118 protein-coding genes, 4 tRNA genes and 1 riboswitch (2 of these 123 only partly in view) are annotated in these 113048 nt (G+C 50.3%); of the genes, 89 read left to right on the forward strand and 33 right to left on the reverse strand.

Annotation, left to right across the window (positions count from 1 at the left end):
• The 6 genes from TH63_RS00880 to TH63_RS00905 form a co-directional block, all read right to left on the reverse strand.
• Positions 1–276, reverse strand: partial view of a cation diffusion facilitator family transporter gene (locus TH63_RS00880; RefSeq protein ID WP_048922500.1) — the beginning only. The gene continues 663 nt to the left of window position 1, outside the view; the window shows 276 of its 939 coding nt (coding positions 1–276); it begins with the start codon at positions 274–276; the stop codon falls past the left edge of the window.
• A 207-nt stretch (positions 277–483) separates the two neighbouring features.
• The gene (locus TH63_RS00885; protein ID WP_048919261.1) at positions 484–813 is read right to left on the reverse strand and encodes a four-helix bundle copper-binding protein; all 330 of its coding nucleotides are present in this window, start codon (positions 811–813) and stop codon (positions 484–486) included.
• 161 nt (positions 814–974) lie between these two features.
• Complete coding sequence (locus TH63_RS00890; protein ID WP_048919262.1) at positions 975–1544, reverse strand: AraC family transcriptional regulator; 570 nt, start codon at positions 1542–1544, stop codon at positions 975–977.
• An 82-nt stretch (positions 1545–1626) separates the two neighbouring features.
• A complete protein-coding gene (locus TH63_RS00895) occupies positions 1627–1929 on the reverse strand; it encodes a hypothetical protein (RefSeq protein WP_048919263.1) in 303 nt (100 codons plus the stop codon).
• Between the two features lie 2 nt (positions 1930–1931).
• Positions 1932–2558, reverse strand: coding sequence for a thioredoxin family protein (locus tag TH63_RS00900; RefSeq protein ID WP_048919264.1), 627 nt, complete (start codon positions 2556–2558; stop codon positions 1932–1934).
• 178 nt (positions 2559–2736) lie between these two features.
• Positions 2737–3300 carry a hypothetical protein gene (locus TH63_RS00905; protein ID WP_156180279.1) on the reverse strand — a complete coding sequence of 188 codons (564 nt, stop codon included), beginning with the start codon at positions 3298–3300 and terminating at the stop codon, positions 2737–2739.
• A 254-nt stretch (positions 3301–3554) separates the two neighbouring features.
• On the opposite strand from TH63_RS00905, the gene TH63_RS00910 reads away from it, so the two are divergent.
• Positions 3555–3878 carry a hypothetical protein gene (locus TH63_RS00910; RefSeq protein WP_048919265.1) on the forward strand — a complete coding sequence of 108 codons (324 nt, stop codon included), beginning with the start codon at positions 3555–3557 and terminating at the stop codon, positions 3876–3878.
• A 92-nt stretch (positions 3879–3970) separates the two neighbouring features.
• Here TH63_RS00910 and TH63_RS00915 read toward each other — a convergent pair whose 3' ends face one another.
• The 3 genes from TH63_RS00915 to TH63_RS00925 form a co-directional block, all read right to left on the reverse strand.
• Positions 3971–5014, reverse strand: coding sequence for a YncE family protein (locus tag TH63_RS00915; protein WP_197088613.1), 1044 nt, complete (start codon positions 5012–5014; stop codon positions 3971–3973).
• 47 nt (positions 5015–5061) lie between these two features.
• Positions 5062–6957, reverse strand: coding sequence for a TonB-dependent receptor (locus TH63_RS00920; protein WP_048919267.1), 1896 nt, complete (start codon positions 6955–6957; stop codon positions 5062–5064).
• Between the two features lie 144 nt (positions 6958–7101).
• A riboswitch (cobalamin riboswitch) is annotated at positions 7102–7302 on the reverse strand.
• A 419-nt stretch (positions 7303–7721) separates the two neighbouring features.
• Positions 7722–8192 carry a hypothetical protein gene (locus TH63_RS00925; protein WP_048919268.1) on the reverse strand — a complete coding sequence of 157 codons (471 nt, stop codon included), beginning with the start codon at positions 8190–8192 and terminating at the stop codon, positions 7722–7724.
• A 230-nt stretch (positions 8193–8422) separates the two neighbouring features.
• Here TH63_RS00925 and TH63_RS00930 point away from each other — a divergent pair, with 230 nt between their 5' ends.
• The 3 genes from TH63_RS00930 (at position 8423) to TH63_RS00940 (ending at position 10272) form a co-directional block, all read left to right on the forward strand.
• Positions 8423–9082 (forward strand): DUF4919 domain-containing protein, encoded by a 660-nt coding sequence (locus TH63_RS00930; RefSeq protein ID WP_048919269.1) that lies wholly within the window; start codon positions 8423–8425, stop codon positions 9080–9082.
• Between the two features lie 107 nt (positions 9083–9189).
• Entirely contained in the window at positions 9190–9639 is a 450-nt protein-coding gene (locus TH63_RS00935) for a hypothetical protein (protein WP_048919270.1), read from the forward strand.
• A gap of 12 nt (positions 9640–9651) precedes the next feature.
• Entirely contained in the window at positions 9652–10272 is a 621-nt protein-coding gene (locus tag TH63_RS00940) for a DNA-3-methyladenine glycosylase (RefSeq protein ID WP_048919271.1), read from the forward strand.
• 301 nt (positions 10273–10573) lie between these two features.
• Here TH63_RS00940 and TH63_RS00945 read toward each other — a convergent pair whose 3' ends face one another.
• A complete protein-coding gene (locus TH63_RS00945) occupies positions 10574–11761 on the reverse strand; it encodes a THUMP-like domain-containing protein (RefSeq protein WP_048919272.1) in 1188 nt (395 codons plus the stop codon).
• A gap of 160 nt (positions 11762–11921) precedes the next feature.
• Between TH63_RS00945 and TH63_RS00950 the strand changes: the two genes are divergently transcribed.
• Together TH63_RS00950 and ahcY are read left to right on the forward strand one after the other, a co-directional pair.
• Positions 11922–12623 carry a DUF4397 domain-containing protein gene (locus tag TH63_RS00950; protein WP_048919273.1) on the forward strand — a complete coding sequence of 234 codons (702 nt, stop codon included), beginning with the start codon at positions 11922–11924 and terminating at the stop codon, positions 12621–12623.
• Between the two features lie 187 nt (positions 12624–12810).
• Positions 12811–14118, forward strand: a complete 1308-nt coding sequence (gene ahcY, locus TH63_RS00955; protein ID WP_048919274.1) for an adenosylhomocysteinase — start codon at positions 12811–12813, stop codon at positions 14116–14118.
• A 515-nt stretch (positions 14119–14633) separates the two neighbouring features.
• On the opposite strand, the gene TH63_RS00960 is transcribed toward ahcY, so the two are convergent.
• On the reverse strand, positions 14634–16166 hold the full coding sequence (locus tag TH63_RS00960; RefSeq protein WP_048919275.1) for a glycosyltransferase family 2 protein: 1533 nt from the start codon (positions 16164–16166) through the stop codon (positions 14634–14636).
• Between the two features lie 165 nt (positions 16167–16331).
• Between TH63_RS00960 and TH63_RS00965 the strand changes: the two genes are divergently transcribed.
• From TH63_RS00965 to TH63_RS00985, 5 genes are all read left to right on the forward strand, one after another.
• Positions 16332–16928 (forward strand): sigma-70 family RNA polymerase sigma factor, encoded by a 597-nt coding sequence (locus tag TH63_RS00965; RefSeq protein WP_048919276.1) that lies wholly within the window; start codon positions 16332–16334, stop codon positions 16926–16928.
• A gap of 30 nt (positions 16929–16958) precedes the next feature.
• Positions 16959–17234 (forward strand): hypothetical protein, encoded by a 276-nt coding sequence (locus TH63_RS00970; protein ID WP_048919277.1) that lies wholly within the window; start codon positions 16959–16961, stop codon positions 17232–17234.
• 21 nt (positions 17235–17255) lie between these two features.
• Positions 17256–17840: a guanylate kinase gene (gene gmk, locus TH63_RS00975; RefSeq protein WP_048919278.1), complete on the forward strand. Its 585-nt coding sequence runs from the start codon at positions 17256–17258 to the stop codon at positions 17838–17840.
• A 2-nt stretch (positions 17841–17842) separates the two neighbouring features.
• Positions 17843–18421, forward strand: coding sequence for a nicotinate (nicotinamide) nucleotide adenylyltransferase (gene nadD / locus TH63_RS00980; protein WP_048919279.1), 579 nt, complete (start codon positions 17843–17845; stop codon positions 18419–18421).
• 635 nt (positions 18422–19056) lie between these two features.
• Complete coding sequence (locus TH63_RS00985) at positions 19057–19464, forward strand: STAS/SEC14 domain-containing protein (RefSeq protein WP_048919280.1); 408 nt, start codon at positions 19057–19059, stop codon at positions 19462–19464.
• A 104-nt stretch (positions 19465–19568) separates the two neighbouring features.
• On the opposite strand, the gene frr is transcribed toward TH63_RS00985, so the two are convergent.
• The 3 genes from frr to TH63_RS01000 all read right to left on the reverse strand — a co-directional run bounded on the left by frr (position 19569) and on the right by TH63_RS01000 (position 21536).
• Positions 19569–20132: a ribosome recycling factor gene (frr, locus tag TH63_RS00990; protein ID WP_048919281.1), complete on the reverse strand. Its 564-nt coding sequence runs from the start codon at positions 20130–20132 to the stop codon at positions 19569–19571.
• 114 nt (positions 20133–20246) lie between these two features.
• Positions 20247–20954: a UMP kinase gene (pyrH, locus tag TH63_RS00995; protein WP_048919282.1), complete on the reverse strand. Its 708-nt coding sequence runs from the start codon at positions 20952–20954 to the stop codon at positions 20247–20249.
• An 87-nt stretch (positions 20955–21041) separates the two neighbouring features.
• Positions 21042–21536 (reverse strand): biotin/lipoyl-containing protein, encoded by a 495-nt coding sequence (locus tag TH63_RS01000; protein WP_048919283.1) that lies wholly within the window; start codon positions 21534–21536, stop codon positions 21042–21044.
• An 80-nt stretch (positions 21537–21616) separates the two neighbouring features.
• On the opposite strand from TH63_RS01000, the gene TH63_RS01005 reads away from it, so the two are divergent.
• The 51 genes from TH63_RS01005 to TH63_RS01250 all read left to right on the forward strand — a co-directional run bounded on the left by TH63_RS01005 (position 21617) and on the right by TH63_RS01250 (position 58890).
• A complete protein-coding gene (locus TH63_RS01005) occupies positions 21617–24148 on the forward strand; it encodes a M1 family metallopeptidase (RefSeq protein ID WP_048919284.1) in 2532 nt (843 codons plus the stop codon).
• A gap of 114 nt (positions 24149–24262) precedes the next feature.
• Positions 24263–24345, forward strand: a tRNA-Tyr gene (locus TH63_RS01010).
• Positions 24346–24419: 74 nt separating this feature from the next.
• Positions 24420–24492 (forward strand) — tRNA-Gly (locus TH63_RS01015).
• Between the two features lie 45 nt (positions 24493–24537).
• Positions 24538–24609, forward strand: a tRNA-Thr gene (locus TH63_RS01020).
• 64 nt (positions 24610–24673) lie between these two features.
• Positions 24674–25861 (forward strand): elongation factor Tu, encoded by a 1188-nt coding sequence (gene tuf / locus TH63_RS01025; protein ID WP_048919285.1) that lies wholly within the window; start codon positions 24674–24676, stop codon positions 25859–25861.
• A 109-nt stretch (positions 25862–25970) separates the two neighbouring features.
• Positions 25971–26043: transfer RNA gene (locus TH63_RS01030), tRNA-Trp, on the forward strand.
• 23 nt (positions 26044–26066) lie between these two features.
• Positions 26067–26258: a preprotein translocase subunit SecE gene (gene secE, locus TH63_RS01035; protein ID WP_048919286.1), complete on the forward strand. Its 192-nt coding sequence runs from the start codon at positions 26067–26069 to the stop codon at positions 26256–26258.
• Positions 26259–26273: 15 nt separating this feature from the next.
• A complete protein-coding gene (gene nusG, locus TH63_RS01040) occupies positions 26274–26831 on the forward strand; it encodes a transcription termination/antitermination protein NusG (RefSeq protein ID WP_048919287.1) in 558 nt (185 codons plus the stop codon).
• Positions 26832–26843: 12 nt separating this feature from the next.
• A complete protein-coding gene (gene rplK / locus TH63_RS01045; protein WP_048919288.1) occupies positions 26844–27287 on the forward strand; it encodes a 50S ribosomal protein L11 in 444 nt (147 codons plus the stop codon).
• An 11-nt stretch (positions 27288–27298) separates the two neighbouring features.
• On the forward strand, positions 27299–27988 hold the full coding sequence (rplA, locus tag TH63_RS01050; RefSeq protein ID WP_048919289.1) for a 50S ribosomal protein L1: 690 nt from the start codon (positions 27299–27301) through the stop codon (positions 27986–27988).
• A gap of 9 nt (positions 27989–27997) precedes the next feature.
• Positions 27998–28525 (forward strand): 50S ribosomal protein L10, encoded by a 528-nt coding sequence (gene rplJ / locus TH63_RS01055; protein WP_048919290.1) that lies wholly within the window; start codon positions 27998–28000, stop codon positions 28523–28525.
• Positions 28526–28563: 38 nt separating this feature from the next.
• Entirely contained in the window at positions 28564–28944 is a 381-nt protein-coding gene (gene rplL, locus TH63_RS01060; protein ID WP_048919291.1) for a 50S ribosomal protein L7/L12, read from the forward strand.
• 155 nt (positions 28945–29099) lie between these two features.
• On the forward strand, positions 29100–32972 hold the full coding sequence (rpoB, locus tag TH63_RS01065) for a DNA-directed RNA polymerase subunit beta (protein ID WP_048919292.1): 3873 nt from the start codon (positions 29100–29102) through the stop codon (positions 32970–32972).
• 123 nt (positions 32973–33095) lie between these two features.
• Entirely contained in the window at positions 33096–37412 is a 4317-nt protein-coding gene (rpoC, locus tag TH63_RS01070) for a DNA-directed RNA polymerase subunit beta' (protein ID WP_048919293.1), read from the forward strand.
• A gap of 4 nt (positions 37413–37416) precedes the next feature.
• Positions 37417–37731: a DUF3467 domain-containing protein gene (locus TH63_RS01075; protein WP_048919294.1), complete on the forward strand. Its 315-nt coding sequence runs from the start codon at positions 37417–37419 to the stop codon at positions 37729–37731.
• A gap of 102 nt (positions 37732–37833) precedes the next feature.
• A complete protein-coding gene (rpsL, locus tag TH63_RS01080; RefSeq protein ID WP_048919295.1) occupies positions 37834–38250 on the forward strand; it encodes a 30S ribosomal protein S12 in 417 nt (138 codons plus the stop codon).
• 13 nt (positions 38251–38263) lie between these two features.
• Positions 38264–38731, forward strand: a complete 468-nt coding sequence (rpsG, locus tag TH63_RS01085) for a 30S ribosomal protein S7 (protein ID WP_048919296.1) — start codon at positions 38264–38266, stop codon at positions 38729–38731.
• Between the two features lie 2 nt (positions 38732–38733).
• Positions 38734–40833 (forward strand): elongation factor G, encoded by a 2100-nt coding sequence (gene fusA / locus TH63_RS01090; protein ID WP_048919297.1) that lies wholly within the window; start codon positions 38734–38736, stop codon positions 40831–40833.
• A gap of 10 nt (positions 40834–40843) precedes the next feature.
• The gene (gene rpsJ, locus TH63_RS01095; RefSeq protein WP_048919298.1) at positions 40844–41149 is read left to right on the forward strand and encodes a 30S ribosomal protein S10; all 306 of its coding nucleotides are present in this window, start codon (positions 40844–40846) and stop codon (positions 41147–41149) included.
• A gap of 416 nt (positions 41150–41565) precedes the next feature.
• Positions 41566–42186, forward strand: a complete 621-nt coding sequence (gene rplC, locus TH63_RS01100; RefSeq protein ID WP_048919299.1) for a 50S ribosomal protein L3 — start codon at positions 41566–41568, stop codon at positions 42184–42186.
• 1 nt (position 42187) lies between these two features.
• Complete coding sequence (gene rplD / locus TH63_RS01105) at positions 42188–42820, forward strand: 50S ribosomal protein L4 (protein WP_048919300.1); 633 nt, start codon at positions 42188–42190, stop codon at positions 42818–42820.
• A complete protein-coding gene (gene rplW / locus TH63_RS01110; RefSeq protein ID WP_048919301.1) occupies positions 42820–43107 on the forward strand; it encodes a 50S ribosomal protein L23 in 288 nt (95 codons plus the stop codon). The genes rplD and rplW overlap by 1 nt, the downstream gene beginning before the upstream one ends.
• 12 nt (positions 43108–43119) lie before the next feature.
• A complete protein-coding gene (gene rplB, locus TH63_RS01115; RefSeq protein WP_048919302.1) occupies positions 43120–43944 on the forward strand; it encodes a 50S ribosomal protein L2 in 825 nt (274 codons plus the stop codon).
• Between the two features lie 3 nt (positions 43945–43947).
• Positions 43948–44226, forward strand: coding sequence for a 30S ribosomal protein S19 (gene rpsS / locus TH63_RS01120; RefSeq protein WP_048919303.1), 279 nt, complete (start codon positions 43948–43950; stop codon positions 44224–44226).
• Positions 44226–44612 (forward strand): 50S ribosomal protein L22, encoded by a 387-nt coding sequence (gene rplV / locus TH63_RS01125; RefSeq protein ID WP_048919304.1) that lies wholly within the window; start codon positions 44226–44228, stop codon positions 44610–44612. The genes rpsS and rplV overlap by 1 nt, the downstream gene beginning before the upstream one ends.
• Before the next feature lie 5 nt (positions 44613–44617).
• Positions 44618–45421, forward strand: a complete 804-nt coding sequence (gene rpsC / locus TH63_RS01130; RefSeq protein ID WP_048919305.1) for a 30S ribosomal protein S3 — start codon at positions 44618–44620, stop codon at positions 45419–45421.
• 27 nt (positions 45422–45448) lie between these two features.
• Complete coding sequence (gene rplP, locus TH63_RS01135) at positions 45449–45871, forward strand: 50S ribosomal protein L16 (RefSeq protein ID WP_048919306.1); 423 nt, start codon at positions 45449–45451, stop codon at positions 45869–45871.
• Between the two features lie 2 nt (positions 45872–45873).
• Positions 45874–46068: a 50S ribosomal protein L29 gene (gene rpmC, locus TH63_RS01140; RefSeq protein ID WP_048919307.1), complete on the forward strand. Its 195-nt coding sequence runs from the start codon at positions 45874–45876 to the stop codon at positions 46066–46068.
• Positions 46069–46079: 11 nt separating this feature from the next.
• Positions 46080–46337: a 30S ribosomal protein S17 gene (gene rpsQ / locus TH63_RS01145; protein WP_048919308.1), complete on the forward strand. Its 258-nt coding sequence runs from the start codon at positions 46080–46082 to the stop codon at positions 46335–46337.
• 1 nt (position 46338) lies between these two features.
• Entirely contained in the window at positions 46339–46707 is a 369-nt protein-coding gene (gene rplN, locus TH63_RS01150; protein ID WP_048919309.1) for a 50S ribosomal protein L14, read from the forward strand.
• 20 nt (positions 46708–46727) lie between these two features.
• Positions 46728–47051 (forward strand): 50S ribosomal protein L24, encoded by a 324-nt coding sequence (gene rplX, locus TH63_RS01155; RefSeq protein WP_048919310.1) that lies wholly within the window; start codon positions 46728–46730, stop codon positions 47049–47051.
• 1 nt (position 47052) lies between these two features.
• A complete protein-coding gene (gene rplE / locus TH63_RS01160; RefSeq protein ID WP_048919311.1) occupies positions 47053–47604 on the forward strand; it encodes a 50S ribosomal protein L5 in 552 nt (183 codons plus the stop codon).
• Positions 47605–47608: 4 nt separating this feature from the next.
• Positions 47609–47878, forward strand: a complete 270-nt coding sequence (gene rpsN / locus TH63_RS01165) for a 30S ribosomal protein S14 (RefSeq protein ID WP_048919312.1) — start codon at positions 47609–47611, stop codon at positions 47876–47878.
• Between the two features lie 86 nt (positions 47879–47964).
• Positions 47965–48363, forward strand: a complete 399-nt coding sequence (rpsH, locus tag TH63_RS01170; RefSeq protein ID WP_048919313.1) for a 30S ribosomal protein S8 — start codon at positions 47965–47967, stop codon at positions 48361–48363.
• Positions 48364–48373: 10 nt separating this feature from the next.
• A complete protein-coding gene (gene rplF / locus TH63_RS01175; protein ID WP_048919314.1) occupies positions 48374–48928 on the forward strand; it encodes a 50S ribosomal protein L6 in 555 nt (184 codons plus the stop codon).
• 8 nt (positions 48929–48936) lie between these two features.
• On the forward strand, positions 48937–49290 hold the full coding sequence (gene rplR, locus TH63_RS01180) for a 50S ribosomal protein L18 (RefSeq protein ID WP_048919315.1): 354 nt from the start codon (positions 48937–48939) through the stop codon (positions 49288–49290).
• A 4-nt stretch (positions 49291–49294) separates the two neighbouring features.
• On the forward strand, positions 49295–49813 hold the full coding sequence (gene rpsE / locus TH63_RS01185; RefSeq protein WP_048919316.1) for a 30S ribosomal protein S5: 519 nt from the start codon (positions 49295–49297) through the stop codon (positions 49811–49813).
• 2 nt (positions 49814–49815) lie between these two features.
• On the forward strand, positions 49816–49995 hold the full coding sequence (gene rpmD, locus TH63_RS01190) for a 50S ribosomal protein L30 (protein WP_048919317.1): 180 nt from the start codon (positions 49816–49818) through the stop codon (positions 49993–49995).
• Position 49996: 1 nt separating this feature from the next.
• On the forward strand, positions 49997–50443 hold the full coding sequence (gene rplO / locus TH63_RS01195) for a 50S ribosomal protein L15 (RefSeq protein WP_048919318.1): 447 nt from the start codon (positions 49997–49999) through the stop codon (positions 50441–50443).
• 3 nt (positions 50444–50446) lie between these two features.
• Complete coding sequence (gene secY / locus TH63_RS01200) at positions 50447–51772, forward strand: preprotein translocase subunit SecY (RefSeq protein ID WP_048919319.1); 1326 nt, start codon at positions 50447–50449, stop codon at positions 51770–51772.
• 3 nt (positions 51773–51775) lie between these two features.
• Positions 51776–52546 (forward strand): type I methionyl aminopeptidase, encoded by a 771-nt coding sequence (map, locus tag TH63_RS01205; RefSeq protein WP_048919320.1) that lies wholly within the window; start codon positions 51776–51778, stop codon positions 52544–52546.
• Between the two features lie 3 nt (positions 52547–52549).
• Positions 52550–52768 carry a translation initiation factor IF-1 gene (gene infA / locus TH63_RS01210; RefSeq protein ID WP_048919321.1) on the forward strand — a complete coding sequence of 73 codons (219 nt, stop codon included), beginning with the start codon at positions 52550–52552 and terminating at the stop codon, positions 52766–52768.
• Between the two features lie 4 nt (positions 52769–52772).
• Positions 52773–52889 carry a type B 50S ribosomal protein L36 gene (gene ykgO / locus TH63_RS19890; protein ID WP_071885446.1) on the forward strand — a complete coding sequence of 39 codons (117 nt, stop codon included), beginning with the start codon at positions 52773–52775 and terminating at the stop codon, positions 52887–52889.
• A gap of 9 nt (positions 52890–52898) precedes the next feature.
• Positions 52899–53276 carry a 30S ribosomal protein S13 gene (rpsM, locus tag TH63_RS01215; protein WP_048919322.1) on the forward strand — a complete coding sequence of 126 codons (378 nt, stop codon included), beginning with the start codon at positions 52899–52901 and terminating at the stop codon, positions 53274–53276.
• A gap of 10 nt (positions 53277–53286) precedes the next feature.
• Positions 53287–53679: a 30S ribosomal protein S11 gene (gene rpsK / locus TH63_RS01220; RefSeq protein WP_048919323.1), complete on the forward strand. Its 393-nt coding sequence runs from the start codon at positions 53287–53289 to the stop codon at positions 53677–53679.
• A 22-nt stretch (positions 53680–53701) separates the two neighbouring features.
• The gene (gene rpsD, locus TH63_RS01225; RefSeq protein WP_048919324.1) at positions 53702–54307 is read left to right on the forward strand and encodes a 30S ribosomal protein S4; all 606 of its coding nucleotides are present in this window, start codon (positions 53702–53704) and stop codon (positions 54305–54307) included.
• Positions 54308–54346: 39 nt separating this feature from the next.
• On the forward strand, positions 54347–55336 hold the full coding sequence (locus TH63_RS01230) for a DNA-directed RNA polymerase subunit alpha (protein ID WP_048919325.1): 990 nt from the start codon (positions 54347–54349) through the stop codon (positions 55334–55336).
• 68 nt (positions 55337–55404) lie between these two features.
• Positions 55405–55926, forward strand: a complete 522-nt coding sequence (gene rplQ / locus TH63_RS01235) for a 50S ribosomal protein L17 (RefSeq protein WP_048919326.1) — start codon at positions 55405–55407, stop codon at positions 55924–55926.
• A gap of 78 nt (positions 55927–56004) precedes the next feature.
• Positions 56005–57120 (forward strand): glutamine-hydrolyzing carbamoyl-phosphate synthase small subunit, encoded by a 1116-nt coding sequence (carA, locus tag TH63_RS01240; RefSeq protein WP_048919327.1) that lies wholly within the window; start codon positions 56005–56007, stop codon positions 57118–57120.
• A 15-nt stretch (positions 57121–57135) separates the two neighbouring features.
• Positions 57136–58413 carry a phosphopyruvate hydratase gene (gene eno, locus TH63_RS01245; RefSeq protein ID WP_048919328.1) on the forward strand — a complete coding sequence of 426 codons (1278 nt, stop codon included), beginning with the start codon at positions 57136–57138 and terminating at the stop codon, positions 58411–58413.
• Positions 58414–58584: 171 nt separating this feature from the next.
• The gene (locus TH63_RS01250; RefSeq protein ID WP_048919329.1) at positions 58585–58890 is read left to right on the forward strand and encodes an FtsB family cell division protein; all 306 of its coding nucleotides are present in this window, start codon (positions 58585–58587) and stop codon (positions 58888–58890) included.
• A gap of 112 nt (positions 58891–59002) precedes the next feature.
• Here the strand turns inward: TH63_RS01250 and dnaK are convergent, their stop codons facing one another.
• The 4 genes from dnaK to TH63_RS01270 form a co-directional block, all read right to left on the reverse strand.
• A complete protein-coding gene (gene dnaK / locus TH63_RS01255) occupies positions 59003–60862 on the reverse strand; it encodes a molecular chaperone DnaK (RefSeq protein WP_048919330.1) in 1860 nt (619 codons plus the stop codon).
• Positions 60863–61057: 195 nt separating this feature from the next.
• The gene (locus tag TH63_RS01260) at positions 61058–63490 is read right to left on the reverse strand and encodes a zinc-dependent metalloprotease (RefSeq protein ID WP_048919331.1); all 2433 of its coding nucleotides are present in this window, start codon (positions 63488–63490) and stop codon (positions 61058–61060) included.
• A 207-nt stretch (positions 63491–63697) separates the two neighbouring features.
• Positions 63698–64312, reverse strand: coding sequence for a hypothetical protein (locus TH63_RS01265; protein ID WP_048919332.1), 615 nt, complete (start codon positions 64310–64312; stop codon positions 63698–63700).
• 132 nt (positions 64313–64444) lie between these two features.
• The gene (locus tag TH63_RS01270) at positions 64445–65503 is read right to left on the reverse strand and encodes an Ldh family oxidoreductase (RefSeq protein WP_048919333.1); all 1059 of its coding nucleotides are present in this window, start codon (positions 65501–65503) and stop codon (positions 64445–64447) included.
• Positions 65504–65613: 110 nt separating this feature from the next.
• On the opposite strand from TH63_RS01270, the gene TH63_RS01275 reads away from it, so the two are divergent.
• Together TH63_RS01275 and TH63_RS01280 are read left to right on the forward strand one after the other, a co-directional pair.
• On the forward strand, positions 65614–67257 hold the full coding sequence (locus TH63_RS01275) for a DUF4139 domain-containing protein (protein ID WP_082161516.1): 1644 nt from the start codon (positions 65614–65616) through the stop codon (positions 67255–67257).
• A gap of 641 nt (positions 67258–67898) precedes the next feature.
• A complete protein-coding gene (locus TH63_RS01280) occupies positions 67899–70256 on the forward strand; it encodes a tetratricopeptide repeat protein (RefSeq protein ID WP_048919335.1) in 2358 nt (785 codons plus the stop codon).
• A gap of 106 nt (positions 70257–70362) precedes the next feature.
• Here TH63_RS01280 and TH63_RS01285 read toward each other — a convergent pair whose 3' ends face one another.
• From TH63_RS01285 to TH63_RS01295, 3 genes are read right to left on the reverse strand one after another with little or no spacing between them, the layout of a single operon-like run.
• The gene (locus TH63_RS01285) at positions 70363–71301 is read right to left on the reverse strand and encodes a Ppx/GppA phosphatase family protein (protein WP_048919336.1); all 939 of its coding nucleotides are present in this window, start codon (positions 71299–71301) and stop codon (positions 70363–70365) included.
• Between the two features lie 52 nt (positions 71302–71353).
• Positions 71354–71680, reverse strand: coding sequence for a hypothetical protein (locus tag TH63_RS01290; protein WP_156180281.1), 327 nt, complete (start codon positions 71678–71680; stop codon positions 71354–71356).
• Between the two features lie 22 nt (positions 71681–71702).
• On the reverse strand, positions 71703–72590 hold the full coding sequence (locus TH63_RS01295) for a class I SAM-dependent methyltransferase (protein ID WP_048919338.1): 888 nt from the start codon (positions 72588–72590) through the stop codon (positions 71703–71705).
• A 216-nt stretch (positions 72591–72806) separates the two neighbouring features.
• Between TH63_RS01295 and dapF the strand changes: the two genes are divergently transcribed.
• From dapF to TH63_RS01345, 10 genes are all read left to right on the forward strand, one after another.
• On the forward strand, positions 72807–73577 hold the full coding sequence (gene dapF, locus TH63_RS01300; RefSeq protein WP_048919339.1) for a diaminopimelate epimerase: 771 nt from the start codon (positions 72807–72809) through the stop codon (positions 73575–73577).
• Between the two features lie 30 nt (positions 73578–73607).
• Positions 73608–74417, forward strand: a complete 810-nt coding sequence (locus TH63_RS01305) for a glycosyltransferase family 2 protein (RefSeq protein WP_048919340.1) — start codon at positions 73608–73610, stop codon at positions 74415–74417.
• Between the two features lie 188 nt (positions 74418–74605).
• Positions 74606–75133 (forward strand): GNAT family N-acetyltransferase, encoded by a 528-nt coding sequence (locus TH63_RS01310; protein WP_048919341.1) that lies wholly within the window; start codon positions 74606–74608, stop codon positions 75131–75133.
• Positions 75134–75361: 228 nt separating this feature from the next.
• Entirely contained in the window at positions 75362–76645 is a 1284-nt protein-coding gene (locus TH63_RS01315; protein ID WP_082161517.1) for a glycosyltransferase family 1 protein, read from the forward strand.
• A gap of 61 nt (positions 76646–76706) precedes the next feature.
• Positions 76707–77903, forward strand: a complete 1197-nt coding sequence (glf, locus tag TH63_RS01320; RefSeq protein WP_048919342.1) for a UDP-galactopyranose mutase — start codon at positions 76707–76709, stop codon at positions 77901–77903.
• Positions 77890–80139 (forward strand): family 1 glycosylhydrolase, encoded by a 2250-nt coding sequence (locus TH63_RS01325; RefSeq protein ID WP_076606377.1) that lies wholly within the window; start codon positions 77890–77892, stop codon positions 80137–80139. The genes glf and TH63_RS01325 overlap by 14 nt, the downstream gene beginning before the upstream one ends.
• Positions 80140–80501: 362 nt before the next feature.
• A complete protein-coding gene (gene secA / locus TH63_RS01330) occupies positions 80502–83873 on the forward strand; it encodes a preprotein translocase subunit SecA (protein ID WP_048919343.1) in 3372 nt (1123 codons plus the stop codon).
• Position 83874: 1 nt separating this feature from the next.
• Complete coding sequence (deoC, locus tag TH63_RS01335; protein WP_076606567.1) at positions 83875–84534, forward strand: deoxyribose-phosphate aldolase; 660 nt, start codon at positions 83875–83877, stop codon at positions 84532–84534.
• Positions 84531–85076 (forward strand): SPOR domain-containing protein, encoded by a 546-nt coding sequence (locus tag TH63_RS01340; RefSeq protein WP_156180283.1) that lies wholly within the window; start codon positions 84531–84533, stop codon positions 85074–85076. The genes deoC and TH63_RS01340 overlap by 4 nt, the downstream gene beginning before the upstream one ends.
• Before the next feature lie 139 nt (positions 85077–85215).
• Complete coding sequence (locus TH63_RS01345; protein WP_048919344.1) at positions 85216–86421, forward strand: M20 metallopeptidase family protein; 1206 nt, start codon at positions 85216–85218, stop codon at positions 86419–86421.
• Between the two features lie 150 nt (positions 86422–86571).
• Here the strand turns inward: TH63_RS01345 and TH63_RS01350 are convergent, their stop codons facing one another.
• A complete protein-coding gene (locus TH63_RS01350; RefSeq protein WP_048919345.1) occupies positions 86572–87789 on the reverse strand; it encodes a porin in 1218 nt (405 codons plus the stop codon).
• 328 nt (positions 87790–88117) lie between these two features.
• Between TH63_RS01350 and TH63_RS01355 the strand changes: the two genes are divergently transcribed.
• The 5 genes from TH63_RS01355 to TH63_RS01375 all read left to right on the forward strand — a co-directional run bounded on the left by TH63_RS01355 (position 88118) and on the right by TH63_RS01375 (position 93194).
• Entirely contained in the window at positions 88118–88546 is a 429-nt protein-coding gene (locus tag TH63_RS01355) for an Hsp20/alpha crystallin family protein (protein WP_053093716.1), read from the forward strand.
• Positions 88547–88716: 170 nt separating this feature from the next.
• Positions 88717–90210 carry a Do family serine endopeptidase gene (locus TH63_RS01360; RefSeq protein WP_048919346.1) on the forward strand — a complete coding sequence of 498 codons (1494 nt, stop codon included), beginning with the start codon at positions 88717–88719 and terminating at the stop codon, positions 90208–90210.
• 150 nt (positions 90211–90360) lie between these two features.
• A complete protein-coding gene (gene amaB, locus TH63_RS01365) occupies positions 90361–91905 on the forward strand; it encodes an L-piperidine-6-carboxylate dehydrogenase (protein WP_048919347.1) in 1545 nt (514 codons plus the stop codon).
• A 115-nt stretch (positions 91906–92020) separates the two neighbouring features.
• Entirely contained in the window at positions 92021–92506 is a 486-nt protein-coding gene (locus tag TH63_RS01370; RefSeq protein WP_048919348.1) for a hypothetical protein, read from the forward strand.
• Positions 92507–92693: 187 nt separating this feature from the next.
• Positions 92694–93194 (forward strand): DUF4442 domain-containing protein, encoded by a 501-nt coding sequence (locus TH63_RS01375; RefSeq protein WP_048919349.1) that lies wholly within the window; start codon positions 92694–92696, stop codon positions 93192–93194.
• Here TH63_RS01375 and TH63_RS01380 read toward each other — a convergent pair.
• Positions 93191–94135, reverse strand: coding sequence for an alpha/beta fold hydrolase (locus TH63_RS01380; protein ID WP_156180285.1), 945 nt, complete (start codon positions 94133–94135; stop codon positions 93191–93193). The two genes, TH63_RS01375 and TH63_RS01380, sit on opposite strands and share 4 nt — an antisense overlap.
• Positions 94136–94397: 262 nt before the next feature.
• On the opposite strand from TH63_RS01380, the gene TH63_RS01385 reads away from it, so the two are divergent.
• From TH63_RS01385 to TH63_RS01415, 7 genes are all read left to right on the forward strand, one after another.
• A complete protein-coding gene (locus tag TH63_RS01385) occupies positions 94398–94922 on the forward strand; it encodes an RNA polymerase sigma factor (RefSeq protein ID WP_231583523.1) in 525 nt (174 codons plus the stop codon).
• Positions 94923–94969: 47 nt separating this feature from the next.
• The gene (locus TH63_RS01390) at positions 94970–95539 is read left to right on the forward strand and encodes an anti-sigma factor (protein ID WP_048919352.1); all 570 of its coding nucleotides are present in this window, start codon (positions 94970–94972) and stop codon (positions 95537–95539) included.
• On the forward strand, positions 95536–96870 hold the full coding sequence (locus TH63_RS01395) for a hypothetical protein (RefSeq protein ID WP_156180287.1): 1335 nt from the start codon (positions 95536–95538) through the stop codon (positions 96868–96870). Before TH63_RS01390 ends, TH63_RS01395 begins: the two co-directional genes overlap by 4 nt.
• Positions 96871–96981: 111 nt before the next feature.
• Entirely contained in the window at positions 96982–97407 is a 426-nt protein-coding gene (locus tag TH63_RS01400; RefSeq protein ID WP_048922507.1) for a RidA family protein, read from the forward strand.
• Between the two features lie 173 nt (positions 97408–97580).
• Positions 97581–99380, forward strand: a complete 1800-nt coding sequence (locus tag TH63_RS01405) for a MutS-related protein (protein ID WP_048919354.1) — start codon at positions 97581–97583, stop codon at positions 99378–99380.
• Positions 99381–99493: 113 nt separating this feature from the next.
• On the forward strand, positions 99494–99742 hold the full coding sequence (locus tag TH63_RS01410; protein ID WP_048919355.1) for a hypothetical protein: 249 nt from the start codon (positions 99494–99496) through the stop codon (positions 99740–99742).
• A 174-nt stretch (positions 99743–99916) separates the two neighbouring features.
• Positions 99917–100357, forward strand: a complete 441-nt coding sequence (locus TH63_RS01415) for a hypothetical protein (RefSeq protein WP_156180289.1) — start codon at positions 99917–99919, stop codon at positions 100355–100357.
• A 212-nt stretch (positions 100358–100569) separates the two neighbouring features.
• On the opposite strand, the gene TH63_RS01420 is transcribed toward TH63_RS01415, so the two are convergent.
• Entirely contained in the window at positions 100570–101379 is an 810-nt protein-coding gene (locus tag TH63_RS01420; protein WP_048919357.1) for an SDR family oxidoreductase, read from the reverse strand.
• Between the two features lie 227 nt (positions 101380–101606).
• Between TH63_RS01420 and TH63_RS01425 the strand changes: the two genes are divergently transcribed.
• From TH63_RS01425 to TH63_RS20205, 3 genes are all read left to right on the forward strand, one after another.
• The gene (locus TH63_RS01425) at positions 101607–102479 is read left to right on the forward strand and encodes an alpha/beta hydrolase (protein ID WP_048922508.1); all 873 of its coding nucleotides are present in this window, start codon (positions 101607–101609) and stop codon (positions 102477–102479) included.
• Positions 102480–102709: 230 nt separating this feature from the next.
• A complete protein-coding gene (locus tag TH63_RS01430; RefSeq protein ID WP_048919358.1) occupies positions 102710–104053 on the forward strand; it encodes an NAD(P)/FAD-dependent oxidoreductase in 1344 nt (447 codons plus the stop codon).
• A 729-nt stretch (positions 104054–104782) separates the two neighbouring features.
• Positions 104783–104947 (forward strand): hypothetical protein, encoded by a 165-nt coding sequence (locus TH63_RS20205; protein WP_156180291.1) that lies wholly within the window; start codon positions 104783–104785, stop codon positions 104945–104947.
• A 249-nt stretch (positions 104948–105196) separates the two neighbouring features.
• Here the strand turns inward: TH63_RS20205 and tsf are convergent, their stop codons facing one another.
• From tsf to recA, 9 genes are all read right to left on the reverse strand, one after another.
• Entirely contained in the window at positions 105197–106030 is an 834-nt protein-coding gene (gene tsf, locus TH63_RS01435; RefSeq protein ID WP_048919359.1) for a translation elongation factor Ts, read from the reverse strand.
• 154 nt (positions 106031–106184) lie between these two features.
• Complete coding sequence (gene rpsB, locus TH63_RS01440; protein WP_048919360.1) at positions 106185–106946, reverse strand: 30S ribosomal protein S2; 762 nt, start codon at positions 106944–106946, stop codon at positions 106185–106187.
• A gap of 24 nt (positions 106947–106970) precedes the next feature.
• A complete protein-coding gene (rpsI, locus tag TH63_RS01445; RefSeq protein WP_048919361.1) occupies positions 106971–107357 on the reverse strand; it encodes a 30S ribosomal protein S9 in 387 nt (128 codons plus the stop codon).
• Positions 107358–107374: 17 nt separating this feature from the next.
• Positions 107375–107824, reverse strand: a complete 450-nt coding sequence (gene rplM, locus TH63_RS01450) for a 50S ribosomal protein L13 (RefSeq protein ID WP_048919362.1) — start codon at positions 107822–107824, stop codon at positions 107375–107377.
• Positions 107825–108740: 916 nt separating this feature from the next.
• Entirely contained in the window at positions 108741–109454 is a 714-nt protein-coding gene (locus tag TH63_RS01455) for an RluA family pseudouridine synthase (protein ID WP_048922509.1), read from the reverse strand.
• Between the two features lie 159 nt (positions 109455–109613).
• A complete protein-coding gene (locus TH63_RS01460) occupies positions 109614–110699 on the reverse strand; it encodes a sensor histidine kinase (protein WP_048919363.1) in 1086 nt (361 codons plus the stop codon).
• Positions 110674–111366 carry a response regulator transcription factor gene (locus TH63_RS01465; RefSeq protein WP_048922510.1) on the reverse strand — a complete coding sequence of 231 codons (693 nt, stop codon included), beginning with the start codon at positions 111364–111366 and terminating at the stop codon, positions 110674–110676. Before TH63_RS01465 ends, TH63_RS01460 begins: the two co-directional genes overlap by 26 nt.
• Before the next feature lie 312 nt (positions 111367–111678).
• Complete coding sequence (locus TH63_RS01470; RefSeq protein ID WP_231583524.1) at positions 111679–112443, reverse strand: DUF3108 domain-containing protein; 765 nt, start codon at positions 112441–112443, stop codon at positions 111679–111681.
• A 199-nt stretch (positions 112444–112642) separates the two neighbouring features.
• On the reverse strand, positions 112643–113048 hold the 3' portion of the coding sequence (recA, locus tag TH63_RS01475; protein WP_048919365.1) for a recombinase RecA. 632 nt of this gene lie beyond the right edge of the window; the window shows 406 of its 1038 coding nt (coding positions 633–1038); its start codon lies beyond the right edge, outside the window — the gene reads right to left on this strand; it ends in the stop codon at positions 112643–112645.

The raw sequence follows: 113048 nt of genomic DNA on the forward strand, positions 1-113048 counted from the left end.
GAAGCCGTAGGTAAAGCGGCCGGTGGGTTTGCGCTTAGAGATCTTGAGCGCGAAAAAAGCGAGCAACAGACTGATGACGTCTGTGAAATTATGCCCCGCGTCTGTGAGCAGCGCCAGCGAATTGTACCACCAACCGGCCCCGGCCTCTAGCACCACAAACAGCACGTTCAGCCCAATGCCCACCAAGAAGGCGGTGTTCAACCTACCCGAGGCGGGCAAGCCGTGGCTGTGCCCATGGGAACCGTGCGCGTGGGAATGTGAATGGGTTTCTGCCATGGCCAACTAAAAGAGATGTGGGTTGTACGCTAGAATTAGTTTCTGGGGCAAAGAAAACGGTCCCTGTCTGCAACGGCGTTATATGATTCTGTTGCCGGTTAACAAGATTAGATGCGCGGGAAAAAGACCATTTCTAAAAATCAGGACCGGCCCTAAAAAGAAACAGCCGGAATTTCCGGCTGTCCTGTTCTCTGTACGGGGGTACCCTTACGCAGCCAATGACCGGCAGGCCTCTGCGCATCTGCGGCAGGCTTCGGCGCAGCGTTGGCAGTGCTCATGGTGGTGCTTACCGCATTCAGCGGCGCAGGCCTCACAAACTTCCATACATTCACGTAATAGATGTTTGCCGTGCTCAGAACCGCGGGCCAGCAGCGTCATGGTCAGTTTGCAGATATCGGCGCAGTCACGGTCCAGCTGAATACAGCGGACCATCATCTTCACGTCTTCTTCCTGCAGACAGGCGGTGGCGCAGTGCTCACATTCTAAGATACACGCCATGAGCGCGTCAATGGCTGGTTGGTTTTGTGAATTGTGCATAGTTCAGAGTTTTATAGGTGAAACTTGATAAGCACACTCACGCTCTATTTAATACCTGTGGCCGCCTCAGAAAGAAACAAAGCCAAAAGGTAATAGGGGTTTACGCCCAAAAGCAGGCAGCCGTTTTATAAAATTAAAAGCAAGGTGTACAGAATTCCTTTCTAGGCCAGGCTGTCCAGGGGAAGGCGGTCTACCGAAGGGGCTTTCTTGTAGTCTGTCACCGAGACGCCGGTGACTTTCTTGAACTGGTTGGAAAGGTGTTGCACGCTGCTGTACTGCAGGCGGTGGGCAATCTCACTAAGGGTAAGCTGGCCGTAAGAAATGAGTTCTTTCACGCGCTCAATCTTTAACCGGATCAGGTATTTCTCCAGGGTAGTGCCGGTGTGCTGCGAGAACACCTTGCTCAGGTGCTGGTAAGACATGCCCAGTTTCTCAGACAGGTACACAGACGTGGTCATGGGCTGGTACTCCTCCTCCAGCTGGCGCTGGTACTCCAGCAAGGTGGTTTTGATAAGATCGGTGAGTTGTTCGTCTTTTTCCTGGAGCAGTTCAAAGCCGTGGGCCTGCAGCGCCTCAGAAAGCGCCGGTACATTCACTTTCTTCTCAGTGGTCACGGTGGCTTCGCCGAGTTTCACGTCCTGTACGGTAAGGCCCTGGCCCGTCAATACCTCGGTCACGGTAGCAATGCAGCGCGGGCAAACCATGTTTTTGATATGAAGGTGCTGTTCCATGGGGTTAACGTCAAAAGGTACTCAGGTGCTAAAATAACAAAGAAAACCCCAAAGAAGTGCACTCGCCTTTTTCCCGGGTCTGCTAAGACTCCCGGGTGCGTACCCGGGGAACGTTCCTTTTAGGGGCTGACGAGACCACTTTAGGCTTCTTGCCCGAAAACCGCATAAACGCCCAGTTCACCGTGGGCACAATCACAAACGCAGTACCGGCCATCAGGATGAAAATGCCCAGAAACGTGTTGAACAGCCTGAAAATGAAATCATCGGGGAACCCGAAGGTGTACAGGATCAAGGCCATGGACAGCAGCATACTGATGAGGGCGGCAATGAGCAGGTCCCGGCGCCAGTACCGCTGGAAGGGGTGTCTCTTAACAGTCTTCGCCATGCCTATGCCAGTGAGGTGCGTATCCAGTGGGGCAGTACGTGTAGCAACTCCGCCTGCAGGGCGAAGCCGTTGTCATCTTCAGAGCGTTGCAGGGCCTGCGTGATAAAGTCAGTGATGGGCAGATTCTGTTGTTTCAGTTCCAGCACGTAGTCCTGCAGTTCCTTTGGCCGCGGTCCCCAGCTTCCCAGAGGCTGCAGCGTATCGGCGTGCAGGGCAATGAGCTTGGGAATGCTTTTCCCGCCGTTGGTCAGGTAAGCGTCCATGACCTGGGGCTGCTCTGTGCGCAGAATGGTCCTGAGGGTAATGTGCGTTGATTGCTCCGCGATGGCGGCCAGCACCGGCACATGGATGGCGGCATCCCCGCACCAGGCCTCTGTGAGCACCAGCCACAGCTGCGGCTGCGGCAGGCTTTGCACCTGCTCTACCAGGTCCTGGTTCAGGGGCGACTGGTAGGTGCGCTCCATAATGGCCAGGTTGTCTTTGGTGAGTTGGGCCAGAAAGGCAGATTGCTCCAGCCCGGTGGTTTTCTCCTGGGCCACGGCCTCCTGTACCAGTTGCAAATATTCTGAGTAGGAGAGGCTCTGGGCCACTACCTCTGGGGTAATCACATTGAATTGCGCTTCCTGCATACGTCCTTGTCTTTCCGTCTGTAAAGCAGACCTGGCCGCGAAGATACGGCAAAGCCTGCTTCTTGCCTAAACCCATGGTCTGGCTATTGTACAAAAACAAAAGACCCGGGCGTTTCCCGGGTCTTTTGCTGAAAACAGGCCTAAAACGGCTGGTTTCCTTTTGTAAACGCAAAAAAAATTACTCGCCTTTCTTGGCGTCTTTCACGTCATCTGCCAGGCTGGCGTCTCCTCGGTAGCCTTCCAGCGTGCTGGCGTTGGGCTGGTTGTTCCTGAACTCCTTATCAGAGCTGTCGGCGCCGCGGGTGTCTGAGCTATTGGCGTTAGAGCCCTGCGGGCTATTGGCCTCTGGATGGAACTTGGCTTTTTTGGCGCCGCCGCCGTGGCCTTCACTTGACGGAACGTTCTCGCCGCGGGTGTTATCGGCGCCGCCCGGTACCGGACCATCCTGAAAATGTGGTTTGTTAGTGCTTTCCTCGGTGCCTTGGTTACGCATGCTGTTGGGCCGTCCGCTTACGCCCGGGCCTGTGCTGCTGTTGGGGTTTTGAGGATGCTGGTGGTCCATGTGCTCCTGATCCTTGCGGGCGTGGGGGTGCGACTGCGTTTCAGGGGAACCTTCAAACGGAGGGTTATTATTATGGCGGTTGCTGTTGTTGAGGTTGTCATCCTGGCTTTGGATGTCCTGCCAGCTATTGTCCTGGTTGGGTCTGTTTTGTTTCGGGCTGTTATCGCTTCCTTTGGTCATGGCTCTTTCTCCTTATGGTTAAATAGTTTGAGATATTGCTTCTGCTCTGGCTATAGGCGCAGAGTACACTCTTGTACGGTGGTGGTAAAACTTTGGGTTAGGAGGAGTCTCAATTCTGCACCCAGTGCAGCTGGTTTATTAGAATAGGAACAACAGCCAGGGGTGGTTAACTCAAAACCAGAGAAGCGCGTACTACCTGCTACAAGGCAACTACCGCATACTTGCCGCAGACTGTTTAAACAGAACTTACTACCATGAAAAAGCAAATAAAGACCTGTAAACGCCTTGCCTATACATTACTTGTAGGAGGCGCCCTGCTAACCGGTACCGCCGCCTGCAGCACCGGCACAGATAAAGGGGAAGTGAACGTAGAGGAAAGCGACTTTAAAGACAAAAGCCCCACTGAGCATAACGCTGAAGGCACCTCAGACAATACCGAGGACGTGAAAGACGAGCGCAACCCTGCCAACCAGAAGATCTATGATGAACAGCAGGAGAAAATGAGGAACCGCAATGACAGTACCCAGGAGCAAGGGTTTGGCGCTGCGGCTAAGACCCAGAATAAAAAAGACCAATAGTCTCTTGATTGCATTAAACAGAAAAGCCTGCCTCTTAAGGGGCAGGCTTTTCTGTTTTGGGGCTATTTTTCGAAAAACGGGCCTAAAACAGCTTATCTGAAATAAAAGCCGTTGGGCAAGATACGTACCTGGAACGAGTCAATAGCGGCTCCGCCGGTAGGCTGATAACGCACGGCCCAGCCATTGGAAGAATAACCGCCCACCCCTAGGTAGAGCGTTCCGGTTTCGGGGTCAATGCCCAGGCCGTAAGGGTCGCGGTGCAGAAGGGGGGTAGTGGAGGCCGCGGTGGCGCTGGTAGACATGGCATATAGCTTGCCGTTGTAAGAATAAAATAAAGTGTTTTTAGCGCCATTAATCACCAATTGCCCGGCGCTGCTGGTTCCTGCCGGGAAGTTGAAAGTGGTAAGGGCATTATTATTGGCTGGGTCGATTTTAACCAAAGCCCCGGGACCGGAATAACCGCCTCTTAAAACCCAGATTTTATTGTTGCCATCCAGCACCAGGTGTTTGGGGGCTTGTCCTACGGTAAGGGTGGTTTCCACTTCATCAGAGGTGGTATTGATGACCGAAACCGTGTTGCCATCACTGTTGGCCACGTATAGTTTTCCGTTGTAAAGCAACAGTCCTTCCGGCAACAGACCTACGTTAATGGTTTTGGTAACGGTGTTGGTAGCCAGGTTCAGGACAGATACCCGGCCCGTGCCGGTATATCCCTGAAAGCCATACCCCACATATTCGGTCACGTAGGCTTTGGTGGCATTAAGGGCCGCCATGTACCGGGGAATTTTCAAGCCATTGATTACGCCAACAGAGGCAAAGGTGTTGGCATTGACTACCTCAATTTTCTCACTGTTGTTCACCGCTATATAGGCCTTGTCTCCTACAAACATTATGGACTGGCCGGCATCGCCCAGAGGACGGCCGTTTACTTGTTTGAACACTTCTGGCGAAAAGGTCTTAGCATCGCGGGAGAGGTAGCTCACCTCAGAGGTAGGGGTGCCAAAGCCGCCTTCGTTCAGGATAAAGACCCCTTTTTCATAGGCGCCCTTTGGGGCTTCATTGGGCTCGTCCTCCTTGTCGCAAGAAGTCAGGAAAAGGCCTCCCAGCAAAAGGAAGGGAAGATACTTTTTAAGCATGGGTACTTTCATAGTTGATGGTGGATAGAAGAAGAAAACATATTGAATTAAGGGTGTGTGGCCCATTTAAGGGAGAGTGATAGCCTGAATGAACGGGACGGCATAGCCCGGAACGCCATGGTCTGGTAGGTGGTATTGGTAAGGTTCTGCACATGGGCCATGAGTTGCGCCTCCATAGTGCGCCAGGTAAAGGCCTTTCCCAGACTGGCATTGGCCAGGGCATAGGCAGCAAGCCAGTTGTTGTTGTCATTATCTGAGAAGCGCCTATCAGTAAAGGCGGCATCCATAGACAGCCACCACGTCTGGAACCGAGCTTCGGCCCAGCCGGCTACCTTGTGTTTGGGCACATAGAAAAGTTGGCGGTTGATGAAGTGCGCCCGCGCGTCTGGCAGTTTCTGCTGCGAGATGGTGTAGGCATAGGCGGCCCCGGCAGACAAGGCTGTTTTCTCTGATGCCTGGTAATGCCAGCGCGAATCCAGTTCGGCGCCATGCCCCAGCACCTGACTCAGGTTGACCGGCTCTGAATAGCCGGCCGTGGCGGGTTGCCATTGAATCCAGTCCTGCACCCGCAGGCGGTAAACGGTGGCCTCTGTTTTTCCAGTGACGGCTTTTCGCTCGTACTGGTGCGCCAGCCCGGCTTCATATCCCCAGCCGTTTTCGGGCTGTAAGTTAGGGTTGCCGCCGGGGCGCCAGAAACGGTCATTGAGGGTAGGCACCCGGTAGCTGCGCGACACGTTGGCTTTGGCGGTGAGGGTGTGCTGCGGCGTTTGCCAGATATGGTAGTTGGCGCCCAGCGTGGGGGTGAGGGGAGGGTTAAAGCCTTTCACCCAGGCCTGCCGCAAATTCAGGCTCAGTTGCAGTTGGGGCAGCGGGTCATACCTTAGCCAGCTGTAGACTGAAAAGCGCTGCTCCTGAATGGCGCCGCCGTACTCCTTCATATTGGCCTGGAACAACTGCCCTTCCGCGCCCACCTGTAACAGCAGGTTTGGCCGCAGTGCCCGTTCATGCTCCAGCTGGCTTTGGTAGGTATGTACCTTGGAGAGGGAAAGAACCCCATCGTCCTGGAAATCCAGGCGGTCCTGGAAGTAGGCGACCCGGGCGGTGGTGGTGCCTCTGGCCACCTGTCCCTGCCATTCGCCCATCAGGCGCAGGTTCTCATCATGCTGCCGGGCGTGGGTATTGGCGCTGCCCATGGAAGGCTGTATTTGCCGGTCGGTCTTCACGTACCATCCCCTCACAGAAACCCGGTGGTCTTGATTGATTTTATAATGCAGGTCCTGGGCCAGGCTGGTTTGCGAGAAGGCGGCGTTCTGCTGGGTTTCATAGGGCTGACCGAAGACGGCAGTATTCCGGAATCTAAAATCATTATCTGCCGCAGTGCGCGTAAACGAGGAGGAGAGCGCCAGGCGGCCATTGGAAAAAGCGCCCTGGGCGGCGGTGCGGCGGTGCCCGAAACTGCCCGCTTCCTGCTGTACCTGCACCTGCCGGAGCGGTCGGAAAGACGCCGGGTTTTCCAGCACCACGGCCCCGCCCAGAGAGCCGCTCCCGTGCAGGGCGCCGCTGGGCCCGTGCTGCAGGTGCACCGTGGCGTTGGCCGACGGCGGCAATAGCGCGAAATCTGAGAGACCCAACGTAGGCAGCGCAATGTTGAACCCGTTCCAAAGCACGGCGGTGTGGCTGGCGGTGGTCCCCCTGAACGCAACGGTAGCGGTCATGCCGTTGCCATAGCTCTTGAGGTACAGGGGGCTGCGCTGCTGGAGCACCTCGGCCAGGGTAATGCCCGGCTGGCGCTGCAGCAAAAGGGAGTCAAGCGTCTGGGTGCGGGAACCGGCGGCATATTTTGAATACCGGTTGCCCGAAATGGTTATTGTCTGTAGTTGCACCGTGTCTGGCGACACCGCCTGGGCCATAGCCGACGGCAGAGACAGAGCCTGGGCAGCCATACTCACCAACGCGCATAAAACAAGACAACGTACCATATCCTCGGCCAATAGCAGAGGAGACCAGAACGAGAGAAATAAACGAAAACGCCAGCCCACTTGAAGGGGCCACCATCCTTGCTGCTTTTTTTCCCGAAAGCCTCCAAGTGTGTATGTAAGACGTTGGCAGGTCTCCTGGCTCTCTTCTCCGGCCCGGCCTTCCCATCTGGCAAAGCAGACAGTGGCGTATGGTGGGCAGAATGGGTTTGAAGATAACAGTTGCGGGTACAGCTCAGGTATTACACCTGATTCCCTTTTAAGACCGCACGGCAGAAAGCCAGGGCGGTCACCAATATCAGGGGCAAAGGTACGGTAAGTTTGGAAAGTGCGCTATAGCGGACCCAGGAAATTTAAGAAGAGGCGTTTTGGGGCTGTTTTGGCAAAAACAGGCCAGAATTAAGTTTATCGGAAAAAGAAAAAGGTTGTTCCTAACAGAGCATTGGCTATAAATATTAGGAGCGCTTTAGAGGATATTTCAAGCGCATAGATTTTATTGATTCCTAATAAACCTGTGATTAAGGAATTAAGGATAATGATCAACGCTGTCCAAAGAAGCGATAAGTAGATCATAGCTAGAAACCTTGAAAAAAAGGCTTCAGGTAGACTATTCAGCTGTTCTTGGAATTGCTCATAACTTCCAAGGGAAAATACTGAGGACAGAAACAGAATAGAAATGCTACCTGCTGTTATTAGAAGGATGTTGAAAAAATGTAGACCCTTCACTTACGCTAATCTTTGTACACCACGGGGCTGCATTGGCTGAATGGGACCGGCGCCTCCATCGCCAATCGGTGGGTTTTGATGAATTCGGCCATGAGCCGCTGAAACTCGGCTTGCTTCTGGGCGTCTGCCTCTTGGGGGTTAAAGTTGAACAGGTAATAGTCAATAGTGCCGTCTGCGTTAAAGTAGAAGCGGTTGAAGGCGCGGGTAGGTTTGCCCCAGGTAAAGCCGTTTTGCCTGAGGTGCCGGCCCAGTTCCTGCAACAGCTGCTGGTAGGCCGCCACCAGCTTCTGCTGGTCTGGTCCGGTGAACACCGCCAGGGTAGAATCTTCATGCACCGCGCTTTTGTATTGGGCATCCAGTAGCTGCATGGAATAAGCAGTACCTTCGGCCTGCCGGAAAGAGGACACCACTTTCTGGGCCTGGGTCACGGAAAACGCCCCTACGGAGAGCAGGAGTAAGAGGATAGTTTTTCTCATAGCGCAGCTTGTTTTACCGGAAGATAGGGTTTTTACCCTTGCTGCGGTAAGACTAGGGCTGAACTTCCGGAAAGAAATTACTTCCGTTTTAGGCCTGTTTTAGCCAAAACAACCCCAAAACAGCGTTAGTATAGGCAAGGCTTTTCAAAGGCTTGCAACTTTTTACAACGGGCGCTAGTTTTTAGCACTGTATTTGCGCTTACCGCCACATTACCTTTGTACGTTCCTCCATGAAACAATTTTTGCTTACCGGCCTCCTTTGCCTGGCGTTACTGGCCTCTTCTGGGGCCCAGACCATTTCCAAGGTAAACTTTGACGCCATCAAAAAGGCTATTGCCTCGCCTAAGTCAAAACTCTACTACCCCACGCTGCTCAAGCGGTATCACGCCAATGATACCCGCCTCACCCTGGATGAATACAAGCACCTGTATTATGGCTGGACGTTCCAGACCGGCTACAACCCGTACCGGCCCAATGACAAGTCTGATGACCTGAACGAGATGCTGCTCTATGAGCGGTTCATGGATATTGTAACCACCGGCAATAAGATTCTGGCCGTTGACCCCTTCAACCTGGACGTGCTCTACCTCATGCACATGGCCTACGGCGAGATGAACAAGAAAGTGGAAAGCCAGAAATACCTCACCAAGTTTGAGGGGCTGATGGCGGCCATCAAGGCCAGCGGCAACGGGCGCTCCCCGCAGACCGCGGTGGTGATCAACGCGCCCCGCGATGAGTATATGTTCCTGACCGTGGTGAACCTTCGGCAGAAGGGAAGGGCTGTGTTGCTGGAAAACAAATACGAACAGGTGAACCTGCAGACGCCCAATAAGCTCAACCTCACCGAGGTCTATTTCAACATTGAGAAAGCGATTGCCAAGAAAAGATAAGCTCACTTTTTAGCGGCGGAATTTTGCCGGGATACTTGTTCTATTGTACAGGTCATCCCGGCAATTTTAGCTTTCTTGCCACCCAGTCCACTGTTTTTGCCCTGTCTATGAAAAAACTTCTGCTTTCTATGTTGGTGCTTGCGGCGTTAGGGACGGCCTGCCAATCCGGCAAGGATAATAAAAAGGAAGGCGCTGCGGCTGATGAAAAGGCAGAAGTAGCGCTTTGCGAGTTCACTTCCACAGACTCGGCCACGGCCGTCAGCCGGTTAACCGGTAAATGGGAGTTGAAGGGCGTGCAGACCAACTACATGGGCGCCCGGGAGGACGAGTTCTTGACCGGTGCGCAAATCACCGAGGCCTCTACCATCATTTTCTTTGAGAACGGCGAGTTTGAGCAGTATGTCAACGGGAAACTTCAGGGCGAACGGCAACCCTACAAGATTGTAGGCCAGAGCCTCACGCCCGTGGGCTACCAGTTCTGGTTCTGTGATGAGAAAACGCTGGTGCTCAACAACGTGGTAGCAGACGGCGCCACCGATGTCTACGTGAAACAATAACGTCCCTCTGCTATGCCAGCGCCCCGCAAACTCCCAGATGCTTTCTTCGCCCGCCCAGACGTGGTCACTATTGCGCAGGAACTCATTGGCAAGTACTTCTTCACCAGCTTTGACGGCATCTTGACCGGCGGTATGGTGGTGGAGACCGAGGCCTACTCCGGAGACAATGACGCGGCCTGCCACGCGCACCTGGGCCGGCGCACCAAACGTACCCAGATCATGTACGAGCACGGCGGGGTGGCTTACGTGTACCTCATTTATGGCATTTATTCCCTCTTCAATATTGTCACCAATACCGAAGGCACCGCCGATGCCGTGCTCATCAGGGCCATTGAACCCACCGAAGGCCTGGAAGAAATGAAGCTCCGCCGCGGCCTTGACAAAATAGAAACCCGCCTTACCGCCGGCCCCGGCCTGGTCACCCAAGCCCTGGGCATCTCCACGCACCACAACGGTACCCACCTGCAAGGCAGCGAGATCTGGTTTGAAGACCACGGAAAAGTGATTCCGGAGGAAGAAATAGTGGCCGGGCCCCGGGTTGGCGTGGCCTACGCCGGTGCAGATGCCCTGCTTCCCTGGCGCTTCAGCCTCAAAGGCAGCAAATGGGTGAGCAAAGCAAAGCCGAAGTATTGATGTATTGCTGATTGTTAATTGCTGGTTGTTTTGAGGTTATTCCCCTGGCGCGAGTCTCCAGACTTGTGACTATGGATGCTGGTAGTCTCCAGACTACCTCACTGCACAGCAGCGAAACCAGTACATTAGCCTTTCTTTTCAAAAGGTTATAAGTCACGGAAGTAAATCTAGGGCTGTAGGATTGAAAGTTAACCGTGGCTCCAGGCGAGTCTGGAGACGCGCGCCAAGAAAGGTCTAGCGAAAAAACCTCAGCCTATAATCTGCGAGTATTATTAACAATCAACAATTAGCAATAAAACAATCAATTCACTTTCCTGCCCAATATCAGAATAGGCTTATTGTGCATGTCCGTAGTGGCAAACAGATAATCATTCCCGCCTTCCTTCAGTTTTAGCTTATCTCTTAGCTGGGCCACTGTTAAGGGGTAATTGCGTACCGTGATGTTCGCTTTTTTATTGGGTAGTAGCTGGTGCAGTTCCTTAGCATTGGCTTTTGGTTTGGCCGTGATTTCAAAAATACGGCCCGGAAACGCTGCCTGCAGTTCTGTGGAGGTATAGAGGTGGCTGTTTCGGTGTAGCTTCTGCACTTGGTACTCTTGTGACAACCATTTAAAGGCGCCCGCTTTCAGAAGGGCCGTGTTGGGTTCATACAGATAGGTGAGCGGCTCAGGGGCGTACACGGCAGTGGCCTGTTCTTCCTGCAATTTGGTAAAACTGACTTCCAGCGGCTCCTGGCCCGGCCGAAGGTTCACGGCGGTAATGACCGGTTCCTGGGTTGTATCTGACGTGATGAGGTACAGCACTTCCTTCACCTCGTTCTGCACGGCCACTACCCAAATGTGTTGCACGCCGGTCAGGTCTTGTAGCGCCAGGTCAATGTCTAGCATGGGCGCCGTTTTGAGCAGCACCGCTTTGGCCTTCTGTAACAGCGCAGGGAGCAGGCCCAGCACGTCTGGCTCACAGTCCTGGAGCAGATGCACCCGTTCCTGGCTCTCGCCCCGGCGGGCGGGGTCCAGGTAAATCACGTCCAGTTGAGCAGGCAAGGTTTCTAGGAAATCCTCGGCCTCGCCGGAAACCACCTGTATGTTTTCTATCCCCAGTTGCTGGTAATTATTGGCCACCACCTCGGCTAATTCTGGCTGCCGCTCCACGTAGGTCACCTGCCTGAAACGTTGGGCAAAGGAATAGGCATCTACCCCAAACCCACCGGTCAGATCAGCTAAGGTTTCCCCAGAAATAAGATTGGCTTTGTAGGCCGCCGTCAGTTCAGAGGAACTCTGCTCTACAGACAGGTTCGCCGGGAATACCAGGCTCAGATTCGCCGCCCAGGCAGGAATCTTGGTTTTCGCTTTCTGCCGGGCCTTTATCTGCTGCGCTAGTTTGGGCACGTCTATCCCCGGCCATTTCTTGGCCTGCAGCATCAGCTTGGCTGGATCTTGCTGGAGGTTTTTTTGAAGGAATTCTTGCTCCTCCGGAGAAAAAACGTGCATAGTAGGGTCTGGTGAGAGGAAGGAGGCAAAGATACAGAATTGAGCAAGCCGCTACCGAATAAGTATTGTTTAAGGTTTTGATATAAATCGTTAAACAAACTAGTGGTGAGGTAGTTATCTAAGGGTGAGTCCTTATTTTTTAACTTAATGTAGTAGCCGTATGAAAACGTGGATGAAGTTTTGCCTGATGGCAGTTGCTCTGCCTACCCTGCTCCTGACCAGCGCCTGCGAAGATGATGATGACGATGTGATGACCATGGACCAGAAAGCCAATGTCATGGTGGTGCACGCGTCGCCCAACGCCCCTTCGGTTGATTTATATGTAGACGGAACCAAAGCCAACACCGCCGCGCTGGCCTACCCAAGAAATACGGGGTATCTGCAGGTGCAGGCCGGAACCAGAAACGTGAAAGTAACCCCTGCCGGTGCCAGCGCCACCAATGCGGTCATAGATGCTAACCTGACCCTAGCCGCCAACATGAATTACTCTGTGTTTGCTGCCGGTCCGGTTACTGGTATTTCTGCCCTGGTGGTGGAGGATAACCTGGCTGCGCCTGCCGCCGGAAAAGCCCATGTGCGGTTTTTCCATTTGTCGCCAGACGCCCCAAGGGTAGATGTGGTGGTGCAAGGAGGAGGTGACCTGTTCTCAGACATAGAGTTCAAGGAAGCCACCGCATTTACCCCGGTCAATGCAGGATCCTATACGCTGCTGGTGCAGCCGGTGAATACCAACACTAATGCGGTTACCGCCACCGTGAACCTGGAGGCGGGCAAGATCTACACCATTTTCGCCAAAGGATTCCTGAATCCGCCGTCAGGCAATACAAATACCCTGGGGGCCGAAGTGATTGTGAACAAGTAAAGACTTTCCTGATTTGAGTTACCCTGGGCCCGCTAGTGTAAGCGGGCCCTTCTATTTCGTTTTAGGGCCGTTTTCTCTAAAACAGCTCTAAAACGTGCAGGGGCGCGCCGTGTAAACCGGGGTTTCCGTTGAGGATGATAAACTTATTGCGTACCTTTGCGGTTCTTCTGTAAAAACCTGAACTACAATGGTAGAAACGTATTTGAAGTACAAAGTAAAAGATATTTCCCTGGCTGAGTGGGGAAGAAAAGAGATTAGATTAGCTGAATCTGAGATGCCAGGTTTGATGGCCATCCGTGAGGAGTTCGGTCCCAGCAAACCATTGGCAGGCGCGCGTATTGCCGGCTGTCTGCACATGACTATCCAGACTGCGGTTCTCATTGAGACCCTGGTGGAGTTAGGTGCTGAGGTTACCTGGTCTAGCTGCAACATTTTCTCTACCCAAGACCACGCTGCTGCTGCCATTGCCGCCGCTGGCATCTCTGTTTACGCCTGGAAAGGTATGAACGCAGAAGAATTTGACTGGTGCATTGAGCAGACCCTTTTCTTCGGGGAAGACCGTCAGCCCCTGAACATGATCCTGGACGATGGTGGTGACCTGACCAACATGGTGTTTGACAACTACCCAGAGCTGGCTGCCGGTATCAAAGGTTTGTCTGAAGAGACTACCACCGGGGTGCACCGTCTGTACGAGCGTATGAAAAACGGCACTTTGGTGATGCCCGCTATCAACGTGAACGACTCCGTGACCAAGTCTAAGTTTGACAACAAATACGGCTGTAAAGAATCTTTGGTAGACTCTATCAGAAGAGCTACGGATGTAATGATGGCTGGTAAAGTAGCCGTTGTGGCTGGGTACGGTGACGTAGGAAAAGGTTCTGCCGCTTCGTTGCGTGGCGCCGGTGCCCGCGTGATTGTAACCGAGATTGACCCTATCTGCGCCCTGCAAGCCGCCATGGATGGTTTTGCCGTGAAGAAAATGGAGAATGCCATTCCGGAGGCTGACATAGTGGTCACCGCTACTGGTAACTTCAACATCATTAGAAGCGAGCACTTCCTGGCCCTAAAAGACAAAGCCATTGTCTGCAACATAGGTCACTTTGACAATGAGATTGACATGGCCTGGTTGAACGAAAACTACGGCCATACCAAAGATACCGTGAAACCACAGGTAGATCTGTACACCCTGGAAGGCAAAGACATTATCATCCTGGCGGAAGGCCGTTTGGTGAACCTTGGTTGCGCCACTGGTCACCCGTCTTTTGTGATGTCTAACTCTTTCTCTAACCAAACTCTGGCCCAGCTGGAGCTTTGGACCAATTCTGAGGCCTACGAGAACAAGGTGTATACCCTGCCTAAGCACTTAGATGAGAAAGTAGCCCGTCTGCACTTAGCTAAAATTGGCGTAGAGCTGGAAGAACTGTCTTCTGAGCAAGCTGCCTACATTGGTGTAGAGGTGCAAGGACCATTCAAGCCAGAGTACTACCGTTACTAATCATACCGTTTCCGGGCCGTTTTCCGGAAAACAAGGCAAAAACGCCCGACTTCTACCAAGAAGCCGGGCGTTTTTATTTGGAGTCATGTTGTACAACCTCTGTTTTGACAGCCCAATCTTATCCTTTGGTAACCCAATCTACTTTCTATCTTTTGTCATCCTGAAAGGACCTTGTGGGCGAACTAGAAAGGCTTTGACTAAAAGCTCTACCATAGTTAACAGGTTTTCCATTGCCCTCTTCTTCATCCCCATTGAAGAGGGTAGGGGGATGGTTACTCGTGCAGATGATTCTCGGCAACGCCGGGGATTGCAAATCCCCTTTTCCAAACTTCCGGATTACAAATTCGGAAGAGCGTGCTATGGTACTTTCAACCTGCAAAATTATACCTCCCGCCGTTGTTGGTGTTCTCATAGACACCTTTAATAGCTGCTCTTCCTGCAAACCATAAAGAAAGCTGGTTACAAACTTAAACTACAGCGGAGAGCTTCTCGACCTGTTCCTACGGCAAAATGCTTTATCCCAAATATTGATTAATACCCTTCTCGCACCAAGTGGCTTTTTGGGCGATGGCATCTGCCAGGATCTTGTCGTTCTCCGCTAGAGAAGTACGAGCATTCTCTGGGTGATAGAGGTGGTAGCCCACGCCGCCGAAGGGTAGGTTCCTGCGTTCTACGCCGGCATTCAGCAACCTGATGGCAAATTCGCTGTCTTCGCGGCCCCAGCCGGTAATAGCTTCATTAAACCCGTTTACTTTCAAAACATCATTTCGCCAGAAAGCCATATTGCAGCCGCGTATGGCCTTGATATCAGAACGCTTTTTAGAGGCAAGTTTGGCAAGCACCCCAGAGGAGACGGCGTTAAAACGGTTAATGATTCCTTTGGAGAAGGGCGTGAGGTGCCATTCCTTGGTCTGCAGAATCTGTTGGGTAAGGTCTTTTGGTAGCAGGACCCGCTTGCCCTGAATGAAGGTGTTGAAGCCGGCCATACGCTTGTGGCTTTTCACAAAGTCTGGGTGCAGCACCATGTCGCCGTCAATGGAGAGGATGTATTCACCGGTGGCAAGGGCCATGGCTTTGTTCCGGATAGCGGCCAGCCTAAAGCCCGTGTCTTCGTGCCAGCAATGGCGTAGTGGCACAGGGAAATCCTGCTGGTAACGTTCTATCAGGGCCCGGGTCTCCCCGCGGGAACCGTCATCGGCTATGATTACCTCGGTGGGCAGTTCATGCTGCCGGGCCACGCTTTTCAAAACCACTTCCAGAGCCTGGGGCCAGTTGTAGGTAGAAATAATGAGGCTGGTGGTCATGCTTCGGTTGGCTTCGTGCAGTTTCAGGTATTTGTAAAAGGCCCCGTTAGCGTTAGAAGCCGAGATTAAAAAGCCTTCAAACCCGTATAGAAACCCGCGCTTGAGAAAATAATTCCGGAAAAAGGTCCAGGCGCCTTTGTAGGTGGCGGTGAACGCCGAGGACTGCTTTTTGAACCGGTTCTCATGCGCAAACAGGGTGGTGTATTGGTTGAGTTTCTGCAGCAACTCGTCAGCGTTCTTAAAAGAATAGTGCTTTAATATGCCTGGCAGGGTTTCTATCGTTATAGAAGTAGTGATAATGCCTTCGTGGACCTCGCGGTTGGTAAAGCCTGTGGTTTTGCGGTTGAACAGCCGTAGCACGTAGTCGTTTTCCCAGCCGCAGGCGTTAATGAGCTTCTGCCCATAATAGTTGTGGCGCAGGAACCGGTAGGCCTTGTTCTCTTGTAGCGGGTGGTGTAATATGCTCTGCACCAACTCAGGAGATAGTACCTCGTCACTGTCTACAGACAAAATCCAGTCATGGGTGGCGTAAGAGGCGGCCAGGTTCTTAAGTGGCCCAAAGCCAATGAACGGCGAATGGAAGACTTTCACGTTGGCAAACTGCCGGGCCACGGCCACGGTATCATCCGTAGAGCCGTTGTCCAGTAAGATGACCTCCGGGAAAGCGGTGAGGGCCGCCAGGCAACGCGGGAGCAGGTCTTGGCTGTTTTTGGCAAGAATAGTGAGGGAGATGGGCTGAGACATGCGGCGCAGAAGGTGAAATAAAGCGGAAGGCGCTCAAAAAAGTAGCCTTTCTGGGGGCAAGTGTAAACATCTGCCCAAATATTCGTACGTACCTATGTATATTTAATTTCTATATTTGCGTATAGGTACCTTTATCATAAGTGTAAAAGTACAAATTTAAGAGCAATGAGCGAACAGAGAGGGAATACAATGAGCAAAGAGGAAAAGGACGCCCGCTTTGAGGCGGAACTGATGCCAGTCATTTCCCCGCTCTACAACTTCGCCTTTCGTCTAACCCTGGACGAAGATGATGCTAATGACCTGGTACAGGAGACCTATCTAAAGGCCTATCGTTTCTTTGATTATTTTGAACCCGGAACTAATGCCAAAGCCTGGCTGTTCCGCATCCTAAAGAACTCGTTTATAAACGACTTCCGGAAAAAGAGCAAACAACCCGCCAAAGTAGACTACTCTGAGGTGGAAGGTTACTACAATTCTGAAGACGTTGATGCCGAGGGAGATAGCTCTGGAGGTACCACAGATTTGCGCATGGAAAGTGTGCAGGACCTGATTGGCGATGAGGTGGCGGGAGCCTTGAACTCATTACCGGTAGACTTCAGAACGGTAATCATCCTCTGCGATCTGGAAGGGTTTACCTATGAGGAAATGGCCAAGATTCTGGACATTCCTATTGGTACTGTGCGGAGCCGCTTACACCGGGCCCGCCACTTCCTAAAGGAGAAGCTGGAGAAATACGCTAAGACGATGGGTTATAATAGCTAACAGGAATTAAATATGAGGGGAACTACTACAATGACAGAGGAATTGATGGGCGATAACGCCAAAGGGGAGAGCCATGATCCGGATTGTGAGAAGGTGAAAGGCGTATTTGAAAAGTGGCTGGAAGGCGCAGCCACCAAAGAGGATGAGGATTTTCTGGCCGAGCAGTCAGACGAATGCTCTCCGTGCTTTGAAAGTGTAGACAAACAACGCGTGTTTGTCCAGTTCCTACAGGCATCGTTACGTCAGCCAGGTACTCCTGCCTCCCTCGCTGACACCATTAAATCAAAGATCCACCAAACAGCTTAGTCATAAGCTTCCATACCTAGGATGCAAGGTAAAATCATTATATTCTCGGCTCCTTCCGGGGCCGGCAAAACAACAATTGTCCGTCATTTAGTAAACGTTCTCCCAGAGCTAAGTTTTTCTATCTCCGCCTGCACCCGCGACCGCCGCGGCCGTTCAGAAGTAAACGGCAAAGACTATTATTTCATTACCCCAGACGAGTTTCGTGAGAAGATTGTGCACGAGGAATTTGTGGAATGGGAAGAAGTCTATGAGGGCGCCTTCTACGGCACCCTTAAGTCTGAGATAGAGCGCATTTGGTCAGAAGGCAAGCACGCCATTCTGGATGTAGATGTAAAAGGTGGCTTAAGCGTGAAGCATTTTTACGGAGACCGCGCCCTTGCGGTATTTGTAAAGCCGCCTTCCATTGAAGAACTTTCCAAGCGCCTGGTGGCCCGTAACACAGATTCTGCCTCCAGCATCTCCAGCCGTATTTTCAAGGCCAAGTTTGAACTGAGTTTTGAAGACCAGTTTGATGAAGTGATTGTAAATGAGAACCTGGAAGAAGCCTTTGTGAAAGCCGAAAAACTGGTGCGGGACTTTATCCGTCCAGACGAACCTATAGTATAGCCATGCGGGTAGGGCTGCTCTTCGGTTCTTTTAATCCTATCCATGTAGGTCACCTTATTCTGGCTAACTACATGGCTACCAACACCACCTTAGACACGGTCTGGTTGGTGGTAAGCCCGCAGAACCCGTTCAAGCCCAGCAACAGCCTCTTACATGAATTTGACCGCCTGCACATGGTGCGGCTGGCCATAGCCGATAACGCAGACTTGGGCGTCACGGACATTGAGTTCCGGATGCCCAAGCCTAGTTATACCATAGACACTCTCACGTACCTGAAGGAAAAATACCCCACCTACCAGTTTGTACTCATTATGGGCGAAGACAACCTCGCCACTTTCCATAAATGGAAAAATTATGAGCAGATTCTGGAGGAGTACGAAATACTGGTATACCCCAGGCCCGGTAGTGCGGCTATCCCTTTGGCCTTAAAGGACCATCCTAAAATTACGCTGGTACCGGCGCCCCTGCTGGACATCTCGGCCACCTTCATCCGGAAATGCCTCAAAGAAGGCAAGTCCACCCGCTATCTGCTGCCAGAAGCGGTGCAAGACTACATCCAGGCCAAAAAGCTATACCTCTAAAGGGTGATTACCCGAAAACTGTTTTTTTAGCAGATAGTTGGTTTGACTTCCATCTCCCGCAGTCTATCTGCATTTAACTTCCTTTAGCCGTGACTTCCGGTGGCAAAGTACTTGCTGACCTTTCTGATCTGTAGTTCTGCTGCTTCATTCTATATATGAAATGGCAGGATAATTAGTATGCCTTTTCTCCTCTGTCAGCTTGAAAAGTAAAGTTTAGGCCTGCAATAGGCTTACCTACTCTCCTTTGTCATCCTGAAAGGATCTCGGTTGTGAACGGTAATGACGCCAGAGTAAAGGCTTCTCTAGTTTGCCCACAAATCTTTACAGAATGACAAGATGTGTGGGTTTCTTGGTCTAACTTCTTAAAGGATATTCCCAGGAAATGGGAGAGTCACGGTAGAACCCTTCTCAGAATTCCTTCAACAATAGATCATCTTAATCATCTCAATTTATCCGGATCTCAGGCTGTGGGAAATTTCTTAAAACCTAAGTGTGCAGCTTTCCGTAAATACGAAGTTGTTCTTTTTGTTCTATAAGAAAAGTGCAAATTTAAAAGGGGTAAATACTTGAGATACTCGAATAAGTACTGTAATTTGCTCAACCTATCAGATTAATCGTCTGTTTTAATCTTTCTAATGAGCGTCCTTATTTTTCAAGATACCTACCTTTCTCTTTACCATGATGACGCACTGTCCTGCATTTATGCCGACTGGATTGGGTTCCAGACGCTGGCTACTGTGCAAGAGGGCTGTGAGCGGTTACTAGAAGAGATGGTGCAGCACAATTGCTTTAAGATACTGAATGACAATACCCACGTAGAGGGAATCTGGTCCAGCGCCGCCGAATGGGTAGGAACCGACTGGTTTCCCCGGATGCGGCAGGCCGGCATGAGCTGCTTCGCCTGGGTGTACTCACCCAGCATGTTCAGCCGCCTGTCAGCGGATAAGTCCTTAAGGTTTACCTATGACACTACCGGCATAGAAGTATTTGAGAACCTGGAGGCTGCCAAGGCCTGGCTATCAAAACCTACGCTCAATACCTAAAAATAATTTGCGGCCTGACCCTAAAAGCAGAAGCCCGCTCTCATTGGAGGGCGGGCTTCTGCTTTTAGGGTGTTTTAAGAAAAACAGGCTATAAACGCCTTTTCTTAGATGGTCATGATCTCGGCCTCTTTCTTAGAAAGCAACTCGTCCAGTTTTACAATGTAAGAGTCAGTAAGCTTCTGCACTTTGGCTTCGGCGTCTTTTACCGCATCTTCAGAGGTGCCTTCTTTCTGGAGTTTTCTCAAAGACTCGTTCACGTCCTTCCGGATGTTACGCACGCGAATCTTGCCGCTTTCGGTTTCGTTTTTGGCTTGTTTCACCAACTCCCGGCGGCGCTCTTCGGTTAACGCAGGAATATTGAGGCGTACGCCGTCGGCTTCCATGTTAGGGGCCAGGCCCAAGTCACTGTTCTTAATGGCTTTGCCAATCTCGGCCACCATGTTCTTTTCCCAGGGCTTGATCATTAAGGTACGGGCGTCTGGTGTCATTACGTTGGCTACCTGAGAGAGTGGGGTAGGAGTTCCGTAATAATCTACGCGAAGGTCCTCCACCATGGCAGGAGAGGCTTTACCCGCTCTGATCTTGGTTAACTCAACGCTAGTGTGCTGCACCGATTTCTGCATGGATTCCTCGGCCTCGCTCAAATAAAAATTAATTTCCTCGGTCATTGGGTTTTCTGATTTAGAAAGATGACTAAATGGTACCGCCGCAGCAAATGCCAAAGGCGGCGCTAATTTCTCACTTTATTCTGTAAAATCCGCGGCCTGGGCCGAAGGTAATGCTTACATAGATACTTGGGTGCCTATTTTCTCGCCATTGATCAACCGGGCCAGGTTGCCGCGGGTATTGATGTCAAACACCACAATTGGCAGGTTGTTTTCCTTGCAAAGGGTAAACGCAGTCATGTCCATAACGTTCAGGCCTTTTTCAAAAACCTCTTCAAACGTAATGTCTGTGTACTTGGTAGCGGTGGGGTCTTTCTCTGGGTCTGCAGTGTAAATGCCGTCTACGCGGGTGCCTTTCAGAACCACGTCTGCCTCAATCTCAATGGCGCGCAAGCTGGCGGCAGAGTCGGTGGTGAAGTACGGGCTACCAATACCGGCCCCGAAAATCACCACGCGGCCTTTTTCCAGGTGGCGCAGCGCGCGGCGCCGGATGTATGGCTCACACACCTGCTGGATGTTGATGCCAGACAGTAAACGGGTGTACACGCCGGCTTTCTCCAGGGCGCTCTGCAGCGCCATGCTGTTGATCACGGTGGCCAGCATGCCCATGTAGTCGCCCTGCACGCGGTCCAACCCTACAGACTCGGCCTGCACTCCCCTGAAAATGTTGCCTCCGCCAATCACCACGGCCACCTGGGCACCCAGGTCAATGGCAGACTTAATTTCTTCGGCGTATTGCACCAGCATGTTGGTATCAATGCCATACTGCTGCTCGCCCATCAAGGACTCTCCGCTGAGCTTCAATAGAATTCTTTTGAATCGCATGCTTCTTATATTATGGAAAAGTAAATAACAAGTGTATGTATATGTTTTGGGCCTGTTTTGTGAAAAACAGGCCCAAAACGGAAATCCTTAAAAAACTATGAGAACCTGGTTCTTCTCTACGTTCTGCCTCACGTTTACCTTAACGGCACTGACCACGCCGTCGCCTGGCGACTTGATGATGTTCTCCATTTTCATGGCCTCCAGAATAAGGATGGGGTCGCCTTTCTTTACTTCCTGCCCCGGCACTACCTTCACCTCCAGAATAAGGCCTGGCATAGGCGCCTTGATGTCGTTCACCTTCTGGACAAGGGCCTCGCCCATGCCCAGGCTTTCCAGCAGCAGGTCCATCCGGTCCTGCACCTGCAGCGTATGCAGGTTACCGTTTATCTTAATCTTAAAGGTTTTGGTCTCCAGATTGTTCTCTACCAATTCAGCGGTGTAAGACTTGCCGTCTTTGATAATATGGAAAGAAGTGGGAGTGAGCGGGAGCAGGTCCCAGGTAAAAGGAGTGTTGTTGAGAAGAATCTGGTTTTTCTCTAGCACTACTTGCCACTGAGCAGTAGCCGATTTTACCTGTAGCATGTGGGCAGCGTTAATAACTGTAAATACCGTATGTGTGAATAAATTCACAACTTGAGTCCTCAAAGTTAATAAATCATTACATGAATCACATCCTTTCGCGCGGCTTCTTGCTTATTCTTATGGGCGGCTCCCTCTGGGGCTGTGCCGCAGAGAAACCGGCCGCCCCTGCTGCCACCGCTGAACCTGTCTCGTCTACCCAGGACACCACTGCCACCGTAGCGGGTCCCCGGACCAGCAAAGGCCCGTACCAGGCATCGGCAGAGCGGCTCATAGATTTGGTGCATACTACCTTGAAGGTAAAGTTTGACTGGGGAAAGCAGCACCTGCTGGGGGAGGCCTCCCTCACGCTTAAGCCGTATTTTTATCCGCAGGACTCTGTGGTGCTGGACGCGAAGGGATTTGCCCTTCACCAGGTGGCCCTCCTGAAGGGCAAGCAGGCCACGCCCCTCAAATACGCCTATGACCAAAGCCGCCTTACCATTTACTTGGGGAGGACCTATACCCGCCAGGACACACTGCAAATTTTTATCTCCTATACCGCCAAACCCAATGACCTGAAGGTGAAGGGAAGTGAGGCCATCTTAGCTGATAAAGGCCTGTACTTCATTAACCCGCTAGGCACCGACAAAGACGTGCCCCAGCAGATCTGGACCCAAGGCGAGACAGAGGCCAATTCGGCCTGGTTCCCGACTATTGACAAGCCCAATGAGAAAATGACGCAGGACCTCTTCATTACGGTGGAGAACCGGTTCAAGACGCTTTCTAATGGGTTGCTGGTTTCCAGCCGAAATGAGAAAAACGGGCTTAAAACGGACCACTGGCGCATGACCAAGCCCCACGCCCCTTATTTGGTGATGATGGCCATAGGGGAATACGCCGTGGTAAAAGACAGCTGGCGGAACAAAGAAGTGAGCTACTGGGTGGAACCGGCCTACGCAGGCACGGCCAAGGCTACCTTCGGCCGGACGCCGGCCATGCTGGAGTTTTTCTCCCAAAAACTTGGGGTGACCTTTCCTTGGGAAAAATACGCGCAGGTAGTGGTGCGGGACTTCGTGTCTGGCGCCATGGAAAATACCACTGCTTCTACCTTTATGCAGGCCCTGCACCAGGACCGCCGCGAGCTGCTGGACAAGAACTGGGACCACATCATCGCGCATGAGCTCTTCCACCAATGGTTCGGGGATTTGGTCACCACCGAGTCCTGGGCTAACCTTCCCTTAAACGAGTCCTTCGCGGATTACTCAGAATACCTGTGGGCCGAACATCAATATGGGCCAGACGAAGCCGCCCTTACCCACCAGACCGCCTTGCTGGAATACCTAGGCGAGGCGAAGACCAAGCAGGAGCCGCTTATCCGGTACCATTACCTGGATAGGGAAGACATGTTTGACAGCCATTCCTATGCCAAAGGCGGGCGGGTCCTGCATATGCTCCGGAAGCAGGTGGGCGACGAGGCCTTCTTCGCGGCGCTCAAACTTTACCTTACCCAGAACCAGTACGGCACGGTGGAGGCAGACAAACTGCGCCTTGCATTTGAGGAGGTAACGGGCCGGGACCTGAGGCCTTTCTTCCAGCAATGGTTCCTGATCCCGGGCCACCCAGAGTTAAAGGTTACCCATCAGTACCAGAACGGAAACCTTACCTTACAACTAACCCAGACCCAAGACACCCTTAGGAGCGCGGTTTATAAATTCCCTTTAACCGTAGCGCTCCTGCAAGCGGGTAAATGGAAGGAACAGGTAGTGCAGGTGGAAAAGGCCAGCCAAACGTTCACCTTTCCCATGGCCGCCGCCCCGCAGGCCGTGGTCCTGGACCCCCGCCAGGATTTGTTGGCTAAGGTGGCCCATGACAAGACCATTCCAGAGTGGGCGGCCCAATTCATGAACAGCAATTCGTTTGCAGCCAAGGCTACCGCCCTGGAGGAACTGCGAGACACTGCGCATGTGCAAATTGACCAAGTGTTATTAAAGGCCCTCAAAGACCCGTTCTGGAAAATAAGAGCCACCGGCCTGGAGATGATGATCACCACGGAGGCCATGCAAAAGCCCGAAGTGCAGGGACTGATAGAGGAGATGGCCCAGCAAGACAAGAACAGCAACGTGCGGGCGACGGCTATGTATGCGATGAGCACCTTGGCCGGGTTGCCCAAGGAAATAATAGAGAAAGGCCTTCAGGATAGTTCTTACCAGGTGGTGAGTGCCGCCATCTTTGCCTGGAACCGCGGCAAGCACGACCCCGAAAGGTTAAAGCCATTCCTAAGGTATAAGAACCCGGAGGTGGTGAATGCGTTGGCGGCAAGTTTTACGGATTCCCAGCAAGAGGAGGTTTACGCCTGGTTTCTGGAAAATGGCAGAAAAATGAGAGGAAGCGACCTGTATTACTTCATCCAGAGCTTCGGGGCCTTCCTCTTGAAAAAAAATATTGACCAGCAGGAGAGGGGTTGGCAGGCCTTGGTAACCATAACGGAGCGGGAGACCCAAGAGATAGTGAAACAAACAGCCTTTCAAATGCTTACGCTCATGGCAGAGACCCAGGAAAGGAAAGAAACCCTGCTGAACATGGCCCAGAAAGACGAGAAACTGCAGCAAATTTTGAGCACCCAACTGAAATGATTTGAAAAATATTTCACGAAATGTTTGACACGGAACAAAAAGCCGTTAATTTTGCATCTCCTTAGAACGAAATCACCAAAAGAAGACGGGAAAAGGGTTCTTTGAATAAAGAATGGGGAGATTCCAGAGTGGCCAAATGGGACGGACTGTAACTCCGTTAGCGTAAGCTTTCGAAGGTTCGAATCCTTCTCTCCCCACTCAAACATTGATCAGGAACTGAGGCTAGGTTACAGGTTGTCTCATGAAGGTTTCTGATAGTACCAGTAAACAAGCGGGAGTAGCTCAGCTGGTAGAGCGACAGCCTTCCAAGCTGTAGGTCGCGGGTTCGAACCTCGTCTCCCGCTCTTTGAAAAAAAAATGATGCAGCGCAAGCTGCATCATTTCATTATGCCGACGTAGCTCAGGGGTAGAGTACTTCCTTGGTAAGGAAGGGGTCGTGGGTTCAATTCCCATCGTTGGCTCAAGCGGTATTATTTATCAAACAATCAATACACCGTTTCACCCAAGAACTAAATACTTTCTAAAATGGCTAAAGAAAATTTTGATCGCTCCAAACCGCACGTAAACATCGGTACAATTGGGCACGTTGACCACGGCAAAACAACCTTGACTGCTGCTATTACTCAGGTTTTAGCGGGCAAAGGTCTAGCCGCAAAGAGAGATTTCTCTTCAATTGATAACGCTCCTGAAGAAAAAGAGCGTGGTATCACTATTAATACTTCTCACGTTGAGTACTCAACTGAGAAACGTCACTATGCGCACGTTGACTGCCCTGGTCACGCTGACTACGTGAAAAACATGGTTACTGGTGCTGCCCAGATGGACGGCGCTATCCTTGTAGTTGCTGCTACTGATGGCCCTATGCCTCAGACACGTGAGCACATCCTTTTGGCTCGTCAGGTAGGTGTTCCTGCTCTTGTTGTGTTCATGAACAAAGTGGACATGGTAGACGATCCAGAATTATTAGAGCTTGTTGAAATGGAAATCAGAGAGCTTCTTTCTTTCTATGATTTCGATGGCGACAACATTCCAGTTATCCAAGGTTCTGCTCTTGGTGGCTTGAACGGCGATGCGAAATGGGTTAAAACCATTGAAGAATTGATGGATGCAGTTGACTCTTTCATTCCGATTCCTGCTCGTTTAACTGACCTTCCATTCTTGATGCCAGTTGAGGACGTGTTCTCTATCACTGGTCGTGGTACAGTAGCTACTGGCCGTATTGAGCGTGGTATCATCAACTCTGGTGAGCAAGTGGATATCTTGGGTATGGGTGCTGAAGGCCTGAAGTCAACAGTAACTGGTGTTGAGATGTTCCGTAAGATCCTTGACAGAGGTGAAGCTGGTGACAACGTAGGTCTGTTGCTTCGTGGTATTGAGAAAACTGATATCCGTCGTGGTATGGTTATCTGCAAGCCAGGTTCAGTAACTCCTCACATGAAGTTCAAAGCTGAGGTTTACGTTCTTTCTAAAGAAGAAGGTGGACGTCACACTCCATTCTTCAACAACTACCGTCCACAGTTCTACCTGAGAACGACAGACGTAACTGGCGTTATCACTTTGCCAGAAGGTGTTGAAATGGTTATGCCTGGTGATAACATCACTATCACTGTTGACTTGATCAACAAAGTAGCGATGGAAAAAGGCTTACGTTTCGCTATCCGTGAAGGTGGTAGAACAGTAGGTGCTGGTCAGGTAACTGAAATCCTTGACTAATCTATAAAAATTTACAAGTCCGCCTTACTTAGTTGTGGGGCGGACTTGTTTTTTTATAAAAGAGTTAATACATTTGCACTCCATTTAGACGAATGGCGTGCATTTTTTTACGGGAGTAGCTCAATTGGTAGAGTAGTGGTCTCCAAAACCATTGGTTGTAGGTTCGAGTCCTACCTCCCGTGCATATAGAGTTAATAGCATCAGAATGGGAAAGCTGACAAAATTTTTCAATGACACAAAGGAAGAGATGCAACATAAAGTCTCTTGGCCAACCTATACAGAGCTTCAGAAAAGCTCTATCCTGGTATTGGTAGGGTCACTGGTGTTTGCAGTAGTTGTGGGTGCTATGGATTTTGTGTACGACTCCACCCTGGAATGGTTCTATAACCAATTCTAATTTAAGCTGGAGAAAATGGCAGATTTGAAATGGTATGTAGTGCGGGCTGTTTCCGGACAGGAGAAGAAAGCAAAGTCTTATCTTGAAAACGAAGTTGCCCGTCATAATCTAACGGAGATGGTGCCCCAGGTACTAATCCCGTCAGAGAAAGTGTACGAAATGCGGAACGGAAAAAAGCGCGTGAGAGAGCGTAGTTTTTTTCCGGGTTATGTGTTGGTGCACGCTGATATCTCCAACGGGGAGGTAGAGCACTTGATTACCAGTACCCCGGGAGTCATTGGTTTCTTAGGCGCCGGAAACGGAAATACAGTAGCCAAGCCTGTGCCTTTGCGCATGTCTGAAGTGAACCGCATCTTAGGAAAGGTTGACGAGTCAGAAGAGCAGGTGGAGACATTGGAGACCCCATTCATTGTGGGCGAGACCGTGAAAGTAATGGATGGTCCGTTCAATGGTTTCTCTGGAACTGTAGAAGAGGTGTTTGAAGAACGCCGCAAGTTGAATGTGATGGTGAAGATCTTCGGGCGGAATACCCCGGTAGAGCTGAACTACATGCAGGTAGAAAAAGAACAGTAGTAATAAATAATAATGGCAAAAGAAATAAAAGGTTATCTGAAACTTCAGGTAAAGGGAGGCGCCGCGAATCCAGCACCGCCGATAGGACCTGCACTTGGATCTAAAGGTCTTAACATCATGGAGTTCTGCAAGCAATTTAATGCCAGAACCCAAGATAAGGCCGGCCAAGTATGCCCAGTTTTGATTACAATGTACACTGACAAGTCATTTGACTTTGTAATTAAGACTCCTCCCGCTCCAGTATTGTTGATGGATGCGGCGAAAATCAAATCTGGTTCTAAAGAGCCGAACCGAAATAAAGTAGGTTCAGTGACGTGGGAGCAAATTAGAGAAATCGCTGAAATCAAAATGCCTGACCTGAATGCGTTCAAAGTTGAGGCTGCAATGAGATTGGTAGCTGGTACCGCACGTAGCATGGGTATCACAGTAAAAGGAACTGCTCCTTGGAGTGAGTAATTAAAAAGCAAATGGCTAGAATTTCTAAAAACAGAAAAGCAGTCTTAGCGAAGTATGATGCTTCTAAAGAGTACTCTTTGTTAGATGCAGCAGGCGTAGTGAAAGAAATTACTTTCACCAAGTTTGATGCCTCTGTTGACATTGACGTACGTCTGGGAGTTGACCCGCGTAAGGCTGATCAAATGGTGAGAGGTGTGGTTACACTTCCCCATGGAACCGGTAAAGATGTACGTGTATTAGTGCTTTGCACCCCTGATAAAGAAGAGGAAGCAAAAGCGGCTGGTGCAGACTACGTAGGTCTTGACGAGTACATCCAGAAGATTGAAAAAGGTTGGACAGATATTGATGTAATCATCACTATGCCAGCCGTTATGGCAAAAGTAGGTAGACTAGGACGTATCTTAGGACCCCGTAACTTAATGCCAAATCCTAAAGCTGGTACTGTAACAACAGACGTTGCCAAAGCGGTAAGAGAAGTGAAAGCTGGTAAAATCGACTTCAAAGTTGACAAAACCGGTATCATTCACACCAGCATTGGAAAAGTATCCTTCGGGCCAGAGCAGATTGCTGCTAACGCTACTGAGGTCCTTGCAACCTTGAACCGTTTAAAGCCTTCTTCTGCTAAGGGAACTTATATCAAGAGCATCACATTGTCAAGCACAATGAGTCCTGGTGTAGTAGTTGACAAAAACTCAATTTAACGAGAAGAGATGACACGGGAAGAGAAAGAAATCATTGTACGCGATCTGAGCGAGAAATTAGCTCAAAACCCCTTCGTCTACATTACAGACGCTTCAGAATTGACAGTTGCTACTATCAACAGATTCAGAAGACTGTGCTTTGACAGAGGCATTGAGTACAAAGTGTATAAAAACACTCTGATACGTAAAGCATTGGATACCTTAGATGCAGACACTTCTGCATTAGATGTAGCTTTGAAAGGTTCTACCGGACTTTTATTTGAATCTACAACTGGTAACGCTCCAGCAAAATTATTACTTGATTTCCGCAAGGGTGGTGTTAAGAAACCAATCCTGAAGGGTGCTTATATTGACAGCAGCATCTATTTAGGTGATGATCAGCTTGATGCCTTGAGCAAAATCAAGTCAAAAGAAGAATTGGTGGGCGAAATCATTGGCTTGCTGCAATCACCTGCTAAAAACGTTATTTCTGCCCTTCAGAGCGGTGGAAATATTCTGGCAGGATTGGTTAAAACATTATCAGAGAGAGAACAATAATATTTCAATTTTAAAACAACTTTTAATTACTAATAAAAATGGCAGATTTGAAAGCATTCGCTGAGCAGTTGGTTAACTTAACTGTAAAAGAGGTTAATGAACTTGCTACAATCCTTAAGGATGAGTATGGTATTGAGCCAGCAGCTGCTGCTCCAGTAATGATGGCAGGTGGTGCCGGTGCCGGTGCTGACACTGTTGCTGAAGAGAAAACATCTTTTGATGTGATCCTTAAGTCAGCTGGTGCCTCTAAACTAGCGGTTGTAAAGCTAGTTAAGGAATTGACTGGCCTTGGATTGAAAGAAGCAAAAGAATTGGTTGACGGAGCTCCTAAACCATTGAAAGAAGGTGTTGCTAAAGATGAAGCAGATTCATTGAAAAAGCAATTGGAAGAAGCTGGTGCTGAAGTGGAGGTTAAGTAATCTCACATTCACCTTCCATTACCACTAAGGGTTAGACCTGGCAATTTCGTCAGGTCTTTTCCTGTTTGTACCTAGAAATGATTTTCTAGTAATTTCTGCCAGTGAAATAGCAATTTCCCGGCACGACAAAGTTTAAACGTAAAAATCAGACAACTTTGGCTACAAGTAAAACGACAGAGCGGATTAATTTTGCGTCCATCAAGTCGGTAATAGACTACCCAGACTTTCTGGACGTACAGCTACAGTCTTTCCAAGACTTTTTCCAGTTGGAAACCGCTGCAGAAAACCGCACGGAAGAAGGCCTTTTCAAAGTATTTGCTGAAAACTTCCCAATCTCTGATTCAAGAGAGAATTTTGTTCTTGAATTCGTAGATTACCACGTTGACCCGCCCAAATATTCAGTAGATGAGTGTATTGACCGTGGCTTAACGTACTCAGTTCCTTTAAAGGCGAAACTTCGTTTGATTTGTAATGATACAGACAACGAGGATTTTGAAACCATTGAGCAGGAGGTTTTCTTAGGGAACATCCCGTACATGACTGAGAAAGGTTCTTTTGTGATCAATGGCGCAGAGCGCGTAATTGTTTCCCAGCTGCACCGTTCCCCGGGCGTATTCTTTGCCCAAAGTAAGCATACCAACGGTACTAAATTATATTCAGCCAGAATTATCCCTTTCAAAGGATCCTGGATTGAATTCGCGACAGACGTAAACAACGTCATGTACGCGTACATTGACCGTAAGAAAAAATTCCCGGTTACTACTCTTTTGCGTGCCATTGGCTACGGAACGGACAAAGACATCCTTGACCTGTTCGGGTTGTCCGAGGAAGTGAAGGCAGACAAAAAGACCCTGAAGAATGTAGTAGGTAGAAAACTTGCTGCAAGGGTTTTGCGCACTTGGACAGAGGATTTCGTGGATGAGGATACCGGTGAAGTGGTATCTATTGACCGTAATGAGGTTCTGTTAGAGCGTGACTCTGAAGTAAGCGAAGATGATTTAGACGTGATCATTGATTCAGGGGTGAAATCTATCATTCTGCACCGTGAGAACGTTAACATCGCTGACTACAACATTATCTATAATACCCTTCAGAAGGATAATTCCAACTCTGAGCAGGAAGCGGTGGAGCAAATCTACCGTCAGCTTAGAAATACAGAGGCTCCTGATGTGGAGACCGCCCGTGACATTATCCAGAAGTTGTTCTTCAGTGATAAGCGTTATGACTTAGGTGATGTTGGTCGTTATAGAATCAACAAGAAGCTAGGCCTTGACAAAAACTGGGAAGCCAAGGTATTGACCAATGAGGACATTGTCCTTATCGTGAAATACCTGATCGGTTTGATAAACTCAAGAGCGGTAGTAGATGATATTGACCACTTAAGTAACCGCCGGGTAAGAACGGTAGGGGAGCAGTTATATGCGCAGTTTGGTGTAGGTCTTGCCCGTATGGCCAGAACCATCAAAGAGCGTATGAACGTGCGTGATAACGAAGAATTCAAACCGGTTGACTTGATCAACGCGCGTACGCTTTCTTCAGTGATCAACTCCTTCTTTGGTACTAACCAACTGTCTCAGTTCATGGACCAGACTAACCCGCTGGCAGAAATCACGCACAAGCGTAGAGTATCTGCCCTGGGGCCAGGAGGTCTTTCCAGAGAGCGCGCCGGTTTTGAGGTACGTGACGTTCACTATACCCACTACGGCCGTCTTTGTACCATTGAAACGCCAGAGGGACCAAACATTGGTTTGATCTCCTCGCTGTGCGTACACGCCCGCGTAAACAGCATGGGCTTCATTGAAACCCCTTACCGCAATGTGGTAGACGGGAAAGTAGACATTACATCTACCGTGAAGTACCTGACCGCTGAAGAAGAAGACACCCACCACATTGCTCAGGCCAATGCCATCATTGATGACAACGGTAATTTTGTGAATGATAAGGTAAAAGGCCGTTTTGAAGGTGACTTCCCAGTAGTAGAGCCAGAGCGCTATACGTACATGGACGTTGCCCCTAACCAGATTGTATCGGTGGCGGCTTCCCTGATCCCGTTCCTGGAGCATGATGATGCGAACCGTGCCTTGATGGGATCAAACATGCAACGTCAGGCCGTTCCTTTGCTTAGACCACAGGCACCAATTGTGGGTACCGGTCTTGAGCTAAGAGCTGCCCTTGACTCCAGAGCACTGGTGAGAGCCGAAGGCGAAGGATACGTGCATTTCGTAGACGCAGACAAGATCATTATCCATTATGACTTGTCAGAAGCGCAGAAGCTGATCAGCTTTGACGCCGAGTATGTTACCTATGACCTGATTAAGTTCCGTCGTACCAACCAGGATACCTGTATCAACCTCACCCCATTGGTGAAGAAGAACGAGCGGGTAACCAAAGGCCAGCCACTGTGCGAAGGATATGCCACCAACCAGGGAGAGCTTGCCTTAGGTAGAAACCTGCAGGTAGCGTTCATGCCTTGGCAAGGGTATAATTTTGAAGATGCGATCGTTATCTCTGAACGTGTAGTAAGAGATGACGTCTTTACCTCTATCCACATTGAGGAATTTGAACTGGAAGTTCGCGAGACCAAGCGTGGGGAAGAAGAGTTAACCTCTGAAATCCCGAACGTGAGCGAGGAAGCCGTTCGTAACCTTGATGAAAACGGGATCATCCGGATTGGTGCTGAAGTAAAAGAAGGCGACATCCTGATTGGTAAGATCACTCCTAAAGGAGAGACCGACCCAACACCGGAAGAGAAACTTCTTCGTGCCATCTTTGGTGACAAGGCCGGCGATGTGAAGGATGCTTCCTTGAAGGCGCCGCCATCCTTGAATGGAGTAGTTATTGAGACCAAACTGTTCTCCCGTCCTAAGAAAGACAAAAACCTTCGGGCCAAGTCTAAGAAAGAGGTAGAAGAACTGAAGGTGAAATACAACAGTGAACTCAAAGCCGTGAAGAACGTGATGGTTGAGAAACTAGTTGGTTTACTGGAAGGCAAGACAAGCCAGGGTATCCGTCACCGTTTCGGGGATGAGATGCTGGCCAAAGGTGCCAAGTTTGGTAAGAAGAATATCACAGAAGCCCTGTTCCCTGACAAGAACCCTTATAAGGACGAAAGCAACTATGCCGTAGCCGAAGAGGTGAACATGTTCAAGGACCTGATTCTGGAAGGCTGGACCGCCGACGAGCAGACCAACCAAATGTTGCTGGAACTGGTGAAAAACTACACCAAGCGCCGCAATATGATTTCTGCCCGTTTCAAGCGCGACCGCTTCACCCTAGAGGTAGGGGATGAATTACCTGCTGGTATCGTGCAGTTGGCCAAAGTATATATCGCCAAGAAGCGTAAGCTGAAAGTAGGGGATAAGATGGCAGGCCGCCACGGTAACAAGGGGGTAGTTGCCCGTATCGTGCGTGAAGAAGACATGCCGTTCCTGGAAGATGGAACGCCAATGGACATCGTGTTGAACCCACTAGGGGTACCTTCCAGAATGAACATCGGCCAGATCTACGAGACAGTTCTAGGCTGGGCTGGTCTTAAGTTGGGACGCAAGTATGCTACCCCAATCTTTGACGGCGCCACTGAAGAGCAGGTTTCTGCAGAATTGACTGAGGCAGGTGTACCAAAGTACGGCCGTACCTACTTATATGATGGTTTAAGCGGAGATCGTTTTGACCAGCCTATTACAGTAGGGGTGATTTACATGCTGAAACTTGGTCACTTAGTGGATGATAAAATGCACGCCCGTTCTATCGGACCATACTCCTTGATTACGCAGCAGCCATTGGGTGGTAAAGCCCAGTTTGGTGGTCAGCGTTTCGGTGAGATGGAGGTGTGGGCGTTGGAGGCCTTCGGGGCTGCTAACGTATTGCAGGAAATCCTGACCGTTAAGTCTGATGACGTGATTGGTCGTGCCAAGGCCTACGAAGCCATTGTAAAAGGTGACGTATTGCCTAAGCCGAACATCCCAGAGTCATTCAACGTGTTGATTCACGAACTCAGAGGCTTGGCCTTAGAGATTACGCTGGACTAATAAGCTGTTTTGGAGGAGATTTCAGGAAAACAGGCTCAAAACGCCTGGGCCTGGAATCTCCCTCTTACGCGTTAGAAAGCCCGCACAGTAAAAAGGAATTTTACATATCTAGCAACACATAAAATGGCGTTAGCAAGAAATAAAAAATTAATCCAGGACTTCTCTAAAGTTACCATCAGCCTGGCCTCTCCAGAATCAATCCTGGAAAGATCAAATGGTGAAGTAACCAAACCGGAAACCATCAACTACAGAACCTACAAGCCAGAGATGGGTGGTCTGTTCTGCGAGCGGATTTTCGGACCGGTGAAGGACTGGGAATGTCACTGCGGTAAATACAAGAGAATCCGTTACAAAGGGATTATTTGTGACCGCTGCGGGGTAGAAGTAACAGAGAAGAAAGTGCGCCGCGAGCGCATGGGCCATATTGAGTTGGTAGTACCGGTAGCGCATATCTGGTACTTCAAGTCACTGCCAAACAAAATTGGTTATCTGTTAGGCTTACCAACCAAGAAGCTTGACCAGATCATCTATTATGAGCGGTATGTAGTGATCCAGTCTGGTATCCTGGCGGAAGACGGCGTGAACGTGTTGGACTTCCTCACCGAGGATGAGTACTTGGACATGATTGACAAGCTGCCTCGTGAGAACCAGATGTTGGACAACCATGATCCAAACAAGTTCATCGCGAAGATGGGTGCTGAGGCGTTACAGATGTTACTGGAGCGCATCAACCTTGATGACCTGTCCTATGACCTGCGTTACTCTGCCGCCCATGAGACTTCTCAGCAGCGGAAAGCAGAAGCCCTTAAGCGCCTGCGCGTAGTAGAGGCTTTCCGTGACGCTTCCACAAGAATTGAGAACAAGCCGGAGTGGATGATTATCCGCATGGTGCCTGTGATTCCGCCGGAATTGCGTCCGTTGGTTCCATTGGATGGTGGCCGTTTCGCTACCTCTGACTTGAACGACCTGTACCGCCGTGTAATCATCCGTAATAACCGTCTGAAGCGCCTGATCGAGATCAAAGCGCCAGAGGTAATTCTCCGGAACGAGAAGCGTATGTTGCAGGAAGCCGTTGACTCCCTGTTTGACAACTCACGTAAAGTGAATGCGGTTCGTGCCGAAGGTAACCGTGCCTTGAAATCACTTTCAGACATGCTGAAAGGTAAGCAAGGACGTTTCCGTCAGAACTTACTTGGAAAGCGGGTTGACTACTCTGGCCGTTCGGTAATTGTAGTAGGTCCTGAATTGAAACTGCATGAGTGCGGTCTGCCAAAGAACATGGCCGCTGAGCTTTTCAAGCCGTTCATCATCCGTAAGCTTATTGAGCGCGGTATTGTGAAAACGGTTAAGTCTGCCAAGAAAATTGTAGACAGAAAAGACCCTGTAGTTTGGGATATCCTGGAGAATGTGCTGAAAGGGCACCCTGTCCTGTTGAACCGTGCTCCTACGCTCCACAGATTGGGTATCCAAGCCTTCCAGCCAAAGCTGATTGAAGGAAAAGCGATCCAGCTTCACCCATTAGTAACCACCGCATTCAACGCCGACTTTGACGGTGACCAGATGGCAGTGCACGTTCCCCTGGGACCTGCTGCAATCCTGGAAGCCTCAACCTTGATGTTGGCCTCACACAATATCCTGAACCCTGCTAACGGTGCCCCTATTGCGGTACCTTCTCAGGACATGGTATTGGGTCTATATTACGTGACCAAAGGCAAGCGTACCACTGAGAATGAAGTCATTCAAGGGGAAGGCATGTCTTTCTATAGCGCCGAAGAAGTTATCATCGCTATCAATGAAGGTCGTCTGTCTAAGCACGCCTTCATTAAAGTAAGAGCGAAGATAGTAGATGACAGCGGTGAGCTGGTAACCAAATCTATTGAGACAGTAGCCGGACGGGTACTCTTCAATCAGTTTGTGCCAGAAGAAGTGGGTTACGTAGACGAACTATTGTCTAAAAAGAAATTGCAGCAGATCATCTCCCGCGTGTTCAAAGTAACAGGTATGGCGAGAACTGCTCAGTTCCTGGATGATATCAAAACCCTGGGATTCCAGTCTGCCTACAAAGGCGGCCTGTCCATGGGCTTAGGTGACATCGTGATCCCTAAAGAAAAAGATATCCTGGTTGCTCAGGCCAAAAAAGATGTAGATGCTGTTTGGGCTAACTACTCTATGGGTCTTATCACTGATAACGAGCGTTACAACCAGGTAATTGATATCTGGACCCGTATCAACAACCAGATCACTGAAACGTTGATGTCCCGTCTTGAGAAAGACGACCAGGGCTTCAACTCCATCTTTATGATGATGCACTCAGGAGCCCGTGGTTCCAGAGAGCAGATCCGTCAGTTGGGTGGTATGCGGGGTCTGATGGCTAAGCCACAAAAATCATTGCAAGGTTCAGTAGGGGAGATCATTGAAAACCCAATTCTATCTAACTTCAAAGAAGGTCTGGATGTAATTGAGTACTTCATCTCAACCCACGGTGCCCGTAAAGGTCTAGCCGATACGGCCTTGAAAACAGCGGATGCTGGTTACCTGACCCGTCGTCTGGTAGACGTATCACAAGACGTGATCGTGAACGAAGAAGACTGCGGTACATTACGTGGCCTGGAAGTAAGCGCCCTGAAAGACAACGAGGATATTGTTGAATCACTGTCTGAGCGTATTCTGGGTCGAGTGAACGTGCATGATATCGTGGATCCGTTAACCAATGCCATCATCCTGGAATCTGGTCATGAGATTACGGAAGAAGTGGCACGCATCATTGAGAACACCGCCATTGAAAGCGTGGAGATCCGTTCTGTATTGACTTGTGAGACCAAGCGTGGTATTTGTGCCAAGTGCTACGGGCGTAACTTGTCTACCGGACGCATGGTGCAAAAAGGAGAGGCCGTTGGTGTAATTGCTGCCCAATCCATTGGTGAGCCAGGTACACAGCTTACCCTCCGTACCTTCCACGTAGGTGGTACTGCCTCTAACATTGCGGTAGATGCAGCCATCAGAGCCAAATTCAACGGGGTAGTAGAGTTCGAAGATGTTCGGACCCTGGATACTGCCAACGCGGAAGGAGAACTCGTGAAGGTAGTGATGGGACGTTCTGGTGAGGTGAAAATCATTGACCCAACTACCGGAAAGCTGTTAATCAGTAACCACGTTCCTTACGGTTCATTCCTGATTGTAAATGAAGGACAGACCGTAACCAAAGGAGACGAGCTTTGTAATTGGGATCCGTATAACGCAGTTATCTTGTCTGAGTTTGACGGTACCATTGCCTACGAGTCCATCGTGGACGGTATCACGTTCCGTGAGGAATCTGATGAGCAGACAGGTCACCGTGAGAAAGTGATCATTGAAACCAAGGATAAGACGAAAAACCCTGCCATTGTTATCAACCCAGCAAACGGCGAGCCTAAAACCTACAACATTCCAGTAGGAGCTCACTTAGCCGTGGAAGACGGACAGAAAATCAAAGCGGGTCAGATTATCTCTAAAATCCCTCGTGCCATTGGTAAGACCCGTGATATCACGGGTGGTCTACCACGCGTTACGGAGCTCTTTGAGGCACGTAACCCGTCAAACCCAGCGGTAGTGAGTGAGATTGACGGTGTAGTGACCTACGGTGGCGTGAAACGCGGTAACCGTGAGATCTACATTGAGTCTAAGGACGGTGTGAAGAAGAAGTACATGGTGCCACTCTCCAAGCACATCCTGGTTCAGGACAATGACTTCGTGCGCGCCGGTGTTCCGTTATCAGACGGGGCCATCACGCCAAACGATATCCTGAACATCCAGGGCCCGGGTGCAGTGCAGGAATACTTAGTGAACGAGATTCAGGAAGTATACCGTCTGCAAGGGGTGAAGATCAATGACAAGCACATTGAAGTAGTGGTTCGTCAGATGATGCAGAAAGTGAACGTGCTTGACCCAGGTGACACCAGCTTCCTAGAGAACCAGACAGTGGATAAGGTAACGTTCATGGAAGAGAATGATATGATCATTGACATGAAAGTAGTGGAAGATGCAGGAGACTCTTCGGCCATGAAACCAGGTATGATTGTAACGGCCCGCCGCTTGCGCGATGAGAACTCTAGCCTGAAGCGTCGTGACCTGCGTCTGGTAACCGTGCGTGATGCACAACCAGCCGTGTCAAGACCAACCTTGCAGGGTATCACACAAGCTTCATTGGGTACACAAAGCTTTATCTCGGCGGCTTCCTTCCAGGAGACTACCAAGGTGTTGAGCGAGGCAGCTATCAAAGGAAAAGCAGACGAATTACTGGGCTTGAAAGAGAACGTAATTGTAGGTCACTTGATCCCGGCAGGTACCGGCTTGCGCGAGTACACCAAAATCATTGTAGGCTCTAAGGATGAGTATGAAGCTCTGACCGCCAGCAGACAAGCAGGTTTGAAAGCAAAGCAAGGCGAACTGCAAGAGAAATAGTAAAATGGCTGCCGAAGAACAACAGGGACAGATCAATATTGAATTGACCGAGGAAATTGCAGAGGGCGAGTACGCAAACCTGGCCATGATTGCACATTCCCACAGTGAGTTTGTGCTTGATTTTATCCGGCTTATGCCGGGCATCCCTAAGGCAAAAGTGAAAGCAAGAGTGGTGATTACTCCAGAGCATGCCAAGCGTTTCTTGGTTGCTTTGGAGGAAAACATCCTAAAGTATGAGCAAAGTTTTGGGGCCATAAAGCAGACGCCGGAAGCCCCCAGCTTTCCTCTAAATTTTGGGGGAACCATTGGCGAAGCCTAAGCCATTAATAATTAATGAATTAAAACTTTGAATTTGCAAAGTAGATTTTATACCTTTGCAAACCCATTTTTGAAGAGAAGAATCTATTTAAAAGTTTAGTAAATGCCTACTATACAACAATTAGTAAGAAAGGGAAGAGAAGCGCTAACATCAAAGTCGAAATCCCCAGCCCTTGACTCATGCCCACAGAGACGTGGCGTGTGCACACGCGTTTACACAACCACACCTAAGAAACCTAACTCCGCTATGCGGAAGGTGGCTCGTGTGCGTTTGACAAACGGCAAAGAAGTCAATGCCTATATCCCGGGTGAAGGCCACAACCTACAGGAACACTCCATTGTGTTAATCAGAGGTGGTCGTGTGAAAGACTTACCAGGTGTAAGATATCACATTATCCGTGGAGCTTTGGATACAGCTGGTGTAAATGGCCGTCTGCAGTCCCGTTCTAAATACGGAGCAAAACGTCCTAAACCAGGTCAACCAGCAGCAGCTGCAGGAAAAGGCGGTAAGAAAAAATAATTGAGTTAAGACAATGAGAAAAGCGAAACCAAAGAAGAGAATTCTTCTTCCTGATCCAAAATACAAAGAAACTCTAGTTACCCGTTTTGTAAACTACCTGATGGTAGACGGTAAAAAGAGCGTTGCATACCGGATTTTCTATGATGCCTGTGATTTAGTTGAGAAAAGAACTAAAGAAAGCGGATTAGAGACCTGGAAAAAAGCATTGAACAACATCATGCCAGGTGTAGAGGTGAAAAGCCGCCGTGTAGGTGGTGCCACTTTCCAGGTGCCTACTGAGGTTCGCCCTGACAGAAAGATCTCTCTTGGTATTAAATGGATGATCTCTTACGCTCGCAAGAGAGGTGAGAAAACCATGATGGATAAATTGGCAGGTGAGATTATCGCCGCAGCCAAAGGAGAAGGTGCTGCTGTGAAGAAGAAAGATGATACGCACAGAATGGCGGAAGCCAACAAAGCATTCTCACATTTCAGATTCTAAGAATGGCTAGGGATTTAAGATTTACAAGAAATATAGGGATTGCCGCGCACATTGATGCCGGTAAAACCACTACTACAGAGCGTATCCTTTACTATGCTGGTGTAAGCCACAAAATAGGAGAGGTACACGATGGAGCAGCCACAATGGACTGGATGGAGCAGGAGCAGGAAAGAGGTATCACAATTACTTCAGCTGCAACTACTGTAAACTGGGACTACAGAGGCGACAAATACCATATCAACATTATTGATACTCCAGGTCACGTTGACTTTACCGTAGAGGTAAACCGTTCCCTGCGTGTATTAGATGGTCTGGTTTTCTTATTCAGTGCGGTAGATGGGGTTGAGCCTCAGTCTGAGACCAACTGGAGATTAGCTGACAACTACAAAGTTGCCCGTATTGGTTTCGTTAACAAAATGGACCGTTCAGGCGCAGACTTCTTAGGCGTATGCAAGCAGGTAAAAGAAATGTTGGGCAGTAATGCCGTAGCATTACAGTTACCTATTGGCGCTGAAGATAACTTTGAAGGAGTTGTTGACTTAGTAAACTTCAGAGGTATCAAATGGAATGAGCACGATAAAGGCATGACCTTTACCGAGGTTCCAATTCCTGATGATATGCTGGAGGAAGCAGAAGAATACAGAGAGAAACTTCTGGAAGCTGTTGCTGACTATGATGACGCTTTAATGGAGAAATACTTTGAAGACCCATCCTCTATCACTGAGGCTGAGATCTTGGAAGCACTTCGTAAGGCTACTATTGACATGGCTATTGTACCTATGCTTTGCGGTTCTTCCTTCAAGAACAAAGGCGTACAAACCATGCTGGACTATGTAATGGCGCTTTGCCCATCTCCAATGGACAAAGAAAGCATTTCAGGTACCAACCCAGACACAGGAGAAGAAGTAACCCGTAAGCCAAGTGAAAGCGAGCCTTTCGCTGGTCTGGCTTTCAAAATTGCTACTGACCCTTACGTAGGTCGCCTTTGTTTCGTACGTGCCTATTCAGGTGTGTTGGAGTCAGGTTCTTACGTGTACAACACCCGTTCAAATAACAAAGAGCGTATCTCCCGTATCTTCCAGATGCACGCCAACAAGCAGAACCAAATTGAAAGATTGGCTGCCGGTGACATTGGAGCGGTAGTAGGCTTTAAGGATATCAAAACTGGAGATACCCTTTGCGACCAAAACGCGAAAATCGTTCTGGAATCAATGGACTTCCCAGAGCCGGTAATCGGTTACGCTATTGAGCCTAAAACTCAAGCTGACTCTGATAAAATGGGTATGGCCATTGCCAAATTGGTGGAAGAGGATCCAACTCTTCACGTAAACACTGATGAGGAAACCGGACAGACCATTCTTAGAGGAATGGGCGAGCTTCACCTGGAAATCATCATTGACCGGATGAAGCGTGAGTTCAAGGTTGAGTTGAACCAAGGTGCTCCACAAGTAGCTTACAAAGAAACCATCACCAAAACTATTGAACACAGAGAAGTGTACAAGAAGCAGTCTGGTGGACGTGGTAAATTCGCTGACATCGTGTTCACCATGGGTCCACGCGAAGATGGTAAGCAAGGCCTGGAGTTTGAAAACGCCATTGTAGGTGGTGTGATTCCAAGAGAATTCATCCCGCCGGTACAAAAAGGATTTGAAGAAGCAATGAAGAACGGTATTTTGGCCGGCTTCCCTGTAGACTCAATGAAGGTGCGTTTGTTCCACGGTTCTTTCCACGACGTTGACTCTGATGCCTTGTCATTTGAATTGGCCGCCCGTGCTGGTTTCAAAGAAGCTGGTAAGCAATGTGCTCCTAGACTTCTCGAGCCTATCATGGCAGTAGACGTGGTAACTCCAGATGAGTACACAGGTCCAGTTACCGGTGACTTGAACAGAAGAAGAGGAATCATGAAAGGGATGGATACCAAAGGTACTTCCACTGTAGTGAAGGCTGAGGTTCCATTATCAGAACTGTTTGGTTACGTGACTGACTTACGTACCATCACTTCAGGTAGAGCAACTGCTTCTCTTACATTTGACCACTACGAGCAGGTGCCAACTAACTTGGCTGAAGGAATCATTGCAAAAATTAAAGGGACTTCGAAATAGTTGAAATAGAATGAATCAAAAGATCAGAATCAAACTGAAATCTTACGATCACAATCTGGTAGATAAATCATCAGAGAAAATCGTGAAAGCGGTAAAAGCAACTGGTGCGATCGTGAGTGGTCCCATTCCATTGCCAACTGAAAAGGACATCTTCACTGTTTTGCGTTCACCCCACGTGAACAAAAAAGCAAGAGAGCAGTTCCAGCTTTGCACCTATAAGAGATTGGTAGATATTTATTCTACTTCCTCTAAAACGGTAGATGCATTGATGAAGCTTGAATTACCAAGCGGCGTTGATGTGGAAATCAAAGTTTGATAAACTACATAAGGTAAAAAAGGGAGAGGGCAACCTCTCCCTTTTTTTATATCCATGGGTTAAATTTTCTGTTTTGGGGCCATTTTAAGAAAAATAGGCTCAAAACGGAATGCTGGCAGAATTAATTAAGCCAGTAAATTCAGGCTATAAATCATATTGAAAAGGGATTCTGTTTTGAGCATGTTTTTGAAAAAACGTGCTTAAAACAAAGGAGCACAAGGTTATATAAAGGAAAGCACTAAAGGACTTGGAAAGAAAAGGAGGGGGCGGGGAGACCAGAACCCAATTACATTACTATCTGAAAACAAATAATTTAGGATAGCTTGTAAAATAAAAATTAAATATAGAACTTTGCACTCCCGAAAAATGAACCCATTTAGCGGATTAATAATTAATTGTTTAAATAAAAAAGTAGAATGCCTGGAATTATCGGTAAGAAAATCGGAATGACAAGCCTCTTCACTCCTGAAGGGAAGAGCGTGGCCTGTACTTTGATTCAAGCAGGACCATGCGTAGTAACTCAGGTTAAGACGCAAGAAACAGACGGCTATACAGCTGTTCAGCTTGGGTACGGAGAGAAGAAAGTGAAAAGAGTAAGCAAAGCGCTTGCTGGTCACTTCGCGAAAGCCAACACCACTGCTAAAAAGAAATTAGTAGAATTCAGACTGGAAGATGTAGCTTCTTTCTCTTTAGGAGATGAGGTAAATGTAAACCTGTTTGAGGAAGGTGAATTCGTAGATGTAGTAGGTACCTCTAAAGGTAAAGGTTTCCAAGGGGTTGTAAAGCGTTACAACTTTGCTGGTGTGGGTGGACAAACCCACGGTCAGCATAACAGAGCCCGTCACCCTGGTTCCATTGGTGCTTGTTCATGGCCATCCAGAGTATTCAAAGGAATGCGTATGGCTGGTAGAATGGGTGGAGACCGCGTGAAGATTCAAAACCTACGCATTCTGCGTGTGATGCCTGAGCAAAACGTATTAGTAGTTAGCGGATCTATCCCTGGTGCTAAAAATTCATTTATTGTAGTTGAGAAATAAGATGGAGCTATCAGTTTTCAATAGTAAAGGTGAAGATACCGGAAGGAAAGTAACCCTTCCTGAGTCGGTGTTCGGCGTTGAGCCAAACGAGCACGCGATGTATCTGGATGTAAAGCAGTATTTAGCTAACCAACGCCAGGGTACGCACAAATCAAAAGAGCGTGCAGAGGTTGCTGGTTCAACAAAGAAGATCAAGCGTCAAAAGGGTACTGGTGGAGCCAGAGCTGGTTCTATGAAGTCTCCTGTATTTATTGGTGGTGGCCGCGTATTTGGACCAAGACCAAGAAACTATAGCTTCAAACTGAATAAGAAGTTGAAAGCATTGGCCAGATTATCTGCCCTTTCAACCTTAGCAAAAGATGAGCGTCTGGTTTTAGTTGATAACCTGAACATAGATTCTCCAAAAACAAAAAGCTTCGCTGCTGTATTGGCAGGACTGAAAGTTGGAACGAGAAAGACTTTGGTAGTTACCAAGGAAGCAAATGCCAACGTGGTTCTTTCTAGCAGAAACTTAGCCAAAGTAAAAGTATCTACCCCGGGAGCTTTAACAACATATGATTTGTTAAACGCTGACAAAGTAGTTTGTTTAGAAGAGTCTCTTTCTGTTTTTGAAGAAATTTACGCAACGAAATAATGAGTATCCTGAAAAGACCATTATTGACGGAGAAGCTTACTGCTTTGAATGAAGTAGGTAAATATGCTTTTGAAGTTGATAGAAAAGCAAATAAGATTGAGATCAAGAAAGCGATCCAGTCTCGTTATGGGGTAACAGTAGAGAAAATCTCTACCATGAGAACCCAAGGAAAACTAAAGTCTCGCAATACCAAATCTGGTGTTGTTACCGGGCGTACGGCATCCTCTAAGAAGGCGATTGTCACTTTGAAAGAAGGGGAAGTAATCGATTTCTATAGCGGTATATAAGCAAATAAAAGAATGGCATTAAGAAAACTAAGACCAACAACACCAGGTCAAAGATTTAGAATTGCGCCAGCCTTCACTGAAATCACGAAGAGCGAGCCTGAGAAATCTTTGTTGGCATCCAAGAAAAAATCTGGTGGACGCAACAATTCAGGAAGAATGACCATGCGCTATACAGGCGGTGGGCACAAGCAAAGATTCCGTATCATTGATTTCAAAAGAACCAAGTACGGCGTTCCTGCAACTGTAAAAGCGATTGAGTACGATCCAAATAGAACAGCTCGCATTGCCTTGCTGTACTATGCAGATGGTGAGAAGACCTACATCATTGCACCTGCAGGCTTGGCAGTAGATGCAGTAGTAGTGTCAGGACCTGGGGTAGCTCCAGAAGTTGGTAACGCGTTACCGCTTTCTGATATTCCCCTGGGTACTATTGTTCACAACATTGAGTTAGCTCCAGGTCAAGGTGCAGTACTAGCAAGAAGCGCAGGATCATATGCGCAGCTGGTAGCCCGTGAAGGACGCTATGCTACCCTCAAGTTACCTTCTGGTGAGATGAGAATGGTACTGGTAAACTGTATGGCTACCGTAGGTACTGTTTCTAACGCAGACCATATGAACGTGAAGCTTGGAAAAGCTGGACGTAGCAGATGGATGGGTATCAGACCAAGAGTGAGAGGTGTTGCCATGAACCCAGTCGATCACCCAATGGGTGGTGGTGAAGGTAAGTCTTCAGGCGGTCACCCAAGATCCCGTAATGGTCTGTACGCGAAAGGTCAAAAGACCAGAAACAAAAATAAATTCTCTGAGAACCTGATTGTTAATAGAAGGAAGAAATAAGTAATGGCAAGATCATTAAAAAAAGGGCCTTATATTGACTACAGGCTCGATAGAAAAGTGCAGACAATGGATGAGTCTGGAAAGAAAGCAGTGATCAAAACCTGGTCACGCCGTTCCATGATCTCCCCAGATTTCGTAGGTCATACGTTTGCTGTGCACAACGGGAACAAGTTTATTCCGGTGTATGTAACAGAAAACATGGTAGGTCACAAATTAGGCGAATTCGCTCCTACCCGAAACTTTAGAGGCCATATTGCTAAGAAAGATAAAGGTAAAAGATAATGGAAGCGGTTGCTAAATTAAACAATGTACCAAGCTCACCGCGTAAGATGAGACTGGTAGCGGACATGATCCGTGGTAAGAGAGTTACCCAAGCATTAGGCTTGCTTAAGTTTACTGCAAATTCCGGCGCTCCTAAATTGGAGAAACTTCTTCTATCTGCCTTATCAAACTGGCAAGCAGCTAACGAAGATGCCCGCATTGAAGATGCTAATCTATATATCAAAGAGATTAGAGTAGATGAAGGAAAGATGCTGAAGCGCTTACGTCCTGCTCCTCAGGGCCGTGGCCACAGAATCAGAAAGAGATCTAACCACGTGACACTTGTGATTGATTCTAAAGTGGAAGCGGAGACAGTTGAAACATCTACCTCTAACGAAGCCAAATAGTTAAAATGGGACAAAAAGTTAATCCAGTAGGCCTAAGACTAGGTATTGTTAAAGGCTGGGACTCTAATTGGTTCGGAGGAAAGGATTTCGCTGAAAAGCTGATCGAAGATGAAAAAATCCGTAAATACATCCTTGCCCGTATTCCAAAAGGAGGTATTTCCAAAATCATCATTGAGAGAACCCTTAAAAGGATCACCATCACCATCAACACTGCCCGTCCAGGCGTAGTGATTGGAAAAGGTGGCCAAGAGGTTGATAAGATCAAAGAAGAGCTGAAGAAAATCACCAACAAGGATGTACAGATTAACATCTTTGAAATTAAGCGCCCTGAACTGGATGCTAAATTGGTAGGTGAATCAGTAGCACAACAACTTCAGGCGCGTATCTCTTTCAGAAGAGCTATGAAACAAGCCATTGCTTCTGCTATCAGAGTGGGTGCAGAAGGTATCAAGATCCAAGTATCTGGCCGTTTAGGTGGAGCTGAAATGGCTCGTACTGAACATTACAAAGAAGGACGTACTCCTTTGCATACTTTGCGTGCTGATATTGATTATGCATTATCAGAAGCTCAGACCGTTTACGGTAAATTGGGTATCAAAGTGTGGATCTTCAAAGGAGAAGTTTTCGGTAAGCGTGACCTTTCTCCTAATGCTGGTCAACAAAGTGGTGGTCAATCTGCTGGTCCTCGTAACGAAAGAAGTGAGAGAGGCGGAAATGATCGCGGCGACCGTAGAGACAGCAACCGTAACAAACGCCCTGGTGATGGAACCCAGAAGCGTAGCGGTGGTGGACCTAACAAGCGCAAGTAGTTGTTCAACCTTTAGGTAATTTTAGAAATGTTACAGCCAAAACGGACTAAATATAGAAAGATGCAAAAAGGCCGGGTGACCGGTCTTGCGCACAGAGGAAGCACAATCTCCTTTGGTTCTTTCGCCATTAAATCATTAGAAGCCTCCTGGATCACCAGCCGCCAGATTGAAGCGGCTCGTATCGCGATGACTCGTGCTATGAAACGTGAAGGCCAGGTATGGATTCGTATTTTCCCTGACAAACCTATCACAAAGAAGCCTGCAGAGGTTCGTATGGGTAAGGGTAAAGGATCTCCGGAGTACTGGGTAGCCGTAGTTAAACCAGGTACCATTATGTTTGAATCTGATGGAGTATCTCTAGAAGTAGCTCAAGAGTCGTTGCGACTGGCTGCTCAGAAGCTACCAGTTAGAACTAAATTTGTAGTACGTAGAGATTACGTTGAGAAATAGTCATGAAGCAATCAGAAATTAAAGCTCTTTCACTGAATGAAGTGAAAGAGCAACTTACCGCTGAGAGAAACAACTTGCAGAACCTGAAGTTCGCGCATGCTATTTCTCCCCTAGAGAACCCAATCAGAATTAAGCATACTAGAAAAACCATCGCCAGACTAGAGACGCAATTGCGTTCTTTAGAGCTCAATGGCTAAATAGAAAAACCATGGAGACGAGAAATCTAAGAAAAGAAAAAACTGGACGCGTGGTAAGTAACAAGATGGACAAGTCCATTACTGTTATTGTTGAAAGCAAAGTGAAACACCCTATTTACGGGAAATTTGTTTCCAAGTCCAAGAAGTTCATGGCCCATGATGAGAACAATGACTGCGGTATCGGAGATACTGTCCGCATCATGGAGACTCGGCCATTGAGCAAAAACAAATGCTGGCGCTTAATTGAAATCGTAGAAAGAGCTAAATAAGATGATACAACAAGAATCAAGACTTACTGTTGCTGATAACAGCGGAGCAAAAGAGGTTCTGTGCATCCGGGTATTGGGTGGTACAGGCAAGAAATACGCCTCTGTGGGTGATAAAATTGTTGTTACCGTAAAATCTGCTCTTTCTTCCGGCAACGTTAAGAAAGGAACTGTTACCAAAGCGGTAATTGTTCGGACCAAAAAAGAAGTTCGTCGTAAGGATGGATCTTATATTCGTTTTGATGATAATGCCGCGGTATTATTAAACAACAACGATGAGCCACGTGGTACGCGTATCTTTGGGCCAGTTGCCCGCGAGTTACGTGAAAGACAGTTTATGAAAATTGTTTCTTTGGCTCCTGAAGTATTATAAACACGAGAAGAGAAAACAAGATGTCAAAACATAAACTTCATGTGAAGAAAGGTGACACCGTAAAGGTGATCGCTGGTGATGATAAAGGAAAAACAGGAACTGTAACCTCTGTGCTTACTGAAAAGCAGAAAGTGGTTATTGAAGGGTTGAACCTAGTATCTAAGCACCAAAAGCCAAGCGCTAAAAATCCTAACGGAGGAATTGTGAAGCAGGAAGCTCCTATCCACGCCAGTAACGTGATGTTGGTAGAGCCGGCCACTAATGAAGCTACCCGTTCAGGAAAGAAGCTTAACAATGATGGTAAGCTACAACGTTATTCCAAAAAAACTGGAAACTTAATCTAACATGGCAGCTAGACTAAAAGATAAGTACACAAAAGAGATCGTTCCTGCATTGAAAGAGAAATTTCAATACAAGAGCATCATGCAAGTGCCAAAGATTACAAAAATCAGCATTAACAGAGGTATTGGTAATGCGGTGGCTGATAAGAAACTGGTGGATATTGGAGTAGACGAACTCACTATCATTGCAGGTCAGAAAGCAGTTCAAACCAAAGCTAAGAACTCAATCTCAAACTTTAAGTTGAGAGAAGGTATGCCAATTGGTGCACGTGTTACCTTGCGTGGCGAGAGAATGTATGAATTCCTTGACCGTTTGGTAACAATCGCCCTTCCACGGGTTCGTGACTTCAAAGGTATCAATGATAAAGGCTTTGACGGACGTGGTAACTACACCTTAGGGGTAAAAGAGCAAATAATATTCCCTGAGATCAGCATTGACAAAATTAAGTCTATCGCTGGTATGGACATCACTTTCGTTACTACTGCTTCTACAGATGAAGAAAGCCTGGAGTTATTGAAAGCCTTTGGTTTACCTTTCGCAAATTTAAAGAAATAATAAAATGGCTAAAGAATCAGCAAAAGCAAGAGAGCTCAAGAGACAAAAGTTAGTAGCGAAGTATGCTGCTAAGAGAGCTCAGTTAAAAGCTGCTGGCGATTATGAAGCTCTAGATAAATTGCCTAAAGACGCCTCTCCAGTACGTTTACACAACAGATGTAAATTGACCGGAAGACCAAGAGGTTATATGAGGAAGTTTGGCATCTCTCGCGTTACATTCAGAGAGATGGCTTCTGCCGGCAAGATTCCTGGGGTAACGAAGGCTAGTTGGTAATTATTACTCCTATCATTATTATAGTTAGGAAAACATTAGTATCTTTGCGGCTCCTTAAAAAGAGCGGAATCTAAAATTATAGTCTAATGCATTCAGATCCGATAGCAGATTATTTAACTAGACTACGGAATGCCATCAAGGCAAATCACCGTGTAGTTGAAATTCCGGCTAGCAAAATAAAGAAAGAATTAACCAAAGTTCTCTACGAGAAAGGTTACATTCAGAGTTACAAGTTCGATGATAGTTCAATTCAGGGCACCATTAAAATTGCCTTGAAGTATGATCCAGCTACCAAGCAATCTGCTATCGTGAAACTTGAAAGAGTCAGTAAGCCGGGACTCCGTAAGTATGTGCATCTTGATGAGATGCCACGTGTGTTGAATGGATATGGTGTAGCCATTCTGTCAACCTCAAAAGGTGTCATCACTAACAAAGAGGCTGTTGGCCTTAATGTAGGGGGTGAAGTATTATGTTACGTGTATTAATTAAGTAGAGATGTCACGGATAGGAAAACTGCCCATCACGCTCCCACAAGGTGTTGAGGTGTTGGTAAACCAGGATAACCTGGTAACAGTGAAAGGACCTAAAGGAACACTTACTGCTCAAGTTGATACTGATATTAGTATTGCTGTGGAGGATGGGGTTCTTACTGTAACTCGTCCTACTGAACAAAAGCGTCACAAGGCCCTTCACGGATTATACCGCTCTATCATCAATAACATGATAATTGGTGTTAGCACCGGTTACAAAATGTCTCTTGAATTGGTAGGTGTAGGTTTCAAAGCTACTACGGTAGGCCAAAACCTTGAGTTAGCCCTTGGATATTCGCATAATATCTATGTTGGTTTACCTCCTGAAATTTCTGCAAACGCAGTTACTGAAAAAGGTAAGGCACCTGTTATCCACTTAGAAGGAATTGATAAGCAGTTGATTGGCCAGGTAGCCGCTAAGATCCGCTCGTTACGGAAAGTTGAGCCTTACAAAGGTAAAGGTATCCGTTTTGTGGGTGAGGTTGTTAGAAGAAAAGCTGGTAAAACTGCTTCTAAATAAGAAAGAAAATGGCATTCGATAAAGCAAAAAGAAGACTGAGAATCCGTCGCAGTATCCGTAATAAGGTTTCTGGAACGGCTCAGCGTCCACGTCTGTCTATCTTCAGAAGCAATAAGTTTATTTATGCTCAGCTGATTGATGATGTGAATGGAGTTACATTAGCAAGTTCTTCATCTGCTACCACTGAAGGAACCTCATCTTCTACTAAGATAGAGTCTTCTTCTTCTGTTGGTCGTGATATTGCAGCTAAAGCCCTGGAAAACGGTATTACTGAAGTTGTTTTTGACAGAGGTGGTTACCTGTATCACGGTAGAGTTAAATCATTGGCAGAAGGGGCTCGTGAAGCGGGTCTTAAATTCTAAGAACATGTCTAAATTAAATATCAGAAGCATCAAAGCAAGCGAAATCGAGCTGAAAGAGCGCGTTGTAGCTATCAACCGTGTTGCCAAAGTGGTAAAGGGCGGTAGAAGATTCAGCTTCTCTGCCATTGTGGTAGTAGGTGATGGTAATGGTGTGGTTGGCTATGGCTTAGGTAAAGCCAATGAGGTAACTGATGCTATTGCCAAAGGAATTGATGATGCTAAAAAGAACCTGGTACGTGTACCAATGTTCAAGCACACTGTTCCTCACTCCATGGAAGGTAAATTCTCTGGTGGCTTTGTATTGATCAAGCCAGCCGCAGCCGGTACCGGTGTAATTGCTGGTGGTGCTATGCGTGCTGTCTTTGAAAGTGCCGGGATCAAAGATGTTTTGGCTAAGTCTAAAGGATCTTCTAACCCGCACAACGTGGTGAAGGCTACCTTTGACGCTCTGTCAAAAATGCGTGATCCATTGGTAGTTGCTCAGCAACGTGGAATCAGTTTACAACGTGTATTCAACGGGTAATTATGGCAAGTGTAGAAATCACCCAGATCCAAAGTATTATTGATCGTCCAGAAAGACAAAAGAGAACCATGAAGGCTCTTGGTCTTGGTAAAATCAATAAGACTGTAACAAAAGAGTTAACCCCTCAGATAGCTGGAATGGTTAACCGCGTACAACATTTAGTATCGATTAAGGAGGTCTAAAATGAATTTAAGTAATTTAAAACCTGCAGAAGGTTCTACAAAGAACCGAAAAAGAATTGGTCGCGGTACCGGTTCTGGTAGAGGTGGTACTTCTACCCGCGGACATAAAGGAGCTAAATCTCGCTCAGGATATTCATCTAAAGCAGGTTTTGAAGGGGGTCAGATGCCTTTGGTACGCCGTGTTCCTAAATTCGGTTTCAAGAACATCAATCGGGTAGAGTATACTGCTGTTAACCTTGATGTACTTCAGAATCTTAGCGCCAAATCTGGTTCTGCTGTTATTGACTTTGCGGTTCTTCGTGAAAACGGATTAGCCTCTAAAAACGATAACATCAAAATCTTAGGAAGAGGTGAATTAACTGCTGCTATTGAAGTGCATGCGCATGCATTCTCCCAAACTGCAGTAGAAGCAATTGAAAAAGCAGGCGGCAAGGTTGTGACTCTGTAACAGATGAAGAAGCTGATTACTACGATTAAGAATATTTTTGCGATTGAAGATTTGCGAGTAAGAATCCTAAATACTTTAGGATTCATCGCAATTTTCAGATTAGGTTCCTATGTAGTTCTTCCTGGTATTGATCCCAATCAATTGAAAGGTAGCACACAAGGGATATTAGGACTTCTTGACGCATTTCTAGGGGGAGCATTTAGCAATGCTTCCATCTTTGCGTTAGGCATCATGCCCTATATTTCTGCTTCCATCGTTTTACAGCTTCTAACCATTGCAGTTCCTTATTTCCAGAAATTGCAGAAGGAGGGAGAGTCTGGCCGTAAGAAGATAAACCAGTACACCCGGGTATTAACTATTGTTATCACTTTAGCACAATCGGTTGGTTTCTTGGCCACCATTAATGCAGGAGCTATTAGCCCGGCAGTTGCAGGACCTCTGTTCACAATTTCTTCTATGATCATCCTGACGGCTGGAACTATGTTCTGTATGTGGTTAGGGGAGAAGATTACAGATAAAGGGATTGGTAACGGTATTTCCATGTTGATCATGATTGGTATCGTTTCCCGCCTACCAGGTGCATTAGTAGGGGAAGCCCTTGCCTTGGGTCTTGGTAAATCCTTAATCTTTATCATTGAGCTTATTGTTCTGTTCTTTGTGGTAATGAGTGTGGTAATGCTCACCCAAGCCATTAGAAGAATACCAGTTCAATATGCTAAGCAGGTGGGAGGTAGTGCATCATTACAAGCAGGTCAGCGTCAATTCATTCCTTTGAAAGTAAACGCTGCTGGTGTTATGCCTATCATATTCGCTCAGTCATTGATGTTCTTGCCTGGTATGATTGCCTCTTTCTGGAGAAATGAAAGTGATATGGCCAACGAGATCGGGAATGTTTTCTCTGATTATACCTCTTGGCAGTATAACCTTTCTTTTGCGGTATTGATCATCGTATTTACGTTCTTTTATACGGCTATCAGTGTTAACCCCAATCAAATCTCTGATGATTTGAAAAGAAGTGGTGGTTTTGTGCCCGGTGTGAAACCAGGTATTGCTACCTCAGAATACATTGACGAAGTATTAACCCGTATTACCTTCCCTGGTGCCTTGTTCTTGGCGGTAGTAGCTATTTTGCCTTCTATTGCCATGTTATTTGGAATCACCAGAGAGTTCGCCGCTTTCTTTGGAGGTACTTCCCTCATCATTCTTGTAGGGGTGGTATTAGATACCTTGAACCAAATTGAGAGCTATTTGTTAATGCGTCATTATGACGGAATGATGAAATCTGGTAAACTCAGAGGACGTTCTAAAAATATAGCCGTTGCTTCCTAAGGAATGATTATTTACAAAACGGAAGAAGAGATTGAGCTTATAAGACAAAGTGCTAACATCCTCAGCCAGGTGCACGGTGAAATAGCCAAGCATGTGGCAGAGGGTGTTACAACCTTAAAATTGGATTCCGTTGCTGAGGAGTTTATCAGAGATAACGGCGGTTCTCCCTCTTTTAAAGGATATAATGGGTTTAAGCATAGTTTATGTATCAGCTTAAATTCAGCGGTAGTACACGGAATACCAAGTAAATATTCTCTGCAATCTGGAGATGTAGTATCTATAGATTGTGGAGTTTTTTTTCAGGGCTTTCACAGTGACAGTGCCTATACTCATGCAGTTGGAGAAGTAGAGCCAGAAGTGGCAGAGTTACTACTCCATACTAAAGAGTCTTTATACAAAGGAATAGAATATGCCGTTGCCGGTGCCCGTATAGGAGACATTGGTTTTGCCATTCAATCTCATGTGGAGCAATTTGGTTACGGTGTAGTTAGGGAGTTGGTAGGCCACGGCCTTGGCAAGAGTTTACATGAAGGCCCTGAAGTCCCCAATTATGGGAAGAGGGGACAAGGTATGAAACTTCAGGAAGGTCTGGTTCTAGCCATTGAACCCATGGTTAATTTAGGGTCCAGACATGTGGTTCAAGAGAATGACGGCTGGACTATCAGAACCAGAGATAAAAAACCATCTGCGCATTTTGAACATACGGTAGTAATAAGAAAAGGCAAAGCTGAGATTTTAACAACTTTTGATTACATAGATAAAGCACTAAATTAATACATGGCTAAACAGTCTTCCATCGAACAAGACGGTACCATCATTGAGGCACTATCCAATGCAATGTTTCGGGTAGAATTAGAAAATGGCCATCAAGTTATTGCTCACATTTCCGGAAAGATGCGGATGCACTACATCAAGATTCTTCCCGGTGACAGAGTAAAATTGGAAATGTCTCCTTACGACCTTAGTAAAGGTAGAATAGTTTACAGATACAAATAAACAGATGAAAGTAAAAGCGTCAGTTAAGAAGCGCAGTGAAGACTGCAAGGTGATCAGACGTAAAGGCAAGCTTTACGTGATAAACAAGAAGAATCCACGTTATAAACAAAGACAAGGTTAATTTTAAAACATGGCTAGAATAGCAGGAGTTGATATTCCAGATAACAAAAGAGGCGAGATCGCTTTGACGTACATCTACGGCATTGGTCGTAAGTTGTCACAGTCTATTTTGGTGAAGGCTGGGGTGGATCTTGACACTAAAGTTAAAGATTGGACAGAGGAGCAAGCCGGGGAAATCCGTAATGTGATTGCTTCTGAGATCAAAGTTGAAGGTGTTCTTCGTTCTGAAGTACAATTGCACATCAAGCGTTTGATGGACATCGGTAGCTACCGTGGTTTACGTCACAGAAAAGGTTTACCAGTAAGAGGTCAGAGAACCAAGAACAACTCTAGAACTCGTAAGGGTAAGCGTAAAACTGTTGCAAATAAGAAGAAGGCATCTAAATAATTAAACGACAATGGCTCAGAAAAGAAAAGACAAGGCCAAGAAGCGCGTGGTTGTGGTGGAGCCTGTTGGTCAGGTACACATCAAAGCTTCTTTCAATAATATTATCATCTCTGTTACCAACATCAATGGCCAGGTTATCTCCTGGGCTTCTGCTGGTAAAATGGGATTCAAAGGGTCTAAGAAAAATACTCCTTATGCTGCTCAGATGGCCGCCGCAGATTGCGGTAAGGTTGCCTATGAAGCTGGTATGAGAAAGGCTGAAGTGTTTGTAAAAGGCCCAGGAGCTGGACGTGAGTCAGCTATCCGGACTATGCAAAATGTGGGTATTGAGGTAACTTCTATCAAAGACGTGACTCCTCTTCCTCATAACGGATGTCGTCCTCCAAAGCGCAGAAGAGTTTAAGGATATTATTTAGTATTAGAACATGGCAAGATATACAGGCCCTAAGAGTAAAATCTCTAGAAGATATAACGAACCAATTTTTGGACCAAGCAAAGCGCTCGCTAAAAAAGCGTATGGTCCAGGTCAGCATGGCCGTGGTCGTAGAAAAAAGCAATCTGAGTATGCCATCCAGTTAATGGAGAAGCAGAAAGCCAAATACATCTATGGTGTATTGGAAAAGCAGTTTGCCAATTTGTTTGATAAAGCTGCCCGTAAAACAGGTATCACTGGTGAAAACTTACTTGGTCTCCTGGAGGCTAGATTAGACAACACGGTTTATCGTTTAGGCATTGCTCCAACCAGACGTGCTGCACGTCAGTTGGTAAACCACAACCACATTCAAGTTAACGGTGGGGTTGTGAACATTGCTTCTTACACGCTGCGTCCTGGTGATGTAGTGAGTGTACGTGAGAAGTCCAAGTCATTAGAAGCTATTACTACCAGCCTGTCTGCGCGTAATGCCCGTCAATTCACCTGGTTAGAGTGGGATACCAACCTTATGGCTGGTAAGTTTATCGCCACTCCTCAGCGTGATCAGATCCCTGAAAAAATTCAGGAGCAGCTGATTGTCGAGCTTTACTCTAAGTAATGAGTTCTAATTTTAAGTGTCAACCTTAAACCAGCAATCATGTCAATATTAGCCTTTCAAATGCCGGAGAAAGTCGTGATGGAGAAATCCGATGACTTTAATGGGCAGTTTGAATTTAAGCCGCTAGAAAAGGGCTATGGTGTTACCATTGGGAATGCGCTGAGAAGAATTCTTCTCTCCTCATTGGAAGGCTTTGCCATCTCCAGCATCCGTATTCCTAGTGTGCTCCATGAGTTCTCTACCATTGAAGGTGTGGTTGAAGATGTCTCTGAGATTATCCTGAACCTGAAAATGGTTCGCTTCAAGAAGATTGGTGACCTGGTTGATGATAAGATCACTGTTAGCATCAGCAAACAAGATACCTTTACGGCCGGGGACATTAACAAATTCTCTGGTTCGTTCCAGGTATTGAACCCTGACCTGGTGATTTGTCACCTAGACCCTGAAGCCTCTTTTGAAATTGAGTTAACCATTCAGAAGGGTAGAGGATATGTGCCTGCAGAAGAAAACAAGCCTGTAGACCAGGTGTTCGGCCAAATTTCTATTGATGCTATTTTCACTCCTGTAAAGAATGTGAAATTCAGCGTGGAGAACACTCGGGTGGAGCAGAAAACTGACTACGAGCGTCTATTGTTAGAAATTACCACTGATGGATCAATTCATCCGGAAGATGCCTTGAAAGGCGCTGCCAATATCTTGATCCAGCACTTTATGCTGTTCTCTGACAACACCATGACTTTTGAAACAGTGAAGCCTGAAGAGGAAGAAGCTGTGGACGAAGAAATGCTGCACATGAGAAAAGTGCTGAAGACCCCTCTGCATGACATGGATCTTTCCGTTCGCGCATACAACTGCTTAAAGGCAGCAGATATCAGAACGCTTGGAGATTTAGTTCAGCTGGATCTTTCAGACATGATGAAATTCCGTAACTTTGGCAAAAAGTCATTAACTGAGTTGGAAAACCTGGTTGCTGAAAAAGGCCTTAACTTCGGGATGGATATCTCCAAGTACAAATTAGAAGAAGATTAGTAATCCTACGGCATAATTCCCGATCCCGTAAAGGTTGATCGACGGTATGCACGTGCACAATCAATTAAATGAGACACGGTAAAAAAAACAATCACCTAGGTAGGACTGCTTCCCACCGCGCCGCTATGTTATCTAACATGGCCGCATCACTTATTCTTCACAAGCGGTTAGTTACCACGGTAGCCAAAGCCAAAGCACTACGCAAGTATGCTGAGCCTTTGCTAACCAAAGGTAAAAGCGACACTACTCACTCTCGTCGTACAGTTTTCTCTTACCTGCAAAGTAAAGAAGCCGTTAAGGAGTTGTTTGATGGAATCGCTGCAAAAATTGCTGGTCGTCCTGGCGGCTATACCCGCATTATCAAAACGGGTACTCGTCTTGGTGACAACGCAGAGATGTGTATCATTGAGTTAGTAGACTACAACGAGGATATGCTTTCTACAAAAGGTGCTGAAGGTGCTGGCAAAGCCAAAACCAGACGCCGTTCTGCTGGTAAGAAAAAAGAAGGTGCTGCTCAGGCAGATGCTTCTGCTCCTGCCGCTGAAGGTGCCGCACCGGCTGAGAATGTTGAAACTCCAGCAGCAGAATAACGAAAATGCAATAAATTATGAAAAGGGATACGAGATTACTCGTATCCCTTTTTTATTTTTGCTACATATTTAATTAGAATGAAGCTTCATACAACAACTGATGCAGTATTGGTGCTGGAAGACGGCACCTTCTTCCGGGGCAAGAGCCTGGGGAAAATTGGGACCACTGGCGGTGAGATCTGTTTCAATACAGGGATGACCGGCTATCAGGAGATCTTCACAGATCCTTCTTACTATGGTCAGGTTGTGATTACCACCGTGGCGCACGTGGGTAATTATGGCGTGCAGCCAGAAGAGGTGGAATCTAATAATATCCAGATCAAAGGGCTTATCTGTAAAGAGTTCTCCCATCACTTCTCCAGAAAGACCGCTGAAGGTTCTCTTCAGGAATATTTTGAGAAGGCTGGGGTAGTGGGCATCTGTGAAATTGATACCCGTGAGTTGGTTAGGTACATCAGAGACAAAGGTGTAATGAATTGCATCATTTCCTCTGAGACGGCAGATGTAGAGGCTTTGAAAGAGCAATTGAAGCAAATTCCTTCTATGGACGGCCTGGAGCTTTCCTCCAAAGTCTCTACCACCACAGAGTATGATTTGCCAGCCACCGAGAAGCGTTTTAAAGTTGCGGTGCTTGATCTTGGCGTAAAGCGCAATATTCTCAACAACCTCACCAGCAGGGGCTGTGAATGCCGCGTGTTCCCTTATGGTACCACCTTTGACGAGATGGAAGCCTGGGGACCAGATGGATACTTTATCTCCAACGGTCCTGGTGATCCTGCGGTAACTACCCAGGCAGAGAAAACCGTGGAGCAGATCCTGAATGTGGAAAGACCTATGTTCGGAATTTGCATGGGGCATCAGATCTTGGCGCAGGCCAACGGTATCCCTACCTATAAAATGCACAATGGGCACAGGGGATTGAACCACCCCGTTAAAAACCTGGTTACTGGCCGTAGCGAAATTACCTCGCAGAACCACGGGTTCGCGGTTGACCCCGAGGCCGTCAAAAACAACCCCAACGTAGAAGTGACCCACATTAACCTGAATGATAACACCATTGAGGGCATAAGGATCAAGAACAAGCCGGCCTTCTCGGTGCAGTACCACCCAGAGTCTTCGCCGGGCCCACATGACTCTGAGTACCTATTTGACCTCTTTGTGGAGTTAATGGAGAAAGACAAGAAGAATTCCTAAACAAAATAGATTACTATGAGCTTAATTGAAGACATTAAAGCCCGCCAGATTTTTGACTCTCGCGGAAACCCAACGGTTGAGGTAGATGTAATTACGCAGAATGGCATTGTAGGCCGTGCGGCGGTTCCTTCCGGGGCCTCTACGGGTAAGCACGAAGCCGTGGAGCTGCGTGACAATGACAAGAGCCAATACATGGGCAAAGGTGTTTTGCAGGCGGTGCAGAACGTAAACACCATTATTGCCGATGAGTTGGTGGGTTTCTCTGTTTTTGAGCAAAGCCTGCTGGATAAGATCATGATTGAGATTGACGGCACTGACAATAAAGCCAAACTGGGAGCCAACGCCATTCTGGGTGTTTCCCTGGCCGCCGCCAAAGCCGCTGCCAAAGAAGCAGGTCAGTCATTGTACCGGTACGTAGGGGGCGTGAACGCCAATACCCTGCCCGTGCCTATGATGAATATCTTGAACGGCGGCAGCCACGCAGATAACTCCATTGACTTCCAGGAGTTCATGGTAATGCCTGTGGGCGCGTCTTCCTTCTCTGAAGCCCTTCGTTGGGGAACTGAGGTGTTCCATCACCTGAAAGAGGTTCTTAAGAAAAAAGGGATGTCTACCAACGTAGGTGATGAAGGCGGCTTTGCCCCTAACATCGGCTCTAACCAGGAAGCCATAGAGGTAGTATTGCAGGCTATTGAGGCCGCAGGCTACAGACCAGGCGAGGACTTCATGATTGCTATGGATGCTGCCGCCTCTGAGTTCTATGATGCCTCTACCGGTCATTACCACTTCAAGAAATCTACCGGCGATAAACTTACTTCTTCTGAGATGGTAAACTTCTGGACCGACTGGTCTAAGAAATACCCGATCATCTCTATTGAAGACGGAATGGACGAAGACGACTGGACTGGCTGGAAAGCCTTAACGGATTCCATTGGCAGCACTACCCAATTGGTAGGGGATGACCTATTCGTGACCAATGTGAAGCGTCTGCAGCAAGGCATTGACCAGAAAACGGCTAACGCTATCCTGATCAAGGTAAACCAGATTGGTACCTTAACTGAGACCATTGACGCGATTAACCTAGGCCGTAGAAATGGCTATAAGAGCATCATGAGCCACCGTTCCGGAGAGACCGAAGACAACACCATCGCTGACTTAGCAGTGGCTTTGAACTGCGGTCAAATCAAGACAGGTTCGGCTTCGCGTTCAGACAGAATGGCCAAGTACAACCAGTTGCTTCGTATTGAGGAGGAACTGGGCGAGGTAGCCTACTTCCCGGGCAGAAAGATGTAATTGTAAGGGAGCCTAGTCTGAATTGGATTCTGTTTTGGGCCTGTTTTCTTTAAAACGGCCTTAAAACGAAATTTCAAGAATAGATAGGCTCTCTTATAGATACCTTCTGGAAACTTTGTAAATTCATGGCGGCAAGCGAGAGCTTGCCGCCATTTTTTTGTAGTTTTCCTTATGTTGGCACGCGTACCTAAATTCTTCAGAAGCTTTTACTTTCTCACCACCCTGGCGTTTCTGGTCTGGATGTCTTTCTTTGACTCCAATGATTTCCTGACCCAGTACCAGACCAGCCGCAAGCTCTCCATTCTGGAAGAGGAGCGGGACTACTATGTAGAGAAGATTGCCGAGGTGCAGAAAGACCGCCGCGAACTGATGAGCAACCCGCAATTGCTGGAGAAATTCGCGCGGGAGAAATACCTCATGAAAAAGCCCACCGAGGACCTGTATCTGATTGTAGTAAAAGACGAGGAAGAAAAGTAATTCCTTCTTACCCCATAAAAGCAGAACGCGCAGCTCTACCAAGGGCTGCGCGTTCTGCTTTTATATATTTTCTGTTTTAAGCCCATTTTTCCGAAAACGGCCTCGAAACAGGTTACTCAATCTTCTTGCCGGTCATGGCCTGCTTGATAGAGATCTGCATCACGCGCTCGGCAAAGGGGCTGGTTTGCTCTTCCAGCACATCTACGGCTCTAAGAATGGTGTCTTTATCGCCGGTAGGCAGGGCGTCTTTCAGGTTCTGCAAGTTCTGGCGGGTGAGTTCTATTTCCTCAGGGGTGAGGTGCTCCGCGTTTTTCTGCACGAAGCGCTCTACCTGATAGATCATCTGCTCTGCGGTGGTGCGGGCCTCAATAACCATGCGGGTGTTTACGTCTTCACGCGCGTGGGTGATGGAGTCCATAAGCATCTGCTCTACTTGGGCATCGGTTAACCCGTACTGCGGTTTCACTTCCACCTCTTGGCGCACGCCTGATCGCAGTTCAACGGCTTCCACTTTCAGGATGCCATCGGCGTTCAGGATGAAGTTCACGTCTACCTTCGGGAAACCGGCGGGCATGGCGGGGATACCTTTGAGGTCAAACTCGGCTAGCTTACGGTTTTCCTTCACCAGGTCACGCTCGCCTTGGTACACACTTATCTTCATGTTCACCTGACCGTCTACCGAGGTAGTATATTGCCTACCAGCCTTGGTAGGAATCTTGGAGTTACGCGGAATGATGGAGTCCATGAGGCCGCCCATGGTCTCTATGCCCAGCGTGAGCGGGGTCACGTCCAGGAGCAGAATGTCTTTGCGGTTGCCGGCCAGCACATCGGCCTGGATGGCAGCGCCCAGTGCCACCACCTCGTCTGGGTTCAAAGAGTTGTTGGCTGGTTGCCCGAAGAAATCACTCACGGTCTGGTACACCAACGGCACCCGCGTAGAACCACCCACCATGATCACGGTGTCAATTTGCTCTGGTTGCAGGCCCGCGTCTTTCAACGCCATTTGGCAGGAAGCCATGGTGCGGTCTATGATAGGCGTGATAAGGGTTTCAAAGGTGTGGCGGTCAAGTTTGAGGGTAAAGCCGTTCAAATCTGTTTTGAATTTCTCCTCATTGCTCAACGTCTTCTTGGCTTCCTCGGCCTGCAGGCGCAAGGCCTGAGACATATTGGCGTCCTGCGCAACCAGGTCGGTAAGCAAGGTGTTCTGCAGAAGCCAGTGGTTGATGATGGCGCGGTCCAGGTCATCGCCGCCCAGGTAGGTGTCACCGTTGGTAGAGAGCACTTCAAAGATGCCCTGGTGGATGCGCAGAATGGAAATATCAAAGGTGCCACCGCCCAGGTCATACACGGCAATGGTGCGCTCCTCGGTCTGGTCCAGGCCAATGCCATAGGCCAGGGAAGCCGCGGTAGGTTCGTTCACAATACGCAGCACCTCCAGCCCAGCTAGTTTGCCGGCGTCACGGGTGGCCTGGCGTTGGGAGTCATTGAAGTAAGCCGGCACGGTGATCACGGCGCGGTTCACCGGGGTTTTGAGGGCATGCTCGGCGCGGGCCTTCAGTTCTTTCAGGATCTCGGCAGAGAGTTCAATAGGCGAGTAGAACTTGTCCTGCACCCGTATCTTCACCAGCCCCTCAGAGTTGTCATCAATGATCTTATACCCGAAACTGTCCTTGTGCTCGCCCAGGTCATGGTAAGATTTGCCTAGCAAGCGTTTCACCGAGTAAATGGTGTTGGCCGGGTCTGAGATCAGGTAATCTTTGGCGGCATTGCCCACCAGCACTTCTCCGTTGACGGCAAAATGGACCACTGAGGGGACTATGGTGCCCATGCCCTGGTCATTAATGGCGATGGGCACGTGGTCTTCGGGGTGCATGTAGGCTACCAGGCTGTTGGTGGTACCCAGGTCAATACCCACAATCACCTCTTCTTTTTGGATAGAGGCGGTGGTTAAGTTTATTGCTATTTTGGCCATGCTGTCAGGTTTTAAGGCGCGCCCGCAGGCACACTCCGCAAAAGTACGAAGAAATAGCCTGTGAACAGGAGTACGGTTTCTCCTTAGTAACTGATTGGAATGGCGCTACATAAAAAAGCCCCGCTAACTAAGGCGGGGCTTTTCTGTTTAAGTATTCTGTTTTAGGCCTGTTTTGCCAAAAACAGGCCTAAAACGCTATTCGCACCCCAGCATCTCAATAGAGCCGATGGGGGCACCCGGAGGCAAGGTTTTATGTAATTGCGGTTTGGCTTCCAGGGGCTTTTTCAAGCGCTCCAGCGCCAGCAGGGCATTTCCTTTCACGGCCTCGTTGGAAGATTTGGCCAGTTTTTTAGCTTGTTGCTCCAGGTTTTTCAGCTGTAGCTGGGCGGCGGCGCGGGCAGGGTAGGCGGCATTCTCATTCTGTGCGAGTGCCAGCAGGTGGGTGAGCACCAGTTGCTGCGTGAGCAATTGCACCTGCCCGGGCAATCCCGGAGCAGGATTAGCGCCCCAGGTTTGCGAAATGGTTTGGTCCAGCACCTCGTCCAGGCCCAGTTTACTGCCGCGGGCTTTCAACTCTACCAGACGAGCGGCGCGCTCCGGATGAAACAAAAAGGAAAGCGTGAAATCTGCCGAGGCCTCTGCTGCCGCCAATGGGTCAAAGGTAAGGCCGGTGCGTTTGTCAAACAGCTCACGCGTAAGCGACCAGCCCGCCGGACGGGGCGGAATGGCGGCAATGATTCTCTCGGGCAGGGCCAGCACGTTGGGTTGCAGGGTACCCAACAGGGCGTCCAGGGCTTTCTGCTGCTCTGCCTCAGGGACAACCTCGGTGACCAACTGCCCATCGCCGCGCGAGGCGTAAGTGTAGTTCACGCCGCCCACCACTTTGGCGGCCGCCTCTACTTGGTAGCGGTGGTAGTTGTAAATGGGCACCAACGCGTCTTCCAGCATAGCCATCGGCACGCCGGGCTTAATGTTGTTTACCCCAAAACGGTCCAGGGCTTTTTGCCTTACTGCCAACACATGGCGAAGCTCTTCGGCGGCATTAGCGCCGTTGTCCCAGAGGTGGGCCTGCGGGTGCGCCCCGCCGGGGGAACGGGCATCGCGGTCCGAGATAAACTGCAGGCCCTGGGCGTGTCCTTTCCGAAGCAATTGGTCTAAGGCTTTTTTTTCATCGGTACTGGTAGTGTAATGCTGGTAGCCATACGTCACGGCCAGTTTGTCCCACTCGCCAATGCCCACGGCGTAGGCATCAGAAAGGTCAATCTCGCCGCTGGCAGATAGTTTTACGGTAGGGTGCGGATAGTCCATGACCGAGGCGCGGTTATTCACGCTGGCGGCGTAGTTGTGCATGATGCCCAGCGTGTGGCCCAACTCGTGCGCCGACAACTGCCGGAGCCGCGCCAGGGCCATCTTCATCATCTCGGGGTTGGCGGGTTTGCCTTCTTCATAGGGGGCCAGCAGGCCTTCGGCAATCAGGAAATCCTGGCGCACGCGCAAAGAGCCCAAACTCACGTGGCCTTTGATGATTTCGCCGGTGCGCGGGTCGGTCACCGAAGCGCCGTAGCTCCAGCCCCGGGTACTGCGGTGCACCCACTGAATGACGTTGTAGCGCACATCCATGGGGTCAGCGTCTACGGGCAGAATCTCTACCTTGAACGCGTCTTTGTAGCCGCCCGCAGCAAAAGCCTGTGCCCACCAGCGGGCCCCGTCCAGCAGCGCGGTTCTGATAGGCTCGGGCGCGGCATGGTCTACGTAATACACAATGGGTTTCACGGCCTCAGACACCGCCGCGGATGGGTTCTTTTTCTGCAACCGGTGCCGGGCAATATAGCGTTTGGTGATGGACTCATCTACGGGCGTACTGAAATCCATGTACTCAATCCCGAAGTACCCGGCCCGCGGGTCCATGGCCCTGGGGGTGTAGTTGGTATCTGGTAACTGAATAAAGGAATGGTGCTGCCGTACGGTAATGGCTTGCGCCGAAGGCGTGACGCTGCGCACAAAATTACCCGCGTCATCGCCGCCGGTAAAGGTGAGCGTGGCTTCAAATTCTGAATTCTGGGGAAAATTCTTGGTGCGGGGCAAATACAGAGCCGACCGCGAAGGCTCTAACCGGTACGTTCCCTGGCGCGCGCGCCGGATGCTGCCTACCACGTCATGGGCATCACGCAGCAGAAACTCCGTGGCGTCTACCAGCATCTTTCCGCCTTCACTGGCCTCTACCTTAAATCCCCACAACGCCGACTGCGCGAACGACTGCGCCACGGCCTGCTCCTCGGCGGGGTTGCCGTTCATGGCGCGGTAGCTTTGGTTGGGTTCTATGAGCAGCACCTTGGGTCCCACTTTCTGGAAATACACCACGTGCTCGCCGCCCAATTGCCCCCGGTCCAACCCAATGTCATTGGAGCCCAGCCCTGCCGCCAGAGAGTTCACGTACAGGAACGGCTGGTCCAGTTTGTCAATCTCCAGCAGAATTCGGCCGGTGGCCTCGTCCCAGTAAAAGGGGAAGTAGCCGCTGAACTTCTGCATGCCCGCGGTTTTGGCGGCGAGAGCGGTGGGTTTGTTTTGGGCGTGAAGGAGGGAAAAGGTGAGCAGGGTAAAGAGAAGGGAGAGGAGCGTTTTTCGCATAATTTATGAAAAGGAGGTTCAAAACGGAATCAGCGAATAAGGTAGGGATTTAAGAAGACAGGGGCAAGGGGTTTGCCTGGGATCAGGGGTTTGGCTTTAAAGCTATGACTTGAGTTTTCCCTAAACAAAGACCGCCACTTCTGTAAGGAAGTAGCGGTCTAAACAAAGAATTTTGTAAAGGAAGCAGGCTAGCAGCCGAAGGTATTTTTATAGCACCTCTACCCCAACTACTTCTTTAATCTTGTAATAGTTTTTGGCCGAAGGAATATAGACCTCTATTTCCTGCCAGCTGAGTTTCACCTTCTTGTTGGTGAATTTTTTTGTGTCAGCCATGAAGCCTTCTGACCCTGGAAACTGTCTCAGCCAGATGAAAGACTTCTCATTATTGGTGTTGTCTGTGATGACAAAGTAGTTGAAGTCTTTGGTGTCAATGCGCTTAAGGGTTCCTTCTGAAGTGCCAGTCATAGAACCTGTGTTGGTTCCCTGGGCCATTTTCATGGATAGCGCAATGAAGGGTTGGCAATTATCTTTAAAAAGGTTTTTACCCACCTCTTCGCCTAACTTTCTCATGGCTGGCTGGTCAGAGATCTGGATGCTTTTTTCCTCGGCTAACTGAATTACCAGGTTAAATTCTTTAGAGAAGCAGTCCACAAAAACCTTTTCGGCACTGGGCTTGTCTGTAATTTTCTCTAGGTCAACCTTGCCAATGCAGCCGCATAAATTATCTGAAATTTTTCTTTCAGTGGCACTAAGAGTGACTTGCCCGTTTGCGAAGGATAAGAGGGAACAGTAAAAGAAGGTGAAGAGTAAAAGTTTTTTCATGTAAATGGTAAATAGATAGAATATTGAGTTAATACTATAAAGGTAATTAAGATTATAGGACTATTTATATTGGTAGAGAGCTAAATCTTATTTCGGGCCTGTTTTTCTGCAAACAGGCCCGAAACGCTTTCCCTACAACGTAACCCCAAACTTCTCGCCCAATCCTTCCAAATCCTTGACCACAGGCGGAAGTAACGGAATCCCTTCTACCATGCGCTTCTCGGTGAAAATGCGCTCCGGGTCACCGGGGATAAGCACTTGGTGGTCTTCTTTGGCTTTGGAGCTCCGGAAGCGGGTAATCCAGTTGTCCATGTGCTGTTTGAAGTCATCGGCGGGCCGGAAGGCGTCTACGCGCATGGCCCCGAAGAAATGGCCGATGCCCTCGCCCACGGGGTCTGCAGGCGGCGTCAGGAAGCTCACGAAGGGTGGTACCCACGGCCCATAATTGGCCCCCGATAACACCGCCGAGAAAATATCTACGACGGCACCCAAAGCGTAGCCTTTGTGGCTGCCGGTGTCGCCGCCCAACGGGAGCAGGGCCCCGCCGTCTTTCAGTTCATTGGGGTTGGTGGAAGGGGAGCCATCGGCGGCCTGAATCCAGCCGTGCGGGGCCTCCAGGTTCTTGCGCTGCAGCATCTCCAGCTTGCCGTTGGCGGCAGTAGTGGTGGCCAGGTCGGCCACGAAGGGTGGTTGGTCTTTGGCCGGAATCGCCACGGCGATGGGGTTGGTGCCCAGCAGTCGTTCCAGGCTATACGTGGGGGCTACCAGCGGACTGGCGTTGGTCATGGCCATACCAATCATGTCATGCTCCAGGGCCTTCATGGCGTGGTAACCGGCTATCCCAAAGTGGTTGGAGTTCTTCACCGCTACCCAGCCGGTACCGGCAATCTTGGCTTTCTCAATGGCAATCTGCATGGCCTTGGGTGCCACTACCAGGCCCAGGCCTCCGTCGCCGTCCACGGTGGCGGTGCTGGGCGTTTCGTGCACTATTCTAACGGTGGGCGTAGCGTTGATGCGGCCGGCTTCCCAGAGCCGCACGTAGCCAATTAGGCGGGCAACGCCATGGGAATCCACGCCCCTGATATCAGCGGAAAGCAGGGTCTCGGTGGCGGTTTGGGCATCTTCGGGCGGGCAGCCCATGGCCAGGAAAATCTGACGGGAGAAATCAAAAAGTCGTTGGTAGGAGTACATGCGCAAATTCTGAAAGTGACGACCAAAGGTACGGGAAACCCGGAGAAAGATTGCTGCAGAATGTTTCCTTTTGCTATCTTCCGGCATCAGCGCTATCTAACCCCACTGCTATGAAATCCCTTTCTTTTTGCCTCTGTCTTTTGGTAAGCTGTTTCGGGCCTGTTTTTCCGGTTTCGGCCCAAAAACAGACCTCCATGACCACCGATGTGAAAGCCGTGACTGTGTTTCTCAATAGGGCGCAGGTGACCAATACCGGTAAAACAACGGTTGACCCAGGTGTAACCGAACTGGTGCTGGAGGGCTTGCCTACCCAACTGGATGAACGCAGCGTGCAGGTGAACCCTACGGGCAGCGTAACCTTGCTTTCGGTGCGCTATGAGCAGAACTTCCTGCAGAATGCCACCAAACCCATAGCCCTGGAACGGCTGGAAGATTCGTTGGAAAGCTACAACGGTCGCATTAGAAGTCTTAATGACCAGCGGGAGGTGCTCCAGAAAGAAGAGGCCCTGCTGCAGGCCAACCAAAGCGTAGGCGGTACCCAAACCGGCCTCACCGCCGCCCGCCTCAAAGAAGTAGCCGACTATTACCGCACGCGGTTACTGGCTATCAAAAAAGAGATTCAAGTAGTAGATGCCCGCCAAGCCATCTTGCGCGACCGCCAGAACCAGTTCAACAACCAGGTCAACCAATACCGGCGCAACCAGCAGGCCAACAACCGCGTGATTGTGGCGGTGCAGGCATCGGCCCGGGCGCAGGTAGGACTGGAGGTAACTTACATGGTTTTCAACGCCGGCTGGGAACCTATCTATGACCTCAGGGCCAGCGGCAGCCAGGGACCGGTGCAACTTCAATACAAAGCCAACGTGCGCCAGAACACCGGCGTGAACTGGGACAACGTGCAACTTACCTTAGCTACCACTAACCCCGCCGAAGGAGCTCAAAAACCGGAACTGGAGCCTCAGCGGATTGGTATTGTGCAACCCATTACCATTAGAGGTGCTTTGCAGAGAAGAGCAGCCGGCGTGGAGATGACTAAGTCAAAGCGGGAAGATAGCAAGCAATTAAGTGAAGTGGTGGTGACTGGTTATGGGGCGGAAGCGGCCCCTTCCACCAACACCTCAGACTTTACAGAAGCCGTTGCCACCACTCTGGCCGCCGAGTTCAAAATAGGTATTCCGTTCAGCGTACCCTCAGACGGAAAGCCGCACACAGTAGACATTCAGCAGCACAGCCTTACCACCTCCTACGCGCACATAGCCGTCCCCAAACTGGACCCCACCGCCTTTCTGGTGGCCTACCTTACCAACTGGGAGAACCTGAAGCTGTTGCCAGGGCAGGCCAACGTGTTCCTGGCCGGAACCTTCACCGGTAAGTCTTTCCTCAACCCAGAGCAAACCCGAGACACCCTCACTTTATCTTTGGGCCGTGACCAAAACGTGATTGTGCAGCGCGAGCGGATGAAGGATTATCAGAAGCGCTCTACCTTGGGCAGCAATGTAAAAGAGCAGTTCGGGTATGAAATCAGTCTCCGCAACACCAAAACCCAACCGGTCACCATTACCATAGAAGACCAGATTCCGTTAAGCACCACCTCTGAGATTGAAGTAGAGGACCTGGACACCAACGGCGGAAAACTAGACAAGGAAACCGGGAAAGTAACCTGGCAACTGGTCTTGAAACCCAATGAGACGGTGAAACGCACGCTTCGGTATGTGGTGAAGTATCCTAAGAATAAGCAGGTAGCGGGGATTTAAGTTTTTTGCTTTTGGCCTAGCGGCGTTTGGGTAAAGAATTTGCTTGCCCCTAGGAATAGCAGCTTGTCTATAGCTTTATGGGCTTTCTAGTTTCATCTTCTCCCTCCGAGCGCTCACGGCCGCGAGGCCCCGCCTTCCGCCCTCGCGCTGTACCCTCTCGCCTGGCCCCGCAGGGCCTGCCGCATCCGCGGCACCGGGTCGAGTGCTAGGCGCTCAGCCGGAAGGCTGGAATCGGAAAGAGAAGAAAATGCGTTTAAGGCCGTTTTCAGAATAACAGCTCCTAAACGCAATTCCGCTTTATAACTGCAGCGCTGCCTACTAAGCGCAGACTCTCCCCTTGAGGATTGCCCAAACGAGAGTTTGAGGCAGCGAGCGAAGCTCTGCAGAGGGGTGTCTACACAGGAGGGCACGCATTCCGTCCCCCTTTGAAGGGGGTAGAGGGATGACGCATTTCTACAGACAAGATCATTTCCATCCCGTTTTTCCAAAAACACCACAAAAACAGCTTTACCACCCCACCAAACCCCAGCCCCAAAGCAACCAGTATCCCTAATTCTGCATCTTCCTGGTAAATACCTTCTGGATTGTTTTTTCTGGAACGGAATTTGCCTTTCTTTTGAATATTGGAAAATGCTAATATTATGAAAGCACACCTACTCCCGTTTTTCCTGGTATCGCTGCTTCTTTGGAGCAGTCAGGCTGGGGCCCAGTCTAAGGTGCTCTATGAGCAGAACAGGCCGGAATCGATCACCTTGTCCAGTTTTGAAAACGCAGACCTGGGCGCCATGGCCGCCGATTTGGGCAGAACCAATACCCACCGTTCCGGTAACTTGCTGCTACCCGTGGAGTTTGAACAGCAGGAAAAAATATCCCGCGAGGGCGACCTGTTGGTTATTACTGCCGGCATCAGAAACGTGCGGGTGCGGGAACAGATGCTCTACCTCGATTTTGATTTCTCCGATGCATTAACGCCTACCGTTCTTTCTGCCAAAGTGCAGCTGCTGGGCAAGGAAGACAAAGTGTTGCAGACGTTTGAGGTTTCTGGCAAGACCATCGGTCAGGACGGGTCTGCTGTGTTGGTGCAGACGTCGGTAAGAGACACCTCTGCCTTTACCGGGTTTAAGTTACGGGTGGTAGAAAAGAAGCTCGCGTTTTCCTCAGAGAACCGAAGCGCCGTGCAGCAGCGCATTGCCCAGGTCAAACGCTACTATGACACCGATGCCCGTCTGGCCCAGCTTTCCCGCGACTTGCAGACCATCAACCCCAATGACATTGACCATCTGGGTCAGCAAATAGACCGTTTCAAAGAAATGGAGCACACGCTGGGCCGCCTGTTAGACAACCGCCTGGACCGTGAGTTGGACCTGAACCGGCACGACCCCATCCAACTAAGACGACGGGGAAGTGACCTGACCAACCGGTTCCAGGAGCGGCGCCTGGCCCTAGACCAGATGTGGGCCCGCCTACCCGAGATTTTCTACACCCGCGGTCTGGAAATGGCCATGAACGGAAACGCCCGCGCCGGCCGCGAGTTCTTTGAGCGCTCCCTGCAGGCCAACCCTGCCTTCGCGCCATCGCACCTGCAACTGGCCCGTCTTGATTTTAAAGAAGGCTACCTGAAAGAAGCTGGCCAACGCACTCGCGAGCTTCTCAACCGCATGCCTGTAGACCCTGAGACCCACCGCTACGGGCAGGAACTGGCCCTGGACATCCAGAATGCCTATGTGCGCCAGGGCGAGCAACTCAACAACCAGGGCAAGTACCGCCAGGCCCTGGAGCAGTTTGAGCAAGCCCGCGATTTCTGCCGGGGTATCTCCAGCCTCCGCTGTCGGCCAGAACTCTGGGACGAGGGCATTGCCTTCGCCAAAAGCGGGATCTATGATAACCTGCTACGTGACGGGCGCCAGGCCCTTAACCAGAAAAACCTGACCCAGGCCGAAAAACTGGCCAAAGAAGCGCAGCAATACGCCCGCAACAACAAAACCGCCATTGACTCAGACGCTGCCGCTACCACCCTGCTCCGCGATGTACAGCAGCAGGTTTACGGCAACCACATGGCGGATGGGCGCCGGGCCCTGCAAGGCAGCCAGTTCAAGGCGGCGCTTCAGTCCTTTGAGCAAGGCAAGAGCCTGGCCAGTGATTTTAGCTTAATGGTGCAGCCAGACGCAGAGAACCTGCTCCGGCAGGCGGCCCGACCCGTTCTCCTGGAAATGATTGCCCAGGGGCAGCTGCAGGCTAACGCCAACCAACTGCCCCAGGCCCGCACACTAGCAGGCCAGATTACTAACCTGCAGATTCGCTATGGCCTGATCAATGACAAACTGTTGGACGGCAAGTTCAGGGACCTAAGCAAAGGTATTTTCTCGCAGGAATGCGCCAACGCCCAAGCCGCCTATGACCAGCATTTCCAGCGCTCCCTCCAGTACAGCCAGGAGCGCAAGTATGCCCAGGCGGCCGCAGAACTGGATAAAGCCCTGGCCTCTGCCAAAGAGAACGGCGGCTGCGCTATTTCTTCGGCTACCGCCGAGGTGGAACTGACCCGTATTGATGCCCCGGCCCATTACCAGGAACTGCTGCAGAAAGCCAGCAACCACATCGGGCAGAACAACATGCCAGAGGCTGTGAAAGTGTACCAGGAGGCTGGCCGACATTTTGAGGCGAGGGAAGTTTCCCGCTTTGGGCTGGGCCATGCGCCTTTGCTTGCCTACGCGCTGGGGCATGAGAACAAAGCCTTCGTGGCCGAGGTGGCCAAACACGCTGCCGCCTCTGGAGACGCCACCGGGGCCATTGACCTGGTAAAACGCTTAGTGTCCTTAAAGTACTCCCGGTACAACCTGAACCAACTGCAGGAACAGATTGGCGAGCAACTGGCCATCAAGGACGCACAGACCAACCCTAAAGCCAATTACAAAGCCCAGGCAGAAGCTTACACCGGCGGCTCCAAAGACCTCAAAAAGCTAAGAAAAGCCTATGAAAAGAAATTCAAAAAACTAACTTAGGGGCTAAAACTGAATACGCCTCCCCAAATTCTGGGGAGGCGTATTCAGTTTATAAGAGGCTTTGTTTTAGGGCCGATTCCTTAAAAAGGGGCTGGAAACGGAAGACCTACTGCTGCAGCAACTCGGCCAACATCCCTTCCTTCAAAGCATATGCAGAGACCCGTATCTTCTCCAGGTTGAATTTCTCCAGCGTCCAGTCAATGACCACGCTTGCCACCACAATCATGTCTACCCGCATGGCCAGCATGCCGGGTATAGCCAGACGCTCAGCGCGGGTTTTATGGGTAAGTTCCTTGTGCTGCCGTTGGTAGGTAGTAAGCGCCAGGTTCATGTCTGGGGAACCTTCCAGATCACGCACAATACCTTGGGCCGCCAGGTCCATGTCCACCAGGGTATCAAAGGTGCCCGAGGAGCCAATCAGGGTTTCGGGTTGGTGCTGGAGTACAGCTGCTGTGAGTTTCTGCAGGTGATCCTGCAGGTAATGCCGTAGGGCTTTTGCCTGGTCGGAGGTGATGGGTTGTTCCTGGTCTGGGTAGAATTTATCCAGAAGGCGCTGGGCCCCAATCTCGAAGCTTTTCTTCCAGAGAATGCCTTTATCCGTGCCTATGATGAACTCCACGCTGCCGCCGCCAATGTCCATGACCAGCACTGGTTTGGGGCCTACTTCCATAGCCAGTTGCACGCCTTTGAAAATGAGTTCGGCCTCCCGGGCCCCGGAGACAATCTCTACCTCAATACCCGTCTGGTCTTTGATGGCCTGCACCACTTCCGCACCGTTTTTGGCATTGCGGAGGGCACTGGTAGCGGTAGCCTTGACCACGTCTACCTTATGCTCGGCCATTATCTCTTTGAACTCCCGCAGGGCTTTCAGGCCGCGCTCCCGGGCCTCAGGAGTGATTTCCCCTTTACTGATACCGCCTTCGCCCAACTTAACCGGCACTTTGGTTTTATACAGGGTCTGCTGCGCGCCTTCGGGGTCAAGGGCAACAATAAGCAAGTGAAAGGTATTGGTTCCAAGATCTATGAGAGCGTATCGGCGAGACATTTTGGTAATTAAGTATTAAGAATTAGGAATTGAGGCAGAGGCAAATAAGATTCTATTGCCAATTACTTCCTCTAAAAATAAGAATCAGCACAGCTAATACGATATGTAACAAGACAATACTAATTATCACCTTCTTCTGTTTCTTGAAATCTTCAGTTAAATCAATAAAGAAACCATAAAGGGGATATTGAAGGATAGCAAGTATGATAAAAGGCGTAGTGATTATTTTAAATAAAAGAATACTAATAAGTCCGAAAGGAAAGAGGACAATGGCTGGCTCATACCATCCATGTCCACCACCCGCAAGAAACAATGCGACCAACACCAAAACTGGGGTCAAAAGTGTAAACCGCAAAGTCCACTTCCAATTACGCTGCATTCCTGTTTGTACAACAATTAAACTACTTCTCAGAACTAAACCGGAAGAACGTGCCCAGCGGAAGTTTGCGGTGTCCGCGGTCTTCCAGGTAGAGTTCGCCTAGTTCCTCGTTCTGTACGGTCTTCCCGAAAGAGCCTCTAACAAGGTTGTCCAGGATGAGCGCGGAGTAGCCCAGGGAGTAAAGGTTGATCACGAAGAAGTTGTTCTCTGGGTCCAGGAGCTGGGAGCAGAGCTTGATGAGTTCATTGATCTGTTCTTCCAGGAGCCATTTCTCGCCGTCGGGGCCGCGGCCGTAGGCGGGAGGGTCCAGGATAATGCCCTGGTATTTGTTGCCGCGTTTCACTTCGCGGCGGGCGTATTTCATGGCGTCTTCTACAATCCACCGGATATTGTCCAGGTTGCTGGCTTCCATGTTTTCGCGGGCCCAGAAGTTGACTTGTTTCACAGAGTCAAGGTGGGTGACATCGGCACCGCCGGCATTGGCCGCCAGGGACGCGCCGCCGGTGTAGGCGAACATGTTCAACACCTTCGGCTTGCCGGGCAACGCGCGGGTGCGGTCATAGATAAACTGCCAGTTGGGGTCCTGCTCCGGGAACAGGCCCACATGCTTGAACGAGGACAAACCTAGACGGAAGCGTAGTTTCAGCTCATGATACCGGTAGTTGATGAACCACTGTTCGGCCATGCCTTTCTTAAGGGCCCACTGGCCTTTTTCGGCGTTTCCTTTCTCACGCCGGAACGTGGCCTGCGCCAGTCGGTCCCACTCCTGCTCAGAGAGGTGTTTGTCCCAGGCGGCCTGGGGTTCTGGACGGGCCAGCACGTAATCCCCGAAGCGCTCCAACTTCTCAAAGTTACCGCAGTCTATCAGTTCATAATCGGTCCAGGCGCTGGTGGTCAGGAAAGAATACATATCTTTGTTATGGTTTCAGCTGGCAAAGGTACGCAATTGGTATCACGTAGCGCGTATCAAGTAGTAAGACTTGGGTAGCCTGGAACCGGGCTGTTTTTGGCCTGATTTCCGGAAAACAGGACCAAAACAGAAGACCAACCCATCCAGCTTTTTACATCGTGCTACTTGATACCTGATACCTGATACCTGATACCCGATACCCGATACGCATACTACATGGATTTGACCTTTTATAAATACCAGGGCACCGGCAATGACTTTGTGGTGCTGGATAACCGCTCCCAGGAAATCACGCTCACCCAGGAGCAGGTGGCTTTTCTCTGCGACCGCCGCAAAGGCGTGGGCGCCGACGGCCTGATGCTGCTGCAAAACAAGGAAGGATATGACTTTGAGATGGTCTACTACAACGCCGACGGCCGCGTGGGTTCTATGTGCGGGAACGGCGGGCGTTGCCTGGTGGCGTTTGTGCAGTTTATGGGCGTGGTAGAGAACGAAGCCTATTTCATTGCCTCAGACGGTCCGCATAAGGCATACCTGAAAGACGGGCTGGTGCACCTGCAGATGAAAGACGTAGACGCCATAGAGGACCTGGAGGAAGCCACGTTTATGAATACCGGCTCGCCGCATTACGTGAAGCAGGTAGAAGCACTCGCAGACCTGAACGTGTTCGCAGAGGGCCGTGCCATCCGTTACTCAGACCGCTTCAAGGCCGAGGGTACCAACGTGAACTTTGTGGAGCATCTGCCCCAGAACAAACTGTCGGTGCGCACCTATGAGCGGGGCGTAGAAGATGAGACCTTCTCCTGCGGAACCGGCGTGACCGCCTGCGCCCTGGCCGCCAGCCGGTCCGGTTATGAAAGCCCGGTGCCCATTAGCGTGTTGGGCGGCGAGCTGCAGGTAAGCTTTGAGAAGGAGGGAAGCGGTTTTAAAAATGTCTTCCTTATCGGCCCGGCCGTGCAGGTGTTCAAAGGCGAAATTACCCTGTAGTTTTAACGTAGCGGTTTAGCAGATCATCCTATGGCCCTTCCTACCTGTTCTTTGATTGTTGCCACCTATAACTGGCCCGCGGCTTTGAATCTGTGTTTGCAGAGCGTGGCCCGGCAGGTGGTGTTGCCCAAAGAAGTGCTGGTAGCTGATGATGGCTCAAGTGAGGAGACCAGGTTGTTAATAGAGCGCTTGCAGAAAGACTTTCCGGTGCCGTTGATCCATGTGTGGCAACCCGACAACGGGTTCCAGAAAACCAAGATTCTGAACAAGGCCATCGCCCGCGCTAAAGAGCCTTATATTGTGCAGGTAGACGGCGACGTGATTCTGCACCCCAAGTTCATTAAAGACCATTTGACGCTAGCCGCCCCGGGGCGTTTTCTGGCCGGCGGCCGAATCAACCTCTCGGAGGAGAATACTAAGGAAGTGCTGGCCAACTCCACCGTTTTCTTCGGGCTGAAGGAGATCCTCAAGACCAGCAATCTTTTCAACGGCCTTCGGAGCGGTTTCCTGCGCCGCCTGCTGGCCGACCGCTACAAGTTAAAAGGCAAAAACAAGTACTACGCCAAGGGCTGCAACATGTCTTTCTGGCGCCAGGATCTGCTGCGCGTGAATGGCTACAATGAAAGCTATACCGGATGGGGCCCCGAGGACAGTGAACTGGCTGCCCGCCTCATGAATGCCGGCATCTTGAAAAGGTCTCTGAAGATGGGCGGCGTGCAATACCACCTGCACCACACCTATGTAGACTCCAGCCGCAAGGCCATCAATGAGGAACTGTTGCGCACCACTATCCAGACCAACATCACCTACTGCGCACAAGGGCTAGACCAGTATTTGTAGGTTAGAAACGTAATTGGTGTTTTAGAGTCATTTTCCTGAGAACAGGCCCAAAACGGTTTCCAGGTGAATGCGGTTAAACGCTGAAAGGATCCTCTCTATCCATGGCAGAATAAAGAAAAGCAGTAGCTTGCACCCGGAGTGTGATTTCTGGAACTATCCCTCCCCATTCTTCTTTCGTAAAATACTTCATGCTGCAAACAGACCGTATTTACCTGCGCGCCCCAGAGCCCTCAGACCTTGACTTTCTCTACCTCTTTGAGAATGACACGGCGCTCTGGCCGGTGAGTTTATCGGTGACGCCTTTCTCCCGGGAGGCGCTGCGGCAATACCTTGAAAACGCTACGCTAGACATTTACGCCGCCCGGCAACTCAGGCTCATGATCTGCCTGCAGGAAGAAGACACGGTGATGGGCTCTATAGACCTTTTTGACTTTGAGCCGCTGCACCAGCGGGCCGGGATTGGCATTGCCCTTACACCCAAATACCAGGGCAAAGGCTACGGCCAGGAGGCGCTGAAACTGTTGGAGACCTATTGCACGCAGGTGCTGCAACTTCACCAATTGTACTGTACCGTAACCCAGTCAAATGCCGGCAGCCTGCACCTGTTCCGCCAGGCTGGCTACCAAGAAATAGGGATAAGGAAAGAATGGCTTAAGACGCCGTCTGGCTGGCAAGATGTGGTGGAGTTTCAGAAGCTTTTATTCCAAACTAGGTAATTCTATTTCTTAGTTGCACTATTCTTAGTGCCAACTCTACCAATGAATAATCTGCGACTTTATGTGCGCATTTATACGGTATTTTTCTGATTCTGTCCTATTTACGGCCCATGTTGTATTAGAATATAGCCTTTTTCCTGAATTACACGTATGCTATGTTAACTATAAAAAGAGAAGCCTTCCCGCTTCTTTTTTGGTGAACCCACACTTCATAACCGGCTTTCGTATATGTCTGAATTTGATTCTGATTTCATCCCCGGCGGGGGAGGAAACTTCTTGTCGTCTGAACCAGAGGTAACTACTTCTACTTCGTACATTTCTTCAGTAACCAATACCCCAAAGGTGACCCCTAAACCTACTTCAGAAAGTAGCCTGGAGGCATTTCTTTCCTCCGTCTCCAGCATTGTTTGTTTCTCCCATTTACGTTGGGATTTTGTGTACCAGCGCCCGCAGCACTTGCTGTCACGTTTTGCCAAACACACCCATCTCTATTTCTTTGAAGAGCCGGTGTTCACAGATAATGCCATTCCGCGCCTGGAAACCCATTCCCGCGAAGATGGCCGCCTTACACTTATTGTAGCGCAATTGCCGCACGGCCTCACGCCGGAAGAATCAGACGCCAAGCAGATAGAACTGCTCAATGAGTTCATGGCCGCGCAAGATCTGGACAAAACCGTTTTCTGGTACTATACGCCTATGGCCCTGGAGATTTCCCGCCACTTCACGCCGGCCTTAACCGTGTTTGACTGCATGGATGAACTCTCTGCCTTCAAATTTGCGCCGCCAAGGTTATTGGAACTGGAAACAGAGATGATGGCCAAGGCCGATGTGGTCTTTACCGGCGGGCAAAGCCTTTACGAAGCCAAAAAACACAGACATACCCAAATCCATGCCTTCCCTAGCAGCATTGACAAAGCGCATTTCGCGCAGGCGCGCCAGCCGCAGGAAGACCCCGCCGACCAGGCCAATATCCCGTACCCGCGCATGGGCTTCTTTGGTGTGGTAGATGAGCGTTTTGACATTGAGTTGCTGCGTGAGGTAGCCACCTCGCGCCCGGAGTGGCAGTTCGTGATCATTGGGCCCGTGGTGAAAATAGATCCGGCCGTTTTGCCTAACAGCGCCAACATCCATTACCTGGGCGGCAAGTCTTACCAGGAACTGCCGGCCTACCTGGCAGGCTGGGATGTGGCCATGCTGCTGTTCGCGCACAATGAGTCCACCAGGTTCATCAGCCCCACCAAAACGCCTGAGTACCTGGCGGCCGGCAAACCGGTGGTTTCCACCTCTATCAGAGACGTGGTGCGCCCATACGGTGAGCAGAACCTGGTACACATAGCAGACGGCGCCCCGGCGTTTGAGGCGGCAATTGAGAAAGCCCTCTTGCAGAAAGAGGATAAAACCTGGATGGCCCGCACAGATGAATTCCTGGCTGGCGTGTCCTGGGACAAAACCTGGCAAAATATGGTGCGCCACATGCAGGCCGTAAGCCAGGAGAAGAAAGGGAACGCCTAGTAAAACAGGTGCCCCACCTAAAAGAAAGACTGGAAAAGTAACTTTAAAATATTAGCAGACTATGTTTGATTACCTGATTGTAGGGGCCGGTTTTGCCGGCAGTGTACTGGCCGAGCGCCTGGCTACTTATTCCAATAAAAAAGTATTGATTATCGATAAGCGTCCGCATATTGCGGGGAACGCCTATGACCATTATAATGAAGACGGCATTCTGGTGCACAAGTACGGCCCACACATCTTCCACACCAATTCCAAGGATGTGTTTGAGTACCTGGGGCAGTTCACCGAGTGGCGCCCGTATGAGCACCGCGTATTGGCCAGCGTAGATGGCCAGCAAGTGCCTATGCCCATTAACCTTGACACCATTAACAAATTGTACGGCTTAAGCCTTACCTCTTTTGAGTTAGATGAGTGGTTTGAATCGGTGGCCGAAACCGTGCCGGTGATCAAGACCTCTGAAGACGTGGTGGTGAGCAAAGTGGGCCGTGAGCTGTATGACAAGTTCTTCAAGAACTACACCCGCAAGCAGTGGGGCATGGACCCGTCTGAGCTGGATAAGTCAGTGACTTCAAGGGTACCCACCCGCACGAACCGTGACGACCGTTACTTCACAGACACTTACCAGGCCATGCCGTTGCACGGCTTCACCAAGATGTTTGAGAAGATGCTGGATCACCCCAACATCAAGATCATGCTCAACACAGACTACCATGAAATCATTGACATGATCCCGTTCAAGGAGATGATTTACACTGGTCCGGTAGATGAGTACTTTGACTTTAAGTTCGGCAAGCTGCCGTACCGCTCTCTGGAGTTCAAGCATGAGACCGTGAACAAGGAAGTGTTCCAGCCGGTGGCCGTAGTCAACTACCCTAATGAGCAACTCTATACCCGCGTAACAGAATTCAAGTACCTGACCGGTCAGCAGCACCCTAAGACCAGCCTGGTATATGAATTCCCTAAAGCTGAGGGAGATCCGTATTACCCAGTGCCAAGACCTGAGAACGCTGAACTGTACAACCAGTACAAGAAACTGGCCGACAGTACCCCGGGTGTGCATTTCGTGGGTCGTTTGGCTACCTACAAATACTACAACATGGACCAGGTAGTGGCGCAGGCCCTTACCCTGCACAAGAAGTTAACCGAGAAAGATAAAGTGAGAGTGGCGGTGGTAGATGGCCAGGATGTCTTGCCCAAAGTAGTGCGCGAGGCTTTAAATGGAAGTTCCACCAAACTCAGCACGAATGGCAAACATTAACCTTTGGGGCGGCGTTGAGTGTACTGTAAACCGGGTAGGCGAACAGTACTTTGATCAGCTGGCACAAAGTGGACATGCGCACCGTCTGGCGGATCTTGATTTGTTCGCCGGTTTGGGTATCCAGAAGATGCGGTATCCGGTTCTTTGGGAGCACGTGGCCCCTGAAGACCCTGACCAACACAACTGGACCTGGGCCACCGAGCGCCTCAACAAGCTCCGTGACCTTCACATAGAACCTATAGTGGGGCTGCTGCATCATGGCAGCGGCCCGCGCTATACCAATCTTTTAGACCCTGAGTTCCCGCAGAAATTTGCCGCCTACGCCAAAGCCGTGGCGCAGCAGTTTCCGTGGGTCACCCATTACACCCCCATCAACGAGCCGCTCACCACGGCCCGGTTCAGTGCCCTCTACGGTCTGTGGTACCCACATGCCAAAGATGATGCTTCCTTTGCCCGGGCACTCATGAACCAGATCAACGGCACGCGCCTGGCCATGCAAGCCATTAGGGAGGTGAACCCCAATGCCCTTCTGGTCCAGACCGATGACCTGGGCTATTCCCACAGCACCACTACCATGCAGTACCAGGCAGACTTTGAGAACCACCGCCGGTGGCTCACCTGGGATCTGCTATGCGGTAAGGTAGACCAGCAGCACCCCCTCTGGAATTACCTGCACTGGGCCAAGGTGCCTGAAAACGAGTTGCTAGAGATGGTAGCCAAGCCTTGTCCGCCGGACATCATAGGCATTAACTATTATGTAACCAGCGAGCGTTACTTAGACGAACACATCATTGACTACCCCTGGCATACCCACGGCGAGAACCACCGGCAGCGTTACGCTGATGTGGAGGCGATCAGGGTGCCAGACGCTATGCCCCTGGGCATCCAGAACATCTTAGCCCAGGTGTGCGAGCGGTATGATATTCCGGTAGCCGTCACCGAGGCCCACTTATGCTGTACCCGCGAAGAGCAAATGCGCTGGCTGGCCGAGGTCTGGGATTCTGCGCTGTTTTTGGCAAACCAAGGCAAAAACGTGATTGCGGTTACCGCCTGGTCTTTGCTGGGCGCCTTTGACTGGAACAGCCTCTTAACCGAGCAGCGCGGCCACTATGAACTGGGCGTATTTGACATAAGAACCGGTACCCCCGAACCCACGGCGGCGGCCACCCTGCTGCAGACCCTGGCCAGTGGCGGCGAACGCCACCCAGTGCTGGAGATTGACGGCTGGTGGAAACGCACCTGCCGCAGCATCTACCCGCCTGTGCCCGAGACGGCAGAAAGCTGGAACCTACGGGCCAACCAGCAGAAAGCCGGTAAAACACAAACAAAGCCGCTGCTCATTACCGGTGCCACCGGTACGCTGGGCCGAGCCTTCTCCAGAATCTGTGATGCCCGTGGTATCCCGTATGTACTGCTCAACCGCCAGGAAATGGACATCGCGGAGGAAATCTCGGTAAAAGAAGCCCTGCTGAAGTATAAACCATGGGCCGTCATCAATACCGCCGGCTACGTGCGCGTAGACGATGCGGAGCGGGAACAGGAAGCCTGTTACCGTGAGAACACCGAAGGACCCGCCATCTTGGCGAAGGCCTGCCAGAAGCACAACAGCAAGTTGGTGACCTTCTCCTCAGACCTGGTGTTCAACGGAACCAAGCAAACTCCTTACCTGGAAGAGGATGCCCACAGCCCTCTCAACATCTATGGCCATAGCAAGGCTCAGGCCGAAGTAAAGGTGCTGGAAACTTTGCCGGAAGCCCTGGTGATCAGAACCAGCGCGTTCTTCGGGCCCTGGGATGAGCACAACTTTGTGTACCATGCCCTGCGGGCGATGGCGCATGAGGAGCCGTTCCATGCCGCGGAAGACCTATACATTACGCCCACGTTTGTGCCAGATCTGGTGAATACCGCGTTGGATTTATTGATAGACGGAGAGACCGGGATATGGAACGTAGCCAACCAGGGCGCCTACAGTTGGGCCGAGTTGGCAGAACTGGCGGCCAACCTGGCAGGCCTCAACCCAGAACCCTGGCTACAGCCTGTGCCACAGTCTTTTTTTAACTGGCCTGCCGCCAGACCTGCCTATACCGTGCTGGAGACCAGTAAACGGGCCGTATTACCCACCGTGGAAGATGCGCTGCACCGGTTCCTGCACCTGCATGAGTTCCCTTTCCGTCCGGCTTTTGCGCCCCACCCAGAAGAAGTGGAAGAAGAAAGTCTCCTTTCAGCCAGGGCGTAGGCTTCCTGTCTGCTAAACCCGTTTTGGGCCTGTTTTTACAAAAACAGGCCCAAAACGGGTTTTTCTATTAGGGCTGTTTCCAGTACCGGTTTCGTTGTAAAGCGATACCTTTTACCGCCATTATCTCCCGGGGATTTTAGCCATGTTTCTGTTTTAAGCCCGTTTTTGAGAAAACAGGGGTAAAACGACTACCCTTCCTAAAAAAGCACTACCCCAATTTTTTTACCGTTTTCAATGTTTTCTGCCATCCCGTCAGGTGCGGGGCACTAATGTAGGGATGGTATTGTTTTGGCTAGATAGAAAATTGTCGGAAAAACCGCGTATTTTTGAAATTGAATCAAGTACATCTTAAATAGTAGTTTATGTTTGACTTTTTTGGGAAGACGGTCGCTAAGATTTTCGGAACCAAGTCGGATCGGGATATCAAGGGCGTGATGCCGTATGTGGGACTCATCAACCAGGAGTTTGCCAAATTGGCCACTCTCTCAGATGACCAACTCCGGAACCGTACGCAAGAGGTGCAAGCCGCCATTGCCGCTCGTCTGAAACCCATTGATGATAAAATAGCCGCGCTCCATCTGCGCATTGAGAACGAGACGGAACTGGACATCGCCCAGAAAGAGGAGATCTTCGTAGAGATTGATGAGCTGGAGAAGGAGCGCAACAAAGACCTGGAGGTGGTACTCATGGAAGTGCTGCCCGAGGCCTTTGCCATTGTGAAGGAAACCGCCCGTCGCTTCAAGGAAAACGGCCAAATGACCGTTACCGCCTCTGACCTGGACCGCGCCTTCGCGGCCCGCAAACCAAACGTACAGATCAACGGCGACCAGGCCGTGTGGGCCAACCGCTGGAACGCCGCCGGTACCGAGGTAGTTTGGGACATGCTGCACTATGACGTGCAGCTGATTGGGGGTATTGTGTTGCACCAGGGTAAGATTGCCGAGATGGCCACAGGTGAGGGTAAAACATTGGTAGCCACGCTGCCAGCGTTCCTGAATGCCTTAGCCAAACGCGGCGTGCACGTGGTAACCGTGAACGACTACCTGGCCAAGCGTGACTCTGAGTGGATGGCGCCGTTGTTTGAGTTCCATGGAATTACCATTGACTGCATAGACAAGCACCAGCCCAACACAGACGCCCGCCGTAATGCTTATTTAGCTGACATCACCTACGGTACCAACAATGAGTTCGGGTTTGACTACCTGCGCGACAACATGTCCCGTGAGCCGGGTGAACTGGTGCAGCGCAAGCACCACTATGCCATGGTGGATGAGGTTGACTCCGTGTTGATTGATGATGCCCGTACCCCGTTGATCATCTCCGGCCCCGTGCCGCGCGGCGATGAGCACGAATTCTACGTGTTGAAGCCCCGTGTAGCCATGCTAGTTGAAAATCAGCGCAAGCTGGTGGGTAACTACCTGGTAGAAGCCAAACGCCTGATCAAAGAAGGAAACGACAAAGAAGGTGGTCTGGCCTTGTTCAGAGCCTACCGTGGCTTGCCTAAAAACAAGCCCTTGATCAAGTTCCTGAGTGAGACCGGCGTGCGCCAGATCTTATTAAAGACCGAAGCCTTCTACCTGCAGGACCACTCCCGCCAGATGCCAGAGGCCGATGCGCCCCTGTTCTTCACCATTGACGAGAAGCACAACCAGATTGAACTCACGGAGAAAGGCATTGACCTGATCACGGGTCAGGGCGAAGACCCGCACCTGTTCATCTTGCCAGACATCGGGACGGAGATCGCCAATATTGAGAACCACAAAGAACTGTCTGCCGAGGACAAACTGCACCAGAAAGAACACCTGATCCTGGAGTACCAGGACAAGTCTCAGCGCGTGCACACCATCAACCAGTTGCTTAAGGCCTACACCCTGTTTGAGAAGGACACCGAGTACATTGTCACCGATGACCACAAGGTGAAGATTGTAGATGAGCAGACCGGTCGTGTGATGGAAGGTCGCCGCTACTCAGACGGGCTGCACCAAGCCATTGAGGCAAAGGAGAACGTGCGCGTGGAAGACGCCACCCAGACCTACGCCACGGTTACCCTGCAGAACTACTTTAGAATGTACCACAAGCTGGCCGGTATGACCGGTACGGCAGAAACCGAAGCCGGTGAGTTCTGGGAAATCTACAAGCTGGACGTGGTAGTGATCCCCACCAACCGCGTAGCCCAGCGTAAAGACGAGCATGACAAGGTTTACAAGACCATTAGAGAGAAATACAACGCCGTAGCCGAAGAGATTCAGGAACTGACCAAGGCCGGACGCCCGGTGCTGGTGGGTACCACCTCGGTGGAGATTTCTGAATTGGTAAGCCGCATGCTCAAGATACGCGGTATTCCGCACCAGGTCTTGAACGCCAAGCAGCACCAGCGCGAGGCTGAGATCGTAGCCGAAGCCGGTAAGCCTAGCACCGTAACCATTGCTACCAACATGGCCGGCCGTGGTACCGATATTAAACTGACGCCAGAGTCTAAAGCCGCCGGCGGATTGGCCATTATTGGTACCGAACGCCATGAGTCGCGCCGGGTAGACCGTCAGTTGCGTGGTCGTTCCGGCCGCCAGGGTGACCCGGGATCGTCGCAGTTCTTCGTGTCTCTGGAAGATAGCTTAATGCGTCTGTTCGGTTCTGACCGTATTGCCCGCTTAATGGATAGAATGGGTCTGGAGGAAGGCGAAGTGATTCAGCACGCCATGATCACCAACTCCATTGAAAGAGCCCAGAAGAAAGTAGAGGAAAACAACTTCGGGACGCGTAAGCGCCTGCTGGAGTATGATGACGTGATGAACGCCCAGCGCGAGGTGGTGTACAAACGCCGCCGCAACGCCCTGTACGGCGAGCGCCTGGAGCTGGACATCTGGAACATGATCTATGATACCGCCGAGGACATTGTACAGACCTACAAAGCCACCGGTAACCACGAGGACTTCCTGCTGCACATTATTAGAGTGTACGGGTTCAACTCCGCTATCACGGCGGCAGAACTGACCGGGCAATCGGTAGACGTGCTGATGGACCGCCTGTACAACGAGGCCCTGGATTTCTACCTGACCAAAAGCCACCAGATCATGGAGCAGTCTGCCCCTATCATGGCAGATATCTTCCAGAACCGTGGCCCAATGATTGAAAACATTGCCGTACCGTTCACAGACGGACGCAAGCAGATCACCGCCGTTGCCAACCTGGAGAAGGTAGTGAACAGCCACGGCAAAGAGTTGATCAAGACCGTGGAGAAAGTGATTACGCTGGCCACCATTGACCAGGCCTGGACCCAGCACCTGCGTGAGATGGACGACCTGAAGCAGAGCGTGCAGAACGCCGTGTACGAGCAGAAAGACCCGCTGTTGATCTACAAGTTTGAGTCATTTGAGTTGTTCAAGCGCATGATCAGTAAGGTGAACGAGGAAACCGTGTCCTTCCTGTTCAAGGCAGACTTACCCGTACAACAGGAGCAACCGGTACCGGTGCAGGAAGCCCGCCAAACGCAGGCCCCCAGACCCCCGCGCTTACATGAGCAGAAGGAAGAAGTGCACTCTACCTTAGAGGAAACTATCCCAGACATGCCCCAGGCCCCGGCCCAAAAGCAGGCTCCTGTAAGGGTAGAGAAACATGCCGGCCGCAATGACAAGGTAAGCGTGCAGTACATGGATGGCCGCGTGGTAAAAGACGTGAAGTTCAAAAACGTAGAAAACGATTTGCTCAATAACCGTTGTATCATCATTGAAGATTAACGTGCAAACAGAGCCGGAACAGAGCCTGGCGCCGTACATTGACCATACGGTACTCAGGCCTGATACCACCCAGGCCATGGTGGAGCAACTTTGCCAGGAAGCCGCCCAGCACCACTTTGCCGCGGTGTGCGTGCCTCCCTGTTTTGTAAAGCAGGCCGTGGCCGCTTTGCAGGACACGGGTGTGCAGATTGCTACCGTGGTGGGTTTTCCACTGGGGTATCAGTTGGCCAAAGTAAAGTTCTTTGAGGCCCACCAGGCCTTGACCGAGGGTGCCACCGAGATTGACGTGGTCATGAACATTGCGGCCTTCAAGTCTGGCAAGCATGATGAGGTCATGTCTGAGCTGCAGGAACTAAGCACCCTGTGCCACTTCAAGAACGCCATCCTGAAAGTGATCATTGAAACCGCCTTGCTGTCTCCGGAGGAAATTGTGCAGGTATGTAACCTGTGCGTGGAGGCCGAGGCAGATTTCGTGAAAACCTCTACCGGGTTTGCCGCCAGCGGCGCGAAAGTGGAAGATATTCTTTTGATGCGTTCCACCTTGCCGGCCCATATCAGGATCAAGGCATCGGGCGGAATCAAAACCAAGGACGCCGCCCTTGCGTTGGTGAAAGCGGGAGCAGACCGGATAGGAACATCCTCCGGCGTTTCATTGCTATGAGATTGACACAGATGACCTATAGATTCTTCACCATCCTGTGCCTGGGCGCCATGATGAGCTGTGCCGCCACCAGTGGCAGCACCTCTACCGGCTCCGGAAGCACGCCTTCAGAAGCCCGCAGCACCGAGAAAGGCGGTACGGCCACTATCATAGACACCAAGAAATACCTGCCAACGTTTCCATCGGCCCCGGCTGGAGGTGCTGCGCCCGTAGCCATGGCTGCTCCCACGCACCACGTCCGGAACCAGGTGAACCTGCTCATGGACAGCGTGGTGATGGTGAACAAGAACATCAGGTATGCCGCCGGCTACCGTATTCTGGCCTATACCGGCAATGAGCGCAAAGCCGCTATGGAACTGCGTAACAACATTATCCAGCGCCTACCCGAAGAGAAGGATTACCTAACCTACAAGCAGCCCACCTACCAATTAAAGATAGGTGACTTCCTGACCCGGGTAGAGGCGCACGCAGCCTTGATGAAGATCAAAGACCTGCTGCCCAACGCCATGCTGGTGCAAGAGACAGTGAATATCCCTAAGTAAAAACGGGTGTGGGCTGTATTGGTCCTTTCTTAATACCATTTCCTTCCGCCGTTTTAAGCCTGTTTTTCAGAAAACAGGCTTAAAACGGCGGAAGCTTTTTCTGCCTACCTTTGCCTTCCAGATTATAGACTGATTTTCCATGCAAGACCTTTCCCACCGCATTCAGGCCCTGGCCAGGCAGTACGCCCATGACACGGTAGCCACGCGCCATCACCTGCACCAGCACCCGGAGCTTTCCTTCCAGGAGCATGAGACCTCGGCCTACGTTTTCCAGAAGCTGCAGGAATATGGCCTGAACCCGGAGCGGATGACGGAGACCGGCGTGGTAGCCTTGGTGCAAGGCCGTAACCCCGAAAAAGCCACCACCGCCCTGCGTGCCGACCTGGATGCGTTGCCTATTCTGGAGACCAATGAGGTGGATTACAAATCAAAGCGGGAAGGGGTGATGCACGCCTGCGGCCATGACGTGCACACGTCTTCATTGCTTACCACCGCGCGCATTCTGCAGGAACTTCGGAATGAGTTCGAAGGGACGGTCAAGCTGATCTTCCAACCCGGTGAGGAGAAGTTCCCGGGCGGCGCGTCTCTGATGATCAAGGAGGGTGTGCTGGAGAATCCGGCGCCTAAGAGCATTATGGGCCAGCACGTGTTCCCGTTTCTGCCGGCGGGCAAAGTAGGTTTCCGGTCGGGTATGTATATGGCTAGTGCAGATGAGATTTACGTGACCGTGAAAGGCAAGGGCGGCCACGGCGGCCTTCCGGAGCAACTGGTAGACCCGGTGCTCATTACGGCGCACCTGTTGGTGGCGCTGCAACAGATTGTGAGCCGGCGCGCCAACCCTAAAATCCCGTCGGTGCTGTCCTTTGGACGCGTGATCGCGGAGGGGGCTACCAACGTGATACCCGGGGAGGTGAAGCTGGAGGGCACCTTCAGGACCATGGATGAAAACTGGCGGGCCGAAGCCAAAGTGTTGATGAAGAAACTGGCCGAAGGCCTTTGTGAAAGCATGGGCGGTTCCTGTGAGTTCACCCTCATGGACGGCTACCCCTTCCTGAAGAACGACCCCGAACTGGTGGCCCGTGCTCGTGCGGGCGCTGAGGCTTACTTGGGGCCGGAGAACGTAGTGGACCTGGACATGTGGATGGCCGCCGAGGACTTCGCGTATTACTCCCAAATCACTCCCGCCTGCTTCTACCGGCTGGGTACCCGCAACGAGGCCCAAGGCATTACCTCGGGCGTACATACGCCCACCTTCAACATAGACGAAGATGCGCTGGAAGTAGGCAGCGGCCTCATGGCCTGGCTGGCCATCCATGAGTTGCAGTCGCTCGCGGCGGAACAGTAATTAGCTGTCTGAAAAGTAATTGCAATTAAAGCGCAAAGGCTTGGTGCTTTACTGCTTGCCTGATCAGTGAGAGGTGTATTTAATGAAAAAGCGTTTCGGGCCTGTTTTTCCAAAAACAGGCCCGAAACGCTTTTTTCGTTCTTGGCTTAATTAAATGCCCAGTTCTACCTGTATCCTCAGAATCCAGGCGTCTTGGGTGTCATTAGTAATGGGCAGGAAATCCTTGGTCTGGTAAGTAAGGTCAGACTGGAGTTTGATGCGGTGCCAGCGCAGGTAATAGTTGGCGGCCAGGGTGTACTGCTTGGTTTGCTGCACCAGTCGCTCCACTTCTCTAGTAGGCGTGATCACCGAATACCGGCCGGCCAGCTCAAAATGGCTGGGGAACTGGTAACTCAGCTGCCCATTGTAGCCGTGGCCGGCAAAGACAAAGTCGGTCTCGTTGTCTTCGGTGGGGCCTGAGAAAACGGGGGTGCCAGCCGTGCGCCGGTTATACTCATGGTAGGTAGCCCAGCCGTTGTACTTGAACACCATGTCTGCTATGAGCGACTGCAGATCAGTAAAGCCCGGGAGCGGACGCCCAATCTGCCCGCCGGCGCGGTAGGCATTGTCGTTTTCAGAGAAAGAAACGCCTATGGATAGTTTAGGAGAAGGCTCCCGCACCCAGTCGCCTTCAAAATAATCGCCGTCCATGGTGAATTCCCCGAAGGGAAGGGCCTCCACACGACCGGTGTAGGCCACCCCGGAACCTTTGACTGGGGAAGCGTTCCGGCCGTCGCCGTTAGAGATGGCGGCCTGCAGGTGAATGGGCATGTTGCCCAGCTGGTTCTGGTAGAAGGCAAACAGGCCAAAATCCCGGTCCAGGGTGAAGGTGGCATTGACAATGGACCGGTCTACAAACTGCTGCTCCCCGGAAGAGATCACCCGTTGGCGGTTGCCGGGCAGCTTGCTCTGGCCCAGGCCAATCTTAAGGTGGGGGGTGAACTGGTAGAACACTATAGCGTCCCTGATGATCTGCGGGTCTTCCGAGTTCTCCAAATCCATGTCGCCGGGAGAGAAACCCAGTTGGAGCGAATAGGTAAGTTTCTTGCTGAGCAGGAACCCAGACGAACGCAGACGCAGGCGCTTGATGTAGCCGCCATGCGAGGCCAAATCCAGGTCTCGGCCGGACTGCGTCTGGAAATCGGTGCGGTTCTGGATTCTGAACCGGAGGTTGATGCCGGCCGAGGTATCGCGGGCCAGAATCCTGATTCCCTCTTTATCGTCCAGTACCACATCGGCGTAGTTTTGCTGGTGATCCTGAGAGAAGGCGGGCAGGCTGGTTATCCAGAAACAGAAAATAGAAGTCCAGAAGTAAAGGTGTTTTTTCATGGTGCGGAACGGGTCATAAATCTTGAATAAAAGTTGCCATATGCTCCCCTGAAAAGAAGGACGGCAAGGGCACGGGCATAAAGCAATAGCAAGTAAGCCCCCAAAACTGGAAAGAACCTGAAATGCCACTAACCTATCCTCAAGAAGTGAGGTCAGGATGGGCTAATTTATTCAGAAAGAAGAGAACAATAGTGTAAATAAGACAAAATGTCGTGGTTTAATGTCTTGGGTTTTTAATTACAAGACGTAATGGCTGGTTTTGAGGCTTGGTACAGAATTTATAGAAAAGTAATCGTCCAAGAGCGACTCATTCTAACCTAAAAAAATCATGACTATTATACACCAACAACCAGTACTGAAGGGCAGAACCCAGACCCTTCCACCAGTATTAAATGGCCTTTTCCAGAGCAACCTGAATAGCCAGGGCCAAGGCTTTACCCCCGCCGTTGACCTCTGGGAAACCCAGGCCGGGTATGAACTGGAGATCGCCTTGCCGGGCCTGAAGAAAGAAGAGCTAAGCGTAGAGTTTCAGGAAGGCGTGCTTACTATCAGCGGCAAGCGGGCTTTTGAAAAAGGAGACCAGGAGCGGAAGTACCTGCGGGTAGAGAACCTGTACGGGACGTTTAAACGCTCTTTCAAGCTACCAGAGCACATTGACGCTGCCGCTATTGAAGCCCAGTTGGAGAACGGGGTGCTGCATGTTTCCGTGCCCAAATTAGAGGAAATGGTAATGAAGCGCCAGATTGCCGTAAAGTAACCTGCTTGTTAAAAAAGTTAAAAAGGCGCTTGAAATGGCGCCTTTTTGGCGTAGTCTTTGTTTACATTAACATACTAGTTTTACTATTTTAGCGTTTCTTCCGTACCAAATAAGAAGCAGACTTTAAGACAGATAAAACATATTTCTAACTTTTTAGCTTACCTGAGAATATGAAGACAAAACAATTAATGTTTGGTTTGTTGCTTTCCGCTATGGTAGGTGGAGGTGTGGGCGTTGGTAGCTACAAACTACTGGAAGATGATACCCCTGCTGCCGGGCAACAATTACCCAATACCAATGTGCGGTATACCAGTGCCATGCGCTCGTCTACCGTAACCGTACCAGAAGGAATCAATTTTGTGACCTCCGCTGAACTGGTAACACCGGCGGTGGTGCACGTGACCACCGAGTACAACGTACAGGCCAGCCGTGGCCAAAGCCAGATCCATCCGTTCCTGCGCGATTTCTTCGGAGAAGAATTTGAAGGCTACCAGCAGCGTCCGCAGGGCCCGGCCCAGGGATCAGGGTCTGGGGTGATCATTGCCTCTAACGGCTATATTGTCACCAATAACCACGTGATTGACCGCGCCGATAAGATTCAGGTGATCCTGGATGACAAACGCACCTTTGAGGCCACTTTGGTAGGTACAGACCCTAACACAGACATTGCGCTTCTAAAAATTGGCGCCGAGAACCTGCCGGCCCTGCGCTACGGCAACTCAGATAATGTGCGCGTAGGCGAGTGGGTGCTGGCGGTGGGTAACCCCTTCAACCTGAACTCTACCGTGACCGCGGGTATTGTAAGTGCCAAAGGCCGGAACGTAGGTATTCTGCAGGCCGCCGGCAATATGAGCGTGGAGTCCTTTATTCAGACCGATGCTGCGGTAAACCCTGGTAACAGCGGGGGCGCCTTGGTGAACCTGAACGGAGACCTGGTGGGTATCAATACCGCCATCGCCTCGCAGACCGGTACCTTCTCGGGTTATTCCTTTGCCGTGCCGTCCTCTATTGTGAGCAAGGTGGTAGATGACCTCATCAAATATGGCGAGGTACAGCGCGCGCTCCTGGGGGTGCAGATGCAGGAGGTAGATTCCCAACTGGCCAAAGAAAAGAACCTGAAAACCCTGAACGGGGTGTACGTGGCCGAGTTCTCTGAAGGCAGCGCCGCCAAGGCCGCCGGCTTGGAGAAAGGCGACGTGATCACCGAGATTAACGGCGTGAAGATCAATACCGGTGCCCAGTTGCAGGAGCAGGTAACCCGTTACCGCCCCGGCGACAAGATCAAGGTAAATTACCTGCGCTCCGGAAGCAACAAAACGGCAACCGTTACCCTGCGTAACTCCAAAGGCAGCACCGAGATTGTGAAGCGCGACCCTAAAGCCAGCAAATCTATGACCATAGACGGGGCTAAGTTTGAGGCCGCCAGCAAGCAGGATCTGAACAAACTGGATATCCCGGGTGGGGTGCAGATCAATGGGGTGGAAGGAAGCGCCTTTGCCGAGACCGGCATGCGCGATGGCTTCATTATCACCAGCATTGACAAGAACCCAATGAACACCCCCGAAGACGTTCAAAAAGTACTAAAAACCACCAGACGTGGCGGACTGTTGATTGAAGGGGTCTACCCAGACGGGCGCCGGGCGTATTACGCCATTGGCCGCTAGTTTTTGCCCGAAATCAGAAAAACAGGCCAGAAACGGCTATAAGGAAAGCTCCTGCCATTGGCAGGAGCTTTTTGTTTTTGTATCTTACCAGAAAGGCCTATACTAGGGCTTCTATTCGCATTTACTATTCAGGATTAAAGTACCAACCCTATGTATCATACCATTTCAGATGTATTGTCATCCCTGGGTATACAGGAAACCAACGCCGCCTACAGCACCGGTTTAAACTGGGGCACCGGCAACAGCGGCCAGACCCGCGCCATCCATTCACCTACCAACGGCAAACTGATTGCGCAGGTGACCATGGCTTCTGAGCAAGAGTACGACCAGGTGATTACCACCGCGCAACAGGCGTTTCTGGAGTGGCGCACCTGGCCATCGCCTAAGCGCGGCGAGGTGGTGCGGCAAATTGGGCAAAAGCTGCGCGAGCACAAGCGGGCTTTAGGCACGCTGGTGAGTTATGAGATGGGCAAGATCATGCAGGAGGGTCTGGGCGAAGTGCAGGAGATGATTGACATCTGTGACTTCGCGGTAGGGCTTTCACGGCAACTGCACGGCTACACCATGCACTCAGAGCGGCCCACGCACCGCATGTATGAGCAATACCACCCGCTGGGGATTGTGGGCGTTATCTCTGCCTTCAATTTTCCGGTGGCCGTATGGAGCTGGAACGCCATGCTGGCCGCCATCTGCGGCGATGTGGTGGTCTGGAAACCCTCAGAGAAAACCCCGCTTACGGCGGTGGCCTGCCAGCACATCATCCAGGAGGTGCTCAAGCAGAACCATGTGCCCGAAGGCGTCTTCAATATGATCATTGGTGATGCTACCATTGGCAGCAGAATGGCCCATGATGAGCGCGTGCCCTTGATCTCTGCCACAGGTTCTACCCGCATGGGCAAGAAGGTAGGAGAGGCCGTGGGTGCCCGTTTGGGCAAGTCCCTGCTGGAACTGGGCGGTAACAATGCCATTATCCTCACCCAGAACGCCGACCTGGAGATGGCGCTACGGGCCGTAGTGTTTGGCGCGGTAGGTACAGCCGGACAGCGCTGCACCTCTACCCGCCGCCTGATCATCCATGACAGCATCTATGACGAGGTGAAAGAACGCCTGCTCAAGATTTACCCTAAACTGCCTATCGGTGATCCGTTGAAAGAGGAAATCCTGGTAGGGCCCCTGATTGACAAAGACGCCGTGTCTGCATTCCTCAAGGCGCTGGACGAAGTGCAGAAAGAGGGAGGCAAACTACTGACGGGTGGTACCGTGCTGAAGGGCGAGGAATTTGCCACCGGTACTTACGTGACCCCAGCTATTGTAGAGGCCCAGAACCATTACCACATGGTGCAGGAAGAGACGTTTGCGCCCATTCTGTACCTGATCAAATACAGCGGGGAAGTAGAGGAGGCCATTGCCATCCAGAACGGGGTGCGCCAAGGCTTGTCTTCGTCCATCTTCTCCACCAACCTCCTGGAAACCGAGGCTTTCCTGAGCCACTGGGGCTCAGATTGCGGCATTGCCAATGTGAACATTGGGACCTCCGGGGCCGAGATTGGCGGGGCCTTTGGCGGGGAGAAAGACACCGGCGGCGGACGCGAATCGGGGTCAGATGCGTGGCGTTTCTATATGCGCCGGCAAACCAACACCATCAACTTCGGGCGGGAGTTGCCGCTGGCCCAGGGCATCCGGTTTGAGTTTTAGGGGGAGCCGGGCATGGTCTTCGGTATCCTGAAATCCGTAAACATATGGACAAGGTCTTTGTTGTTTAAAGGAGAGTAAGTTCTTTGAGTACCCATTATTTCAAAACACCCAACCCATGGATTCTTCCATTAAACAAGCGCAAAAGCAAGGCGAACGCTACGCCGTAAAAGCCACCCTGGTAACGGAGCTGGGCCTGGCCCTGCTTTTCTTTACCCTGTTGTTGCTGGTCACCCACTCGGTCCAGGCTTTCTGGGATATCATCACCTACCTGGGGGCCGTGAACGTGGCGGTATTTATGGCGGCCAGCCTGCTGTTTGCCTATCTGGTGGGTAGAAATGCTGGCGTGAAGATCTTGGTGAAGAAAAAGCGCTATGCCTGGGTGGGCTTGGTGTCAGGATTGAAGGTGGTGTTTTTCTCTACCCTGGTGTGCGTGGCGACGACGCTGCTGGTACAGGCGGCCATGGGTCCCTTGGAGCTGGGCTGGCTGGTGCATTTCATCATGAAACCCTTTGCCTGGCTTGCGCTTTTGTGTCTGGTACCGGTAGCCCTGGCCGGAATCTGGTACGGGTACACGCTGCGTAAGAGCACAGAACGCCCATAGATAACCTCTTTGTCTGAAAAGCAACTGAATACATAAACGAAGCCTCCCGGTCTGCATGGCCGGGAGGCTTTTTGCGTTTTGAGGGCGTTTTACCAAAAACAGGCCTGAAACGGGAAGGCGTGTCCTGCGTTAATTTCCGAAAGCCCGTTCTTCTTCTTACCTTATCTGCTGCACCAGCCTTTACGCCATGTCTGCCCACGCCCGCCTTGCCGCCTTCCGGAAGCTTATTACCAACCCCCTCAAGTTCCGGCTGTTTTTGTTCAAGAACCTGCCCATGGCTTACCTGGCGGGCATACGGGTGAAAAGCCTCACGGAGCAGGAGGCGCAGGTGGCCATCTCGTACGGCTACCTGACCAAGAACCCGTTTAGGTCCATCTACTTCGCCTGCCTGTCTATGGCCGCCGAGATGGCCTCTGGCGTATTGTCCATGATGTACCTGTACCAGGCCAACCCGTCTGTATCTATGCTGGTGGTAAGCCTGGAGGCAGATTTCAGCAAGAAGGCCGTGGGTACCGTCACGTTCACCTGCCAGAACGGCGATGCCATTGCCGCCGCCGTGCGGGAAACCCAGGCAACCGGGCAGCCCACCAGTGTGCAGGCCCTGAGCGTAGGCCACAATGCGCAGGGCGAGGAAGTGGCCCGCTTCCGGGTGACCTGGTCATACAAGGCCAGAACCTCTAAAGCCTAGCTCTTGCGGCTGGTCTTCTTCAGGAACTGCTTCACTTCCTTCTGGAACTGCGCGTTCTGCTCCAGGTAGATCACGTGCCCGCCCGGCATGGAGACTACCCTCTGGTTCGGGAATTTGAAGCTTTTGAAGTGGTTGGGCCCAATGGAGAAATCCTGCTGGCCGGCAATCACCAGCACCGGCATTTTCAGGTGCCGGGAGACCTCCGTGAAATCCTGGAAGTACTCCGGATAGGAAGACCAGGACTGCCCGAAGCTGTAATTTGGGGGCCGCTTGGCGTCTTCCTGGTTCATTTTATCTAAGCCCTCGGCCGTGGTGTACATGAGCTGGTGGTAGGCGTTCTTCTCGTTCAGGGCAGTGATAATGGCCATGAACCGGTCAAAAATGGGGCGGCTGGTATCCAGGAAAGGCGAGGGATCAGCGGGCTTTAGAATCTCCAGGCCTTTGTCTATCTGCACCTGCGCCGAGGCCTTCAGGTTCAATGTGGCGCTCAGCAACACCATGCGGGAAATAGTCTTGGGGAAATAATAGGCGTACTCCGTGGCCAGAATTCCGCCGAAGGAGTGGGCCAGTACGGTCCAGGAAGGGAACCCCAACTGTTGCCGCACCTCGTCAAAATCAAGGACGGTGCGTCTGAGGCTGTAATCGCCGGATGGGGATTTGCCTGATCGGCCCGAGCCCCGCTGGTCTACGTAAACCATCTGGAGAGAGTCTTCCAAAGTGTTGAGGCCCAGCACTTCAAAGGAATGGCTCCAGGCACCTGGTCCGCCATGGATGAAAAGGCAGGGTTTGCCCTTGCCAGCCACCTTCACATATAACTCGGTTCCATCACTCATGGTCAGGCGCAACTCGCGCGGGGCAGTTGGGGCAGAGGTTACCTGGGCCTGGGCAATACCCCCGCAAACAGCCAGCAGCAGGAGCAGAAAAAGGGAGCGGATCTTCATGGCTTCTAAATTTTGTTCGAAATTGGTAAAAATCTTGAAAAAACAAAGAAAATAACGGTTCAACGGAAATTTTAGAGAACTGGTGCAACCCTTGCCTTTTCGGCTTGTCTTTAGAGTAGAAATTAGGGAACAAGCGAGTGGGTCTGCAGACTCAAAAGGGGGTTGGTGTTGTTCCAGGGGTTGCTGTAAGTGAAGTGCATCATGATGAGGCTTAAAAAGTAACAATTTGGAGACGCTGGAATACACTGACGTAAACGCGCAGGTGGTAGCCCGATGTAAGGAGGGTGACCGAAAGGCGCAGTATGAGCTCTATAAGCTCTACAGTAAATCTATGTTCAACGTGAGCATGCGCATCACCAATGATTACACAGAGGCCGAGGACGTCTTGCAGGAAGCATTTCTGAGCGCGTTCCGGGAACTGAACTCCTTCAAAGGCGATGCCACCTTCGGCAGTTGGCTTAAGCGCATTGTCATTAACAAGGCCATCACCAAAGTGCGCAGCCGGCGCCTGCAGGTAGTGCCCATAGAGGAGCACCAGGATTTCGCGGAGGAGGCCCCTGACTATGACCAGGAGGAAATGGACTACAAGGTGGACTGCATCAAGAAAGCCATTCAAGCCTTGCCAGACGGTTACCGGGTGGTGCTCACGCTGTACCTGCTGGAAGGCTATGACCACGGCGAGATAGCCGAAGTGCTGGGCATTAGTGAGGCCACCTCCAAATCACAGTACAGCCGGGCCCGCAAGAAGTTGCTGACCCTCATGAAAGAAGAAACGTTTCTTGCCTGATTTCTAAAAAACGAACCTAAAACAGAAAGCCAAAAGCTTTAAAAGCCATGAGTGACAAACTAAAAGACTTTGTACAGGCCCATAGAGAGGAATTCGACTCCTTTACCCCCCGCCCAGACCTGTGGCAGGACATAGCCGCTGAGCTTCCGGCAGGGCAGACCGCCCCGCAAGAGGCGTCTGCGCCCGAAGCCAAGGTCTTCTCCCTGAACTGGAACACCGCCTGGCGCTATGCCGCCGCCGTGGCCCTGCTGGTGACAGTGGGGTTGGCGCTGCGCTACCTGAGCGTGAACAACGCACAGACATCGGCGCCCCTGGCTACCAATGGACAGCCCGTAACGCTGGAGAAGATAGCCCCTGAGCTGCGCCAGATGGAGACCCGGTACGTGCAGGTAATTGAGAAAAAGGAGTCTAAGCTCAAGGCCATGGGCGCCGAGGTGCAGTTTGCCGAACTGGACTCCGCTTACAATGAACTCAAGAAAGAGCTTTACACCACCCCCAACAAAGAAGTGCTGCTGCAGGCCATGGGCGATAACCTTAAAATGAGGATTGCGCTGCTCAACCAACAGCTGGAGGTAGTGGAAAATAAAAACAGTGATAAAAAATTGCGTGCGCTATGAAACTACCCATATCTAAATTGCTGGTTTTCCTGAGCTTCTTCGCGGCGGTTCCTGCCGTGCAGGGCCAAACGGCAAAACAGAAGGCAGCCTGTGAAGAGGCGGTAAAGGAACACCTAAGAATAAATTTAAGCGAGCTGGAAGCCGGTTCTCTAAAGCTTTCTGTGGAGGCGTTGGCCTCAGTAGAAGCGATAGCCCACCTAGCGGCGAATGACAAACTGGTTGCCTTGCAGCGCCTGGCCCCGCTGGCATCGTTGCCGCCGTTCCCAGAAATGCCTCTGCAGACCGGTCCCGCCAAATCCACTGAGGCAGACCCCAATGCCCAGCCGGCCTTCTCCATCACCAAAGTGAAGAAGATTGACCGCTCCTTTAAAGTAGACCGTTCTGATAAGCTGGCCATTGAAAACCAGTTCGGGCGGGTAGAGGTGCAAACCTGGGCCAGAAATGAGATGGCCGTAGAGGTGACCATTATCTCGCGCGCCGCCACCGACGAAAAAGCCCAGGAGATCCTGGACAAGATCAACGTAAGAATCAACGAAGACCGCGGCAATAACCTTATCTCGTTTACCACTGAACGTGAGCCCATGCAGATTCGCTCCAGTAGCGAGAAGGCCTTTGAGATCAATTACCTGGTAAAAATGCCCAAGGCCAATCCTTTAAAGGTGAGCAATAAATACGGCACGGTACAGGTACCCGATCTGGACGGCCCCACTGAACTGGAGGTGCAGTACGGCAAGCTCACGGCCGGCCGGCTGAACAACGCCAGAAACAAAGTGCAGGTGTCTTACAGCGGGGGCGAGTGCCAGGTGGACTACATGAAAGGCGGTGACCTGAACGTGAAGTATTCCCGCCTGCACCTTACCGCCGCAGATGACATCAAGACCAGCACCGGCTACAGCAACATCGCCATTGACAAAGTAGAGACGCTCACCATTGAAAGCCGCTATGACAGCAAGTTCCTGTTGGGCAGCGTGGGGCAGATCACTGGCAACGGTAGCTACTCGGGCATTAAGATTGGCAGCCTGAAAGAATCGGCTAGCCTGAACATGAAATACTGCTCTGGCTTTGAGATCGCCAACGTGGCGTCCAACTTCAAGAACGTGAACCTCACTGCCGGCTATACGGGCATGGCCCTGGGCTTCGCCGATAATTCGGCCTTCAACTTTGAGGTAGACACCCAGTTCGGGAGCCTTAAAATGGACCAGGATCTGGCTAACTTCAGCTTTAAAGAGGTGAGAAATACGTCTAGCAGCTACAAGGGCAAATACGGTAAGTCTTCGCCTAAAGGCACCGTGAACGTGACCAGCCGCTACGGCAGCGTGGCGTTCCAGTAAGAGAAAAGTATAGGTTTAATAATAGGGAAAGAGCGGGCTGTTAACGGCCCGCTTTTTTTATACCTCCGTTTTTAGGCTATTTTTGTGAAAACAGGCCTAAAACGTGCTGCCATGGAAAACACGCCCTCCAATTTTATTAACGCCTCCAAAGCGCCCGAACCGGTGGGCCTGTACCCGCACGCCCGTAAGGTAGGTGGCCTGTTGTTTCTTTCGGGCGTAGGCCCCCGGGAGAGAGGGGTAAAAGAAATACCCGGCGTGACCCTGGACGCCGCCGGCAACATTGAAAGCTATGACATAGAGGCGCAGTGCCACTCGGTGTTCAAAAACGTGCGGGCCATTCTGGAAGAGGCCGGCTCTGCCTGGGAAAACCTGGTGGACGTGACCGTGTTCCTCACCAACATGAAGGCAGATTTCCAGACCTACAACCGGCTGTACGCCGAGTACTTCAAAGACTGCCAGCCTTGCCGCACCACCGTAGAGGTGAATGCCCTGCCCACTCCCATTGCCATTGAACTCAAGTGCATTGCCACTATTTAAGCAAAAAGAAAGGCCGTTCGGCAATAACTTCCGTAGGTTTGCCTTTAGACAATAGAGCATTTCTGTTTTTGGGCCGTTTTCTGTAAAACAGGCCCAAAACAGAATCTAACACCTGCTGGCCGGAGGGCGTGCCGTATTGGCAACCATAACGCTTTCCTGCTTTTACTTATCCTATGCAACATACCCCAGAGCCGTTGTTTGCGGAGCGCCAGCAACGCTTTTTTGCCGCCGAAGAAAAGCAGGCCTTCAAATACCGTTGGGTGGGCTGGCTGCGACTGTCCTTTTTTGTGGGGGCCGCCCTGGGCGGGGCGGCGCTGATCTATTACGGACAGGCGGCGGCCGGCATTGCTGTGCTGCTTGGTGGGTATTTTATTTTTGCCGCCCTCATCCATTGGCACAACAAGATAGAGTACGCCCGCAAGCACCAGTTGTACCTGGGCCTGATCAATCGCACCGAGCAGGAACGCCTCAAAGGAGACCTGAAAGACCTGCCCAACGGCGCCCATTTTGAGGAACCCAACCATTTTTATGCGGCTGACTTAGACGTTTTCGGGCATAACTCCCTCTTTCAATTGTTGAACCGGGCCGTCACTCTTTTAGGCCAGCAGCGCCTGGCCGAGTGGCTGAAAACCCCGGCTCCGGCCCCGGAGATCATTGCCCGCCAGGAGGCCGTGGCCGAACTGGTGCTGGACATTGAGTGGCGCCAAAACCTGCAGGCCCGTGCTATGCACCACCATCGCAAGACGCAACAGTTGCCCCAACCGTTTCTGCTTTGGTTGCGCCAGCCAAATTTCTTTACAGGCAAAGGCTGGCTGGTAGTGGCCACGTTCCTGTTGCCCACGCTTACTTTGGCGGCCATTGTGTACTGGATGGAAGGCCATTCGCATTACCCTTTCCTGGCCCTGGTGGTGGTGCAGTTCCTGATTGCGGTCAAGTTCCAGCGGCAGCGCGATGAGTATTATGAAGAAAGCAGCGGCATGTACGAGACCCTGCGCAGTTATACAGACATGCTGGTGCACATTGAAGGCCGCACCTTTCAGAGTGCCCGGGCCCGGGAGTTGCAGCAGCAGCTGAGCATAGACGCCAAGCCGGCCTCTGAACACGTGCGGCAGCTGGCCTCCATTATTCAGTACTTGTCGGCCCGGCTCAACACCTACCTCAACTTTATCCTGAACCACGTGCTTATGTGGGACTTTATCTGGATGTGGCGCCTGGAACGCTGGAAACGCACCATGTCCGGCAGCATAGGCCAGGTGCTGAACGCCGCCGCCGAGTTTGAGGCGCTGGCCAGTCTGGCGGCGTTTCAGTTTGCCAACCCAGACTACGCTGTGCCGCACATCAGCCCAGAGCCTTTCCGGTTTGAGGCAGAGGAGTTGAGCCACCCGCTTATTTTCAGCGTGGCCCGCAAAGCCAACAGTATTTCCTTTAAGGGGGCCGGGCACACGGTTTTGATCACGGGGTCCAATATGTCGGGCAAGAGTACCTTTCTGCGGGCGGTAGGGGTGAACATGGTGCTGGCCTTTACCGGCGCGGCCGTCTGCGCCAGAAAGCTGGCCGTGTTCCCGGCGTTGGTCTACACCAGCATGCGCACCGAAGACAACCTGGCGGAGAACACTTCCTCTTTCTACGCCGAGCTCAAACGCCTGAAGATTCTCATTGACCTCACCGCCACCGGGCAACCCGTCTATTTCTTCCTGGACGAGATCCTGAAAGGCACCAATTCCCATGACCGCCATGAAGGGGCAATGGCCTTAATCAGGCAGCTGCACCAGCGCCAAACCTCAGGCTTTGTGTCTACCCATGATCTGGAGTTGGGCAATATGGAGCAGGAGTTGCCGGGCTGCGTGGAGAACTTTAGCTTTAACAGTTACTTTGAAGACGGGCACCTGCGGTTTGACTATACCCTTCGGCCGGGCATCTGCCAGAGCTTTAACGCCAGCCAGCTCATGCGCCAGATGGGCATTGAAATGTAGTTTAGCCCTGTTTTTGCAAAAACAGCCCCAAAACAGCGGCACTAATTAAAAACCAGAACGTACAGGTTTCTAACTTTGCCTTCTTCTTTCACCCAACTTTTTTTCTATAGCCCATGCGTGTTGTCGCTGATATCCCTCACCCTGAAATAAAGATCACCTTACTTTCCTGGAACGGTAAGTACTTGCTCAAACTGGAGCTGGGCCCCTTTGAGCAAACCTACAAAGTAAGCGAGATGGAAGTGACCGGCGGCGATGAGGAAGTGAAGAAATGGTTGGACGAGCCTTTCCTGCAGGGGAGCATTGAGCTGTTTCTGGCCATGCGCAAGAACCTACACGAAGCCCGCCTTCGCCACGAGTTGTAACGCCTTAGCGCTGTTGGTAAATATTTTCCTCTGAGGCTGTGGAAAATAGTGTGGAGAACTTGCAAAATCAAAAACGTTATCCTACTTTCATGCTAGACAGACAACAAGTGACTATTATTGTATGATTTTCACAGTGCCGTTATTGAGGTAGCGGTATTAGTCTCTTACAGCTATATGCAGATAGGATTAAGCAAACATATAAAGATTTCCTATCGGGCAGATATGCAAACGGTGATTATCCGTTGGCAACAGCCTGTCACCTTCACGGAGTTTAAGATAAACTGCCTGGCTATTCTCGCATTGGCCAAAGAAAACAGCGCCTCTTCCTGGCTGCTGGATTGCCGTTCAAAAGGCGAAATTACCGAACAGGAAAGTGACTGGCTAACCGAGGAATTCTACCCCAAAGCCATTGAGCAGGTAGCTTCCCAATTAGTGGTGGCCTGGCTATTGACGCCCCGCCAGATGCAGCGCCTGTCAGAAGGCGCCAACCTTTCTGCGGTGACCCTGGATAACCCCGTCATCCGGAGAAACGCCTTCATGACGGAGCAAGACGCCGTAAAATGGCTGGAAGAGTCTATGGCTACCTTGGAGAAAAATAGCACCCCCCGCTCTTAATCCTTTTCTTTCCTGTCTTTAAGCAGAGAACCCTTCTTTCAACTTCTTCCAGGCTTTTTGCCCTCTCTGGGCTGCTTCTATTCCCTAGCCCTTTCTTAGTAGATTTCTTTACTTACCTGACTGGTTTACCCTCTTTTCTTTTGGTAAAAGGCGTTTTGAGCCTGTTTTTAGGAAAACAGGCCCAAAACGTAATTAGCGCACGGCAGCTAAGCTTACTCAGCAAAAGAAGGGTAGAGCGTCATGCCGCCGTCTACGTAAAGCGTGGCGCCGGTCACGTAATCCGCCTCGTCTGAGGCCAGCCAGGATGCCACCCGCGCAATGTCGTCTGGTTCCCCAATGCGGCCATACGGTATCTGTGACAGCATCTTCTCTTTCCCTTCGGGGCTGCTCCAGTCTTCCTTGTTGATGTCGGTTTTTATGGCCCCCGGCGAGATGCTGTTGACCCGTATCTGGTGCGGCGCCAGTTCCTGGGCCAGGGTCTTCATCATCATGGCTACCCCGCCTTTGGAGGTGGCGTAGTTCACATGGCCGCCCCACGGAATGATATCATGCACCGAACTGATGAAGATGATCTTACCGGCCGCCCTGGAGACTTCTTTCTTTATGCCTTGGGCCATAAACTCGCGGGCGGCGGCGCGGGCACATAAGAAGGGACCGGTGAGGTTGGTATTGATTACTTTCTGCCATTGCTCCAGGGTCATGTCTACCAGGCTGGCGTCTTTCTGGATACCGGCGTTGTTTACCAGAATATCAATACTGCCGTAGGCATCTTTAGCATCTTTAAACATCTGCTCCACCTGGGCTTCGTTGCCAACATCTGCCTTAAGGGCCAGGGCCACGCCTCCTTCTTTTTCTATGGCCTCTACAGTGGCCTGGGCTCCGTCTTCATCAGAATTATAATTGATCACCACCTTGGCGCCATCCTGGGCCATTCTCAGGGCAATGCCCTGGCCAATGCCTGAACTGGCACCCGTGATAAGGACTACCTGGCCTTGCAGTCGTTTTTGCTGTTTCTCTCCCATGGTTCAACTATGTAATTGCGTCCGTTCTAATACCGGAAAATTTGATTTTGGTTATGCGGCACCGGAAGAAACCTTAAAGGAAGATTGCTTCTCTGGTGCCGTTTAGAAAAAAGCCCTTTCCATTCCCACGGCAACCACTATGTTTGTAGGAGAAAGCAACGCCAACCGCTAGAGGTGCGCGCTTTCTGATTTCTCTGTTGTTTCAACCTAACCTTATGCCCTCTTCCATGCGCAAAATACTCCCCATTCTGTTTCTGTTGATTTCCTGGCAAGCCTCGGCCCAACTGGGCACCCTGCGGGAAAGCCTGTCTGCCAAAAGTAAAATACTGGGCAAAGAGGTGGAGTACTCGGTTTACCTTCCGGCAGATTATGAGGGGTCTAACCGGCGTTACCCGGTTTTGTATTTGCTCCACGGGTATTCAGATGACGAGACCGGTTGGACACAGTTTGGGGAGGCCCACCTGATAGCGGGGCGCATGATGCAGACCGGGGAGATTCCGCCTATGATCATTGTCATGCCAGATGCCGGGGTGACCTGGTATATCAATACCCATGACAGGAAAGAGAGGTATGAAGATTTCTTTATCAAAGAGTTTATTCCGCATGTAGACGGCAAGTTCAGAACCCGTAATACCAAAGAGTTCAGGGCCATTGCCGGGCTCTCCATGGGCGGCTATGGCTCGCTTATCATGGCTTTGAAGCACCCTCAACTTTTTGCCGCCGCCTCGCCCCTTAGTGCCGCCGTCTGGACCGATGAGTCTTTCAAAAGCATGGAACAGAATTCCTTTAACCGTTTTTTCGGCAGCATTTTTGGGCCAGACCTGAAAGGGGAGGGCCGCCTGAATGCGCACTGGAACCAGAACTCGGTACTTAAGTTGGTAGAAACCACCCCGCTGGATTCCCTTAAAAAAGTGCGGTTCTACATTGACTGCGGTGATGATGATTTCCTGATCAAAGGAAACATGGCCCTGCACACCGCCATGCTGGATAAGAAGTTGCCGCATGAGTTCAGGGTACGGGACGGAGGCCATACCTGGGCCTACTGGCGGACTGCCTTACCGGAGGTGCTCCGGTTTGTGGGCGAAAGTTTCCATAGATAAACCTGTCAGAGGGAAGGGAAAAACCCTCTGCTAGGTTAGAAAAGCCAGAAGCGTTTCAGGGCTGTTTTCAGAAAAACAGCCTCGAAACGCTTTTTCGTTGCTCTTCCTCTCGCTTATGCCAGGAGTAAGAGGGGAATAAAATATCTTATATATCAAAAAGTGAGTATAACTCAGGGAACCAGGGACGCTTCTGTTTGGCAGTGGCGTGTACTATTTTCAATCTACTGACTATGATTCAAGTAAACGAACTGACCCTTAATATACCAGACACCAAAAAGCCCCGCGTCGTGATCATTGGCGGCGGATTTGGAGGAGTGAATCTGGCGAAGAAGCTAAAAGGAAAAGACTTTCAGGTGGTCATGTTTGACCGCCATAACTACCATGGTTTCTGGCCCTTGCTCTACCAGGTAGCCACCGCCGGTCTGGAGCCAGATGCCATTGCTGAACCGCTTCGCAAGCTCTTTGACAAAGAGTATGAAGACTTCCATTTCCGGCAGGTGCGCGTTACTAGCATTAACCCCGCCACCAAGACTGTTTCCACCATTGTAGGAGACATCTCATATGACTTTGTGGTCATTGCCACGGGTACTAAGCCCAACTACTTTGGCAATGAGCAAATAAAGAAATACGCCTTCCCGCTCAAGCAGATTCCAGAGGCGCTTAACCTGCGCAGCCAACTGCTGCAGTCTTTTGAGCAGGCCAACATGATCAATGACCCCGAACTGCGGCAAAGCCTCCTCAATTTCGTGATTGTGGGTGGTGGCCCAACCGGGGTAGAGTTGGCCGGCGCCCTGGCCGAAATGCGCCGGCACGTATTGCCCAATGACTACCCCGGTATGGATTTCAGCAAGATGAAGATCATTCTGGTGGAAGGCATGGACCGGGTGTTACCTCCCATGGACCCTAAATCCAGCCAAAAGACCCGTGAGTACCTGGAGGAGATAGGAGTGGAGCTCAAGTTGAACACATTGGTAGAGTCTTATGACGGGCAATTGGTGACGTTCAAGGGCGGTGAGCAGATCAGGTCCCACACGTTGATTTGGGCTGCCGGGGTATCTGGCGCCCAGATACCAGGACTTCCTCCCGAGGCCAGTGAACGGGGGCGTTACTTGGTCAATCTCTACAACCAGGTGGTAGGCTTCCCAGATATCTTCGCCATAGGCGATATTGCCCTTATGCGCTCTGAGAAATACCCGAACGGGCACCCGGGGGTGGCGCAACCCGCCATTCAGCAGGGGCGGCACCTGGCCAAGAACCTTTACCGGATCATCAGGAAAGAGCCACTGGAGCCGTTTGAGTATTTTGACAAAGGGTCCCTGGCTATTATTGGGCGCAACCGGGCTGTGGCAGATCTCCCCAAAAACCTGCATCTGAGCGGTTTCATTGCGTGGGTAGCCTGGCTGTTTGTGCACATCTACTACCTCATTGGCTTCCGGAACAAGCTGGTGGTTTTGAGCAACTGGATCTATAAATTCTTTACCTATGAAAACGGTACCCGCATCATTATCAGGCCCTTCATCAGGAAAGATGACCTGGCGGGCCAGGAGTTTATCAAGAAATATGATGTAGACTAAGTATAGGCACTGGCTCTTGGAAGGCTCCATCTCCAGAAAGTAGCTTGTGCGAGCGCGCGCGTTGAGTGATAAAATACGCAGCAGCCCCCGGCAGAGAATCCTCAGGTTCTTTACCGGGGGCTGCTGCGTTACAAGGGGTATCCAGAAATATTTACGGAGAGCATAGTTTACTGGTGCCCACAATGAAACTCCTAAACAATATTGTTCTATTTCGGTTCTTAAGAAAGTAAGCTTGTTGGGATAAGTATAGTGGTGTATTTACTTAAGTATAAGCATCTTGTTTAAGAACAATCAAATAAAAAATTGAACTTTATAAGCTCTAATGGGTTTAACTTATTACCTATTCCTGAAAAAAGAGGATTACTTACTTTTAAGTAATCTTGATGAAATTTGGGAAAAGATAAAAATTTAGTAAAATAGTTAAAAAAAATTTTTGTAAGTTCGTTACATAAATAGTCGGCTCCTCTAAGTTCTGAACTTGATTTAGAGGAAGGTAGGCTTATTTAAATTTTAACTATAACCTATAGGAGCCCCAATACGGTGGAAATTTCTTTAGGTGATTACTTAAACGCTTGTCTTTGAGGTTTTTAACTTAGGCGTTTATAAAAGGTAAGGTTTCCCCCGCCACACTATCTTTTAAAACAAGAACAGTTTAACTACTTCTTTACTGCCGCTTATCCTATTAGCTTATTTATAATATTTGATTGTAAACCAATAAATTTCAAAGCCATGAAAGAAAAAGCCACCTTTCTTAGTTACATCTCAGCCGAAAAAAGATTGAGAAAAGAGCAATTGAAAAAAAACCATGCAGCTAAGTCTGGCAACCAGACAAATTCTGAAAAACCTCACCCGTCAGAAAATTTAGCGGTTGCCCAGACTTCTTATAATTACTAAGCCTACCCAAGGAATGGAGCAGGGGGGAACTGTCATGGCAAAAGTTTCCTGCCTTTACGCTCATTTATAAAGCAAGCCGAGCAATTTGTGAATATCTCCTGTTCTGCCAAAGAACTGGCTTCCCCATTACACGGAGATATCTGATTCTGGAGATAATGTATAAAATAACTATAGGTTTACCCTATAATAAGAAACCCCGCGGCTAGGCCGCGGGGTTTCTTATTATAGGGTACTGTAAAGCGGGATTACTTATCCAATAGCAACACGCTTGAACTCAGTTACCGTCATGCCTTTGTTAGTGTTATCCAACAATTTAGCAATAGTCAAAGAAGGATCCTTCACGAACTCCTGGTTCAATAAAGTGCTTTCTTTGTAGAACTTGTTCAGTTTACCTTGGGCAATTTTCTCCAGCATCTCTTCTGGTTTGCCTTCGGCGCGAGCCTGCTCTTTTCCAATTTCAATCTCACGCTGGATAGTGTTTGCATCTACACCGTCTTTGTCAACGGCGATAGGGCGCATAGCGGCAATTTGCATGGCCACGTCTTTGCCCAGATCGTTTACGTCTTTTCCGCCGGTGTTGGTCAAGCCAACCAATACCCCTAATTTACCATTAGAGTGGTTGTAGGCTACTACTTTCTCAGCAGTTACGGTCTCATAGGAAACCACGTCAATTTTCTCGCCAATCTTACCCATCAGGTCTGTGATGTGGTCTTGCAGCGAGCGGCCATCTGCCTGAGGCGTAGCCAGTAAATCTTCTTTAGAGCCAGAGGTGTTGGCAACGGCAGCAGCCAGAACAGTTTGCGCCAGGTTTTTGAAGTCTTCTACTTTAGATACAGGCTCCGTTTCGCAGGCTAGTGCTACCACTTTTCCTACGGTACCGTCAGCGTTCACGTTGGTTAACACTGCTCCTTCAGAGGTAGCGTTGTCAGCGCGCTTGCTGGCAATTTTCTGACCTTGCTTGCGGAGAATATCTTTGGCGTTTTCAAAATCGCCGTTAGCCTCTGTAAGGGCTTTCTTGCAATCCATCATACCTGCGCCAGTTTCCTGACGAAGTCTGTTTACATCTTGTGCTGTAATAGCCATTGTTCTTTTATTAAGAAATACGGATAATAAGATTCAATAGGGGGTGGCGCTTCAGATAGAAGGCGCACCGGTTGTGTTAAAAAGAAACTGAACACTAGTGGCTACGCTTCCTAATGTTCAGTTTCCTTTACAGTGTGCTTATGAGAAGAGAAGCTTATTCAGCCTCAATTTTCTCCTGGATGCCTTCTTCTTCAGAACGTTTCTTCTCAGACTCGTCTTTGTCAACCTTACGCTCAGAAAGACCTTCTTCAATGGCCTTACCAATAAGGGAAGTGATCAAAGCGATAGACTTAGATGCATCATCGTTTGCCGGGATTGGGAAGTCTACCAGCTCTGGGTTAGAATTAGTATCTACAATCGCGAATACGGGCAAGTTCAGTTTTTGGGCTTCTTTGATAGCGATAGACTCACGCTTTACGTCTACAATGAACAAAGCAGCTGGGAGACGTGACAAGTCAGCGATACCACCTAACACACGGTCAAGTTTCTCACGCTCACGAGACAGCATCAAACGCTCACGCTTTGCCATGGCGGCGTACGCAGTGTTTTCTTTTACCATTTTGTCAATAGTTGACATTTTCTTCAAAGACTTACGAACAGTCTGGAAGTTAGTCAACATACCACCCAACCAACGGTCTGTCACATACGGCATCTTCAGGCGCTTGGCCTCTTCTGCTACTATGTCCTGCGCTTGTTTTTTAGTGGCGACAAACAAAATCTTGCGGCCAGACTTAGCAATCTGCTTAATAGCGGAGATAGCCTCATCCAGGGAAACCAGAGTTTTGTTCAGGTCAATGATGTGGATGCCGTTTTTCTCCATGAAAATGTATGGAGCCATTTTAGGATCCCATTTTCTGGTAAGGTGACCAAAGTGTACACCGGCTTCCAGTAATTCTTTATATGTGGTATTAGCCATGATATTTTTACAGCTGATAAAATATTAACGTTTAGAGAACTGGAAGGAACGACGGGCTTTGCGCTTACCGAATTTCTTACGCTCCACCATGCGGGGGTCACGCGTTAAGAAACCTTCTTTTTTCAGGGCTGGACGGGTCTCAGCGTTTTCTTCCACCAAAGCCTTGGTGATTGCCAAACGAAGGGCTTCTGCCTGACCGGCAACACCACCGCCTTTGATATTCGCCTTGATGTCGTATTTGCCAACCGCGTCAATCAGCGATAAAGGCTGCTGCACGATGGTTTGCAATACTTCACTAGGGAAATATTCCTTGATATCTCTATCGTTAATAGTGATATTCCCTTGCCCTGACGTCATGTAAATGCGCGCCACCGAGGTTTTTCTTCTACCAGATGTATTGAGAATTTCCATTAAATATGTCTAGATTATTATTTTGTAAGTTTTACTTGAACTGGCTGTTGTGCCTCGTGCGGATGCTCCGTACCTGGGTACACAAAAAGGTTGCGGAATTGCTCACGGCCCAGACGGGTTCTTGGCAACATACCTCTTACCGCACGCTCTACTAATAAAGTAGAAGATTTGGCTTTCAACTCTCGGGGAGTGAACGTGCGCTGACCACCTGGGTACCCAGTGTGCGTCACGAAGGTTTTCTTGTCCCACTTCTTACCGGTCATACGAACTTTGTCCGAATTGATCACGATCACGCTATCGCCGCAGTCAGCGTTAGGCGTGAAAGAAGGTTTGGTTTTACCACGAAGAATCATGGCAATCTGAGAGGCCACACGGCCAAGGGTTGAGTCTCCGGCGTCTATCACTACCCAGCCTCTATTTGCGGCCGCCTTATTAACTGATAGCGTCTTATAACTTAAATGGTCCATTGTAAATGGTTAACGGGTGAAAAAATAAAGTATCTCTACTTTGAAAAATGGTCACAAAGATAGGAGTAATTTTTTGCAGGTGCAACCCTGTGTTTATATTATTCCCTTGAAAATCATGTGATTTCAAGGATGACCTTGGATTTATAGGAAAGCGGTAAGGCAGGAGTAAGAGTTTGTTACCGTGTTTCGCCTTAGTTTTTATTAATGGTGCATGCAATTGGCTTTTGCTAGCGTAGTGTCCTTTATAGCCTGAGTCCTTATGCTTTGGAGTTGCATGGTTTCCCTACGAGCGCTGACGGCCGCGGGGCCCCGTCTTTCCCTCTCGCACTGCCCTTGCGGCCTATTTTTGCTTATCGCTCTCAGCTAAGGTATGTCTGTGGCCACAAGCGAGGCGCTCAGAGTAAAGACTGGAATCGGGGGAATGGACGCTATGAGTCATTAGCTCTTCCGGATTTGCAATCCGGAAGTTCCGAAAGGGGGATTTGCAATCCCCGGCGGAGGCGGCGTTCCCGATCTTAGTCCCAGGCGGATTGCAAATCCGCTTTACACTTATTCGGGATTGCAAATCCCGAACAGCACACTTGGCTTTGTTTTAAAGCCGTTTTCTGCAAAACAGCCCCAACACGCAGAGCCGCCTACTAATCACGGACTCCCCCCTTGAGGATTGCCCAAACGGGAGTTTGAGGCAGCGAGCGAAGCTCTGTAGAGGGGTGTTTACACAGGAGGACACATGTGCAGGAGAAATACTTAAGACTCATAAGGCACGGAAGTAACTTCCGCAGCATAGAAGGAAATACTTATACCCTCTTCCTCGTCTCCCTTTGAAGGGGGTTGGGGGATGACGCACTGCTGCAGTAAAATAAGAATAGTCAGCTTCTAAAGAATCAACGTAGCCAATACGCAGCCCTCCATCCAGCTATCCGTTCTTCCGAAGCAACTTCACCAGCACCTCAAAATCCTTGGGGTACTCCGCAGTAACCACAACGGGATCGCCATTCAATAGCGTAAAGCCCAACTGGTAAGAATGCAGGGCAAAGCGTTTGATCACAGGTTGTTCCTCGGTGTCTTTGGCCAGGTTAAACTTGCGCTTGAGGCTGGAGAGGTACAGGGGCTCGCCGCCGTACATCACGTCCTGCACAATGGGCGCCTTCAGGTACATTAGGTGCAGCCTGATTTGGTGCATACGGCCCGTAATGGGGCGGCACTCGAGCAGGGTGTGGCGGCCGTATTTCTCCAGGGTGGTGAAATAGGTCTGGGCGGGTTTTCCTTTGTAGGCCAGCTTGGCAATGCCTTTCAGGCCGGGCTGAATAGCGCGATCTACCAGCAAATCTTTAAAATCATGGCTTCCCCAGGCCACGGCGTGGTACACTTTGTTTACCTGCCGGTTTTCAAACTGCATGGAAAGGTGACGGTAGGCCTCTGGGTTCTTGGCAATGGCCAGGCAACCCGAGGTCTCTTTGTCCAGGCGGTGGCAGGCCTGGGCGTCCTCATGGTACTGGCGGGCCAGGGTCAATAAGTTGGTGGCATTGAATGAACGGTCTTCCAGGGTAGACAGGAAAGGCGGCTTGTTGACCACGATGAAGTCTTCGTTCTCAAAAATTATTAGGTCGCGGAAAGCGGGTAATTTCATAAATACGGTTAATTGAGGCTGGGCCTGCGCAGGCGTTTCTGGTCTGTTTTTACGCAAACAGGCCAAAAACGGGCAGCCGCCCTAAATCTGCCGCAATTTACCTAAATTATTTGGGCTATCCGTTTTGGGGTGTTTTACCGAAAATAGGCTGGAAACAGGTTAGGCTTTTGCCTTAGGCAGTTTAAACCGAAGCGTGGTGCCCTGGCCTACCTCGCTTTTCACCGCTATCATGGACTTGTGCGCCTCCACTATATGTTTGGAAATGGCCAATCCTAACCCGGAACCTCCACCAGAGGTATCGCGGGAGCGGCTTTTGTCTATGCGGTAGAAGCGCTCAAAGATGCGGGAGAGGTGCTCTTTGGGAATTCCGGGGCCGTCATCTCGCACGGTCACCGCCGTTTTCTTTCTTGTATCCTGGAAGGAGAGCCAGATATTGCCGTTGTCCCGCCCGTATTTTATGGCATTGTCCATGAGGTTGAGCAGCACCTGCTTAATGCGGCCGCGGTCGGCTAAGACCAGGTGGGTTTCCTGGGGTGGGTTGAGCAGATGAAGCGTTATGTTTCTGGAAAGCGCCTTCTGCTCCAACTGCTCAAACACTTCCTGGGCTAGTTCATTCAAGTCAAACGTAGAGGTTTTCATCTGGATCACGCCATTCTCCAGCTGCGTGATAGTGATCAGGTCCTGAACCAGGGTGTCCAGACTGTCCAGGCTTTTGGCGGCTTTCTGCAGGAATTTGTCACGGACGCGCTCATCATCCATGGCTCCGTCCAGCAGGGTATGGATAAAGCCCTGGGCCGCGAAGATAGGGGTCTTGAGTTCATGGGAGACATCGGCCAGGAATTCGCGGCGCATGGCCTGTAGGCGCTTGAGTTCCTCAATCTCCTTCTGGTTCCGCTCGGCCATGAGGTAGATCTCATCTTTAATACGCTTGAGTGGGTCTGACCTGAACAGGAATTTGTTGCTCATGCGCTTGAAGTCCTGCCTTTTGAATTGCTCCATGCCGGCGTAGATGTTGTTGATCTCCTTGAAGATCAGGGCCTCATAGGAGAAGTAGACCAGCAGAAAGCAGGCCGAGAAGGTGAGGGCAAGTGCCAGCACCTGTTGTTTGAACCCCAGCTGTGGCGAGAAATACAGGTAGGCAGCAATGATCGCGGCCACCAGCACCGAGATAAGAATGGCAATGCCCTGTGAACTGAGCCTGACTTTGTAGCCCGAAGGCTTAGTCGGTGTTGAATTTGTAGCCAACGCCTTTAATGGTCTTTATATGGTCTTCCCCTATTTTCTCCCGCACTTTTCTAATGTGCACATCTACGGTGCGCGGAATCACGAACACATCATTGCCCCACACGTTGTTTAATAGCTCGTCACGGCTGAACACCTTGTTAGGGGTGGCCGCCAGAAACGCCAGCAGCTCAAACTCCTTTTTGGGCAGGGTGATTTTCTGGTCGCCTTTTATCACGTTAAAGCTGGTGCGGTCAATCTTCAGGTCGCCAATCTCAATCACGGCCACCTGCTCTGGGCTCTGGCTGGTGTCCCGGCGCTTGAAGGCGGCCAATCGGCTAATGAGTGCCCGTGGTTTTATGGGCTTTACTATAAAATCATCGGCGCCTGCCTCAAAGGCGGCTACCTCAGAGAATTCCTCGCTACGGGCGGTAAGGAACAGAATGTGCGTGTCTTTGAACTTGGGGTTCTCCCGCAGCAGGCGGCAGGCGGTAATGCCATCCATGACGGGCATCATCACATCCAGCAAAATAATGTCTGGGTTGAATTTCCGGGCGATTTCCAAGGCTTTTTGCCCATTTTCGCCATACGCTACCTCATAGCCCTCTTTTTCCAGGTTGTACTGCAATAACTCCACAATGTCTGGATCATCATCTACAACCAGAATCTTGTATTTAGCTGGGGTTTGCATCATGCTGCCATTAGGTGAAAAGAGAAACACGAGAGATTATGCCTTTGAAATCTGAGACTTAATGCGCTTGGGCGAGAAAATGCCAAGCGAACCCTCTGAATTTCAAGTCAAAGATAGGTATTGCATGTTACCTGAATGTTAAGCCTGCAGAATTTCTTCATTGGCCCACTAGCAGATGCCCACGGGGGTGGCTAAAACCAGTAATTTCTGTTTTAGGCCTATTTTAGCCAAAAAAGGCCTAAAACAGATGAGCCACCAGGGAAACCTGGTGGCTCATCTGTTTTTTATTTTTATGCAATGCCTTTCACCTGACTACCGCACCACGTTCAGTTTGCCTTGCAGGCCAGAATACTTGTAAAGGTCTACCTTCACAGATCCCACAAACATCTTCGCCTCAAACATCACCGGCACCTTGTTCACGTCATCAGAAAGATACACCGTGATGGCGTCTTCGCCGTCAAACAGCTTATTGGAGGGCATGCGCGGTACCAGGCGGTGGGCTTTGATCTTACCGGCCTTAGTGTCTACGGTCACCACACCACGGTACGTGATGTTCATGTCAAAGATTTCGTCACCCAGGAAGCCCTGCAGCCTGATGGTCTGGCCCGTCCGGAAGTCATCCAGGTTGAGGGCCCGCAGGTAGTAGAAGCCACTCACCATGTCCTGCACATTGTCCGGCACTTTATGGGTCACGTTCTTATGGTTCTTGCGGCTGTCATTGACTACCACTTTGTTGCCAATATGGTCAAAGTCGGTGGTTTCCTTGCGGCGGTAGTTGCCTTCCTCAATGTTGCGGTGGAACCGGAGCGGGAGCAGGGAGGCCGTGTCTATGTAAGAAGTCCAGGTGTCACGCACGCGGTGGAAGAAATCAAATGAGCCCGTGGTCTTGCCAGACACCGAGGTCTGGAAAGTAGGGCGGTTGTTGATGCGGTGCAGGCCAGGGGCTACCTGAATGGTGGCCTCTCCGGCGTTAATGACCCCGTAATGCACTTTGTACTGCAGCACCTCTCCGGTGCCAAAGCTCTCGTTTTTAACGGTACGCATGGTATCCTTGATCGCGAAGGCGCTCAGGACCATTCCTAACAGAGGTATAAGTAGAAGTAGTTGATATTTTACACGCATAAGCTAGTCTTTCCAATATTCCTGAGGCTATTCAAATGTCGTACCAAACCTAACGGAGAAAGGAACGTGTACAAATTAATGCTTTTTCAGGAGGAACTCAACTTAAACAGAAACGGCACCTTAAAAGGTGCCGTTTTGTAGAAATTATATGTAGTTATTCTCCGGTGTCTTCCAGAACGGCCGCCACTTTTGCTGGCTCGCCTTTCACAATAGCCCGGATCTTGTCTTCAATCTCCTGCATGAGTTCTTCATTGTCTAACAGGAACTGTTTCACGGCATCACGGCCCTGACCTAAGCGATCACCGCTGTAAGAGAACCATGAACCAGACTTCTGTACCACACCCAGCTCAACCCCAAGATCCAGGATCTCGCCTACTTTGGAGATACCTTCGCCGTACATGATGTCAAACTCCACTACTTTGAACGGAGGCGCCACCTTGTTTTTTACCACTTTCACTTTGGTGCGGTTACCGGTAATGTTGTCCGGGCCTTCTTTGATCTGCCCAATACGGCGGATGTCCAGACGAACCGAAGCGTAGAATTTAAGGGCGTTACCACCG

It is taken from the genome of Rufibacter radiotolerans (assembly GCF_001078055.1).
Lineage (GTDB): Bacteria > Bacteroidota > Bacteroidia > Cytophagales > Hymenobacteraceae > Nibribacter > Nibribacter radiotolerans.

Coding starts and splice junctions, on each gene's coding strand:
- TH63_RS00885 (WP_048919261.1), bottom strand. CDS start 813: ATGCACAATTCACAAAACCAACCAGCCATTGACGCGCTCATGGCGTGT.
- TH63_RS00890 (WP_048919262.1), bottom strand. CDS start 1,544: ATGGAACAGCACCTTCATATCAAAAACATGGTTTGCCCGCGCTGCATT.
- TH63_RS00895 (WP_048919263.1), bottom strand. CDS start 1,929: ATGGCGAAGACTGTTAAGAGACACCCCTTCCAGCGGTACTGGCGCCGG.
- TH63_RS00900 (WP_048919264.1), bottom strand. CDS start 2,558: ATGCAGGAAGCGCAATTCAATGTGATTACCCCAGAGGTAGTGGCCCAG.
- TH63_RS00905 (WP_156180279.1), bottom strand. CDS start 3,300: ATGACCAAAGGAAGCGATAACAGCCCGAAACAAAACAGACCCAACCAG.
- TH63_RS00910 (WP_048919265.1), top strand. CDS start 3,555: ATGAAAAAGCAAATAAAGACCTGTAAACGCCTTGCCTATACATTACTT.
- TH63_RS00915 (WP_197088613.1), bottom strand. CDS start 5,014: ATGCTTAAAAAGTATCTTCCCTTCCTTTTGCTGGGAGGCCTTTTCCTG.
- TH63_RS00920 (WP_048919267.1), bottom strand. CDS start 6,957: ATGGCTGCCCAGGCTCTGTCTCTGCCGTCGGCTATGGCCCAGGCGGTG.
- TH63_RS00925 (WP_048919268.1), bottom strand. CDS start 8,192: ATGAGAAAAACTATCCTCTTACTCCTGCTCTCCGTAGGGGCGTTTTCC.
- TH63_RS00930 (WP_048919269.1), top strand. CDS start 8,423: ATGAAACAATTTTTGCTTACCGGCCTCCTTTGCCTGGCGTTACTGGCC.
- TH63_RS00935 (WP_048919270.1), top strand. CDS start 9,190: ATGAAAAAACTTCTGCTTTCTATGTTGGTGCTTGCGGCGTTAGGGACG.
- TH63_RS00940 (WP_048919271.1), top strand. CDS start 9,652: ATGCCAGCGCCCCGCAAACTCCCAGATGCTTTCTTCGCCCGCCCAGAC.
- TH63_RS00945 (WP_048919272.1), bottom strand. CDS start 11,761: ATGCACGTTTTTTCTCCGGAGGAGCAAGAATTCCTTCAAAAAAACCTC.
- TH63_RS00950 (WP_048919273.1), top strand. CDS start 11,922: ATGAAAACGTGGATGAAGTTTTGCCTGATGGCAGTTGCTCTGCCTACC.
- ahcY (WP_048919274.1), top strand. CDS start 12,811: ATGGTAGAAACGTATTTGAAGTACAAAGTAAAAGATATTTCCCTGGCT.
- TH63_RS00960 (WP_048919275.1), bottom strand. CDS start 16,166: ATGTCTCAGCCCATCTCCCTCACTATTCTTGCCAAAAACAGCCAAGAC.
- TH63_RS00965 (WP_048919276.1), top strand. CDS start 16,332: ATGAGCGAACAGAGAGGGAATACAATGAGCAAAGAGGAAAAGGACGCC.
- TH63_RS00970 (WP_048919277.1), top strand. CDS start 16,959: ATGACAGAGGAATTGATGGGCGATAACGCCAAAGGGGAGAGCCATGAT.
- gmk (WP_048919278.1), top strand. CDS start 17,256: ATGCAAGGTAAAATCATTATATTCTCGGCTCCTTCCGGGGCCGGCAAA.
- nadD (WP_048919279.1), top strand. CDS start 17,843: ATGCGGGTAGGGCTGCTCTTCGGTTCTTTTAATCCTATCCATGTAGGT.
- TH63_RS00985 (WP_048919280.1), top strand. CDS start 19,057: ATGAGCGTCCTTATTTTTCAAGATACCTACCTTTCTCTTTACCATGAT.
- frr (WP_048919281.1), bottom strand. CDS start 20,132: ATGACCGAGGAAATTAATTTTTATTTGAGCGAGGCCGAGGAATCCATG.
- pyrH (WP_048919282.1), bottom strand. CDS start 20,954: ATGCGATTCAAAAGAATTCTATTGAAGCTCAGCGGAGAGTCCTTGATG.
- TH63_RS01000 (WP_048919283.1), bottom strand. CDS start 21,536: ATGCTACAGGTAAAATCGGCTACTGCTCAGTGGCAAGTAGTGCTAGAG.
- TH63_RS01005 (WP_048919284.1), top strand. CDS start 21,617: ATGAATCACATCCTTTCGCGCGGCTTCTTGCTTATTCTTATGGGCGGC.
- tuf (WP_048919285.1), top strand. CDS start 24,674: ATGGCTAAAGAAAATTTTGATCGCTCCAAACCGCACGTAAACATCGGT.
- secE (WP_048919286.1), top strand. CDS start 26,067: ATGGGAAAGCTGACAAAATTTTTCAATGACACAAAGGAAGAGATGCAA.
- nusG (WP_048919287.1), top strand. CDS start 26,274: ATGGCAGATTTGAAATGGTATGTAGTGCGGGCTGTTTCCGGACAGGAG.
- rplK (WP_048919288.1), top strand. CDS start 26,844: ATGGCAAAAGAAATAAAAGGTTATCTGAAACTTCAGGTAAAGGGAGGC.
- rplA (WP_048919289.1), top strand. CDS start 27,299: ATGGCTAGAATTTCTAAAAACAGAAAAGCAGTCTTAGCGAAGTATGAT.
- rplJ (WP_048919290.1), top strand. CDS start 27,998: ATGACACGGGAAGAGAAAGAAATCATTGTACGCGATCTGAGCGAGAAA.
- rplL (WP_048919291.1), top strand. CDS start 28,564: ATGGCAGATTTGAAAGCATTCGCTGAGCAGTTGGTTAACTTAACTGTA.
- rpoC (WP_048919293.1), top strand. CDS start 33,096: ATGGCGTTAGCAAGAAATAAAAAATTAATCCAGGACTTCTCTAAAGTT.
- TH63_RS01075 (WP_048919294.1), top strand. CDS start 37,417: ATGGCTGCCGAAGAACAACAGGGACAGATCAATATTGAATTGACCGAG.
- rpsL (WP_048919295.1), top strand. CDS start 37,834: ATGCCTACTATACAACAATTAGTAAGAAAGGGAAGAGAAGCGCTAACA.
- rpsG (WP_048919296.1), top strand. CDS start 38,264: ATGAGAAAAGCGAAACCAAAGAAGAGAATTCTTCTTCCTGATCCAAAA.
- fusA (WP_048919297.1), top strand. CDS start 38,734: ATGGCTAGGGATTTAAGATTTACAAGAAATATAGGGATTGCCGCGCAC.
- rpsJ (WP_048919298.1), top strand. CDS start 40,844: ATGAATCAAAAGATCAGAATCAAACTGAAATCTTACGATCACAATCTG.
- rplC (WP_048919299.1), top strand. CDS start 41,566: ATGCCTGGAATTATCGGTAAGAAAATCGGAATGACAAGCCTCTTCACT.
- rplD (WP_048919300.1), top strand. CDS start 42,188: ATGGAGCTATCAGTTTTCAATAGTAAAGGTGAAGATACCGGAAGGAAA.
- rplW (WP_048919301.1), top strand. CDS start 42,820: ATGAGTATCCTGAAAAGACCATTATTGACGGAGAAGCTTACTGCTTTG.
- rplB (WP_048919302.1), top strand. CDS start 43,120: ATGGCATTAAGAAAACTAAGACCAACAACACCAGGTCAAAGATTTAGA.
- rpsS (WP_048919303.1), top strand. CDS start 43,948: ATGGCAAGATCATTAAAAAAAGGGCCTTATATTGACTACAGGCTCGAT.
- rplV (WP_048919304.1), top strand. CDS start 44,226: ATGGAAGCGGTTGCTAAATTAAACAATGTACCAAGCTCACCGCGTAAG.
- rpsC (WP_048919305.1), top strand. CDS start 44,618: ATGGGACAAAAAGTTAATCCAGTAGGCCTAAGACTAGGTATTGTTAAA.
- rplP (WP_048919306.1), top strand. CDS start 45,449: ATGTTACAGCCAAAACGGACTAAATATAGAAAGATGCAAAAAGGCCGG.
- rpmC (WP_048919307.1), top strand. CDS start 45,874: ATGAAGCAATCAGAAATTAAAGCTCTTTCACTGAATGAAGTGAAAGAG.
- rpsQ (WP_048919308.1), top strand. CDS start 46,080: ATGGAGACGAGAAATCTAAGAAAAGAAAAAACTGGACGCGTGGTAAGT.
- rplN (WP_048919309.1), top strand. CDS start 46,339: ATGATACAACAAGAATCAAGACTTACTGTTGCTGATAACAGCGGAGCA.
- rplX (WP_048919310.1), top strand. CDS start 46,728: ATGTCAAAACATAAACTTCATGTGAAGAAAGGTGACACCGTAAAGGTG.
- rplE (WP_048919311.1), top strand. CDS start 47,053: ATGGCAGCTAGACTAAAAGATAAGTACACAAAAGAGATCGTTCCTGCA.
- rpsN (WP_048919312.1), top strand. CDS start 47,609: ATGGCTAAAGAATCAGCAAAAGCAAGAGAGCTCAAGAGACAAAAGTTA.
- rpsH (WP_048919313.1), top strand. CDS start 47,965: ATGCATTCAGATCCGATAGCAGATTATTTAACTAGACTACGGAATGCC.
- rplF (WP_048919314.1), top strand. CDS start 48,374: ATGTCACGGATAGGAAAACTGCCCATCACGCTCCCACAAGGTGTTGAG.
- rplR (WP_048919315.1), top strand. CDS start 48,937: ATGGCATTCGATAAAGCAAAAAGAAGACTGAGAATCCGTCGCAGTATC.
- rpsE (WP_048919316.1), top strand. CDS start 49,295: ATGTCTAAATTAAATATCAGAAGCATCAAAGCAAGCGAAATCGAGCTG.
- rpmD (WP_048919317.1), top strand. CDS start 49,816: ATGGCAAGTGTAGAAATCACCCAGATCCAAAGTATTATTGATCGTCCA.
- rplO (WP_048919318.1), top strand. CDS start 49,997: ATGAATTTAAGTAATTTAAAACCTGCAGAAGGTTCTACAAAGAACCGA.
- secY (WP_048919319.1), top strand. CDS start 50,447: ATGAAGAAGCTGATTACTACGATTAAGAATATTTTTGCGATTGAAGAT.
- map (WP_048919320.1), top strand. CDS start 51,776: ATGATTATTTACAAAACGGAAGAAGAGATTGAGCTTATAAGACAAAGT.
- infA (WP_048919321.1), top strand. CDS start 52,550: ATGGCTAAACAGTCTTCCATCGAACAAGACGGTACCATCATTGAGGCA.
- ykgO (WP_071885446.1), top strand. CDS start 52,773: ATGAAAGTAAAAGCGTCAGTTAAGAAGCGCAGTGAAGACTGCAAGGTG.
- rpsM (WP_048919322.1), top strand. CDS start 52,899: ATGGCTAGAATAGCAGGAGTTGATATTCCAGATAACAAAAGAGGCGAG.
- rpsK (WP_048919323.1), top strand. CDS start 53,287: ATGGCTCAGAAAAGAAAAGACAAGGCCAAGAAGCGCGTGGTTGTGGTG.
- rpsD (WP_048919324.1), top strand. CDS start 53,702: ATGGCAAGATATACAGGCCCTAAGAGTAAAATCTCTAGAAGATATAAC.
- TH63_RS01230 (WP_048919325.1), top strand. CDS start 54,347: ATGTCAATATTAGCCTTTCAAATGCCGGAGAAAGTCGTGATGGAGAAA.
- rplQ (WP_048919326.1), top strand. CDS start 55,405: ATGAGACACGGTAAAAAAAACAATCACCTAGGTAGGACTGCTTCCCAC.
- carA (WP_048919327.1), top strand. CDS start 56,005: ATGAAGCTTCATACAACAACTGATGCAGTATTGGTGCTGGAAGACGGC.
- eno (WP_048919328.1), top strand. CDS start 57,136: ATGAGCTTAATTGAAGACATTAAAGCCCGCCAGATTTTTGACTCTCGC.
- TH63_RS01250 (WP_048919329.1), top strand. CDS start 58,585: ATGTTGGCACGCGTACCTAAATTCTTCAGAAGCTTTTACTTTCTCACC.
- dnaK (WP_048919330.1), bottom strand. CDS start 60,862: ATGGCCAAAATAGCAATAAACTTAACCACCGCCTCTATCCAAAAAGAA.
- TH63_RS01260 (WP_048919331.1), bottom strand. CDS start 63,490: ATGCGAAAAACGCTCCTCTCCCTTCTCTTTACCCTGCTCACCTTTTCC.
- TH63_RS01265 (WP_048919332.1), bottom strand. CDS start 64,312: ATGAAAAAACTTTTACTCTTCACCTTCTTTTACTGTTCCCTCTTATCC.
- TH63_RS01270 (WP_048919333.1), bottom strand. CDS start 65,503: ATGTACTCCTACCAACGACTTTTTGATTTCTCCCGTCAGATTTTCCTG.
- TH63_RS01275 (WP_082161516.1), top strand. CDS start 65,614: ATGAAATCCCTTTCTTTTTGCCTCTGTCTTTTGGTAAGCTGTTTCGGG.
- TH63_RS01280 (WP_048919335.1), top strand. CDS start 67,899: ATGAAAGCACACCTACTCCCGTTTTTCCTGGTATCGCTGCTTCTTTGG.
- TH63_RS01285 (WP_048919336.1), bottom strand. CDS start 71,301: ATGTCTCGCCGATACGCTCTCATAGATCTTGGAACCAATACCTTTCAC.
- TH63_RS01290 (WP_156180281.1), bottom strand. CDS start 71,680: ATGCAGCGTAATTGGAAGTGGACTTTGCGGTTTACACTTTTGACCCCA.
- TH63_RS01295 (WP_048919338.1), bottom strand. CDS start 72,590: ATGTATTCTTTCCTGACCACCAGCGCCTGGACCGATTATGAACTGATA.
- dapF (WP_048919339.1), top strand. CDS start 72,807: ATGGATTTGACCTTTTATAAATACCAGGGCACCGGCAATGACTTTGTG.
- TH63_RS01305 (WP_048919340.1), top strand. CDS start 73,608: ATGGCCCTTCCTACCTGTTCTTTGATTGTTGCCACCTATAACTGGCCC.
- TH63_RS01310 (WP_048919341.1), top strand. CDS start 74,606: ATGCTGCAAACAGACCGTATTTACCTGCGCGCCCCAGAGCCCTCAGAC.
- TH63_RS01315 (WP_082161517.1), top strand. CDS start 75,362: ATGTCTGAATTTGATTCTGATTTCATCCCCGGCGGGGGAGGAAACTTC.
- glf (WP_048919342.1), top strand. CDS start 76,707: ATGTTTGATTACCTGATTGTAGGGGCCGGTTTTGCCGGCAGTGTACTG.
- TH63_RS01325 (WP_076606377.1), top strand. CDS start 77,890: ATGGCAAACATTAACCTTTGGGGCGGCGTTGAGTGTACTGTAAACCGG.
- secA (WP_048919343.1), top strand. CDS start 80,502: ATGTTTGACTTTTTTGGGAAGACGGTCGCTAAGATTTTCGGAACCAAG.
- TH63_RS01340 (WP_156180283.1), top strand. CDS start 84,531: ATGAGATTGACACAGATGACCTATAGATTCTTCACCATCCTGTGCCTG.
- TH63_RS01345 (WP_048919344.1), top strand. CDS start 85,216: ATGCAAGACCTTTCCCACCGCATTCAGGCCCTGGCCAGGCAGTACGCC.
- TH63_RS01350 (WP_048919345.1), bottom strand. CDS start 87,789: ATGAAAAAACACCTTTACTTCTGGACTTCTATTTTCTGTTTCTGGATA.
- TH63_RS01355 (WP_053093716.1), top strand. CDS start 88,118: ATGACTATTATACACCAACAACCAGTACTGAAGGGCAGAACCCAGACC.
- TH63_RS01360 (WP_048919346.1), top strand. CDS start 88,717: ATGAAGACAAAACAATTAATGTTTGGTTTGTTGCTTTCCGCTATGGTA.
- amaB (WP_048919347.1), top strand. CDS start 90,361: ATGTATCATACCATTTCAGATGTATTGTCATCCCTGGGTATACAGGAA.
- TH63_RS01370 (WP_048919348.1), top strand. CDS start 92,021: ATGGATTCTTCCATTAAACAAGCGCAAAAGCAAGGCGAACGCTACGCC.
- TH63_RS01375 (WP_048919349.1), top strand. CDS start 92,694: ATGTCTGCCCACGCCCGCCTTGCCGCCTTCCGGAAGCTTATTACCAAC.
- TH63_RS01380 (WP_156180285.1), bottom strand. CDS start 94,135: ATGAAGATCCGCTCCCTTTTTCTGCTCCTGCTGCTGGCTGTTTGCGGG.
- TH63_RS01390 (WP_048919352.1), top strand. CDS start 94,970: ATGAGTGACAAACTAAAAGACTTTGTACAGGCCCATAGAGAGGAATTC.
- TH63_RS01395 (WP_156180287.1), top strand. CDS start 95,536: ATGAAACTACCCATATCTAAATTGCTGGTTTTCCTGAGCTTCTTCGCG.
- TH63_RS01400 (WP_048922507.1), top strand. CDS start 96,982: ATGGAAAACACGCCCTCCAATTTTATTAACGCCTCCAAAGCGCCCGAA.
- TH63_RS01405 (WP_048919354.1), top strand. CDS start 97,581: ATGCAACATACCCCAGAGCCGTTGTTTGCGGAGCGCCAGCAACGCTTT.
- TH63_RS01410 (WP_048919355.1), top strand. CDS start 99,494: ATGCGTGTTGTCGCTGATATCCCTCACCCTGAAATAAAGATCACCTTA.
- TH63_RS01415 (WP_156180289.1), top strand. CDS start 99,917: ATGCAGATAGGATTAAGCAAACATATAAAGATTTCCTATCGGGCAGAT.
- TH63_RS01420 (WP_048919357.1), bottom strand. CDS start 101,379: ATGGGAGAGAAACAGCAAAAACGACTGCAAGGCCAGGTAGTCCTTATC.
- TH63_RS01425 (WP_048922508.1), top strand. CDS start 101,607: ATGCGCAAAATACTCCCCATTCTGTTTCTGTTGATTTCCTGGCAAGCC.
- TH63_RS01430 (WP_048919358.1), top strand. CDS start 102,710: ATGATTCAAGTAAACGAACTGACCCTTAATATACCAGACACCAAAAAG.
- TH63_RS20205 (WP_156180291.1), top strand. CDS start 104,783: ATGAAAGAAAAAGCCACCTTTCTTAGTTACATCTCAGCCGAAAAAAGA.
- tsf (WP_048919359.1), bottom strand. CDS start 106,030: ATGGCTATTACAGCACAAGATGTAAACAGACTTCGTCAGGAAACTGGC.
- rpsB (WP_048919360.1), bottom strand. CDS start 106,946: ATGGCTAATACCACATATAAAGAATTACTGGAAGCCGGTGTACACTTT.
- rpsI (WP_048919361.1), bottom strand. CDS start 107,357: ATGGAAATTCTCAATACATCTGGTAGAAGAAAAACCTCGGTGGCGCGC.
- rplM (WP_048919362.1), bottom strand. CDS start 107,824: ATGGACCATTTAAGTTATAAGACGCTATCAGTTAATAAGGCGGCCGCA.
- TH63_RS01455 (WP_048922509.1), bottom strand. CDS start 109,454: ATGAAATTACCCGCTTTCCGCGACCTAATAATTTTTGAGAACGAAGAC.
- TH63_RS01465 (WP_048922510.1), bottom strand. CDS start 111,366: ATGCAAACCCCAGCTAAATACAAGATTCTGGTTGTAGATGATGATCCA.
- TH63_RS01470 (WP_231583524.1), bottom strand. CDS start 112,443: ATGGTCCTGAGCGCCTTCGCGATCAAGGATACCATGCGTACCGTTAAA.